The organism is Tabrizicola sp. TH137 (assembly GCF_002855575.1).
Taxonomy (GTDB): Bacteria; Pseudomonadota; Alphaproteobacteria; order Rhodobacterales; family Rhodobacteraceae; genus Paragemmobacter.
Genome location: NZ_PKRQ01000001.1, coordinates 109,996 through 220,438 on the forward strand (window position 1 = coordinate 109,996; position 110,443 = coordinate 220,438).

General features: G+C 66.8%; 110 protein-coding genes (2 of these 110 running past the window's edge). 46 read left to right on the forward strand and 64 right to left on the reverse strand.

The genetic code is table 11. The annotated features are described in order from the left end of the window. Positions 1–419, reverse strand: partial view of a redox-regulated ATPase YchF gene (gene ychF / locus C0V75_RS00565; RefSeq protein ID WP_101918961.1) — the 5' end (the start) only. 679 nt of this gene lie to the left of the window's left edge; 419 of the gene's 1,098 nt are visible here — the first part of the coding sequence; the start codon lies at positions 417–419; the stop codon falls past the left edge of the window. 247 nt (positions 420–666) lie between these two features. Between ychF and trpA the strand changes: the two genes are divergently transcribed. Further along, on the forward strand, positions 667–1,458 hold the full coding sequence (gene trpA, locus C0V75_RS00570) for a tryptophan synthase subunit alpha (RefSeq protein WP_101918962.1): 792 nt from the start codon (positions 667–669) through the stop codon (positions 1,456–1,458). 43 nt (positions 1,459–1,501) lie between these two features. On the opposite strand, the gene C0V75_RS00575 is transcribed toward trpA, so the two are convergent. Further along, positions 1,502–1,960: a MarR family winged helix-turn-helix transcriptional regulator gene (locus C0V75_RS00575; protein ID WP_158241753.1), complete on the reverse strand. Its 459-nt coding sequence runs from the start codon at positions 1,958–1,960 to the stop codon at positions 1,502–1,504. Positions 1,961–2,105: 145 nt separating this feature from the next. Here C0V75_RS00575 and C0V75_RS00580 point away from each other — a divergent pair, with 145 nt between their 5' ends. Further along, positions 2,106–3,269 (forward strand): alpha-hydroxy acid oxidase, encoded by a 1,164-nt coding sequence (locus C0V75_RS00580; RefSeq protein ID WP_101918964.1) that lies wholly within the window; start codon positions 2,106–2,108, stop codon positions 3,267–3,269. A gap of 91 nt (positions 3,270–3,360) precedes the next feature. Here C0V75_RS00580 and C0V75_RS00585 read toward each other — a convergent pair whose 3' ends face one another. After that, on the reverse strand, positions 3,361–4,518 hold the full coding sequence (locus tag C0V75_RS00585) for an MFS transporter (RefSeq protein WP_101918965.1): 1,158 nt from the start codon (positions 4,516–4,518) through the stop codon (positions 3,361–3,363). A gap of 194 nt (positions 4,519–4,712) precedes the next feature. On the opposite strand from C0V75_RS00585, the gene C0V75_RS00590 reads away from it, so the two are divergent. From C0V75_RS00590 to C0V75_RS00605, 4 genes are all read left to right on the forward strand, one after another. Further along, positions 4,713–5,300 (forward strand): 50S ribosomal protein L25/general stress protein Ctc, encoded by a 588-nt coding sequence (locus C0V75_RS00590; RefSeq protein ID WP_101918966.1) that lies wholly within the window; start codon positions 4,713–4,715, stop codon positions 5,298–5,300. Between the two features lie 128 nt (positions 5,301–5,428). Beyond that, positions 5,429–6,121 (forward strand): aminoacyl-tRNA hydrolase, encoded by a 693-nt coding sequence (pth, locus tag C0V75_RS00595; RefSeq protein WP_101918967.1) that lies wholly within the window; start codon positions 5,429–5,431, stop codon positions 6,119–6,121. A gap of 26 nt (positions 6,122–6,147) precedes the next feature. Beyond that, a complete protein-coding gene (locus tag C0V75_RS00600; protein ID WP_371410662.1) occupies positions 6,148–7,155 on the forward strand; it encodes a DUF2332 domain-containing protein in 1,008 nt (335 codons plus the stop codon). Positions 7,156–7,456: 301 nt separating this feature from the next. Continuing rightward, the gene (locus tag C0V75_RS00605) at positions 7,457–8,599 is read left to right on the forward strand and encodes a serine hydrolase (RefSeq protein WP_101918969.1); all 1,143 of its coding nucleotides are present in this window, start codon (positions 7,457–7,459) and stop codon (positions 8,597–8,599) included. On the opposite strand, the gene C0V75_RS00610 is transcribed toward C0V75_RS00605, so the two are convergent. Next, a complete protein-coding gene (locus tag C0V75_RS00610; protein WP_101918970.1) occupies positions 8,596–9,582 on the reverse strand; it encodes a YcjF family protein in 987 nt (328 codons plus the stop codon). The genes C0V75_RS00605 and C0V75_RS00610 overlap by 4 nt on opposite strands. Then, the gene (locus tag C0V75_RS00615; protein ID WP_173861023.1) at positions 9,579–10,994 is read right to left on the reverse strand and encodes a YcjX family protein; all 1,416 of its coding nucleotides are present in this window, start codon (positions 10,992–10,994) and stop codon (positions 9,579–9,581) included. Before C0V75_RS00615 ends, C0V75_RS00610 begins: the two co-directional genes overlap by 4 nt. Positions 10,995–11,100: 106 nt before the next feature. Here C0V75_RS00615 and truA point away from each other — a divergent pair, with 106 nt between their 5' ends. After that, a complete protein-coding gene (truA, locus tag C0V75_RS00620) occupies positions 11,101–11,874 on the forward strand; it encodes a tRNA pseudouridine(38-40) synthase TruA (protein ID WP_101918971.1) in 774 nt (257 codons plus the stop codon). 235 nt (positions 11,875–12,109) lie between these two features. Here truA and C0V75_RS00625 read toward each other — a convergent pair whose 3' ends face one another. Continuing rightward, on the reverse strand, positions 12,110–13,747 hold the full coding sequence (locus C0V75_RS00625) for a SulP family inorganic anion transporter (protein ID WP_173861024.1): 1,638 nt from the start codon (positions 13,745–13,747) through the stop codon (positions 12,110–12,112). 73 nt (positions 13,748–13,820) lie between these two features. On the opposite strand from C0V75_RS00625, the gene C0V75_RS00630 reads away from it, so the two are divergent. After that, on the forward strand, positions 13,821–14,309 hold the full coding sequence (locus tag C0V75_RS00630; protein WP_101918972.1) for a HugZ family protein: 489 nt from the start codon (positions 13,821–13,823) through the stop codon (positions 14,307–14,309). A 6-nt stretch (positions 14,310–14,315) separates the two neighbouring features. On the opposite strand, the gene C0V75_RS00635 is transcribed toward C0V75_RS00630, so the two are convergent. The 3 genes from C0V75_RS00635 to C0V75_RS00645 all read right to left on the reverse strand — a co-directional run bounded on the left by C0V75_RS00635 (position 14,316) and on the right by C0V75_RS00645 (position 19,004). Further along, positions 14,316–16,604 carry a glycosyl hydrolase family 28-related protein gene (locus tag C0V75_RS00635; RefSeq protein WP_101918973.1) on the reverse strand — a complete coding sequence of 763 codons (2,289 nt, stop codon included), beginning with the start codon at positions 16,602–16,604 and terminating at the stop codon, positions 14,316–14,318. A gap of 107 nt (positions 16,605–16,711) precedes the next feature. Continuing rightward, complete coding sequence (locus tag C0V75_RS00640; protein ID WP_101918974.1) at positions 16,712–17,125, reverse strand: DUF4864 domain-containing protein; 414 nt, start codon at positions 17,123–17,125, stop codon at positions 16,712–16,714. Between the two features lie 301 nt (positions 17,126–17,426). Beyond that, positions 17,427–19,004 (reverse strand): lysine--tRNA ligase, encoded by a 1,578-nt coding sequence (locus C0V75_RS00645; protein WP_101918975.1) that lies wholly within the window; start codon positions 19,002–19,004, stop codon positions 17,427–17,429. Between the two features lie 112 nt (positions 19,005–19,116). Here C0V75_RS00645 and C0V75_RS00650 point away from each other — a divergent pair, with 112 nt between their 5' ends. After that, the gene (locus C0V75_RS00650) at positions 19,117–19,536 is read left to right on the forward strand and encodes a tellurite resistance TerB family protein (RefSeq protein ID WP_101918976.1); all 420 of its coding nucleotides are present in this window, start codon (positions 19,117–19,119) and stop codon (positions 19,534–19,536) included. A gap of 170 nt (positions 19,537–19,706) precedes the next feature. On the opposite strand, the gene dacB is transcribed toward C0V75_RS00650, so the two are convergent. After that, entirely contained in the window at positions 19,707–21,182 is a 1,476-nt protein-coding gene (dacB, locus tag C0V75_RS00655; protein ID WP_101918977.1) for a D-alanyl-D-alanine carboxypeptidase/D-alanyl-D-alanine-endopeptidase, read from the reverse strand. 104 nt (positions 21,183–21,286) lie between these two features. Beyond that, positions 21,287–21,883 carry a nicotinate-nucleotide adenylyltransferase gene (locus C0V75_RS00660; RefSeq protein WP_101919840.1) on the reverse strand — a complete coding sequence of 199 codons (597 nt, stop codon included), beginning with the start codon at positions 21,881–21,883 and terminating at the stop codon, positions 21,287–21,289. A 129-nt stretch (positions 21,884–22,012) separates the two neighbouring features. Between C0V75_RS00660 and ettA the strand changes: the two genes are divergently transcribed. Further along, on the forward strand, positions 22,013–23,668 hold the full coding sequence (gene ettA, locus C0V75_RS00665; protein ID WP_101918978.1) for an energy-dependent translational throttle protein EttA: 1,656 nt from the start codon (positions 22,013–22,015) through the stop codon (positions 23,666–23,668). A gap of 434 nt (positions 23,669–24,102) precedes the next feature. Here the strand turns inward: ettA and C0V75_RS00670 are convergent, their stop codons facing one another. Together C0V75_RS00670 and C0V75_RS00675 are read right to left on the reverse strand one after the other, a co-directional pair. Then, on the reverse strand, positions 24,103–24,561 hold the full coding sequence (locus C0V75_RS00670) for a transposase (protein ID WP_101918979.1): 459 nt from the start codon (positions 24,559–24,561) through the stop codon (positions 24,103–24,105). A 226-nt stretch (positions 24,562–24,787) separates the two neighbouring features. Then, entirely contained in the window at positions 24,788–24,988 is a 201-nt protein-coding gene (locus tag C0V75_RS00675) for a DUF2892 domain-containing protein (RefSeq protein WP_101918980.1), read from the reverse strand. A gap of 292 nt (positions 24,989–25,280) precedes the next feature. Here C0V75_RS00675 and C0V75_RS00680 point away from each other — a divergent pair, with 292 nt between their 5' ends. The 3 genes from C0V75_RS00680 (at position 25,281) to C0V75_RS00690 (ending at position 27,310) form a co-directional block, all read left to right on the forward strand. Beyond that, a complete protein-coding gene (locus C0V75_RS00680) occupies positions 25,281–25,487 on the forward strand; it encodes a cold-shock protein (RefSeq protein WP_023665438.1) in 207 nt (68 codons plus the stop codon). A gap of 132 nt (positions 25,488–25,619) precedes the next feature. After that, complete coding sequence (locus C0V75_RS00685) at positions 25,620–26,564, forward strand: alpha/beta hydrolase (protein ID WP_101918981.1); 945 nt, start codon at positions 25,620–25,622, stop codon at positions 26,562–26,564. After that, positions 26,561–27,310, forward strand: coding sequence for a class II aldolase and adducin N-terminal domain-containing protein (locus C0V75_RS00690; RefSeq protein WP_101918982.1), 750 nt, complete (start codon positions 26,561–26,563; stop codon positions 27,308–27,310). Before C0V75_RS00685 ends, C0V75_RS00690 begins: the two co-directional genes overlap by 4 nt. 16 nt (positions 27,311–27,326) lie before the next feature. On the opposite strand, the gene C0V75_RS00695 is transcribed toward C0V75_RS00690, so the two are convergent. The 6 genes from C0V75_RS00695 to C0V75_RS00720 form a co-directional block, all read right to left on the reverse strand. Further along, positions 27,327–28,163, reverse strand: coding sequence for an alkaline phosphatase family protein (locus C0V75_RS00695; protein ID WP_101918983.1), 837 nt, complete (start codon positions 28,161–28,163; stop codon positions 27,327–27,329). Continuing rightward, complete coding sequence (locus C0V75_RS00700) at positions 28,163–29,794, reverse strand: ABC transporter ATP-binding protein (RefSeq protein ID WP_101918984.1); 1,632 nt, start codon at positions 29,792–29,794, stop codon at positions 28,163–28,165. The genes C0V75_RS00695 and C0V75_RS00700 overlap by 1 nt, the downstream gene beginning before the upstream one ends. Then, positions 29,787–30,602, reverse strand: a complete 816-nt coding sequence (locus tag C0V75_RS00705; RefSeq protein ID WP_101918985.1) for an ABC transporter permease — start codon at positions 30,600–30,602, stop codon at positions 29,787–29,789. The genes C0V75_RS00700 and C0V75_RS00705 overlap by 8 nt, the downstream gene beginning before the upstream one ends. Continuing rightward, on the reverse strand, positions 30,599–31,555 hold the full coding sequence (locus C0V75_RS00710) for an ABC transporter permease (protein WP_101918986.1): 957 nt from the start codon (positions 31,553–31,555) through the stop codon (positions 30,599–30,601). The genes C0V75_RS00705 and C0V75_RS00710 overlap by 4 nt, the downstream gene beginning before the upstream one ends. 15 nt (positions 31,556–31,570) lie before the next feature. After that, entirely contained in the window at positions 31,571–33,160 is a 1,590-nt protein-coding gene (locus C0V75_RS00715) for an ABC transporter substrate-binding protein (RefSeq protein ID WP_101918987.1), read from the reverse strand. A 121-nt stretch (positions 33,161–33,281) separates the two neighbouring features. After that, positions 33,282–35,279 (reverse strand): CocE/NonD family hydrolase, encoded by a 1,998-nt coding sequence (locus tag C0V75_RS00720; protein ID WP_101918988.1) that lies wholly within the window; start codon positions 35,277–35,279, stop codon positions 33,282–33,284. 178 nt (positions 35,280–35,457) lie between these two features. Between C0V75_RS00720 and C0V75_RS00725 the strand changes: the two genes are divergently transcribed. Next, the gene (locus tag C0V75_RS00725; protein WP_254216338.1) at positions 35,458–35,766 is read left to right on the forward strand and encodes a hypothetical protein; all 309 of its coding nucleotides are present in this window, start codon (positions 35,458–35,460) and stop codon (positions 35,764–35,766) included. A gap of 95 nt (positions 35,767–35,861) precedes the next feature. Beyond that, positions 35,862–37,370 carry a choline-sulfatase gene (betC, locus tag C0V75_RS00730; RefSeq protein WP_101918989.1) on the forward strand — a complete coding sequence of 503 codons (1,509 nt, stop codon included), beginning with the start codon at positions 35,862–35,864 and terminating at the stop codon, positions 37,368–37,370. A gap of 203 nt (positions 37,371–37,573) precedes the next feature. On the opposite strand, the gene C0V75_RS00735 is transcribed toward betC, so the two are convergent. The 8 genes from C0V75_RS00735 to C0V75_RS00770 all read right to left on the reverse strand — a co-directional run bounded on the left by C0V75_RS00735 (position 37,574) and on the right by C0V75_RS00770 (position 47,050). After that, positions 37,574–39,193: a GMC family oxidoreductase gene (locus tag C0V75_RS00735; protein WP_101918990.1), complete on the reverse strand. Its 1,620-nt coding sequence runs from the start codon at positions 39,191–39,193 to the stop codon at positions 37,574–37,576. Positions 39,194–39,279: 86 nt separating this feature from the next. Then, complete coding sequence (locus C0V75_RS00740; protein WP_254216339.1) at positions 39,280–40,083, reverse strand: carnitinyl-CoA dehydratase; 804 nt, start codon at positions 40,081–40,083, stop codon at positions 39,280–39,282. Next, positions 40,080–42,077: an acetate--CoA ligase family protein gene (locus tag C0V75_RS00745; RefSeq protein ID WP_101918991.1), complete on the reverse strand. Its 1,998-nt coding sequence runs from the start codon at positions 42,075–42,077 to the stop codon at positions 40,080–40,082. The genes C0V75_RS00740 and C0V75_RS00745 overlap by 4 nt, the downstream gene beginning before the upstream one ends. Positions 42,078–42,280: 203 nt before the next feature. Next, on the reverse strand, positions 42,281–43,444 hold the full coding sequence (locus tag C0V75_RS00750) for an acyl-CoA dehydrogenase family protein (protein WP_101918992.1): 1,164 nt from the start codon (positions 43,442–43,444) through the stop codon (positions 42,281–42,283). 11 nt (positions 43,445–43,455) lie between these two features. Continuing rightward, positions 43,456–44,211 carry an SDR family oxidoreductase gene (locus C0V75_RS00755; protein WP_101918993.1) on the reverse strand — a complete coding sequence of 252 codons (756 nt, stop codon included), beginning with the start codon at positions 44,209–44,211 and terminating at the stop codon, positions 43,456–43,458. After that, complete coding sequence (locus C0V75_RS00760) at positions 44,208–45,665, reverse strand: carnitine 3-dehydrogenase (protein ID WP_101918994.1); 1,458 nt, start codon at positions 45,663–45,665, stop codon at positions 44,208–44,210. The genes C0V75_RS00755 and C0V75_RS00760 overlap by 4 nt, the downstream gene beginning before the upstream one ends. Before the next feature lie 19 nt (positions 45,666–45,684). Continuing rightward, entirely contained in the window at positions 45,685–46,134 is a 450-nt protein-coding gene (locus tag C0V75_RS00765; protein ID WP_101918995.1) for a hypothetical protein, read from the reverse strand. Position 46,135: 1 nt separating this feature from the next. Continuing rightward, a complete protein-coding gene (locus C0V75_RS00770) occupies positions 46,136–47,050 on the reverse strand; it encodes a 3-keto-5-aminohexanoate cleavage protein (protein ID WP_101918996.1) in 915 nt (304 codons plus the stop codon). A gap of 72 nt (positions 47,051–47,122) precedes the next feature. On the opposite strand from C0V75_RS00770, the gene C0V75_RS00775 reads away from it, so the two are divergent. After that, the gene (locus C0V75_RS00775) at positions 47,123–48,130 is read left to right on the forward strand and encodes a GlxA family transcriptional regulator (RefSeq protein WP_101918997.1); all 1,008 of its coding nucleotides are present in this window, start codon (positions 47,123–47,125) and stop codon (positions 48,128–48,130) included. 234 nt (positions 48,131–48,364) lie between these two features. Here C0V75_RS00775 and C0V75_RS00780 read toward each other — a convergent pair whose 3' ends face one another. Both C0V75_RS00780 and trpS read right to left on the reverse strand, forming a co-directional pair. Beyond that, on the reverse strand, positions 48,365–49,450 hold the full coding sequence (locus C0V75_RS00780; protein ID WP_101918998.1) for a hypothetical protein: 1,086 nt from the start codon (positions 49,448–49,450) through the stop codon (positions 48,365–48,367). 24 nt (positions 49,451–49,474) lie between these two features. Beyond that, complete coding sequence (gene trpS, locus C0V75_RS00785; RefSeq protein WP_101918999.1) at positions 49,475–50,521, reverse strand: tryptophan--tRNA ligase; 1,047 nt, start codon at positions 50,519–50,521, stop codon at positions 49,475–49,477. Between the two features lie 97 nt (positions 50,522–50,618). Between trpS and C0V75_RS00790 the strand changes: the two genes are divergently transcribed. Next, complete coding sequence (locus C0V75_RS00790) at positions 50,619–51,302, forward strand: rhomboid family intramembrane serine protease (RefSeq protein WP_101919000.1); 684 nt, start codon at positions 50,619–50,621, stop codon at positions 51,300–51,302. Here C0V75_RS00790 and murJ read toward each other — a convergent pair. The 3 genes from murJ to C0V75_RS00805 all read right to left on the reverse strand — a co-directional run bounded on the left by murJ (position 51,293) and on the right by C0V75_RS00805 (position 56,856). Next, a complete protein-coding gene (gene murJ, locus C0V75_RS00795) occupies positions 51,293–52,837 on the reverse strand; it encodes a murein biosynthesis integral membrane protein MurJ (RefSeq protein WP_101919001.1) in 1,545 nt (514 codons plus the stop codon). The genes C0V75_RS00790 and murJ overlap by 10 nt on opposite strands. A 3-nt stretch (positions 52,838–52,840) precedes the next feature. Further along, positions 52,841–55,615, reverse strand: a complete 2,775-nt coding sequence (locus C0V75_RS00800; RefSeq protein WP_101919843.1) for a [protein-PII] uridylyltransferase — start codon at positions 55,613–55,615, stop codon at positions 52,841–52,843. Between the two features lie 83 nt (positions 55,616–55,698). Continuing rightward, positions 55,699–56,856, reverse strand: coding sequence for a penicillin-binding protein activator (locus C0V75_RS00805; RefSeq protein ID WP_101919002.1), 1,158 nt, complete (start codon positions 56,854–56,856; stop codon positions 55,699–55,701). A gap of 139 nt (positions 56,857–56,995) precedes the next feature. Here C0V75_RS00805 and rsmI point away from each other — a divergent pair, with 139 nt between their 5' ends. The 3 genes from rsmI (at position 56,996) to gshB (ending at position 59,511) form a co-directional block, all read left to right on the forward strand. Continuing rightward, the gene (gene rsmI / locus C0V75_RS00810) at positions 56,996–57,871 is read left to right on the forward strand and encodes a 16S rRNA (cytidine(1402)-2'-O)-methyltransferase (protein WP_101919003.1); all 876 of its coding nucleotides are present in this window, start codon (positions 56,996–56,998) and stop codon (positions 57,869–57,871) included. Between the two features lie 268 nt (positions 57,872–58,139). Next, complete coding sequence (locus C0V75_RS23430) at positions 58,140–58,481, forward strand: YraN family protein (protein WP_254216340.1); 342 nt, start codon at positions 58,140–58,142, stop codon at positions 58,479–58,481. An 85-nt stretch (positions 58,482–58,566) separates the two neighbouring features. Further along, on the forward strand, positions 58,567–59,511 hold the full coding sequence (gene gshB / locus C0V75_RS00820) for a glutathione synthase (RefSeq protein ID WP_101919005.1): 945 nt from the start codon (positions 58,567–58,569) through the stop codon (positions 59,509–59,511). 33 nt (positions 59,512–59,544) lie between these two features. Here the strand turns inward: gshB and C0V75_RS00825 are convergent, their stop codons facing one another. From C0V75_RS00825 to cobU, 4 genes are all read right to left on the reverse strand, one after another. After that, positions 59,545–61,059: a YifB family Mg chelatase-like AAA ATPase gene (locus tag C0V75_RS00825; RefSeq protein ID WP_101919006.1), complete on the reverse strand. Its 1,515-nt coding sequence runs from the start codon at positions 61,057–61,059 to the stop codon at positions 59,545–59,547. A gap of 44 nt (positions 61,060–61,103) precedes the next feature. Further along, positions 61,104–61,976, reverse strand: a complete 873-nt coding sequence (locus C0V75_RS00830; protein WP_101919007.1) for a glutathione S-transferase — start codon at positions 61,974–61,976, stop codon at positions 61,104–61,106. Positions 61,977–62,049: 73 nt separating this feature from the next. Continuing rightward, the gene (locus C0V75_RS00835; RefSeq protein WP_101919008.1) at positions 62,050–62,634 is read right to left on the reverse strand and encodes a histidine phosphatase family protein; all 585 of its coding nucleotides are present in this window, start codon (positions 62,632–62,634) and stop codon (positions 62,050–62,052) included. Next, complete coding sequence (gene cobU, locus C0V75_RS00840; protein ID WP_101919009.1) at positions 62,625–63,173, reverse strand: bifunctional adenosylcobinamide kinase/adenosylcobinamide-phosphate guanylyltransferase; 549 nt, start codon at positions 63,171–63,173, stop codon at positions 62,625–62,627. Before cobU ends, C0V75_RS00835 begins: the two co-directional genes overlap by 10 nt. An 82-nt stretch (positions 63,174–63,255) precedes the next feature. Here cobU and C0V75_RS00845 point away from each other — a divergent pair, with 82 nt between their 5' ends. The 7 genes from C0V75_RS00845 to C0V75_RS00875 all read left to right on the forward strand — a co-directional run bounded on the left by C0V75_RS00845 (position 63,256) and on the right by C0V75_RS00875 (position 69,754). Next, positions 63,256–64,134: an RNA polymerase factor sigma-32 gene (locus C0V75_RS00845; RefSeq protein ID WP_101919010.1), complete on the forward strand. Its 879-nt coding sequence runs from the start codon at positions 63,256–63,258 to the stop codon at positions 64,132–64,134. Continuing rightward, on the forward strand, positions 64,131–64,952 hold the full coding sequence (locus C0V75_RS00850) for a ChaN family lipoprotein (protein ID WP_101919011.1): 822 nt from the start codon (positions 64,131–64,133) through the stop codon (positions 64,950–64,952). Before C0V75_RS00845 ends, C0V75_RS00850 begins: the two co-directional genes overlap by 4 nt. 161 nt (positions 64,953–65,113) lie before the next feature. Next, positions 65,114–66,310 (forward strand): bifunctional phosphopantothenoylcysteine decarboxylase/phosphopantothenate--cysteine ligase CoaBC, encoded by a 1,197-nt coding sequence (gene coaBC / locus C0V75_RS00855; RefSeq protein ID WP_101919012.1) that lies wholly within the window; start codon positions 65,114–65,116, stop codon positions 66,308–66,310. 64 nt (positions 66,311–66,374) lie between these two features. After that, entirely contained in the window at positions 66,375–66,839 is a 465-nt protein-coding gene (dut, locus tag C0V75_RS00860) for a dUTP diphosphatase (protein WP_101919013.1), read from the forward strand. Then, on the forward strand, positions 66,836–67,873 hold the full coding sequence (locus tag C0V75_RS00865) for a molybdopterin-synthase adenylyltransferase MoeB (protein ID WP_101919014.1): 1,038 nt from the start codon (positions 66,836–66,838) through the stop codon (positions 67,871–67,873). The genes dut and C0V75_RS00865 overlap by 4 nt, the downstream gene beginning before the upstream one ends. A gap of 209 nt (positions 67,874–68,082) precedes the next feature. After that, positions 68,083–68,889: a transporter substrate-binding domain-containing protein gene (locus tag C0V75_RS00870; protein WP_101919015.1), complete on the forward strand. Its 807-nt coding sequence runs from the start codon at positions 68,083–68,085 to the stop codon at positions 68,887–68,889. A 67-nt stretch (positions 68,890–68,956) separates the two neighbouring features. Beyond that, on the forward strand, positions 68,957–69,754 hold the full coding sequence (locus C0V75_RS00875; protein ID WP_101919016.1) for an amino acid ABC transporter permease: 798 nt from the start codon (positions 68,957–68,959) through the stop codon (positions 69,752–69,754). On the opposite strand, the gene C0V75_RS00880 is transcribed toward C0V75_RS00875, so the two are convergent. Continuing rightward, a complete protein-coding gene (locus C0V75_RS00880) occupies positions 69,751–70,134 on the reverse strand; it encodes a MerR family DNA-binding transcriptional regulator (RefSeq protein ID WP_101919017.1) in 384 nt (127 codons plus the stop codon). The genes C0V75_RS00875 and C0V75_RS00880 overlap by 4 nt on opposite strands. A gap of 141 nt (positions 70,135–70,275) precedes the next feature. Here C0V75_RS00880 and C0V75_RS00885 point away from each other — a divergent pair, with 141 nt between their 5' ends. Together C0V75_RS00885 and C0V75_RS00890 are read left to right on the forward strand one after the other, a co-directional pair. Next, a complete protein-coding gene (locus C0V75_RS00885) occupies positions 70,276–70,722 on the forward strand; it encodes a PaaI family thioesterase (protein WP_101919018.1) in 447 nt (148 codons plus the stop codon). Next, the gene (locus C0V75_RS00890; protein ID WP_101919019.1) at positions 70,719–71,237 is read left to right on the forward strand and encodes a PaaI family thioesterase; all 519 of its coding nucleotides are present in this window, start codon (positions 70,719–70,721) and stop codon (positions 71,235–71,237) included. Before C0V75_RS00885 ends, C0V75_RS00890 begins: the two co-directional genes overlap by 4 nt. A 4-nt stretch (positions 71,238–71,241) precedes the next feature. Here C0V75_RS00890 and C0V75_RS23225 read toward each other — a convergent pair whose 3' ends face one another. Together C0V75_RS23225 and C0V75_RS00900 are read right to left on the reverse strand one after the other, a co-directional pair. Beyond that, positions 71,242–72,402 (reverse strand): globin-coupled sensor protein, encoded by a 1,161-nt coding sequence (locus C0V75_RS23225; protein WP_216821384.1) that lies wholly within the window; start codon positions 72,400–72,402, stop codon positions 71,242–71,244. Positions 72,403–72,600: 198 nt separating this feature from the next. Next, entirely contained in the window at positions 72,601–73,026 is a 426-nt protein-coding gene (locus C0V75_RS00900) for a GNAT family N-acetyltransferase (RefSeq protein ID WP_143710366.1), read from the reverse strand. Positions 73,027–73,178: 152 nt separating this feature from the next. On the opposite strand from C0V75_RS00900, the gene C0V75_RS00905 reads away from it, so the two are divergent. Together C0V75_RS00905 and C0V75_RS24020 are read left to right on the forward strand one after the other, a co-directional pair. Further along, a complete protein-coding gene (locus tag C0V75_RS00905; RefSeq protein ID WP_101919021.1) occupies positions 73,179–74,483 on the forward strand; it encodes an MATE family efflux transporter in 1,305 nt (434 codons plus the stop codon). Positions 74,484–74,553: 70 nt separating this feature from the next. Then, on the forward strand, positions 74,554–75,246 hold the full coding sequence (locus C0V75_RS24020; protein ID WP_101919022.1) for a type II CAAX prenyl endopeptidase Rce1 family protein: 693 nt from the start codon (positions 74,554–74,556) through the stop codon (positions 75,244–75,246). Positions 75,247–75,250: 4 nt separating this feature from the next. On the opposite strand, the gene C0V75_RS00915 is transcribed toward C0V75_RS24020, so the two are convergent. From C0V75_RS00915 to C0V75_RS00980, 15 genes are all read right to left on the reverse strand, one after another. Beyond that, entirely contained in the window at positions 75,251–76,015 is a 765-nt protein-coding gene (locus C0V75_RS00915) for a MipA/OmpV family protein (RefSeq protein ID WP_101919023.1), read from the reverse strand. 99 nt (positions 76,016–76,114) lie between these two features. Further along, on the reverse strand, positions 76,115–76,873 hold the full coding sequence (locus C0V75_RS00920; RefSeq protein ID WP_254216381.1) for a TIGR02186 family protein: 759 nt from the start codon (positions 76,871–76,873) through the stop codon (positions 76,115–76,117). Further along, entirely contained in the window at positions 76,873–77,790 is a 918-nt protein-coding gene (locus tag C0V75_RS00925) for a sulfite exporter TauE/SafE family protein (protein WP_101919024.1), read from the reverse strand. Before C0V75_RS00925 ends, C0V75_RS00920 begins: the two co-directional genes overlap by 1 nt. Positions 77,791–77,868: 78 nt before the next feature. Further along, the gene (locus tag C0V75_RS00930; RefSeq protein ID WP_101919025.1) at positions 77,869–78,663 is read right to left on the reverse strand and encodes a purine-nucleoside phosphorylase; all 795 of its coding nucleotides are present in this window, start codon (positions 78,661–78,663) and stop codon (positions 77,869–77,871) included. A 1-nt stretch (position 78,664) separates the two neighbouring features. Continuing rightward, positions 78,665–79,633, reverse strand: a complete 969-nt coding sequence (locus C0V75_RS00935; RefSeq protein ID WP_101919026.1) for an ABC transporter permease — start codon at positions 79,631–79,633, stop codon at positions 78,665–78,667. After that, complete coding sequence (locus C0V75_RS00940; protein ID WP_101919027.1) at positions 79,633–80,739, reverse strand: ABC transporter permease; 1,107 nt, start codon at positions 80,737–80,739, stop codon at positions 79,633–79,635. Before C0V75_RS00940 ends, C0V75_RS00935 begins: the two co-directional genes overlap by 1 nt. Next, a complete protein-coding gene (locus C0V75_RS00945) occupies positions 80,739–82,283 on the reverse strand; it encodes an ABC transporter ATP-binding protein (protein WP_101919028.1) in 1,545 nt (514 codons plus the stop codon). Before C0V75_RS00945 ends, C0V75_RS00940 begins: the two co-directional genes overlap by 1 nt. A gap of 113 nt (positions 82,284–82,396) precedes the next feature. After that, entirely contained in the window at positions 82,397–83,392 is a 996-nt protein-coding gene (locus C0V75_RS00950; protein ID WP_101919029.1) for a BMP family protein, read from the reverse strand. Positions 83,393–83,595: 203 nt separating this feature from the next. After that, entirely contained in the window at positions 83,596–84,012 is a 417-nt protein-coding gene (locus C0V75_RS00955) for a GNAT family N-acetyltransferase (protein WP_101919030.1), read from the reverse strand. Then, positions 84,009–84,632 (reverse strand): tRNA (adenosine(37)-N6)-threonylcarbamoyltransferase complex dimerization subunit type 1 TsaB, encoded by a 624-nt coding sequence (tsaB, locus tag C0V75_RS00960; RefSeq protein ID WP_101919031.1) that lies wholly within the window; start codon positions 84,630–84,632, stop codon positions 84,009–84,011. Before tsaB ends, C0V75_RS00955 begins: the two co-directional genes overlap by 4 nt. Then, positions 84,622–85,182, reverse strand: coding sequence for a NifU family protein (locus C0V75_RS00965; protein WP_101919032.1), 561 nt, complete (start codon positions 85,180–85,182; stop codon positions 84,622–84,624). Before C0V75_RS00965 ends, tsaB begins: the two co-directional genes overlap by 11 nt. 114 nt (positions 85,183–85,296) lie before the next feature. Further along, positions 85,297–85,422 (reverse strand): hypothetical protein, encoded by a 126-nt coding sequence (locus tag C0V75_RS23900; protein WP_256377148.1) that lies wholly within the window; start codon positions 85,420–85,422, stop codon positions 85,297–85,299. 85 nt (positions 85,423–85,507) lie between these two features. Beyond that, entirely contained in the window at positions 85,508–85,963 is a 456-nt protein-coding gene (locus C0V75_RS00970) for a universal stress protein (protein WP_101919033.1), read from the reverse strand. A gap of 128 nt (positions 85,964–86,091) precedes the next feature. After that, on the reverse strand, positions 86,092–86,958 hold the full coding sequence (locus C0V75_RS00975; RefSeq protein WP_101919034.1) for a branched-chain amino acid aminotransferase: 867 nt from the start codon (positions 86,956–86,958) through the stop codon (positions 86,092–86,094). A gap of 61 nt (positions 86,959–87,019) precedes the next feature. Continuing rightward, complete coding sequence (locus C0V75_RS00980) at positions 87,020–89,038, reverse strand: M3 family metallopeptidase (protein ID WP_101919035.1); 2,019 nt, start codon at positions 89,036–89,038, stop codon at positions 87,020–87,022. Positions 89,039–89,229: 191 nt separating this feature from the next. On the opposite strand from C0V75_RS00980, the gene C0V75_RS00985 reads away from it, so the two are divergent. The 8 genes from C0V75_RS00985 (at position 89,230) to C0V75_RS01025 (ending at position 97,505) form a co-directional block, all read left to right on the forward strand. Next, positions 89,230–89,646 (forward strand): MerR family DNA-binding transcriptional regulator, encoded by a 417-nt coding sequence (locus tag C0V75_RS00985; protein WP_254216341.1) that lies wholly within the window; start codon positions 89,230–89,232, stop codon positions 89,644–89,646. A gap of 14 nt (positions 89,647–89,660) precedes the next feature. Next, positions 89,661–91,439: an acyl-CoA dehydrogenase C-terminal domain-containing protein gene (locus tag C0V75_RS00990; protein WP_101919037.1), complete on the forward strand. Its 1,779-nt coding sequence runs from the start codon at positions 89,661–89,663 to the stop codon at positions 91,437–91,439. Positions 91,440–91,504: 65 nt separating this feature from the next. Continuing rightward, on the forward strand, positions 91,505–91,717 hold the full coding sequence (locus tag C0V75_RS00995; RefSeq protein ID WP_101919038.1) for a hypothetical protein: 213 nt from the start codon (positions 91,505–91,507) through the stop codon (positions 91,715–91,717). A 255-nt stretch (positions 91,718–91,972) separates the two neighbouring features. Beyond that, a complete protein-coding gene (locus tag C0V75_RS01000) occupies positions 91,973–92,608 on the forward strand; it encodes a glutathione S-transferase family protein (protein WP_101919039.1) in 636 nt (211 codons plus the stop codon). Positions 92,609–92,619: 11 nt separating this feature from the next. Continuing rightward, a complete protein-coding gene (locus C0V75_RS01005) occupies positions 92,620–93,831 on the forward strand; it encodes an acetyl-CoA C-acetyltransferase (protein ID WP_101919846.1) in 1,212 nt (403 codons plus the stop codon). Next, positions 93,831–94,307: a cupin domain-containing protein gene (locus C0V75_RS01010; protein ID WP_101919040.1), complete on the forward strand. Its 477-nt coding sequence runs from the start codon at positions 93,831–93,833 to the stop codon at positions 94,305–94,307. Before C0V75_RS01005 ends, C0V75_RS01010 begins: the two co-directional genes overlap by 1 nt. Before the next feature lie 28 nt (positions 94,308–94,335). Beyond that, positions 94,336–95,322 (forward strand): cupin domain-containing protein, encoded by a 987-nt coding sequence (locus tag C0V75_RS22890; RefSeq protein WP_158241754.1) that lies wholly within the window; start codon positions 94,336–94,338, stop codon positions 95,320–95,322. Continuing rightward, on the forward strand, positions 95,319–97,505 hold the full coding sequence (locus tag C0V75_RS01025; protein WP_101919041.1) for a 3-hydroxyacyl-CoA dehydrogenase NAD-binding domain-containing protein: 2,187 nt from the start codon (positions 95,319–95,321) through the stop codon (positions 97,503–97,505). The genes C0V75_RS22890 and C0V75_RS01025 overlap by 4 nt, the downstream gene beginning before the upstream one ends. Here C0V75_RS01025 and C0V75_RS01030 read toward each other — a convergent pair. The 7 genes from C0V75_RS01030 to C0V75_RS01060 form a co-directional block, all read right to left on the reverse strand. Next, complete coding sequence (locus C0V75_RS01030; protein WP_101919042.1) at positions 97,472–98,125, reverse strand: Hint domain-containing protein; 654 nt, start codon at positions 98,123–98,125, stop codon at positions 97,472–97,474. The genes C0V75_RS01025 and C0V75_RS01030 overlap by 34 nt on opposite strands. A 131-nt stretch (positions 98,126–98,256) precedes the next feature. Next, on the reverse strand, positions 98,257–98,913 hold the full coding sequence (locus C0V75_RS01035; RefSeq protein WP_101919848.1) for a sulfotransferase family 2 domain-containing protein: 657 nt from the start codon (positions 98,911–98,913) through the stop codon (positions 98,257–98,259). Between the two features lie 100 nt (positions 98,914–99,013). Then, positions 99,014–99,967 carry a D-glycerate dehydrogenase gene (locus C0V75_RS01040; RefSeq protein WP_101919043.1) on the reverse strand — a complete coding sequence of 318 codons (954 nt, stop codon included), beginning with the start codon at positions 99,965–99,967 and terminating at the stop codon, positions 99,014–99,016. Then, positions 99,967–100,302 carry a tRNA-binding protein gene (locus C0V75_RS01045; RefSeq protein ID WP_101919044.1) on the reverse strand — a complete coding sequence of 112 codons (336 nt, stop codon included), beginning with the start codon at positions 100,300–100,302 and terminating at the stop codon, positions 99,967–99,969. The genes C0V75_RS01040 and C0V75_RS01045 overlap by 1 nt, the downstream gene beginning before the upstream one ends. Next, positions 100,299–101,102, reverse strand: coding sequence for a pyrroline-5-carboxylate reductase (gene proC, locus C0V75_RS01050; RefSeq protein ID WP_101919849.1), 804 nt, complete (start codon positions 101,100–101,102; stop codon positions 100,299–100,301). Before proC ends, C0V75_RS01045 begins: the two co-directional genes overlap by 4 nt. Before the next feature lie 31 nt (positions 101,103–101,133). Beyond that, on the reverse strand, positions 101,134–101,637 hold the full coding sequence (locus C0V75_RS01055) for a YbjN domain-containing protein (RefSeq protein WP_101919045.1): 504 nt from the start codon (positions 101,635–101,637) through the stop codon (positions 101,134–101,136). 344 nt (positions 101,638–101,981) lie between these two features. Next, positions 101,982–102,263 carry an accessory factor UbiK family protein gene (locus C0V75_RS01060; RefSeq protein ID WP_101919046.1) on the reverse strand — a complete coding sequence of 94 codons (282 nt, stop codon included), beginning with the start codon at positions 102,261–102,263 and terminating at the stop codon, positions 101,982–101,984. Positions 102,264–102,458: 195 nt separating this feature from the next. On the opposite strand from C0V75_RS01060, the gene lgt reads away from it, so the two are divergent. The 4 genes from lgt to C0V75_RS22895 all read left to right on the forward strand — a co-directional run bounded on the left by lgt (position 102,459) and on the right by C0V75_RS22895 (position 105,574). Then, a complete protein-coding gene (lgt, locus tag C0V75_RS01065; protein ID WP_101919047.1) occupies positions 102,459–103,337 on the forward strand; it encodes a prolipoprotein diacylglyceryl transferase in 879 nt (292 codons plus the stop codon). Beyond that, positions 103,334–104,398: a class I SAM-dependent methyltransferase gene (locus C0V75_RS01070; protein ID WP_101919048.1), complete on the forward strand. Its 1,065-nt coding sequence runs from the start codon at positions 103,334–103,336 to the stop codon at positions 104,396–104,398. Before lgt ends, C0V75_RS01070 begins: the two co-directional genes overlap by 4 nt. A gap of 2 nt (positions 104,399–104,400) precedes the next feature. Continuing rightward, on the forward strand, positions 104,401–105,150 hold the full coding sequence (gene pgeF / locus C0V75_RS01075; RefSeq protein WP_101919049.1) for a peptidoglycan editing factor PgeF: 750 nt from the start codon (positions 104,401–104,403) through the stop codon (positions 105,148–105,150). A 271-nt stretch (positions 105,151–105,421) separates the two neighbouring features. Beyond that, positions 105,422–105,574 (forward strand): hypothetical protein, encoded by a 153-nt coding sequence (locus C0V75_RS22895; protein ID WP_158241755.1) that lies wholly within the window; start codon positions 105,422–105,424, stop codon positions 105,572–105,574. A 67-nt stretch (positions 105,575–105,641) separates the two neighbouring features. Here the strand turns inward: C0V75_RS22895 and C0V75_RS01080 are convergent, their stop codons facing one another. Beyond that, a complete protein-coding gene (locus C0V75_RS01080; protein ID WP_101919050.1) occupies positions 105,642–106,142 on the reverse strand; it encodes an Lrp/AsnC family transcriptional regulator in 501 nt (166 codons plus the stop codon). A 225-nt stretch (positions 106,143–106,367) separates the two neighbouring features. Here C0V75_RS01080 and trxB point away from each other — a divergent pair, with 225 nt between their 5' ends. The 3 genes from trxB to C0V75_RS01095 all read left to right on the forward strand — a co-directional run bounded on the left by trxB (position 106,368) and on the right by C0V75_RS01095 (position 109,849). After that, a complete protein-coding gene (gene trxB / locus C0V75_RS01085) occupies positions 106,368–107,306 on the forward strand; it encodes a thioredoxin-disulfide reductase (RefSeq protein ID WP_101919051.1) in 939 nt (312 codons plus the stop codon). Positions 107,307–107,592: 286 nt separating this feature from the next. Further along, positions 107,593–109,299: a bifunctional sulfate adenylyltransferase/adenylylsulfate kinase gene (locus C0V75_RS01090; RefSeq protein WP_101919052.1), complete on the forward strand. Its 1,707-nt coding sequence runs from the start codon at positions 107,593–107,595 to the stop codon at positions 109,297–109,299. Between the two features lie 178 nt (positions 109,300–109,477). Continuing rightward, positions 109,478–109,849: a VOC family protein gene (locus C0V75_RS01095; protein WP_101919053.1), complete on the forward strand. Its 372-nt coding sequence runs from the start codon at positions 109,478–109,480 to the stop codon at positions 109,847–109,849. 57 nt (positions 109,850–109,906) lie between these two features. Here C0V75_RS01095 and C0V75_RS01100 read toward each other — a convergent pair whose 3' ends face one another. Continuing rightward, the gene (locus C0V75_RS01100; RefSeq protein WP_101919054.1) at positions 109,907–110,137 is read right to left on the reverse strand and encodes a DUF1150 family protein; all 231 of its coding nucleotides are present in this window, start codon (positions 110,135–110,137) and stop codon (positions 109,907–109,909) included. Positions 110,138–110,146: 9 nt separating this feature from the next. Then, positions 110,147–110,443, reverse strand: partial view of an Hsp20 family protein gene (locus tag C0V75_RS01105; protein ID WP_101919055.1) — the 3' portion only. It continues 126 nt past the right edge of the window; the window shows 297 of its 423 coding nt (coding positions 127–423); its start codon lies beyond the right edge, outside the window; the stop codon is at positions 110,147–110,149.

The following is a 110,443-nucleotide window of genomic DNA, read 5'->3' on the forward strand; positions in this document are numbered from 1 at the left end:
GACTCAAGGTCCGCCAGCATCAGCTCCGTCTCGATGGTCTCGGCATCGGCGACCGGGTCGATGCGCCCCTCGACATGGGTGATGTCGCCATCCTCGAAACAGCGCAGCACATGGGCGATGGCATCGCATTCCCGGATATTGGCCAGGAACTGGTTCCCCAGGCCTTCCCCCTTCGACGCGCCCCGCACCAGCCCCGCGATATCGACAAAGGTCATCCGCGTGGGAATGATCTGCTTCGAGGCCGCAATCGCCGCCAGCTTCTCCAGCCGCGCATCCGGCACCGCCACCTCGCCCACATTGGGCTCGATCGTGCAGAAGGGGAAATTGGCCGCCTGCGCCGCCGCCGTCCGCGTCAGCGCGTTGAACAGGGTCGATTTGCCGACATTCGGCAGACCCACGATCCCCATCTTGAAGCCCATCGCCCGCTCTCCTTGCCCGACCCTTCGCCTGTCGCGCCGCTTCTAGTTTGCCACCCCGGCCATAGCAAGTTCCCGGTCGCTCCACCCTGCCCTGAACCGCTGCTTCATCTTGGGGAAAATACTCCACGGGGGTCCGGGGGTGTGAAACCCCCGGTCCCACCGCCCCAGGCCCGGCCCCTCCGCCCATTGATCTTTCCCCCCGCCTCCTGCAAAACCGCCCGCAGACCACAGGGACGGGGCCAGCCAGATGACCAGAATCGACGCCACCTTCGCGCGGCTCAAGGCCGAAGGGAAAAAGGCCTTCGTCAGCTACATCATGGGCGGCGACCCGGATGCCGCCACGTCGCTGGCCGTGATGCAGGGCCTGCCCGCCGCGGGTGTGGACATCATCGAACTGGGGATGCCCTTCACCGATCCCATGGCCGACGGCCCGACGATCCAGCTTGCCGGTCAGCGCGCGCTCGACAAGGGCATGACGATGGACGCCGTCCTCGACATGGTCCGCGCCTTCCGCAAGGGCGACCAGACCACGCCCATCGTGCTGATGGGCTATTACAACCCGATCTATTCCCGCGGCGTGGACCGCTTCCTGTCCGAGGCGAAAGAGGCCGGCATCGACGGCCTCATCGTCGTGGACCTGCCCCCCGAAGAGGATGACGAGCTGTGCATCCCCGCCCAGAAGGCCGGGATCAACTTCATCCGCCTCGCCACCCCCACGACCGATGCGAAGCGCCTGCCCAAGGTGCTGCAAAACACCTCGGGCTTCGTCTATTACGTCTCCATCACCGGCATCACCGGCGCGGCGGCGGCACAGGCCACCGATGTCGCTCCCGAAGTCGCGCGCATCAAGGCCTCGACCGACCTGCCCGTGATCGTGGGCTTCGGCATCAGCACGCCCGAAGCCGCCCGCGCCATCGCCTCGGTCGCCGATGGCTGCGTCGTCGGCTCGGCCATCGTCAAGGATATCGGCGCGGGCACCCCCGTCGCGCAGGTCCTCGCCAATGTCGCGGCCCTGGCGGCCGGGGCCCATTCCGCCTGATACCGCCGCTGCGCCGTAGGGCGGGGGTCTCCCCGCCCCCCGCTCAGGCCGCTTCCGGAAACCGCCGCTGATCCTCCAGCCGCTCGGCCAGCGAGGCGAGGTCCACCGCCAGCGACTGCACCGCCTCGATCGGGGCCAGCCCCGCGATGCGCGCCATGTCCCGCTCCACCGCCGTCACGCCGGTCATCGCGAGCGTCCGCCCCTTCGGCGTCAGCCACAGGCATTTCGACCGCCCGTCGCGCGGATTGGGCTCCAGCCGCACCAGGCCCCGCGCCTCCAGCACCGCCAATGTATGCGACATGCTGGTCTTGGGCCAGCCGAAGGCCGATGCGATGGCGCGCGGCGTCTGCCCCTCGCCCAGCCGGATCAGCCGCTCCAGCACCGCGAATTGCGCCGCGGTCAGCCCCTTGGGCAGCCGCGCCTCCACAAGCCGCTGCGCGGTATGATGCGCCGCCGATATGGCGGCGAGCAGGGTCAGAACGGGGGTCAGGGTCTCGGTCACGGGCGGGCCTCCTTGCCTATGCCCCTGCCGCAGCAAATCCCGTGCCAGAGTCGCACCACAAGGTGCGACCCCGCACCAGCTGCGCCCCGCCCTTGCCGCAATGCCCCGGAATTGGTAAGCAAAGGTAACCAATCGGAAAGCGCCCATGCCCGTTATCACCTGCATTGACGACCTCAAGCGCCTGCACAAGCGGCGCACCCCGAAGATGTTCTTCGACTACTGCGAAAGCGGCAGCTACACCGAACAGACCTTCCGCGAGAATACGTCGGATTTCCAACAGCTCCGCCTGCGCCAGAAGGTGGCGGTGGACATGCTGGGTCGGCGCACCGACAGCACCATGATCGGCCACAAGGTCGCCATGCCCGTCGCCCTCGCCCCCGTCGGCATGACCGGCATGCAAAGGGCGGATGGCGAGATCAAGGCCGCCCGCGCCGCCGAAAAGGCCGGTGTGCCCTTCACCCTCTCCACCATGTCCATCTGTTCGATCGAGGATATCGCCGAACACACCAAGGCCCCCTTCTGGTTCCAGCTTTACGTGATGAAGGATGAAGGCTTCGTGGACAGCGCCATCGAACGCGCCCGCAAGGCCGGCTGTTCGGCCCTTGTCCTGACGCTCGACCTCCAGATCCTCGGCCAGCGCCACAAGGACCTCAAGAACGGCCTCTCCGCCCCCCCGCGCCTGACGCTGCGGAACATCCTCGACATGGCGATCCGCCCGCAATGGTCGCTGGAAATGCTCGGCACAAAACGGCGCACCTTCCGCAACATCGTGGGCCATGCCAAGGGCGTGGGCGATCTCTCCAGCCTGATGAGCTGGACCAATGAACAGTTCGACCCCGAGCTTGACTGGAAAAAGATCGCCCGCATCCGCGATCAATGGGGCGGCAAGCTGATCCTGAAAGGCATCCTTGACGAGGAAGACGCCCTGAAGGCCGCCGATTTCGGCGCCGATGCCATCATCGTGTCCAACCATGGCGGGCGGCAACTCGACGGCGCGCTCTCCTCCATCCGCATGCTGCCCCGCATCGTCCGCGCCGTGGGCGACCGGACCGAGGTCTTTCTCGACAGCGGCATCCGCTCGGGCCAGGACGTGCTCAAGGCGCTGGCACTGGGCGCGAAAGGCACCTTCATCGGCCGCGCCTATATCCACGGGCTGGGGGCCATGGGCGAGGCAGGGGTGACCAAGGCGCTGGAGGTGATCCGCAAGGAACTGGATATCACCATGGCGCTCTGCGGCGAAAAGGCGGTCCAGAACCTCGGCCGCCACAACCTGCTGATCCCGAGGGATTTCGAAGGCGATTACCTCTAGGCGTCGCGCCAGGTCCAGCCCCCGGGAGGCGCTTCGCCCTCCCGGACCCTCCCGAGGATATTTGAGAACAGATGAAGTTGCAGACGCAGGGTCAGGCCGGCAAGGCCCGCCGCTGCCGCGCCATCATCGGCGCAAGGATCAGCACGCAGAGCAGCATCACGGCGGCAAAGACAAAGGCAAAGCGCAGACCGAAGGCCCCGGCGATGAAGCCAAGGCTGGGCGGCCCGAAGAAATAGCCGAAATAGCCCAGCAAGGTGGCCCGCGCCACGGCCCGCGCCCGCGCCTCCGGTTCCGCCAGCCGCCCGACCATCGAAAAGGCCGTGGGCGCGATCACCGAAGACCCGATCCCCATGACGATGAACCCCGCATAGGCCATGAGCGGAGAGGTCGCCATCGCCGCCCCCAGCGCCCCGCAGGCCGACACCACCGCCCCCCCGATCAGCAGCCGGATCGGATCGACCCGCGTCACGATCCCCTGCCCCACCAGCCGCGCGAAACCCATGGTCAGTGCCAGCGCCGCCGGCCCCATCGCGCCTTCCTCCGGGCTGCCGCCCAGCGTCTTTTCGATATGCAGCGCCGACCAGTTCTCGGCCGCGTTCTCGGTCAGGAAGGCGATCAGCACGATGCCGCCCCCGATCACCGGGATCAGGCCCAGCCGCCCCGCCGTTCCATCCTTGGGCTTCCTCAGCCCATGAATCGTCCCGTCCCGCTCCAGCGTGGACAGCGCCAGCACCGCCGCCACCGCCGCCATCGTCCCCATCACCCAGCCCGGATTCCAGCCTTCGCCCCGCATCGCCCCCGTCGCCAGCGCGCCCCCGGCATAGCCAAAGCTATAGGCCGCATGGCAGAGGTTCATCAGATGCAGGTTCCGCTCATTCTCCAGCGCCGCCACGCGGGCGTTCATCAGCACATCGGTCAGCCCCGTCGCCGCCCCGCAGGCCATCATCGCCAGAGGGAAGATCCAGGCCACCCCCGCCTGCCCCGGCAGGGCAAAGGCCGCCGCCATCAGGATCGTGGCCACGGGCAGCGCCACCCGCCCCAGCATCGCCCCGATCATCGGCGCCAGCAGCATCGCTGTCACCGCCGCAATCGGCGTCGGCAGGATCAACAGGCCCAGCTCCGACTCATTCACCTCCAGCGCCGCCTTCAGATCGGGCAGCACGGCGGCAAAAGTGCCCCACAGCACGCCCATGGCGGCAAAGGCGGCAACGGGCGCGCGCGCCGCGGAAAGGGTGGTCGTCACGGACATGGGGGCAATCTCGGGGGCAATCTCCTGCCTGCCACAGCTAGACCGCCCCCCGCCCCCCGGCAAGCCTGCCCGCGACCCGACCCGCGCCGCCCGCGACCCGATTTTCCCTTTCCTTCCCGCCGAATCGCGGCTATAGCCCCCCGGTCGCGCCGCACACCCTTGGAGGGCGGCGGATGAATATATGGAGAAAACCTATGGCTCATGAGATCCCCGATCTTCTGGCCGAGGTACGGACGGGGACAGGCAAGGGGGCCGCTCGTCAAGCTCGTCGTGAGGGCTACGTACCCGGCATCATCTATGGCGACGGCAAGGAGCCGACGCCGATCAAGCTGAAATACTACTACCTGCTCAAGCGCCTGAAGGCCGGTCGCTTCCTGCAAACCCTCTTCAACGTGAAGATCGAGGGTGGCGAGGAAGTGCACGTGATCTGCCGCGGCGTGCAGCGCGACGTGGTGAAGGATCTGCCGACCCATGTCGATTTCATGCGCATCCATGACGAGTCGCGCATCAACCTCTTCATCCATGTGGATTTCATCAACCACGAAGCCTCGCCGGGCCTGAAGCGCGGCGGCACGCTCACCGTGGTCCGCCCGGAAGTGGAGCTTGAGGTCGTGGCCGGTGACATCCCCGATCACATCACGGTTGACCTGACCGGCAAGCAGATCGGCGACGTCATCCACATCAATGACGTGGACCTGCCGAAAGGCGCCAAGCCCACCATCGCGCGCAACTTCGTCATCGCGAACATCGCCGCTCCGACGGGCCTCGCCGCGTCGGAGTGATCCTTCGGGATTTCGCATCAGGGGGCGCGGCCGGGTGATCGGCCGCGCCCCTTTCCGTTTCGCCACAGACTTGCACCGCAACCGCACCTGCGGCAAAGGTCGCGCAGGACCGCAGGAAGGGCAGGACAGTGAAAATCTTCGCAGGCCTCGGCAATCCCGGCGCGAAATACGCGGGCAACCGCCACAATATCGGCTTCATGGCGCTGGACCGCATCGCCACGGACCACGGCTTCGGCCCGTGGAAATCCGCCTTCAAGGCGCAGGTCGCCGAAGGCCGCCTCGGCGCGGTGAAGGTGCTGCTCCTCAAACCCCAGACCTTCATGAACCTGTCGGGCGAGGCCGTCCGCGCCGCGCTCGACTTCTACAAGCTCGGCCCCGAGGCGGTGACCGTCTTCCATGACGAGCTTGACCTCGCCCCCGGCAAGGCCCGCGTGAAACAGGGCGGCGGCCATGCCGGGCATAACGGCCTGCGCTCCATCCATGCCCATCTCGGCACCGATGCCTATGCCCGCGTGCGGCTCGGCATCGGCCATCCCGGCCACAAGGATGCCGTCGCCGCCTATGTCCTGCACGACTTCGCCAAGGCCGATCAGGACTGGCTCGACGACCTGCTCCGCGGCCTCTCCGACGGCGCACCCGCGCTCGCCGAAGGCGATGCCGCCCGCTTCATGAACGCCGTCGCCCTGCGCACCGCGCCCCCCCGCTCCTCCGACCGCAGCGAAGGCAAGGCCGCCGCGCCGCCCAAAGCCCCACCCGAAGCTCCACCCGCCACCACCGACGACCGCACCGCCCTGCAAAAGCTGATGGACAAGTTCCGCTGACCCCCGAACCCGCCCGCGCCGACAGCATCCGCGCCGCCTTCCGCTCGCAGGCCCGCGCCTGCGCCCGCCTCGGCTCGCCCCTGATGGAAAGGCTCCTCCACGGCCTTGCCGGGTCGCTCCAGCCCGGCACGCCCCTCACCGACCGCATCCTCACCTGGCCCGGCGATCCCGGCCCCGCCGGCGATGCCCTGCCCCTGCGCCTTGCCGCAGGCCTCCATGCCCTCGTCCTTTCCGGCACCGCCCCCGCCCTTGCCAAAGCCTATGCCGCAGGCACCCCCCTCCCCGCCGCGCTGGACGCCCTGCAAACCCATGCCGCGCAGCTCGACCGCTGGCTCGACCACCCGCCCCAGACCAACGAATTGCGCCGCTCCGCCCCCCTCCTCGCCGCCGGCCACCTCCTGACTGCCCGCTTCGGCCTGCCCCTCGCCCTCTCCGAACTCGGCGCCTCCGCAGGCCTCAACCTGCTCTGGGACCGCTGCACCCTCACCCTGCCCGGCCTCACCCTCGGCACAGGCCCGATCCACCTCGCCCCCGACTGGGACGGCCCACTGCCCCCCGCGCGCCCCATCACCATCGCGGACCGCGCAGGCTGCGACCTACACCCGCTCGACCCGGTAACCGACCGCCTCCGCCTCCTCGCCTATCTCTGGCCAGATCAACCCGACCGCCTCTCCCGAACCGAGGCCGCCTTGCGCGAAGCCGCCCGCCTCCGCCCGCCCCTCACACAGGCCGATGCCGCCGACTGGCTCGACCACCGCCTCGTCCCCCCTCGGCAAGGCACGCTCCACATCGTCTTCCACACCATCGCGGCCCAATACTTCCCCGCCGCCACCCGCGCCCGCATCGCCGCAACGCTGGCCGCCGCAGGCACAAAGGTCACCCCCACCGCCCCCCTCGCCCATCTGGCGATGGAGGCAGACGGCACCCCCGACGGCGCCGCCCTCACCCTCACCACCTGGCCCGGCGGGCAGACCGAATCCCTCGGCCGCGCCTGCTTTCACGGCCGCTGGCTGCGCTGGTCGCCAGATCGCTGACCCACCCTCGCCCCGGCAAAGCAGCGCGCAGCGCTCCCCGCATCCGCCACCGGACCACGATCAGACCCTTGACCGCGCCTCCAGCCCACGCACCCGCCCCCACACCCTTAACCAACACCCCCCAGTAACCTTAACGCCCCACCTCACCCCCCTTCATCTTGGCCAAAAATACTCTCAGGGGGTGAATGGGCGCGCAGCGCCCAGAGGGGGCGGAACGCCCCTTTCCCCTTCATGCCACACGCCCCCGCTTGGCAATCCGCCCGCCCCGTGCCAAGCCTTCAGGCAAACAGGGAAACCGACCATGCGCCTCGCCCTTCGCCTTGCTCTCCTCGCGATCCTCCTCCTCGCCGCCGCCGCCCTCTGGAAGCGCGAGGAAATCGCCCGCCTCATGGCTGTGAACTCCCTCTTCGCGCCCGAAACCATCGTCCAGAACTTCTCCCATATGGACGACCTCTTCCTCACCCGCCCCCTCTCGCGCGGCGATGGCCCCATCAGCCCCCTGCCCCAGGGCCCGCAGGCCACCCTCCCCCCCGAAGTCACCGACTGGATCGCCGACCGCAACGTCACCGCCCTCGTCATCCTGAAGGACGGCCAGATCGTCCATGAAAGCTATCATCAGGGCACCGGCCCCGATGATCTCCGCATCTCCTGGAGCGTGGCGAAAAGCTTCCTCTCCGCCCTCTTCGGCATCGTCCTGGCCGAGGGCCATATCGACAGCCTCGACGATCCGGTCACGAAATACGTCCCCGCCCTCGCCGGCACCGCCTATGACGGCACCACCATCCGCCACATCCTGACCATGTCCTCCGGCGTCGCCTTCAACGAGGATTACATGGATTTCTGGTCCGACATAAACCGCATGGGCCGCGTCCTCGCCCTGGGCCAGTCGATGGACGGCTTCGCCGCCAGCCTGAAGGACCGCGCCGCCGATCCCGGCAGCCGCTGGCATTACGTCTCCATCGACACCCATGTCCTCGGCATGATCATCCGGGGCGCAACAGGCGAAGACATCCCCGAACTCATGGAACGCCACATCCTCGCCCCGATGGGCCTTGAGAAGGCCCCCTATTACCTGACCGATGGCGATGGCGTCTCCTTCGTCCTCGGCGGCCTCAACGTCACCACGCGCGACTATGCCCGCTTCGGCCAGATGATCGCCCAAGGCGGCATGTGGCAGGGCCGCCAGATCGTCCCGCGTGACTGGGTCGAGGCCTCCATCACCCCCTCCGCCCCGGGCGGTGCAGGCTACGGCTATCAATGGTGGATCGCCGAAGGCGCATCGCCGGGCGAAGTGAACGCCCAGGGCATCTACGGCCAATACATCTGGATCGACCGCGCCCGCAACGTCGTCATCGCCGTCAACGCCGCAGATCGCGACTTCGAAGACCCCGGCGTCGCCGAAGCCAACATCGCCCTCTTCCGGCGCATCGCCGCAGGCCTCTAGGCCTGCCCCTCCCCCTTGCCGAAAAACCCGGCAAGGGCCCGCCCCACCGTCTCGGTCACCCCCGGTTTCGGCAGCGCGTCAAAGGGCATCGGGCGGCAAATCTCCATCGCCGCCACCCCCACCCGCACCGTCAGCGCGCCATTGACCACGCCTTCCCCGAACCGCCGCGACAGCTTGGACAACAGCCCTCCCCCCGCGACCGACCCGATCAGATCATCGGTCAGGGCAATCGCCCCCGTCGCCACCAGATGCCCGAAGACCCGCCGCAGCAGCTTCACCGACCCCAGCATCCCGGACCGCCCGCCATAGATCTCCGCCACCCGCCGGATCATCCGCAGATTGGCAAACAGCGCCGCCGCCACATCGGCCAGCGCCAGCGGCACCAGCGCCGTCACCGTCGCCACCTGCCGCGCCGCCGCCTCGATCTCGGCCCGCGCCTGCGCGTCGAGGGGCGCCATCACCTCCACCTCCGCCAACCGGATCAGCGCATCGGCATCCATCACATCGGACTCACGCTCCGCCACCCGCGCCAGACCCCAGCGCAGCTCCCCCCGGCCCGCATAAAGCCGCTTCACCTCGCGCAGCACCGCCCGCGCCTCGGCCAGGGTCCCCGCCCCCGCCGCCCGCGCCCGGATCCCATCCAGCCGCCCCAGCCGCGCAAAGCCCGCCGCCTCCCGCAGGGCCAGCAACACCGCCGCCAGCACCGCCGCCCCCACCAGAACCAGCGCCACCGTCCCCAGCAGCGTGTTCGCCGTCAGCAACCCCGTCACGAACTCATAGGCCGCCACCGAAAGCACAAAGGAAAACAGCGCCCCAAAGGCCCAGAGCGCGAACCGCCCCAGCACAGACCCGCGCCGCGCCGCCCCTACCCGCAGCGCCGCCTGCATCGCCTGTCCCTGCGGCAGAACCTCCGGCACCGAAGGGGCCAGCGCCGGATCGGCCCCTCCCTCCCGCTCGATCACGAAAGGCTTGTCCGCGCTCACAGCCGATCTCCGATCAGAAACTCCACCGCCCGGTCCAGCCTGATATGCGGCGGCCCGTCACCCGGTTTCACGGCCATCCGCAAAGGCGGCGCGAAACTCATCATCCCGAATTCCGCCTCCAGCCAGCGTTCCGCCCCCTGCCGCGCCGGCGACAGCAGCCGCGCCGGGTCCTCCGGCAACCGCCCCGGATACATCGCCACCACCCGCCCATCCTCCAGCCGCCCGGTCACGCAGTCCAGAACCCGCCCCTCGCGCGTCACCGTCTCCTCCACCGTCGCCCGGAACCCGGCCAGCGACATCGCCGCGGTCAGCGCCCCTGCAAACTCCGCCCGATCCTTCGCCTCGCGCAGCATCGCCTCCATGATCGCGGTCAGCGCCCCATGCTGCGTATGGTGCAGATGATCCGCCTTGGTCGCCGCGAACAGGATACGCTCCACCCGCTTGCCGCCCAAGAGCGCCGTCAGCCACCCGTTCCGTCCCGGCCGGAAGGCCCCCAGCACATCCGCCATCACCCGCCGCAGATCCTCCAGAGCCTGCGGCCCCCGATGGATCGCCCCCAGCACATCGGCCAGCACAATCTGCCGGTCGATCCGCGCGAAATGCGCCCGGAAAAAGGGCTGCACCACCTGTGCCTTGTATCCCTCGAACCGCCGCTCCATCTCGCGCCACAGGCAGCCGCGCGGCATGTCCCCCGGCTTCGGCAAGGGCGCAAAGGTCAGCGCGGGCGACCCCGCCAGATCGCCGGGCAGCAGAAACCGCCCCGGCGTGCAATCCGCCCATCCCGCCTGCCGCGCGCCCCCCAGATAGGCGGTGAACAGCGCGGCCAATTCCTTCGCCCGCCCCTCCACGAAAGGCAGCGCCCCATCCTCCGCCCGCGCCGTGGCCAGAAACGCCGCCCCCTCGGCCCGCTTCGCCAGCCGCGCCAGCACCTCCTCCGACCAGTCGGCATAGCTCTTGTCCAGCAGCGCCAGGTCCAGCAGCCACTCGCCGGGATAATCCACGATGTCCAGATGCACCACCCGCGGCCCGGTCAGCCCCGACAGCCACCCCTCCGGCCGCACCCGGAAGGACAGCCGCAATTCCGATACCGCCCGCGTGCTGTCGGGCCAGCGCGGCGCATCCCCGGTCAGCGCCGCCAGATGCCCCTCATAATCAAAGCGCGGCAGCGTCAGGTCCGGCTGCGGCTGCAACCACACCGCCTCGATCCGCCCCCCCGCCTCGGCCTGCAATTGCGGCATCCGCCCCCGATTCAGCAGATTGGCCACCAGCCCGGTGATGAACACCGTCTTTCCCGCCCGGCTCAGCCCCGTCACCCCCAGCCGCACCACCGGCTCGAACAGCGCTTCCGATACAGAGGCCGCCGCCCCCTCGATGCTGCGGGCAATGCCGTCGGTGATGGATGAAAGGACCAATCGCTTCCCCTGTGCCTCCCCCAAACATAGGCACCCGCGCCGCGCTTGTGTAGCCATGGCCCGCGCATGGTGGACAAGCCCGCCTTGCATCGGCTAACCCCGGCCCATGCCCCGCTTCGCCCTCCTCATCGACTATGACGGCACGCCCTTCAACGGCTGGCAGCGTCAGGCGCAGGGCCAACCCTCCGTCCAGCAGGCCATAGAAGAGGCGCTGGCAAAGCTCGAACCCCGCCCCCATACCATCGCCGCCGCAGGCCGCACCGATGCCGGCGTCCATGCCACAGGTCAGGTCGCCCATGCCGATCTCGCCCGCGACTGGGATCCCTTCCGCCTGTCCGAGGCGCTCAATCACCACCTCAAACCCGCCCCCGTCGCCATCCTCAAGGCCGCCCTCGTGCCGGACGATTTCCACGCCCGCTTCTCGGCCCTCGAACGCCGCTATACCTTCCGCCTCATCACCCGCCGCGCGCCCCTGACGCATGACCGTGGCCGCGCCTGGCACATCCAGCACCCGCTGGACATCGCGGCGATGCGCGCAGGCGCCGCCCATCTCATCGGCCTGCACGATTTCACCACCTTCCGCTCCACCCTCTGCCAGTCGAAAAGCCCGGTAAAGACGCTGGACGAAATCACCATCGACAGCCGCCCCACCACAGGCGGCACCGAAATCCGCTTCCATCTCCGCGCCCGCAGCTTCCTGCACAATCAGGTCCGCTCCATCGTCGGCACGCTGGAACGCGTGGGGGCCGGAAGCTGGCACCCCGATGACGTGCGAACCGCGCTACAGGCAAAAGACCGCGCCGCCTGCGGCCCCGTCTGTCCGTCGCAAGGCCTCTACCTCACCGGCGTTTCCTATCCGGCAGACCCTTTCGCGGGTTGAACAGGTGACCGAGGGCGCTCCCCCCCGGACCAGCCCAGACTATCTTCAAGAAAATGCAGAAGAGGCCGCGCGTTAACCTTAACGGCCTACCCTTCCCCCTTCATCTTGGCAAAAAATACTCTCGGGGGTGAATTGGCCGCATGGCCAAGAGGGGGCAGAAGGCCCCCTGAACCCGGAGGAGGCGCGCAGGCGCCGACGACGCCAAAAGACTTGCGGCGCTAGCCGCTCCGCCAGATCACCGCCCGTCCAGCGCGGCAAGGTCCGGCAGATGCTGCACCAGCGGCGCCGCCAGCCCCTGATGATCCAGCACCTTCCGCACCCCGGGCCGCGCGCCGACCACCACCAGCACGCCCCCCCGCCGCGCCATCCGTCGCGCCAGCAGAAGGAAGGCCCGCGCGCCCGAACTGTCGATCATCGGCACATCCGTCACATCCACCACGAATTCGCGCGGACGGTCCGCGATCCGCTCCAGCACCGATCCCAGCCGCGCCGCCGCGCCAAAGAACCAGGGCCCGCGCAGCCGGATCACCACTCGGTCGCCATCCAGCTCCGCCACCGGCGCATCGCCTGCGCCCGACATTTCCGCCGCCTCCGACATCCGCGCGATAAAGACCAACCCGCCCAGCGCGAACCCCACCACGATCCCCTCCGTCAGGTCGCGGAACACGACCAGCAGGAAGGTCACCACCAGCACCGCCGCATCCGCCCGGCTGCCGCGCAGCAGGTGCCAGAACTCCTCCTTCTCGGCCATGTTCCAGGCCACCACGGCCAGAACGCCCGCCAGCGCCGCCAGCGGGATGAACCCCGCCAAAGGCGCCGCAACCAGCATGAAAGCCAGCACGAAGAGCGCATGCAGCATCCCCGACACCGGCCCGCGCGACCCCGCCCGCACATTCGTCGCCGTCCGCGCGATGGTCCCCGTCACGCAGAACCCGCCGAACAGCGCCGATCCCACATTCGCCGCCCCCTGCGCCACAAGTTCCGCATTGCTGCGATGCCGCGCCCCGCTCATCCCATCCGCCACCACCGCCGACAGCAGCGACTCGATCGCCCCCAGCAAGGCGAAACTCACCGCCCAGGGCAGCGCCGCCATCACCGCCTCGGCGCTCATCACCGGCAGGCCCGGAACGGGTGGCAGGCGCGGCAATTCCCCGAATTTCGATCCGATGGTTTCCACCTCCAGCCCCAGCCCCGCCACCACCAGCGATGCAAGCGCCACCGCGATCAGCATGCCGGGCGCGCCCGGCCGCCACCGCTTCATCCCCTGAATGACCGCGATCACCCCCAGCGCCACCGCCAGCGCCGCCCCCGTCACCGTCCCCCGCGCCTCCCACAGCGCCCGGACCTTTTCCACGATCTCCGCCGGTTCCGGCCCCGCCAGCGTCAGCCCGAACAGGTCGCGCAACTGGCTGGCAAAGATGATGACCGCAATCCCCGCCGTGAATCCCACCGTCACCGGATAGGGGATGAAGCGGATATAGGTCCCCAGCCGCAACGCCCCCGCCGCCAGAAGCAGGAACCCGGAAAGGAAGGTGGCCAGGATCAACCCCTCCACCCCCACCGCCATCACGCAGGCCGACACCAGCACGATGAAGGCCCCCGCCGGCCCCCCGATCTGATAGCGCGACCCGCCCAGCGCCGACACGAGGAACCCGCCCACGATGGTGGTGTAAAGCCCCCGCTCCGGCCCCACCCCGCTGGCAATGGCAATCGCCATCGACAGGGGCAGCGCCACGATGGCCACGGTCAGCCCGGCCAGCGCATCCGCCCGCAGGTCCCGCAGGCCATAGCCTTCGCGCAGAACCGTCACGATCTTCGGCAGGAACTCCGGTTCGGGCGGGGGTGAAGGGGCAGCACGGCTTGCGTCTGTCATGGTCCGGCACTAGCCAAGGGGGCAGGCCCATCCAACGCCCCGCCCCGCCCCCTGTCAACCACCGGAACGCCGCATGCCCACCCGCCCCGATCCCGTCGCCGCCGCCGATGACGAGGCCCGCGCCCTCGCCCGCTCCCTGATCGACGGCGCGACCCATGCCGCCCTCGCCGTCACCGATCCCGCCGACGGCACCCCCGGCATCAGCCGCATCGCCCTCGGCCGCGCCCCGGATGGCGGGCTCCTCACCCTCGTCTCGGCGCTCGCCCCCCACCATGCGGCCCTCAAGGCCCATCCCGCCTGCGCCGTGATGCTGGGCGAGGTCGGCGCCAAAGGCGACCCCCTCACCCATCCCCGCCTGATGGTGAAGGCCCGCGCCAGCTTCATCGCCCCCGACGATCCCGCCCGCCCCGCCCTGCGCGACCACTGGCTCATCCATCACCCCAAGGCAAAGCTCTATGTCGATTTCGGCGATTTCGCCTTCGTCCGGCTGACGCCCCTCTCCGCCCTGCTCAATGGCGGCTTTGCCCGGGCCTTCCGGCTGTCGCCGGAAGACCTCGGGTAAACCCGCTCACAACGGATTGTCGCAGCGCACCGTCACCTGCACCCGCCCGCGCACCGCCACGGGCCAGCGCAGATGCACCTCGTTCCGCGCCCCCCCCTGCTCCACCAGCGTGAAGGGCAGCGCCCATTGCGTCACGTTCGACGCAGTGGTGACCGCCCCCTCCGGCATCAGCCCCGTCACCACCCGCGCCCGCCCGCCAAAAGGCAGCCACGGCCCCGGCTGCACCACCCATGTCTCCGCCGCGCTGCCCTGGTTATGCTCGATGATCACCGGGCTGACCGTCATCTGGTCGATGGAATGGAAGGCATTCGCCTCGAAGGTGATGTTGCGGAACCGCGCGGCATCCAGCCCGGCAAAGCTGTCATCCACCCCCTCCACCCGCTCGATGGTCCCGTTGATCGTGCGGAAGGTGTTGTCCGTCACCATCAACCCGTTGATGAAATGCCCCGGCCCGCGCGGCGTCACCACGATCCAGCGGAAGGCGGTGCTCACCCCGCTCGCCATGAAGATATTGCCCGTCACCGTCAGCCCGCCGAAAGACAGCTCATTGCTGAACGACGGTTCGGCATCATGCTCGTTCGACCATTCGAGGAAACAGTTGTCGATATAGTTCCCCACCACCAGACTGCGCGCATGGGTCGAGGTGAAGACGATCCCCGCCCGCCGCAACCCCGCCTGCTGCTCGTCACCCTGAAAGAAGTGGTTCGCCACCACCAGATGCCCCGTCCCGCCCAGAATGGCGAAATGGGCAAAGCGCACCACCCGGCACTCGCGCAGCTTGGCGTCATTGGCATTCACGTTCAGCGCGATGCTCGTCCGGCTCTGCACCGGCAGAGACTGCTCGTTCGACAGGAACTGACACAGGTCCACCATCAACCCCTGACAGCCCAGCCCCGGCGAGGTGATCCCCCGGTCCAGCGGCCGATTGAACACGCAATTGTCCACCCGCAGCGCGATCCCCGCCACTGGCAGGAGGATCCCGCTCGCCACCCCGCCGCAGTCGAACTCCACCTCGCGGAATTCCAGACGGCTCAGATTGGCGAACCCCATCAGATCGACGACATAGCGATAGCGCTCGAAGGTGAAGCTCCGCGTCCCGGCGGCGGCGAACAGCGGCTGGCTCAACTCCACCGTCCCCGCCGCCACATTCACCGCGCGGACATAGACCTCGCGCCCCACCCCCGTCCCGCTCACCCGCGCGCCGGGGGCGATATTCGCCGCATTGGCCACCCCGGTCAGCCGCGTCGGGCTGGCGACCGAATAGGTCGCCACCGATGTCGCCACTGCCGTCTCCCAGGCCGCCCCGTCCTGCGCCTCCAACTGGCCATTGCGGATCACCCGCCGCAGGTTGAACACCGACAGCCCCGTGATCGCCGCAAGGTCCAGCGGCGCCGCCAGCCGCACCCGCCGCCCCGACAGGTCGAACTCCACATGGTCGCTGAAATTGAACAGGGCCTGCAACGCCTTGCGCAGCCCCGCCTCCTCCCCGCCAAAGGCCGCCGCATAGGTGTTCAGGTCGAAATTCCGTCGGCAGGTCAGCCGCGCCGTGGCAGGCATGACCACCACCCCCTCGAAATGCACATGGCTTTCAAAGGTCACGTTCCCGGCCAGCCGATAGGTCCCCGCCGATACCAGCACCGACCGCTGCCCCGCCGCCGCATCCGCCGCCTCGAAGGCCGCCGTGTCATCGGCCACTCCGTCACCCACCGCGCCATAGTCGCGCACATCGACCCAGGTCATCAGGTTGCGGTGAAAGACCTCGGTCGCATCCTCGACCACGATATCGTCGATCCGCAGCACGCCGCCCACCGGCCCGGTCAGATCAATCCCCAGATGCCCATAGGCCGGGGCCGTGCCCCAGACCATATCCACCCCGTCCCGATTGCCCGATCCGATGATCGCGCTCACCGTCACCACCTGCCCATAGGAGGTCAGCGCCACCCCCGGCCCCACCTGCACCGCGCCGGCCACATTGGCCCCGTTCACCGCCGCCGCGAAACCCGCGATCCGCACCGTGGGCAACGCGCCCGACAGGCATTTCACCCGCGCCGTGACCCGCAGATACAGCCCCGGCTGAAAGGGGATGCGCTGAAAGGACCGCAGCTTCAGCGTGGCGCCCGTCTTCTGCACCTCCAGACAGCCGCCGAAATCCTGATCCGCCGCCACGAAGGCGGCGTTGGCCTGCCCGGCCCAGGACCCCTGCCCCGCCAGCCCATCCTCGCGCGACCACAGGCTCAACCCCGCCTCAAAGGCCGGCGGCATCAGCGCCAGCCCCTCCGTCACCGCCTTGTTCATCGCATCCCTCGCCGCGTTTTCACCCGCAGCAAGGGCTATCAAGGCAGGGTTAACGGGTTGTCAGACCAGCGCGCGGTCCTGGGCCGCAGGCCGCAGCAGGCTCAGGCTCAGGCCCCGACCCCCGGCTCCGGCAAAAGCTGCACACCGTTGATCTGCCACCCTTCCGGCCCCTCCACCATCTGATAGTCAAGGATATGGGTCTTCCCCGCCTGATCGGTGATCATCACCTTCTGCCACAGCCGCCCGCCCACCTCGCGCTGCTCCAGCATCCGCACCGATCCGGGCCGATGCACCATCGGATAGCCCTGCTTCACCATCGCCCCGAAATTCTCGGGCGACATGAAGATCGACTTGATGGAAGGCGAGGCAAAGGTGAAGGCCGTGGCGAAATCATCCGCCTTGAAGGCCTCGATCTGGTTCAGGATGGTCTGTTCGATCGGATTGTCCTGCGCGGCCACGGGGGCGGCAACAGGCAGGCTCAGGCAAAACGCAGTCAGCAGTCCAAAGGCGATGCGGCGCATGGCGGCCTCCCTCAAAGCGTCCCCAAGGGAAGCTTAGGGCCATGCGCCCGCTGGTCAACTCAGGTCACCCCTCCCGGAACCCCCAGACCGACCGCCGCCCAGGAAACCCGGCCCCGCGCCGGGGCCTCCGGCGCATTCCAGCCGCAGCGGGTCCGCCTGTGCAGCCACGCACCCTTAACCGGAAAACCACCCGCTTCCCTGCCCGAATTTGTATGTACACTTTGCTGCACAAAAAGCGGCACAGAATGCGGCACAGCCGTTTTCCCCAGGGACCGCCGGATTTCCCGGCAATCCCCAAAGGTTAAGCCAACTCCCCCGCCAGCGCCCGATCCATCAGCGCCACGGTTTCCTTCACCCCATAAAGCGCGACGAACCCGCCGAAACGCGGCCCCTCGCTCGCCCCCAGCAGCACCTCATAAAGCGCCTTGAACCAGTCCCGCAGCGGCTCGAACCCATGCTCCTTGCCCACCGCAAAGACCATGGATTGCAGCGCATCCGCATCCTGCCCGCCCTCCCAGGCGACCAGCCGCCCCCGCAGATCGACCATCGCCGCCCGCTCCTTCTCATCCGGCAGACGGAACTGCCGCGTGGGCGCGATCTTGTCCGCGAAATAGCGCACCGCAAAGCCTGCGGCGGCATCCAGATCGGGATGCGTCTCGGGGCTCGCCTCCGGCGCATAGGCCCGGATATAGCCCCACAAGCCCTTGGAATCCTTGGCCCCCGCCACGCTGGCAAGGTTCAGGAGCATGCTGAACGGCACCACCATCCGGCTCTCCGGCGGGTTACCGCCATGGATGTGCCAGACCGGATTGTTCACCTGGCCATCCACATCCTGCGCGGGGTAAGCCTTCAACTGCTGGTGGTATTCATCCACCGCCCGCGGGATCACATCGAAATGCATCCGCTTCGCCGTCTTGGGCTTCTGATACATGAAATAGGACAGGCTCTCCGTCGCCGCATAGGTCAGCCATTCGTCGATGGTCAGCCCGTTCCCCTTCGACTTGGAAATCTTCTGCCCCTGATCATCCAGGAACAGCTCATAGGTCATGTGATTGGGCTTCCGCCCCCCCAGCACCTCGCAGATCCCGTCATAGATCGGCGTGTTGGTGGAATGGTCCTTCCCATACATCTCGAAATCCACACCCAGCGCCGCCCAGCGCGCCCCGAAGTCCGGCTTCCACTGCAACTTCACATGCCCCCCGGTGACCGGCAGCGTCCACTCCCGCCCCTCCTCGTCATCGAAGGTGATCTCGCCCCGCACCGCATCCACATTCTTCATCGGCACATAAAGCACCCGCCCCGTTTCCGGGTGGATCGGCAGGAAACAGCTATAGGTCTGCTGCCGTTCCTCGCGCAGCGACGCCAGCATGATCGCCATGATCGCGTCATAGCGCTCCGCCGCCAGCCGCAGCGTCGCATCGAACCGGCCCGACTTGTAGAACTCCGTCGCGCTGATGAACTCGTATTCAAACCCGAAGGTATCGAGGAACCGCCGCAACATCGCATTGTTGTGGTGACCAAAGCTCTCATACTGCCCATAGGGATCGGGGACCGATGTCAGCGGCTTCTGCATGTGCTGACGCAACATCTCCTGTTGCGGCACATTTTCCGGCACCTTCCGCATCCCGTCCACATCATCCGAGAAACAGATCAGCCGCGTCGGAATATCGCTGATCACCTCAAAGGCCCGGCGGATCATCGTCGTCCGCGCCACCTCGCCAAAGGTCCCGATATGCGGCAGGCCGGACGGCCCATAGCCCGTCTCGAACAGCACATAACCCTTCTCCGGGTCCTTCTTCTCATAGCGTTTGAGGATCGCGCGCGCCTCTTCAAAGGGCCAGGCTTTCGATTTCATCGCGGCGTCACGCAGGGCAGACATCGGCAATCCTCAGGGAAGATGCGGAAACCCCATGCCTCCGCAACCCCCGTCCTCTATTGCCGCCCCCGCATCGCGTCAATAATCTCCGGCCCGAACCGCAAAGGAGTCCCCCATGTCCGACACTGCCCCGATGTCCGCACAGGACGCGCTCATCGCCGTCATGGTCGCCTGCTCGGCCTCCGACCAGAACATGCGCACAGCGGAACTGGTGGCGATCCAGCGCATGGTGAACCACATGCCGGTCTTCGCCGATTACGATCAGGACCGCATCCGCCGGATCAGCCAGATCGTCTTCGACCTCTTCGAAGAGGAAGACGGTCTCGACGCCCTCTTCGGCCTGATCCGCGACGCCCTGCCCGAACGTCTCCACGAAACCGCCTATGCCCTGGCCTGCGACGTGGTCACCGCCGATGGCAATCACAACGAGGTGGAACTGAGGATGCTCGATGAAGTGCGCGAAGAGTTGAAGGTCGATCGCCTCCACGCCGCCGCCATCGAATGGGGCGCCCGCGTCCGCCACATGAAACCCTGACCCGGACGCCCCACCCGCCGTCCCGTCACGCCATCCCCGCCCGCCCTTCACTTTCTGTCGAAAAACATCCTCGGGGGGTCCGGGGGGCAGACAGCCCCCCGGTCCGACGCGCGAACCGGGCGCACCGCCCCGCCCCACGCCGTAGGGCGGGGTTCACCCCGCCCCCCGCCTCACGCATAAAGCCCCGCCCAGCGCGCGATCAGCTGCCCCTGCAACCGCCGCGCCCGTCGCGTCCAGGCCTTGCCGCCCTCCGGCTGCTCCCGCTCGGCCACCGACAGCCGATCCCGCCGCGCCGCATCCGCGCAGAAAATAGCGAAGGCCATCTCCCGCCCCGAAGGCGGCTGCACATAGCCCACCAGCGCCGAAACGAAGTTCAGCGTCCCGGTCTTGCCGATCACCTGCACCGGGCTTTCGATCTCTTCCCCGTCGCCGCCGCGCATCCCCAGATCGCGCAGCACCGCCTTCAACTGCCCGCCGGTCTGCGTCCCCTGCGCCGCGACAAGCGCCCGCACCATCTCCTCCGCGCTGATCCGGCTCTCGCCCCCCAGCCCCGAATGATCGACGAAGCGCCCCTCCGCCCCCAGCCGCTGCCGCGCCCAGTCCGACATCGCCCCTCCCGAGGCGCGCAAGCCACCCGCCCCCGACGCCGTCAGCCCCACCACCTCCGCCGTCAGATTGGTGGACCAGCGCAGCATCCGCCGCAGGATGTCGGCCAAGGGGTCGCTGCGATGCTCGGCCAGCACCTGCCCGCCCGCGGGCCCCCGCGCCGCCCGCTTCGGCGCGGGCAGCTCGATCCCCTGCGCTGCCGCCAGCGTCTGGAACACCTCCGCCGCATAGGCCCCCGGATTGCGCACCGGCAGCCAGCGGCTGCCGCCCTTGCCCAGAGCCTCCGAGGCCACGGTCCATTCCTCCGCCCCGCCCCGCGCCCGCCAGGTGAAGAGCGGCGCCTCCCGCCGCACCACCTCCATCCGCGCCATCCGCACCGGGGGGGCAAAGCGCTCCCCCCGTGCATCCATCGCCACGCCCCAGCCCCCCTCGGCCCGCCGCCATTCGAAATGCACGCGGTTGTAATTCAGGTTCAGCCCCGAAATCGCGGGGTTATACCCAACATGATCCGGCTGATCCCCGGCAATCTCCTCCAGCGCAGGCAGCGCCGCATCGACATAGAGGAAATCCCCCTGCACCCTCCGCAGCCCCGTCGCCGCCAGCCGCGCCGCCAGATCGCCCATCCGGTCGGTATCCAGTTCCGGGTCCCCCGTCCCGATCAGGACAAGATCGCCCTCCAGCACCCCCCCCCGCAACGCGCCCGCCGCCACGACCTGCGTCACGAAGCGATACCCCGCCCCCAGCCGCTCCAGCGCATAAAGCGCCGTCACCGCCTTGGCCGTGCTCGCGGGCGGCAATTCCGTCCGCCCCTCCATCGTCTCCAATATCCGCCCGCTGCGCGCCTCGGCCACCGCATAGCCCACCACGCCGCCCAGCTTCGCCGCCGCGATCAGCGCGCCAGGCTCCGCCGCCCCCGCCACCGCCGACCCGCCAGAAGGTCGCGCCACGGGCCGGGGGCTGACCACCAGCCCCTCGCCCAAGGCAGGCCCCGCCAGCCCTGCCAGCACACCCCCCAGAAGGAACCGCCGCGATACCATCACATCCCCCCGCCCAGAAAGCCAAAGCCCAGACCGCTAAACCCCAGACCGGCGAACCCTAGCCAAAGCCCCGCCACTCCGGCAAGCGTCCCGCCGTCACATCCGCCTCAGCCCCGCCATTCTCCCCGCGCCCGGATCGCGCTGGACGAAGACCCATCCATCGGCAGGTTCACGAAGCACCAGGCCGGCGCATCCCGCACCCGCAGCACCTCGCCCCGCGCCACCCGCTCGCCCCGGAAGATGCGCGCGGCCTTCGACACGCGCCCCCGCACCCCCCAGCCGGGCCGCGCCAGCACCCCCACCGGCACCATCCGCAGGATATCCCCCCACCGCTCCCAGCGGTGGAACTGGCCCAGATTATCCGCCCCCATCAGCCAGACAAAGCGCACGCCGGGATAGATCGCGGCCAGCCGCTCCAGCGTCTCTGCCGTGAACCGCGTGCCCAGCCGCGCCTCCAGATCGCTCACCACCACGCGCGGATCACGCATCACCGCCCGCGCCCGCGCCATCCGCAGGTCGAGCGGCGCAGGCCCCCGCGCCTTCAGCGGATTGCCGGGCGAGACCAGCCACCAGACCCGGTCCAGCCCCATCCGCTTCAGCGCCTCGCGCGTGATGTGAACATGCCCCCCATGCGCCGGATCGAAAGACCCGCCCAGAAGCCCGATCACCATCCCTCTCCGCGCCACGGGAAATCCTGCCCGCACGCCGCCCTCCGCTGCCAGTCCGGCAAAAAGCCCAATCAACGCGCCCCAATCACCTTACGTTGCCACTGTCCAGCATAATCGCTACATGGTCCCCCAACACGCATCGGGATTCAGTGCAGGAGCGGCAGGATGGCCTCGTATCAATACGTCTACCACATGGATGGCGTCTCCAAGACCTATCCGGGCGGCAAGAAGGTGTTCGAGAACATCCGCCTCAACTTCCTGCCCGGCGTGAAGATCGGCGTCGTCGGCGTGAACGGCGCGGGGAAATCCACCCTGCTGCGCGTCATGGCCGGATGGGACAAGGATTTTCAGGGCGAAGCCTGGGCCGCCAAGGGCGCCAAGGTCGGCTACCTGCCGCAGGAACCGCAACTCGACCCGAACCTGACGGTGCGCGAAAACGTCAAGCTCGGCGTCGCGGAAAAGCAGGGCAAGCTCGACCGCTACAACGAACTTGCCATGAACTATTCGGACGAAACCGCCGAAGAGATGGCGAAGCTGCAGGACGAGATCGACGCCGAAAACCTCTGGGACCTCGACAGCCAGATCGACGTCGCGATGGAGGCGCTGCGCTGCCCGCCCGATGACGCCAATGTCGAAACCCTGTCCGGCGGCGAACGCCGCCGCGTCGCGCTCTGCAAGCTCCTGCTCGAAGCGCCCGACATGCTGCTCCTCGACGAACCGACGAACCACCTCGATGCCGAAACCATCGCCTGGCTGCAAAAGCACCTGATCGAATACAAGGGCACGATCCTGACCGTGACCCACGACCGCTATTTCCTCGACGACATCACCACCTGGATTCTGGAACTGGAACGCGGCCGCGGCATCCCGCATGAGGGCAACTATTCCTCCTGGCTGGATGCCAAGGCCAAGCGCCTCGCGCAGGAGGCGCGCGAAGACAAGGCCAAGCAGAAGGTGCTGGAAAAGGAACTGGAATGGATCCGCGCGGGCGCCAAGGCCCGTCAGGCCAAATCCAAGGCCCGTATCCAGGCCTATGAAAAGATGGCCGACGAGTCGGTCAAGGAACTGGTCGGCCGCGCGCAGATCATCATCCCGCACGGCCCCCGCCTCGGCTCCAAGGTCATCGAATTCGAAAACGTCTCCAAGGCCCTGGGCGACAAGCAACTGATCGAGAACCTCTCCTTCTCGCTGCCCCCCGGCGGCATCGTGGGCGTGATCGGGCCGAACGGCGCGGGCAAATCCACGCTGATGAAGATGATCACCGGGCAGGAAAAGCCCGACAGCGGCACAATCACCCTCGGGGATACCGTGCAGCTCTCCTATGTCGATCAGTCGCGCGACGCGCTCGACCCCAACAAGAACGTCTGGGAAGAGATCACCGATGCGCTCGACGTCGTGGTCCTTGGCGATGCCGAGGTGAACAGCCGCGCCTATTGCTCCTCCTTCAACTTCAAGGGCTCGGATCAGCAAAAGAAGGTCGGCATCCTCTCGGGCGGGGAACGCAACCGGGTGCATATGGCAAAGCTGCTGAAATCCGGCGGCAACGTCCTCCTGCTTGACGAACCGACCAACGATCTGGACGTGGAAACGCTTCAGGCGCTGGAAGCGGCCATCGAGGAATTCGCAGGCTGCGCGGTCATCATCTCGCACGACCGCTTCTTCCTCGACCGTCTTTGCACGCATATCCTCGCCTTTGAAGGCGACGCCCATGTGGAATGGTTCGAAGGCAACTTCCAGGATTACGAGGAAGACAAGATCCGCCGCCTCGGCCCGGATTCGGTGCAGCCCAAGCGGGTGAAATACAAGAAGTTCTCGCGCTGACGGGCGGGTCAGAAGCCCACTCCGGTTCACCCCGTAGGGTGCGTGCTCGCACGCACCCACCCAAAACCACCCCAGCGCGGTGCGTGCAAGCACGCAGCCTGCCGAATCCAAACCCCGTAGGGTGCGTGCTCGCACGCACCCCTCCCAAAACCACCCCGGCGCGGTGCGTGCAAGCACGCAGCGTGCCGAATACAAACCCCGTAGGGTGCGTGCTCGCACGCACCCCACCCAAAACCACCAGGGCGCGGTGCGTGCAAACACCCAGCGTGCCGAATACAAACACCGTAGGGTGCGTGCTCGCACGCACCCCACCCAAAGCCACCCGGGCGCGGTGCGTGCATTCACCCAGCCTGCCGAATCCAAACCCCGTTGGGTGCGTGCTCGCACGCACCCCTCCCAAAACCACCCGGGCGCGGTGCGTGCAAGCACGCACCCTACGGCCGATGCACGGAGGAATAGGGCCAATCCTCCGGCCGCGCCACGAAGCCATGCTTCACCGGGTTGACGTGGCAATAGTCCACATGGTTCGCAAAGTCGCGGTCATCCCTCAGGTGATGCTCCCAGAACCGCCGCTGCCAGATGCCGCGCTCCTGCCGTCGCAGATGGCTCTGCCGCAAGGGGCCCGTCGGCAGGCCCATCGAAAAGCGGCTCTTGATGAGCCGCCACCGCGTCCCGTAATCCCGATCCCCCGTCGGCATCTCCCAGACGCAATGCATGTGATCGGGCAGCACGACCCAGGCCGCGATGCCGAAAGGCCGCTCGGCCTTCGTCACCGCCACCGCCCGACGCAGCGCCGCCACCTCGCGGGTCAGCAGATCGCCCCCCGCCTCGGCCAGACAGACCGTGAAGAAGATGCGCGCACCGGTGACCTTGGGGCGAAGATAGCTCGACATGCGGCAAAGCCTGCCATGGCAACCTTGCCAGAAGATGAAGGCCGGACCTCGGCCCCCCTTGTCACCCGCCCCCGCTGTCATCCGAAAGCTTTCGTTAATCCACCGGGCGAAGCGTGGCCACAGTTTGCGGCACAGAATGCGGCACAACGCGCTGCACAGTCTTGTCAGGGCTGTCCCGGCCCGGCCAGGGCCGGGGAGCGGCCCTGACCCGCGCCGCCCGCCCGCCTCAGAACGCGCAGCCCGGGCGCAGCCCCATCCGCTTCATCACCGCCGCCGCCGGGCAAATCCCGGTGATCGAAGACTGGATAAGGTTCGCCCCGATGAAGACGGTAAACCACAGGAAATAAGGAGAAACGAACTGCGTCAGCACCACGCTAAGCAGCACCATCACACCGGCAAAGGCCATCACGGCACGGTCGAGGGTCATGTCATGCACTCCATCCAAAAGGGCCGCAGGATCGCGGCCACCCTGCCAGCGATCTAGCCTCTTCCTTAATCACATTCAAGTCGTTGAATATTATAAACCGTGCGGATCGTCGCCAAATCCCGGACATTAACCCCAATTTTCTTGATTTTTTTGCCCACCGCGCCCATATGTCCCCCGCGACGTTATTCTAAATCGACTTCTGTCTCGGATCTTCCGGCCACAGCATCGACCCAGGCTGACGGGGCCAAGCCGCCGCACGGTGCGGGCGGGTGACTAGACAGGAGACTTCACGATGGCCAAAGGCACCGTGAAATGGTTCAATGAAACAAAGGGTTACGGCTTCATCGCGCCGGAAGGCGGGAAGAAGGACGTGTTCGTTCACATCACCGCTCTGGAACGTGCAGGCCTGCGTGGCCTGAAGGACGGCCAGGCCGTGACCTTCGACATCGAAGCGGGCCGCGACGGCCGCGAGTCGGCGACCAACCTCGCCCTCGCCTGATCTTCGGGTCAATTCCTTAACGACAGCGCAGCGCCGCAAGGCGCTGTGCACCTCCACCGCAAGTCCATTGGCGACATGCCGCTTGGCGCATCCTGCCTAGCCCCGTCCCTGCCCTTGCGGCAGACTGCGGGTATGAAACCCTGCGACTACAGCCAGCTCATCGACGCTCCGACCTGGGATTTCATCCGCCGGTCCGAAGCCAGCTATCCCCCTGATACCGCAGGCCTTTCCATCGCCGACCAGCGCGCCATCTACAACGCGCTCTGCCGCGCCTTCCACCAGGGCTATCCCCCCGGCATCACCGCCCAGGACCGCCCCTTCGGCGGCATCCCCTGCCGCCTCTACCCCGGCAGCGGTGGCACGGTGGTCTATTTCCACGGCGGCGGCTTCGTCGTCGGCGGCCTGCACAGCCACGACGACATCTGCGCCGAGCTTTGCGCAACGACCGGCCTCACCATCGTCTCGGTCGACTACCGCCTCTGCCCCGAACATCCCCACCCCGCCGCCTATCAGGACGCCATGGCCGCCACCCGTGCCATCGCCGCCGAATGTCCCGCCCCCCTGCTGCTGGCGGGCGATAGCGCGGGCGGCAACCTCGCCGCCGCCGTGGCGCAAGCCATTGGCCGCAAAGGCGCTTTGGGCATCGCGGGGATGGTTCTCATCTATCCCGGACTGGGGGGGAACAAGGACAACGGCTCCTACCTCACCCACGCCCATGCCCCCATGCTCACGCGCGACGACGTGCTCTTCTACAGTCGCATCCGCCACGGCGACGCGCCCGAACCGCCCCCCGATCCGACCTTCGCCCCCCTCTCCGACATAGACTTCTCGAACCTGCCCCCCACGCTGGCGATCGCTGCCGAGTGCGACCCGCTCGCCGATGATGCCACGATCTACGCCGCCCGCCTGACCGCCGCCGGAACTCCGGCACGCGCCGTCATCGAACGCGGCCTCGTCCACGGCTACCTGCGCGCCCGATCCACCGTCCCCCGCGCCGCTGCCAGTTTCGACCGCATCACCCGCACCCTCACCGCCATGGCCAAGGGAACATGGCCCGAACCCGAGGAAACAGCATGAACGCGCCCATTCCGAACCTCACCCATTGGCAGGAACGCTGCGATATGGCGGCCGCTTTCCGCTGGACGGCGAAGTTGAACATGCATGAGTCGGTGGCGAACCATTTCTCCCTTGCCGTTAATGCCGATGGGTCGCGCTTTCTCATCAATCCCAACGGTCGCCACTTTGCCCGGATCACGGCCTCCAGCCTGATCGAGATCGACGCGAACGACCCCGGCACGATGCAGCGCCCCGACGCGCCCGATCCCACCGCCTGGGGGCTGCACGGCTCCATCCATCGCGGGCTGCCGCATGCCCGCTGCGTGATGCATGTCCATTCCGTCCACGCCACCGTGCTGGCCAGCCTCGCCGACAGCCGCCTCCCCGCCATCGACCAGAACAGCGCCATGTTCCATGACCGCATGGTGATCGACGATCACTACGGCGGCATGGCCTTCGAAGAGGAGGGCGCCCGCTGCGCTGCTCTTCTGGCCGACCCGAAAACCATCGCGATGGTGATGGGCAATCACGGGGTCCTGATCGTCGGGCAGACCGTGGCCGAGGCCTTCAACCGCCTCTACTATTTCGAACGTGCCGCCGAGACCTATATCCGCGCGCTCCAGACCGGCCGCCCGCTGCGCGTCTTGCCCGATGACATCGCCGAAAAGACAGCGCAGGAATGGGAGGCCTATCCCGGCTTCGCTCAGGCGCATCTGAAGGAACTGCGCGCGCTTCTGGATGAGGAAGGCGCGGCTTACGCCCAGTGACGAAGGGGTTTAGCAGCTAGCCTTCAAGGAAAGGCGTCGCGGTCATCGACGGCGGCACCGCAACGCCAAGACGCGTCAGGATGGATGGCGCCAGCGCAAGCTGATCCAAGATCACATCCGACGCCGGCATCGCGCTTTCGCCGAAATAGTAGAAGGCGAAATCCTGCTGCAAGTCGCCCGCGCCGCCGTGGTGCCCACGCGCATCCTGCCCGTGATCGGCGGTGACGATGACCTCATAGCCCGCCTTGCGCCAGCGATGGATGAAAGGCGCCATCTGCTCGTCCAGCAGATAGCAGGCATGGTCCATCTCGGCGCAGTCGTGAAAGAACCGGTGCCCCATGCTGTCCAGCGTGCAGGAATGATAAAGGCCGTAGTCGATCCCCTTCACCTCACACAGCCGGGTCAGCGTGGCGAACAGGTCGTGATCGGAGGGCGTCATCTGGTTGTCATGGCCATAGCCCGCCATCGTATGGAAACGCCCGTGATGGATCGGCCCCGCCTCTTCGTCATATTCGATATCCCGAACGGCATCGAAGGGCGCGCGTTGAAAGAATTCTGACCAGTAGCTGTGCGTCACCGCCCCGGTCCGCCGTCCGGCCCGCGCCAGTTCCGAAAACACATCCGGCAGGTCCAGCTTCCTGACGGCATAATTTCCCCATATTCCATGCACTTGCGGCGGAACCCCGGTATGGATCGACGCATAGCAGGAAGCCGAGGTGGAGGGCAGGACCGACCGCATCCGCCAGACCCGCGCCTCGCCCGATTGCACCCAGCCTTCCAGGTTACCGAAGAGACGCCGCCAGTTCCGATAGGGCACGCCGTCAATCAGGATCAGCAAAAGCTTGCGCGACATCAGTTCCCCGCGCTTTCCATCTTGCGATGCGCCAGCACCTCCTCAAGCCAGCCCAGCCGCATCTCGGGCACCGAAGACAGCAGAAGGTCCGTATAATCGTCGAAAGGCGGGGTCAGCACATCGGTCTTTGACCCGTAGCGCACGACCTGACCGCGATACATGACCGCGATCTTGTCTGCGATGGCCTTCACCGTGGCAAGGTCATGGGTAATGAACAGATAGGCCACATGTTCCTGCGCCTGCAGGTTCAAAAGCAGCTTCAGGATACCATCCGCCACCAGCGGATCCAGCGCCGAGGTCACTTCATCGCAGATGATGAGCTTCGGTTTCGCGGCAAGGGCACGGGCGATGCAGACCCGCTGCTTCTGCCCGCCCGACAGTTCGGCGGGATAGCGGTCGATATAGCCCTTCCCCATCTCGATCTGGTCCAGCAGTTCCTGAACGCGCTGACGCTTTGCCTCGCCCGTCATGCCGAAATAGAATTCCAGAGGGCGCCCGATGATCGTGCCGACTGTCTGACGGGGATTCATGGCAACATCGGCCATCTGGTAGATCATCTGCAATTCCCGCAGATCATCCCGGCTGCGGGCTTTCAGGTCGCGCGACAATTCCCGCCCGGCAAAGGTGATCCGGCCTTGTGCCGGGGGCAGGAGGCCGGTGATGGCCCGCGCCAGCGTGGACTTGCCCGATCCGCTTTCCCCCACCACGGCAAGGGTCTGACCGGCAGGCAGATCGACGCTGACATTCTTCAGCACATCGAAGGTTGTCCCCGGATAGCGCGCTGTCACGTTCTGCACCGACAGAACGGCCGGCGCCTCCGCCTTTTCCTCATGGTCGATCGACCGGACAGAAACCAGAGCGCGGGTATAGGCTTCGTGCGGATCGGTGATGATCTGGCGCACGGGGCCGTATTCCACCTTCTTGCCATGCCGCAGAACGAGGATGTCATCCGCCACCTGCGCCACGACCGCAAGGTCATGGGTGATGTAGAGTGCGGCCACCCCGGTATCGTGGATCGCCTCCTTGATCGCCGCCAGCACGTCGATCTGGGTCGTGACGTCCAGTGCCGTCGTGGGCTCGTCGAAGATCACCAGATCGGGCTTCGGGCACAGTGCCATCGCCGTCATCGCCCGCTGCAACTGCCCCCCCGAAACCTGGTGCGGGTAGCGACTTCCAAAGGTTTCGGGGCTGGGCAGTCCCAGCTTGCCGAACAGCATGATGGCCCGCGCCTCGGCCTCGGCACGCCCCATCAGACCGTGGGACAGCGAGGTTTCGATGACCTGTTCCATCAACCGCTTGGCCGGGTTGAAGGCAGCAGCGGCGGATTGCGCGACATAAGTCACCTCGCGCCCCCGCAGCGCCCGCAGCTTCGCGGCCGAAAGCCCACGGATATCGCGCCCGTTCAGCAGGATCTCTCCGCCCGTCAGCCGCACCCCGCCCCGGCCATAGGCCATGGCCGACAGGCCGATGGTGGATTTCCCTGCACCGGATTCACCGATCAGCCCAAGAACCTTGCCCTTGGCCACACTGACCGACACGTCATCGACCAGCACCACGTCCTTGGGTGGTTCGCCCGGAGGATAGGCCGTCGCCTCGATCCGCAGATTGCGGATTTCCAGAAGATCAGGCACCGCGCCCCCCTTTCAGGCTGGTCGTCCGGGACAGGATCCAGTCCGCCACGAGGTTCACCGAAATCGCCAGAAGCGCGATGGCCAGGGCAGGCATGAGGGCGGCAGACTTGCCATAGATCAGCCCATCCTTGTTCTCGCGCACCATTCCGCCCCAGTCCGCCAGAGGCGGCTGGATGCCAAGACCGAGGAAGGACAGGGTGGAGATGAAGAGAACCGCGAAGATGAACCGCAGCCCGAATTCCGCCACCAGAGGCGACAGGGCATTGGGCAGGATTTCCCGGAAGATGATCCATGACTGCCCTTCGCCCCGCAGCCGCGCCGCTTCCACATAGTCCATCACCGCGATGTCCATGGCGACGGCACGCGCCAGACGGAAGACACGCGTCGCATCGAGAATGCCGATGACAAGAATGAGAACGGTCAGGTTCAGGGGCAGCACGGACAGCACAACCAGCGCCACAATGAGGGACGGGATCGCCATCATCAGATCGACGATCCGCGAAAGGCCCTGGTCGATCCAGCCACCGCGAACGGCGGCCAGGAAGCCCAGGAAGGACCCCAGTCCGAAGGCGATGATCGACGAGGCGAGGGCCACGAAGATGGTGATCTGGCCGCCATAGATCAGGCGGCTCAGGATATCCCGGCCGATCGTGTCGGTGCCCAGAAGATGGGTTGAAGACGGGCCTTCCCAGACGCCGCCAGTGATGGCCTCCAACGGATAGGGCGCGATAACCTGCGCGAAAAGCGCACAGAAGACGAAGCCACCGGTCAGGATCAGGCCGATGAGGGCGGAAAGCGGCATCCTCATTTCGGGTGCCTCAGGCGCGGGTTGGAGATGATCGCAATGACATCGGCCAGGATGTTCAGCCCGATATAGACCGCCGCAAAGATCAGGCCCACCGCCTGCACCACCGGCAGATCGCGCTTGGCCACATGATCCACCAGATACTGCCCAAGGGCGTTATAGCTGAAGACCACCTCCACCACGACCACACCGACCACCAGATAGGCAAGGTTCAGAACGACGACCGAAACAATGGGCGCGATGGCGTTGGGAAAGGCGTGCTGCCAGATCACCCGCATGGGAGAGAGCCCCTTCAATTCGGCCGTCTCGATATAGGCCGATTGCATCACGTTCAGGATCGCCGCCCGCGTCATCCGCATCATATGCGCCAGCACGACAAGAACGAGAACAATCACCGGCAGGGCCACGGCCTGCAACCGCTCCCAGAACCCCATGCCCGGAAAGACCATGGCGACGGGTTGAAAGATCGGAAAGACCTGCGTCAGAAGGAAGATCACGAAATAGGCCGCCACGAATTCGGGCAGCGAAATCGTCGACAGCGTCACGCCGGAAATCACCTTGTCCGGCCAGCGCCCGTTGTAGCGCGCGGCAACCAGCCCCAGAAGAATCGCAAGCGGAACAGAGATCACCGCCGCACAAGCCGCGAGAAACAGCGTGTTGCCGAGCCTTTGGCCAATTGCCTGACCAATGTCCTGACCATTGGTCAAGGCCACACCGAAATCGCCGGTCAGGATGCCTCCCAGCCAGTCGAAATATCTTACCACCGGCGACCGGTTCAGGCCCAGCGTCTCGCGCAGGTTGGCAAGAGCCTCGGGTGTTGCCGACTGGCCGAGGATGGCTTGCGCCACGTCACCCGGCAGGGCCTCGGTGCCAAGGAAGATCAGCAGCGAAACGGCCCACAGCAAGAGCAGGCCCAGCGCAATGCGCTGGACCACAAGCTTCAGGATGGGATGCACCTGTCACGAACCCGATCAGGCGTTCAGCCAGCACTTGGCGAGTGCGCGACCGTTCATCAGTTCCCCGTTCGGGTCGGGGGCCCAGCCGCCCACTTCTTCGCGCTTGGCTTCGACGAAGTCGTTGAACATCGGGCAGATCAGGCCGCCTTCATCGCGCAGGATATTGGCCATTTCCGTGTACATCGCCTTGCGCTTGACCTGATCCAGTTCCGCACGCGCCGCGATGAGCAGTTCGTCGAAACGGGCGTTCTTGAACTTGGTGTCGTTCCAGTCGGCGGTGGACAGGTAGGCCGTCGAATACATCTGGTCCTGCACCGGACGCCCGCCCCAGTAAGAGGCGCAGAAGGGTTCGACGTTCCAGACGTTGGACCAGTAGCCGTCATCGGGTTCGACTTTCACCTCCAGCGGGATGCCCGCCGCAGCGGCAGATTGCTGGAAGAGTTGCGCCGCCTCCACCGCACCGGGGAAGGCACCCGGCGCCGTGCGCAGGATGATCGGGCTGCCGTCATGGCCCGAAGCCTTGTAGAGTTCGGCCGCAGCGGCGGCATCGTATTCGCGCTGGGGGATGGAGTCGTCGAACAACGGATAGGCCGCGTTGATCGGGAAGTCGTTCCCGCGCGAGCCGTAGCCGCCGAGGATCTTGTCCACCATCTCCTGCCGGTTGATCGCCAGTTTCAACGCATTGCGAAGGTCCTTGTTGTCGAAGGGTGCCTTGTCACAATGCATGATGAAGACATAGTGGCCACGGCCCGCCACATGCTCGATCGAGATGCCCGGAACGCCCTTGAGCAGTTCGATGATCTTCGGGTCGACCCGGTTGATCATGTGCACCTGACCGGCCTGAAGGGCCGCCGTCCGCGCCGTGTTGTCGTTGATCACAAGGATTTCGACCTGATCGGCATGGCCCATGCTGCTGTCGAAATAGTTCGCGTGGCGTTCGAAGACATGACGCACGCCCGGCTCGTTCGCGACGACCTTGTAGGGACCGGCGCCGATGCCTGCGGCGGGATTGTCCACGCCACCGCCCGGCTGGATCACGAGGTGATAATCCGCCATCAGGAAGGGAAGGTCGGCATTGCCGGAGGCCAGCGTCAGGGTCACCATGTCACCCTCGGCCTTCATGTCCGAAATGCCCTGAACAATGCCAAGCGCACCGGACTGCGACTTCTCGTCGGTATGCCGCTTCAGCGTGGCAACCACGTCCTCGGCCGTCACGGTCTTGCCGTCGTGGAACTCCACACCGGCGCGGATCTTGAACTTCCATTCCGTCGCATCGGCATTGGCGCTGATCTCTTCGGCAATGCGATAGTCGATCTCACCCTTGGCGTTCACATCAACCAGCATCTCGCCCCAGGTCATGTTGACCATGAAGGGCACTTCCGAAGCAGCCAGCGCAGGGTCGAGCGAGTTGGTGGATTCCCCGCCCGCCATCCCGGCCCGCAGCACGCCACCCTTCACGGGCTCCTGCGCGCGGGCGACAGAGGCGAGCAGCGTGTTCGCCATCGCCGCAGAAATCCCCAGCGCCGAGGCGCGTCCCACGAATTCGCGGCGGCTCATGAGGCCGCGCGCCGCGCGCTTCAGCAGATGGTCGAATTCAGAGTTCATCCCAGTGGTCTCCCTGTTGGCGGCCCGCCTGTCCGGCGTGCCATTTTTGTTGATTGCCCAATCAGTAACCCGCGAATCTGGCCCGGGGCAAAGGTTTTTTCCCATGCGAAGGTCACGAATTTCACACGAAACGGCGCGGGACGCTGTCATCCCATGCCCGTTCGAAGACCAGAACCTCGCCTTCCCAGGCCCGCAGCACCGCCTTGTGCCTCAGTTCCGTCGCGCTTCCGGTCATCTCCGCCTCGGCGCGGGTGCGCACCGACCAGTCTCCCCGCGACAGGCGCTGCTCCCAGACATGCACCGCCTTGGCCGACAGCGGATCGTCGGGTCGTATCTCCCACCGCTCGCTCATCGTCTCGCCGCTGCACAGGCCATGGGTCAGGTTTTCGGCATCGCCCAGGTCATCCTCGACCACCAGCGCGACGGTCCCAGCGATGAGATCTTCTTCGATGAAGCGTCGCGCCCGGCCGGTCCGGATCACACGATGCTTCCACGGGGCGGCATGTTCGGCGGGCGGCGGGGTCCACTCATTCACGCTGCCCGCATGAACCGGCAGGGTCAGGCTGCCCCCGGTCACCGTCAAGCAACCCGCTTCCGGCGACGGCCAGACGAAAGGCCAATAGCTGTTTGAAAGCGCAAGCCGCAGCCGGTGCCCCGGCGCAAGGCGATAGGCCATCTGGTCCAGTGTGACCACGACCTCCGTCACCTCGCCCGGCACCATTGGCGCCGGTTTCTCCCGACTGTCGCGATGGCAGAGGTTGAGCATGCCATGTGCAATTCTCACCGAAGCCCCGTCAGGGGCCACATCGCAGAGGCGCGCCACGACGAAGCCAAGCGGTTTGTCCGAAGCAAGCCGCAGCCGCAGTTCCGCCGCCCCCAGCAGGTCCAGCGCCTCGCTCAACACCTCGCCGTCGAAGCAGAGGGACAGCGCATCATCCTCGCGCTGATCGCCCGGCATTTCGGCATTCAGACCCATCGGGAAGAACTCTCCCGCCTTCAGGCCAAGATGCTGCGCTGTGGCGATCCGCGCCGTAAAGGCGGACCCCTCTCCGCCCAGCCGCCCCTCTGCCCCCAAGGCAAGCCGCCGAGGGGCAACACGCTGCGACGGCCAGTCTGCCTCGGCCACCCAGTGACCCGGCCGCTCCTTCGCACTCGCGTCGGGCGGTGCGGAATGCATCATCCAGACACGATAGGCGGGGTCATCGCCGGCCCCGTTCTCGATCCCTTTCAGCCAGCGATCCCACCAGCGCACCGCCAGTTGCAGGAACCCAACTTGCGGCCCCGGCACTGCGGTATGCGGATACTGATGCACCCACGGCCCCACGATCCCCTTGCAGGGTGCAGGCACGTTCTCGACCAGATGCGCCACGGTATTCATGTAATTGTCGGCCCAGCCCCCCCAGATCAGCACCGGGGTCTGCATGCGGGCATAATCCTCGCCCACCGAACCGTGCTTCCAATAGGCCCCACGCTCCTGAAGGGCGGCCCAGCGCGGAGCAAGCCACGGCTCCGCTGCAAGCCGTTCCATCCACATTTCCCGCCAGTCAGGCCGAAGCAAAGGGTCCGGCGGGCGTGAGGAGAAGGACAGCATGACCGCGCCCCAGCCGAAATTCTCGCCCAGCAGGCAGCCGCCCTTGAAATGGATGTCGTCGGCAAAACGGTCGGTCGTGGAACAGACCGAAATCACCGCCTTCAAGGCGGGCGGCTGGTTGAAGGCCGCTTGCAGGCAGTTGAAGCCGCCCCATGATTTGCCCATCATCCCCACCGCACCGCTGCACCAGGCTTGGCGCGACAGCCAGTCGATGACGGCGACCGCATCCTCCATTTCGGATTGGGTGTATTCGTCGGACATCAGCCCTTCGCTGTCGCCGTTCCCGCGCATGTCCACCCTGACGCAGGCATAACCATGGCCGGCCACGTAGGGATGCATCATCTCGTCCCTTGGAAGGGTTCCGTCGCGCTTGCGATAGGGGATGTATTCAAGAACCGCCGGCACCGGACGCGTCAAGGCATCCTCTGGCATCCAGACCCGCGCCGACAGGCGGCAACCATCGGGCATCACGATCCCCATGTCCTCGTCCTCGATGATCGGGCAGGGAAGATCATTGCGGATGGTCATGCGGGCACTCCGACCTTTTTCCGGCATCTGACGACAGGCAGGTCCGGAATCGCTGCCGGTTCGCGGCGGATGGAGGTCGGAACGCGACATGGCCGCCCGAAACCGGCGCAGCCTCCCGCGCGGCGACCTGCTATCCTGCGCGCAGCGACGGCACCGTGACCCATCAGGAAATGCCCCCATGCCCGACATGTCCGACCGCATCGAAGTGCGGAACATCGCCTCGCCGCAGCATGTCACCCGCGTTGACCGGGCGAAGTACGAGGCGATGCGGCACGCCCTTCTTGCCGTGCTGCCCGACACGGCCCCCGGCCCCACCGTGGCCGAGGCGCAGGCCGCCCTTCTGCCCCATCTGGATGCGATGCTCTTTCCGGATGGGGCAAAGGCGGGATGGTGGATGAAATGCGTGCAACTCGACCTCGAGGCGCGCGGAGTCATCGCCCAGGGGCCGAAACCGCCGGTCCGACTGCACCGGGTGACGACCGCCTGAATGTCGGCTGAGGGCGGCTACAGGACGCATCCCCCCTATCTCGCTCCCGGCCCCTCGCCTAACCTCCGGCCAGCACAGCCAGACCGGAGCCTGCCATGACCACGCGCCCCAACATCTTGATCCTCATGGTTGACCAGTTGACCGGGACGCTCTTCCCCGATGGCCCGGCCCCCTTCCTGCACGCGCCGAACCTGCGGAAACTTGCGCAGCGCTCCGTCCGCTTTGCCAACAGCTACACGCCGTCGCCCCTCTGTGCCCCGGCCCGCGCGGCCTTCATGTCGGGGGCCTTGCCGCGCCGGACCCGCGTCTATGACAATGCTGCCGAATTCGCCTCGGACATTCCCACCTATGCCCATCATCTGCGCCGCGCCGGGTATCAGACGGCGCTGTCGGGCAAGATGCATTTCGTCGGGCCCGATCAGTTGCACGGCTTCGAGGAACGGCTCACCACCGACATATATCCTGCCGATTTCGGCTGGACGCCGGACTATCGCAAGCCGGGAGAACGGATCGACTGGTGGTATCACAACCTCGGCTCCGTCACCGGGGCGGGGGTGGCCGAGATCACGAACCAGTTGGAATATGACGACGACGTTGCCTTCCAGGCGGTGCAGAAACTCTACGACCTCTCGCGCGGGCACGACCCGCGCCCCTGGTGCCTGACCGTCAGCTTTACCCATCCGCATGATCCCTTCGTTGCGCGGCGGAAGTTCTGGGACCTTTACGAAGGCGCGGCGGAACTCGAACCGCCGCAGCCGATCCCCTACGAGGATCAGGACCCTCATTCGCGGCGCCTGATGGATGCCTGCGACTGGCGGGCCTTCGACATCACCGACACCCATATCCGCCGCGCCCGTCAGGGCTATTTCGCAAACATCTCCTATGTCGATGCCAAGATCGGCGAGATTCTCGACACGCTGGAGGCGACACGGCAGGAGGCGATCATCCTCTTCCTGTCGGATCATGGCGAGATGCTGGGTGACCGGGGTCTGTGGTTCAAGATGAACTTCTTCGAAGGCTCCGCCCGCGTGCCGCTGATGATCTCGGCCCCCGGCCTTGACCCCCGGCTGATCGAGACACCCGTCTCGACCATTGACGTGACGCCCAGTTTGGGCGCGCTGGCGGGTATCGACATGGCCGAAATCCTGCCCTGGACGGATGGCGAAAGTCTGGTCCCCTTGGCCCAGGGAACCCCGCGCCAAAGCCCCGTCGCCATGGAATATGCCGCCGAAGGCACCGTCACGCCCATGGTCTGCCTGCGGGAAGGGGCATGGAAATACATCCACTGCCCTGCCGATCCCGACATGCTGTTCAACCTTGCGGAGGACCCGCAGGAACGCAGGAACCTCGCCGCCGATCCCGCCCATGCCGAAACCCTCGCCACCTTCCGCGCCAAGGCCGATGCCCGCTGGGACCTTGCCGCCTACGATGCCGCGGTGCGCGAAAGCCAGGCCCGCCGATGGGTCGTGTATGAGGCGCTGAGGAATGGCGCCTATTTCCCCTGGGATCACCAGCCGCTGCGCGCCGCGTCCGAACGCTATATGCGCAACCACATGGACCTGAACGTGCTGGAGGAAAGCAAGCGCTTCCCGCGCGGAGAATGACCGGGCGCCTTACCGGCCCAGATGGAAAGACGAGTGTTTGGGCCAAGATGAAGACCAAGCGGCCCCTTCATCTTGGCAAAAATACTCAACTGAACGGCCTTAGTCCGCGCCCCACGCCTGGCTGGGGCGACCGGCCACGGCTTGCCGTGGCAACGCCGTCGAAGGGGGTTCGATGCCCCCATCGACGGCACCCCCGCAAAGGATCAGCGCGCGTCGGCCAGCACCAGCTCTGCGCCCTTCCATCCCAGCATCATCGCGGGCGCGTTGGTGTTGCCCGCGATGAGGTTGGGGAAGCTGGAGGCGTCGATCACCCGCAAGCCCGCCACGCCATGCACCCGCAGCCGCGCATCCGCCACGCTGGTCGCCGCATCCGGCCCCATCCGGCAGGTGCAGGACGGGTGATAGACAGTGCCGGACCGCTTGCGGAAATCCTCGATCAGCGCCTCATCCGTCGTCACCTCCGGCCCCGGACGCAGTTCTTCGGCGATCAGGCGGGCCAAAGGCGGCTGCGCCGCTAGATGGCGCAGATACTTCACCGCCAGCAGCATTTCCTGCACGTCATGGTCGGTGGAAAAGGCATTGGCAGTGATCACCGGATGGCGGAACGGATCGGGCGATCCGATGCGGATATGGCCCCGGCTGGTCGGGCGGCAATTCGACAGGCCAAGCGACATGCCGGGAAAAGGATCGGGCGTCAGGATCGGCCGCTCCCCTTCCCGCGGGATGAGGGTGGAGAAGGCCTGCATGTATAGCTGCATGTTGGGGCGTGCGAGGTCGGGCGACGTGCGGAAGAAGCCCCCCGCATGGTTGATCGACTTGGCCAGCGGCCCCGACCCTGCCAGCACATATTTCATCCCGGCGATCAGCTTGCCCCACCACGGGCGGAGTTCGTCGTTATAGGTGGGAACGCGCATCTTCCAGGTGTAGTTGATGCCCTGATGATCGCTCAGATGATCGCCCACATTGGGGTTGTCGCGCAGGACGGGGATTCCCAGGCCTTGCAGCAAGGCGCCCGGCCCGATCCCCGACAGTTGCAGCAGTTGCGGCGAGTTGATCGCCCCCCCGGACAGGATCACCTCGGCCTTGGCGCGCAGGGTGCGGGTCTGCCCGCCCTGCACATAGTCCACGCCCACGGCGCGGCCCTCCTCGATGATGACCCGCGTCACCATCGCCCCGGTGATCACCCGGCAGTTCGGTCGCTTCATCGCCGGGCGCAGGAAGGCGCGCGCCGCGGAATTGCGCCGCGCCTTGTGGATGGTCATCTGGTAGATGCCCGCCCCTTCCTGGCTGCCCCCGTTGAAATCGGGATTGTGCGGCAGGCCGGCGCTTTCGCAGGCGGCAACGTAATCCTTCACCAGAGGATGCAGCCCCTTGCGATTGGCGGACACGAAGAGGGGGCCGCCCTTGCCGCGCCAATCATCGCCGCCCGCCTCGGTATCCTCCATGGCCTTGTAAGCGGACAGCACATCGTTCCAGCCCCAGCCGGGATTGCCTGCCGCCTCCCATTCCTCGTAATCCGCGCGGTGACCGCGGATATAGACCATGGCATTGATGCTGGACGATCCGCCCAGAACCTTGCCGCGCGGCCAGTGGTCGCGCTGCCCGGCAAGGCCGGGATCAGGTTCGGTCTTGTAGAGCCAGTTCACCGCAGGGTCGTAGAACAGCTTGCCATAGCCCAGAGGCAGCATCACGAAGAAGCGCCGGTCGGTCCCGCCTGCCTCCAGCACCGTCACCCGATGCCTGCCGCTCGCGGTCAGCCGGTCGGCCAGCACGCAGCCCGCCGATCCTGCCCCCACGATGATGTAATCCGTCTCATTGCCCATGATGGCCCACCTCTGCTTGCGGCGGAGCCTAGCGCCACATCATGGGGCGGCGTGACAGACAGCGACAGGAAACTGTCGTTTCCGTGTTACTTGCCTTTCCAGACGGGATCGCGCTTCTCGGCGAAGGCGCGGGCCCCTTCGAGCTGATCCTCGCTGGAATAGAGCCTGTCCACCGTCGCCAACTGCCGCTTGGTGATCCGGTTCAGCGCATCCTGAAAGCGCAGCGCCTCAGCCTCGCGCACCACTTCCTTGATCGCGGCATAGACGAGTGGCGGCCCGCTTTCCAGCAGCCGGGCAAGTTCCCATGCCTTGGGCAGCAGGTCTTCGGAGGTGGTGATTTCTTTCAGGATGCCCCAGCGCAGCGCCTCTTCGGCGTCGAACCAGCGCCCGGTCAGCAGCAGGTCCATGGCGACATGATAGGGGATGCGCTTGGGCAGCTTGATTGAGGCCGCATCGGCCACCGTGCCCGACCGGATTTCCGGCAAGGCAAAGGTCGCGTTGGCGGAGGCAAGGATCAGGTCGCAGGACAGCGCCAGTTCAAGCCCGCCCCCGCAGCAGATGCCGTTGACGGCACAGATCACCGGCTTGTTCAGGTTCGGCAGTTCCTGCAAACCGCCAAAGCCCCCCACGCCGTAATCGCCATCCACCGCATCGCCTGCGGCAGCGGCCTTCAGGTCCCAGCCGGGGCAGAAGAACTTGTCCCCTTCGGCCCGCAGGATGGCGACGCGCAAGCTGTCATCATCGCGGAAGTCGCGGAAGGTCAGGCCCATGATCCGGCTGGTGGCGAGGTCGATGGCATTGGCCTTGGGCCGATCCAGCGTCACCTCCAGCACCGCGCCCTCGCGCCGGGTCCGGATCGGGCCTTCGGTCCGCATCTGCATGCCGCTCATTCCGCTTCCTCCCAGATGACCGCGTCCACCGCCACGGCACCCGTGGCCGTCAGCATCAGCGGGTTGATCTCGATTTCCTCCAGCGCCGGGCTGGCCTGCATCAAGGCCTGCAAGGCCATGACGGCCCGCACGGCGGCGGCCGTGTCGGCCTTCGTCCGCCCTCGATAGCCATCCAGCAGCGGCCAGAGCCGCAACCGGCGCAGGGCCTGCGCCACCTCCTCCGCCGTCACCGGCAGGACAAGGGTCACCGTATCGGCCAGGACTTCCGCCGTGACGCCACCGAAGCCAAGCGTTACCGTCGCGCCATAGACCGGGTCGCGGCGCAGGCCGACCAGAAGTTCCGCCACCACGCCCGCGACCATCTCTTCGGCCAGATAGCCCTGCGCTCCGGCCATCTCGGCCTGCCCTTCCAGCGAGGTCAGGCCAAGGCGCACGGCGCCAGCTTCCGTCTTGTGTGCAAAGCCCAGCCCTTTCAACGCAAGGGGCGCGGTCAGCCCTGCCGCCTTCGCCGCCAGTTCCGGAAGTGTCGGCGCAGTCACCGCGCGAGGCACGGCCACACCAGCCGCCGCGATCAGGGCCTTGGACGACGCCTCGTCCCGCATCCGCAGCTTGCGGTCACCGATGACGGGCCAGGGCCGCCAGCCGCCCCGGTTCGGCCCCGTCTGCGCGGCCTTGATCGCGCCCAGCGCGGTTTCCAGACCCATCATCGGCACGACGTTGGGCGCGGCCATCTTTACCGCCAGCGCCTCGTCGAAATTCTCCGGCAGGGAGGCGACGGCGAAGGCGGGTTTCCCCGTGTTCTGCGCGGCCGCCACGATGGCATCCAGCGCGGGCATGAAACTGGAGGGATCACAGCGATCCGGGCGCGGCGGGTCGATGATGAAGATGCCTGCGTCGTATCCTGCCAGCATCGTGGTGAAGACATCCGTCGTGCGCGGCCCGTCGCCCCAGATGAAGGTGTGATAATCCAAGGGGTTGGAGATGAAGACGATGGGGCCGAGGATATCGCCCAGTCGCTGTCTCTGCGCCTCGGACGGGGGCGGGAAATCCACGCCGAAGGGCGCGGCAAGGTCGGCCACCAGCCCCGCCTCGCCCCCGGAACAGGACAGCGAACAGAGGCGCGGGCCGATCTGCGGGCCGCAATGGTGGAAGATCTTCAGCGTCTCGATCAGTTCGGCAGGCGTCGCCACCTCGGCCACGCCGCAGGCGCGCAGGAAGGCGGAAGAGGCCGCCCCCCCACCGGCGAGCGAGGCAGTATGCGAGGCCGCCGCCGTGCGCGACAGTTCCGTCTTGCCCGACTTGATGCAGACGATGCCCTTGCCCGCCGCCCGCGCGCGTTCGGCAAGGTCGGCGAAGGCGGCCGCATCGTCGATGCCTTCGACATACATGCCCAGCGCCGTCACCCGCTCATCCGCGAGCAGCGCGCCGGCCAGTTCCGCGAGCCCCACCTGCGCGGCATTGCCGAGGCAGGCGACATAGGCCACCGGCAACCCGCGGGCCTGCATCGTCAGGTTGATGACGATGTTGGAGGATTGCGACAGAAGCGCCACCCCCCGCTCCACCCGGACCCCGCCATGCTGATCGGGCCAGAGGAGCGCGCCGTCGAGATAGTTGATGACGCCATAGCAATTGGGGCCAAGGATGGGCATATCCCCCGCCGCCTGCACAAGACGGGCCTGAAGATCGGCCTCGCCCGCCTCTTCCCAGCCGGAGGCGAAGCAGGTCGCACCGCCCGCCCCCATCGCGGCGAGTTCCGCCACCACATCCAGCGTGGCATGGCGGTTCACGCCGATGAAGGTCGCGTCCGGCGCATGGGGCAGATCGGCAAGACTGCGGTAACAGGATACCCCCGAAATCTGATCCCGTGTCGGGTGGACAGGCCAGACCGGCCCGTCGAATCCCATCTTGCGGCATTGCTCGACCACATTCGCCGCCCAGCCGGAGCCAAGCACGGCGATGGAGCGCGGGCGGAGGAGGCGGTGCAGGTCCCTCATGCCCGGCCCTCGGAACAGATGAAGAGGCAGAAAGCGCCCCCTGCCCGGACAACGGACAGGGGGACTTCACCTGTTACGGTCATCGGCGTCCCCGCCTGTACCGTGCGATCAGAGTGGACTCGATGCATTAACATTCCGTTACTTCATCTGTTCTCAAATATCCTCGGGGGGTCCGGGGGGCGAAGCGCCCCCGGAGTCTGCCATCACGCGCCAAAGGCCCGCAGCATCTGGCGGCTGATGATGTGGCGCTGGATTTCGGACGTGCCTTCCCATATCCGTTCCACCCGCGCGTCGCGCCAGATCCGTTCCAGGGGAAGGTCATCCATCAGGCCCATACCGCCATGGATCTGGATCGCCTCGTCGGCGATGAAGGCCAGCACCTCGGTCGCCTTCAGCTTGGCCATGCTCATGTCGGCCTCGGTCACCGTGCCCTGATCGAATTTCCAGGCCGCTTCCCAGGTCAGCAGTTCCGCCGCCTTCAACTCCATCGCCATGTCGGCAAGCTTGAAGCTGATCCCCTGGAACTTGCCGATGGACTGGCCGAATTGCTGGCGTTCCGCCGCATACTGCACGGCATGGGCCAGCGCGCGTTCGGCGCGGCCAAGGCAGGTGGCGGCGACTTGCAGTCGGGTGGCCCCCAGCCAGGTATTGGCCACCTCGAACCCCTTGTGCACCTCGCCCAGGATCTGGCTTTTCGGGATGCGGCAATTGTCGAATTCGAGGATGGCGTTGGTATATCCCCGGTGGCTGACATTGCGGTAGCCGTCGCGCACGGTGAAGCCGGGCGTGCCCTTGTCGACGAAGAAGGCGGTGATCAGCTTCTTCTTGCCGCGCGGGGTATCCTCTTCGCCGCTGGCCATGAAGCAGATGGCGAAATCGGCCAGATCGGCATGGCTGATGAAATGCTTGGTGCCGTTCAGAACCCAGTCATCACCATCTTGCCGGGCGCTGGCCTTCATGCCCCGCAGGTCGGACCCGGCGCCCGGTTCCGTCATGGCGAGACAATCCCATTTCTCGCCCCGGATGCAGGGGTAGAGGTATTTCTGACGCTGCTCTTCGGTGCCTGCCAGAAGGATGTTCGACGGCCGTGCGACGCAGGTCCAGTGCAGCGCGTAGTTGGCCTTGCCCAGTTCCTTTTCGTAGAGCAGCCAGGACAGGGTATCGAGGCCCGCCCCCCCCACCTCGGCCGGCATGTTGGCGGCGTAAAGGCCCGCCTGCATGGCCTTGGCCTGAATCTGCTTGATCAGGTCCATGCGAAGGTGGCCGCTGCGTTCCACCTCCATCTCATGGGGGTAAAGCTCGTTCTCCACGAAGCTGCGCGTCGTGTCGACGATCATCTGCTGTTCTTCAGTCAGGCCGAAATGCATGGCGGTCTTCCTTACGGATCAACGTTGTAGGTCATGCCGTCAACGGCAAGCGCCTGCCCGGACACCATCTTCGCCCCGTCCGAGGCAAGGAACAGCGCCATGGCGGCGACATCTTCGGGATCGGTCAGCCGCTTCATCGCGGTGCCGCTGGCATAGCCCTGACGGACGGCATCGGGAGTCATGCCCTTGGCCGCGGCCTCGGCCTCGATCACGCGGTCGATGCGAGGGCCATTCACCGAGCCGGGGCAGATCGCATTGGCGCGGATGCCGTGGGGGCCGAGTTCCATCGCCACCGTCTTCATCAGGCCGATGACGCCCCATTTCGCCGCCACATAGGGGGCGCGGTAGGGCGTGCCGTAGAGGCCGGAGGTGGAGGAGGTGAAGATCATCACGCCCTGCCCCGCCGGTTTCATCAGCCGCGCGGCGTGTTTGGCCGCGATCATCGCGCCATCGAGGTTGACAGCAAGGCAAGCGTGCCATTCCGCAAGGTCCATGTCCTCGATCGCGGCGGTCGGGCCCTTGATCCCTGCATTGGCGCAAAGCACGTCCAGCCCGCCCCAATCGTCGGAGATGGCGGCGAAGAGGGCGATCATCTCGCCTTCATCCGATGCATCGCAGCGGATGGCGCGGATACCCGGCGGCACGGTCGCCACGGCGGCGGCATCCACATCGGTCACCCAGACCTGATCTCCGGCAGCGGCGAAGGCGCGGGCCATCACCAGCCCGATCCCGTTCGCCCCTGCCGTGATCAGGACGCGGCGTGTCACTTCTTCTGCCCCACATGGCGGCCCGCCGCTTCGGGGCGCGGCAGGGCGGCATGGGCCTTGGCGATGGGCAGCAGACGGTCAAGGATCGCGGCCGGTGCGGCGCAGGTCTTGCCCGCCTTCATGTCCACATGCAGCAGCATCTGTTCCAGGGTCGCCACCGCCTCATCGCCCTTCAGGATGCGGATGAAGATATGCAGCCGCTTTTCATCGGCATGCAGCACCTGAACCGTCCCGGACAGCGCATCGCCCAGCTTGGCCTCGCCCAGATGCATGATGTGGGTCTCCGCCGTGTAATAGCTGAAGCCCGTGCCGACATAGGCGATATCCGCCCCGATATGGCGCAGGAAGGCATCCGAGGTTTCCGAGGCCGCAAAGAGATAGCGGCTTTCGGTCATGTGTCCGTTATAGTCGATCCAGCCCGGCAGGACATGCATCCGCGCCATTTCCATCGGCTTGGCATGGTCGGGGGTCGGGTCGGGCATGGCCTGACGGCGGCGGGCGTCATGTTCCAGCAGGACCTTGCCCGCGCCCCAGTTCCGTTCCTTCAGCACCCGCAGGAAGCCGATCAGGTTCTGGTCGCGGATGCGTTCCAACTCGCGGATCGAATGATGCCCCGATTGCGCGTCGGACTGCCCGGCGATGAGGTCCACGAGTTCATCATTGAACTCCGGCACGTCCATCAGTTTGGTCCAGGGCCAGGTCAGGCAGGGGCCGAACTGGGCCATGAAATGCTTCATCCCCGCCTCGCCCCCCGCGATGCGGTAGGTCTCGAACAGGCCCATCTGGCCCCAGCGCAGGCCAAAGCCCATGCGGATCGCCTCGTCGATCTCTTCCGTCGTGGCGATGCCGTCCTTGACCAGCCAGAGCGCCTCGCGCCACACGGCTTCGAGGAAGCGGTCGGCGATATGGGCGTCGATCTCCTTGCGGATATGCAAGGGGAACATGCCGATTTCGCGCAGGGTTTCCTTGGCGGCCTCGATCAGGGCGGGGTCGGATTTGGCCGACGGCACGATTTCGGCGAGGGGCAGGAGATAGACAGGGTTGAAGGGATGGGCCACGAAGATCGTGGCGGGGTTGGCGGCGTTCTGTTGCAGTTCGGAGGGTTTGAAGCCAGAGGTAGAGGAACCGATGGGCGTGCCGGGTGCAACCTGTTGAATTTGCGCGAAGACGCGGTGTTTCAGGTCCAGCCGTTCGGAAACGGATTCCTGGATGTAATCCGCCCCTTCCACCGCCTCGGTGATGGTGGAGGCGAAGGTCAACTTGCCTTCGAGCGGCATCGGGCCGTCCGACAGGGCGGGGAGCGCGCGCTTCGCGTTGGCGATGACCTCGCCCACCTTGCGCGGGGCCTCGGGATCGGGGTCGAAGACCGCCACGTCCCAGCCATTGAGCAGGAAGCGCGCAGCCCAGCCGCCGCCGATGACCCCGCCCCCGATGATGCCCGCCTTGCGCGCCATATGCGTCTTCTCCCGTTCCTCAGAGGGCCCAGATCAGGGCCAAGAGCATGAGGGCGATCACGACCGCCCCGATCCTTGCAGCGCGGGGCAGGTCGAGCCCCGCCCCGGCGCCGATGTTCTGCGGTGCGCCAGATCCGGCGCGCCCGCCTTTTCCCGTCGGCCGGTCCGTTCCGGCCAGCCGCAGCGCCTCGTCCGAGAAGGCCACCGTGATGGCCGCCCCCGGCGGGGCGTGGGGTGGCGGCTGGGTCGGCAGCGCGCCATAGCGGGCCGCCAGGCTTTCCGCCGTCACCTCGCCCTGGCGCAGGGACTGCGCCTCTTCGGGCGTCACCTGCACCTGCACCGCCTGCGCCAGGCCCTTGAGAAGAAAGCCTGCCTCCAGCGGTTCCAGCACCCAGCCCTGCCCCAGCGGGATCACCTTGCCCGTCGCCAGAAGGGCATGGAGCGGCGGGAGGGGGCCGACCTTCTCCACCTTACCTCGGCAAAGGCGGGCGCTTTTCCAGCTTCAGCCGGGCGCGCACTTCGGCGGGGGTGATGACGCGGGCCCCCATGTTTTCGATGATCGTCGCCGCCCGTTCCACGAGCTGCGCATTGGTGGCCAGAACGCCCTTGTCGAGCCAGAGATTGTCTTCCAGCCCCACACGCACGTTGCCACCCGCCAGAACCGCCGCCGCGACATAGGCCATCTGGTTGCGGCCAAGCGCAAAGGCGGAATAGTGCCATCCGGCGGGGACGTTGTTCACCATGGCCATGAAGGTGTTCAGGTCATCCGGCGCCCCCCATGGCACGCCCATGCAAAGCTGGACGAGGACGGGTTCGGGGATCCCCCCCTCCTTCACCAGTTCCTTGGCAAGCCAGAGATGACCGGTATCAAAGGCCTCGATCTCGATCCGCACGCCCGCCGCCGTCATCCGCCGGGCCATGTCGCGCAGCATGCCGGGCGTGTTGACCATGACGTAATCGGCTTCGTTGAAATTCATCGTGCCGCAGTCGAGCGTGCAGATTTCCGGCCGGCATTCCACAACATGCGCCACCCGTTCCGTGGCACCCGCCATGTCGGAGCGCGGACCGAGGCGCGACATGTCCTCGGTCCCTTCGAAATAGATGTCGCCACCCATCCCGGCGGTGAGGTTCAGCACCACATCGGTGTCGGAATCCCGAATGCGTTCCGTCACTTCGCGATAGAGCGCGGGGTCGCGGGCAGGCTTGCCGGTTTCGGGGTCGCGGACATGGCAATGGACCACGGCGGCACCCGCCTTGGCCGCTGCGATGGCGCTGTCGGCGATCTGCTGGGGGCTGCGCGGCACATGCGGGCTGCGGTCCTGCGTGCCGCCCGATCCGGTGACGGCACAGGTGATGAAAACCTCGCGGTTCATGGCCAGCGGCATGGCGATCCTCCCTTGTCTGCCTGCCAGATTAGCCTGCTTGCGCCGTGATGCTTTGCGCTTTACGCAAATGCTATGGCTGAAAACGTCAACATCTTCTTGCCATCGCGCGCGCCGCTGACCTTTGCGGTGCTGGTGCTGCCGCATGCCTCGATCCTTGAAGTGGCCTCGGTCCTTGATCCGATGCGGGCCGCGAACCGGCATCTGGGGGAAGAGGCCTATCGCTGGCGCGTGGTGTCGCCCGATGGGCGGCCGGTGCCGCTGACCTGCGGGATCGAGTTACCTTCGGCAGGGCCTCTGGCGTCGGCGGAGGGGGCGGATGTGCTGATGGTGATCGTGGGATATCGGCAGGCGGAAGTGGCGAAGCGGCCCTTCTTGCAGGCCCTGCGCCGGATGGCGCCGCGGTTCCGGCTGATCGCGGGGGTGGATGCGGGGGCCTGGGTCATGGCGCGGGCGGGGCTGCTGGACGGCTATCGCGCCACCGTCCACTGGGAAGACCTTGAGGATTTCGCCGCCGCCTTCCCGCAGATGGAATGCCTGCCGGACCGCTATGTCATTGATCGCAATCGGATAACCGTCGGCGGGGCGGCACCGGCCCAGGACCTGATGCTGCATCTGATCGGGGCGCGGCACGGGGCGCCGGTGGCCCGGCAGGTGGCGGCCTCTTTCCTGACCACGCAGCGCGCGGGGCATGAGCCGCAGGTGGCCCCGCCACAGCGCGACCCGCGTCTGGACGGGCGGGTGGCCGAGGCCATCGCGCGGATGGAAGCCCGGATCGACGACCCCGAACCGATGGCGCGCATCGCGCGGGCCGTGGGGCTGAGCCCGCGACGCATGGAAAGCCTTTTCCTTCAGTATCTTGGCGAGAGTCCGGGGGCCTATGCGATGGGGCTGCGGCTCCAGGCGGCGCGGCGGATGGTGACGGATACGCGGCACCCCTTGGCCGAGGTGGCGCTGCGGACGGGGTTTTCCTCTCCCTCGACCTTGAGTCGGGCCTTCAGTCGGCGGTTCGGGGTGGCACCGTCGGTCTTGCGGCGGGGCCAAGGGCTTGCGAACGCTGCGTTTATTCCTGCCAAGGGCTGAAAACGGCCGTGCCGTATCCTGTGCCGCCTTTTGTGCCGCAAACTGTGGCCACGCAGCGCACGGCGAGGTTCGGTTAACCAAGGCGGCAGAAAGGCCTTGGGAATGGCCTTCCGCACATCCTTTCTTCACCCTCCTCCCTGCATCCTGCGGCTGTTGGCGGTTGGTCCAATGCCCCTCCGGCAACGGAGGGTCCTGTGGAGGTTGTGATTGCGTATCTGGGCCAGGATGAAGGGGCTATGGGCTTTGCTCTTCCCCCCGCGCGGCGGCCCGGCGCAGGGCGGCGAAGAGGCGGGTCTGCAAGGCATTGCCCAAAAGGATCGCGGCAGAGAGGAGCAGCGTCACCATCCCGCCCACCAGCGCATAGCCAAGGCCTGTCACCCGGACCGTGGCGCGCAACAGGCGGGCCTTGCCCAAAACCTCGGCCTTGGCGAGGATGCGGGGACCCAGCGCCTCGGTCGCATTGGCAAGGCGGCGCGCCTCGGCGGCATCGTCGATCCGCGACAGAAGATGCAGCGCGGTCGTCGTGTCGGTGGCCCGACGGATGCGGTCCAGATCGGCGGCGACGCTGACCAGCGGCGCGAAGGCATCGGCGCGGAGCGTGAGGGCCACCTCGTCAAGGCTGCGGGCGCGACGCAGCGCGATCCAGTCCACGCCATCGGCTGCGGCGCGGGTGATGAGGTCGGTCAGGCGGGGGGAAAGTCGCCCCATCCCGCGGGCCAGCTTGATCCCCGATGCGCCCAGCTTCGCCGCCGCCGAGCTGCCGCCAGAGGCGACAACGGTGGCCGTGGCCCCCAAGCCCACGATGGAAAGGGCGATGGCGATGCGGTCCACCTCACCGCCCGCCAAGTAGTCAATGGCGCCTTTGATGATCGTCGCAAGATCGCCGATGGGGGTGAGCATGATGGGCGCCTGACACATCAGGAAATTCGACAGGGTGCAGGCGGCGGGGTCCAGCGTGCAGGCCGCGCAATTCGCGGCATTGGCCCAGAAGCCCGAATCCTCGGCCCAGGCCGCGTCATAGGCGGCCTTCACCTCGGGCGGCAGGGGCTGGCCCAGATCGGCGGCCAGATCATGCAGCGCTTGCAGCACCACCCAGTCGCGGCGGGGCGCGGCGAGCTGGGAGGTGATGCGGCCGGGGATGGTGTCCGGGGAGAGACGGGCGAGTTCGCGGTCGATGGTGGCGGTGATCTCCGCCGCCGTGGCATCCCGCAGGGGGGCCAGCGTCGGATCGAGCGCGATGCGCGCGGCGGAGAGGGCGGTGAGCGCCAGCGATGCCGCCAGCGCCAGCGTCAGGGCATATCGTGTCCAGCGCCGGAACATACGCCCCCCATCCCTCGCCCCCCGTCAGCCGCGCCGCGACCGGATCATGCCGATGACATCATAGACCTGATCAACGATGGGGCGGGCGATGGCATCGGCCCGTTCGGCCCCCTTGCCGAGGATGCGGTCGATCTCGGCCGGGTCCTGCATCAGCCGGTTCATCTCCAGCGTGATCGGTTCCAGCTTGGCCACGGCCAGATCGGCCAGCGCCGGCTTGAATGTGCCGAATTGCGCCCCCGCATAATCGCGGATCACCTGTTCGGCTGTGTGCCCCGCCAGCGCGGCGTAGATATTCACCAGATTGCGCGCCTCGGGCCGGTCCTTCAACCCGTCGAGGCTGTCGGGCAGCGGCTCCGGGTCGGTCTTGGCCTTGCGGATCTTCTTGGCGATGGTGTCGGCATCATCGGTCAGGTTGATGCGCGACTGGTCCGAGGGATCGGATTTCGACATCTTCTTCGTGCCATCGCGCAGGGACATGACGCGGGTGGCGGCGCCTTCGATGACGGGCTCCACCACGGGGAAGAAATCCACCCCGTAATCATTGTTGAACTTGATGGCGATGTCGCGAGTCAGTTCCAGATGCTGCTTCTGATCCTCGCCCACCGGGACATGGGTCGCCTTGTAGGCCAGGATGTCTGCGGCCATGAGCGACGGATAGGCGAAAAGGCCCAGCGAGACATTCTCGCTGTTCTTCCCGGCCTTGTCCTTGAACTGGGTCATCCGGCTCATCCAGCCCATGCGGGCGATGCAGTTGAAGATCCAGCCCAGTTCGACATGGGCGGAAACCTGGCTCTGGTTGAAGAGGATCGACCGCGCGGGGTCGATGCCCGCCGCGATGAAGGCGGCGGCGCCCTCGCGGGTCTGCTGGCGCAGTTTCTCCGGGTCCTGCCAGACGGTGATCGCATGCATGTCCACCATGCAGTAGATCGTTTCGATCCCTTCCTCCTGCTTTTCGACAAAGCGCTTGAGGGCGCCAAGGTAATTGCCGAGGGTGAGGCCGCCCGAGGGTTGAATCCCCGAGAAGATGCGCGGCGGGAAGGAAGCCTGAGGCGTTTGGACCGGCTCGGCCATGATGTCGCTCCGTCTGGAAAAGGTCGGGATTTCCGCTTAACGATGCGGCGACGGGGCGTCAATCGACGCCTGCCCCGAAGCATGAGACCAAGGCCCGATGCAAGACCGCAATGCCCCGCCGCTGAACCCCCTGCCCGCCATCGTCTGGGTGCTGGCCTTGCCGATCATCGCGATGGAGGTGGTGGTGGGGCTGGGCGGTGCCGGGATCCTTGGCGGGCTGGAAGGGGCGGGCTGGCGGTTGCAGGCGCTGGAGCGCTTTGTCTTCTCTCCGCCCCTGATGCAGGCGATGCTGGAGGCGCAGCAATATCCGCCACGGCAGATGGCGCGGCTGGTCACCTATCCCTTCGTGCACGGGTCAACGACCCATGCGGTCTTTGTCGTGGTGATCCTGCTGGCGCTAGGGAAGATGGTGGGAGAGGTGTTCCGCTGGTGGGCGGTGCTGGTGGTCTTTTTCGGGGCCGCGGTGGCGGGGGCCTTTGCCTATATGCTGGTGCCGGGGATCGAGGCGCCGCTCTTCGGCGGCTATCCCGCGACCTATGGCCTGATCGGCGGGTTCACCTTCCTTTTGTGGGTCAATCTGGCGGCGGTGGGGGCGAACAAGTTCCGCGCCTTCAGCCTGATCGGGTTCCTGCTGGCGATCCAGCTTCTGTTCGGTCTCCTGTTCGGGGGGGGATACGAATGGGTGGCGGATGTGGCGGGCTTTGCCGCCGGGTTCCTGTTGTCCTTCGTGGTCAGCCCGGGCGGGTGGCACCGGGTGGTGGCGAAGATCCGTCAGCGCTGACGGCGGAGCGCGGATTTGAGGTCCGAGGGCCGGATCGCGCCGAGGGCGAGGGCGGCGAGGCCATAGCTGCCCATGCCCAGGGCGACGAGAAGCGCGAGCGCCGCGTAACGCCAGCCTTCGGTGCCGAGCATCGGGCCGAGGGCGACCATGCCGAACCAGAGCACCGCACCCATGATGGCGCTGGCGGCAAGGATGCGGGGAAGGCGCTGGCGGAAGCGGGGGTCGAAGCGGGCCTCGTCGCCCATCTTCCGGGTGCCGAGCCAGAGTTGCAGGACCATGGTCCAGCCCGAGAGGGTGGTGGCGAGCGCGGCGGCGGAAAAGCCGATGAGGGGCAGAAGGCCCACGGCGATGACGGCGTTGATGACCATCGACCAGACGGCGAAGCGGAAGGGGCTGCGGGTGTCCTCGCGCGCATAGTAGAGCGGCTGGAACACCTTGTGCAGCACGAAGGCCGGCAGGCCCGCGCCGTAGATGGCGAGGGCGAGGGCGGTGGCGGCGGCGTCATCCGGGCCGAAGGCGCCGCGCTGGTAGAGGACGGTGCAGAGCGGCAGGGCGATGACGATGAGCGCGACGGCGGCGGGAAGCGTGAGGAAGAGCGCGAATTCGGTGCCGCGATTGAAGGAGGCGCGGCCGCCTTCGGCATCGCCGGCGCGCAGGCGGCGGGAGAGATCGGGGAGCAGGACGGTGCCCACGGCGATGGCCACGACGCCGAGGGGCAGTTGGTAAAGACGGTCGGCATAGGACAGCCAGGCCACCGCACCTTCGGTGAAGGAGGCGACCTGGCGACCGACAAGGAGGTTCACCTGGACCACACCGCCTGCCAGCACGGCGGGGGCCGCGATCAGGGCGAGGCGCCGGAGGTCGGGTGTCAGGCGCGGCAGGCCGGGGGCGAAGCGGAAACCCGCGCGATGGGCGGAAACCCAGGTGAAGGCCAACTGCGCGATGCCGGTGAGGGGGACGGTCCAGGCCAGCGTCAGGCCCATGTCCCATCCCCAGTGATCGGCGAGCAGCATGGCGGCGATGAACATGAGGTTCATCAGGACGGGGACGAAACTGGCCTCGGTGAAGCGTCCGAAGGCGTTCAGCACACCCGAAAGCAGCGCGACGAGCGAGATGAAGAGGATATAGACGAAGGAGATGCGCCCGAAGAGGACGGCGAGGTCGAAGCGTTCATCGCCGGCGAAGCCCGAGGCCATCAGCCAGACCAGCCAGGGCATGGCCAGCGTGCCGAGGACGGAAAAGACGATCAGCACGGCGGCAAGCCCGTTGAAGGCATCACGGGCGAAGCCCTGTGCATCCTCGCCGCCTTCGAGCTTTTTCGAGAACATCGGCACGAAGGCCATGTTGAAGGCCCCTTCGGCGAAGAAGCGGCGGAACATGTTGGGAAGGGAGAAGGCAATGAGGAAGGCCTCGGCCACCGGCCCGGCACCGAGATAGGCGGCCATCATCACGTCGCGGGCGAAACCCGCCCCGCGCGACAGCAGCGTCCATCCGCCGACGGTGAGGATGGAGCGGATGAGGCGGATGGGCTGCATCCCCTACCCCTGCGCCCGTTCCGCGCCTTCGGCGATGGCCTGGCGCAGCTTCTTTTCCAGCGCCTCCTGCTTGGCCCTGGCATGGAGTTTGAGGCCGAACATGTCCTTCACATAGAAGCTGTCCACCACTTGCGCGCCGAAGGTCGCGATGACGGCGGAGGCGATGTAGATGTTGTTGTTGGCCAGCGTCCGGGTCAGATCGTAGAGCAGGCCGGGACGATCGCGCGTGTCCACCTCGATGATGGTGTAGATGTCGGAACCTTCATTGTCGAAGGTGATATGGGTGGGGAAGCGGAATTCGCGTTCGCGCTTTTTCACCTTGTCGCGGTCCTTCAGCGCGTCGCGCGCCACCACCTCGCCATTCAGGGTCTTGCGGATCATCTGGGACAGGCGCGGCAGGCGGGCCACCTCATAGGGTTTGCCCTCGCTGTCCTGCACCCAGAAGACCGCGGTCGCATAGCCGTCCTTGGAGGTATAGGTGCGCGCATCCACCACATTCGCGCCGACCAGTGCCAAGGCCCCGGCAAGGCGCGAGAAGATGCCGGGATGATCGGCCAGTGCGAAACAGGCGCGGGTCGCGTCGCGACCGTCATCGGGATGCAGGTCGATGCGGATGTCGCTGTCGGGCAGGTCCTTCAGCAGGCGGGCGAAGACGACATGGCTGTCGGTGGGCAGGCCCTGCCAATAGGGCGCGTAATGGCGCGATGTTTCGTGCCGCAGGTCGGCGGCAGACCAATCGGCGAGCCTCTCGCGCAGGGCCCGTTTCGCCTCATCCTCGCGGTTCTCGCGGTTGAGGGTTTCAAGGCCGCCTTCCAGCGCATCCGCCGTCTGGCCATAGAGCGAGCGCAGCAGCATGGCCTTCCAGTTGTTCCAGGTCCCCGGCCCTACCCCGCGAATGTCGCAGACTGTGAGCACCGTGAGCAGATCGAGCCGCTTGCGCGATTTCACCGCCTTGGCGAAGTCGCGCACCGTGCGCGGATCGCCGAGGTCACGCTTCTGCGCGGTGTCGGACATCAGGAGGTGATAGCGCACCAGCCATTCCACCGTTTCCGTCTCTTCCGCCGTCAGGCCGAGGCGGGGGCAGAGGCGGCGGGCGATCTGCGCGCCAAGGATCGAATGATCCTCGGGCCGGCCCTTGCCGATATCGTGCAGGAAGAGGGCAACATAGATGACCTTGCGGTTCACCCCGGCCTTGAGGATGCCGGAGGCGACGGGAAGCTCTTCCAGCAGCTCGCCCCGCTCGATCTGGGCAAGGATGGAGATGCACTGGATGATGTGTTCGTCCACCGTGTAATGGTGATAGACGTTGAACTGCATCATCGCGACGACAGGTTCGAATTCCGGGATGAAGGCCGCCAGCACGCCGAGTTCGTTCATCCGCCGCAGCGCGCGTTCGGGATTGCCGTGCTTCAGCAGCAGGTCGAGGAAGATCTGCACCGCCTCGGGGTCGGATTGCATCTCTTCGTCGATCAGGTCGAGCCGCGCGGTGATCTGGCGCATCACGTTGGGATGCAGCAGATAGCCGGTCCGCAGCGCCTCTTCGAAGACGCGGAGAAGGTTGAGCTTGTCGGCAAAGAAACGGCGCGGATCGGTGAGGTCGAGACGGCCCTGCACCAGCTTGTAGCCGGGTTTCACCCGCTTGGTGCGCTTGAAGATGCCGAAGAGGCTGGCTTCGGGCTTGGCGTGGCGGGCCTCGAGTTCCGTCAGGAAGACGCGGGTCAATTCACCAACGCGGGTGGCGTGGCGGAAATAGTCCTGCATGAAATGTTCGACGGCCCGCCTGCCGGCCTTGTCGTCATAGCCCAGACGGGCGGCCACCTCGACTTGCAGGTCGAAGGTGAGCTGGTCCATCGCGCGGCCCGTGATCAGGTGCAGGTGGCAGCGCACGGCCCAGAGGAAATCTTCGGCGCGGGTGAAGTCGTCGAATTCCTCGCGCGCCAGAAGCCCGGCAGCGACGAGGCCTTCGGCCGAAGAGACGCGGTTGAGATACTTGCCGATCCAGTAGAGCGTCTGGAGATCGCGCAGGCCGCCCTTGCCCTCTTTCACATTGGGTTCGAGGACATAGCGTTGCCCGCCCTGCCGGCGGTGGCGTTCGGCGCGTTCGGCGAGTTTCGCCTCGATGAATTCCGGACCGGTATTGCGGAAGAGTTCGCCCCAGAGCCTGTCACCCAGATCGAGGGCGAGGGGTTCGAAACCGGCGATGAACCGGTGTTCCAAAAGGGCAGTGCGGATGGTGATATCCTCGCGTCCCAGGCGGAGACAATCCTTCACCGTGCGCGAGGCGTGGCCGACCTTCAGCTTCAGGTCCCACAGGATGTAGAGCATCGATTCGATCACCGATTCCGCCCAGGGCGTGATCTTCCACGGTGTGAGGAAGAGGAGATCGACATCGGAATAGGGGGCCATCTCGGCACGGCCAAAGCCGCCGACGGCAAGGACGGCCATGCGTTCCGCCTCGGTCGGGTTGGCGAGCGGGTGAAGGTGGTGGCGCGCGATATCGAAGGCGATGGCGACGAGGATGTCGGTCAGATGGGCCTGGGCGCGGATCATGGCGCGGGCGTCATGCGGGCGGGCGGCGAAAGCGGCGGCGAGGGCCGCATTGCCGCGGGCGCGCGCCTCGGCCAGATGGCGGACGGTGGCGGCGCGGGCGGCGCGGGGATCGGCCGCGGCGGGCAGATCGGCCAGGATGGCGGCGCGCAGGGGGGCGGGGTCGATGATCTGCGGCCCCGGCAGGATCATGCCGGGGGGTTCATCGGGGAAGAAGCGGTCGGTCTGCATCCTTTCGGTTTGCAGCGTCCGGGCGCGGGCCGACTGGGCCTTGGTCATGGTCTGGGGCGCGGTTCTGAGGCGCGGCGGGAGGGTCAGAACCCGGCCCCGCCAAAGCTGCGCGGTGCGGGATCGACCACGGTCACGGCGTTGTTCTGGATGCGCGCCACCGCCAGGCCACGTTCATTCGTGCCATTGGCCAGCAGACGGAAGACGCCGTTGACGCCCGCAAAGCCCGCGCCCTGGGTCAGCGCGGCCCGGTCCATGCCGCGGCCCTGCTTGGCCAGCGCACCGATGGCGGCGATGCCGTCATAGGCGATGGCCGAGACGGGATGCGGCGCCTCGCCGAAGGTGGATTGGTAGCGGGCCTGGTACTGGGCGAAAAGCGCCGGGTCGGGCATGGCGAAAATGCCGCCCTGCACCCCTGGCAGCGCCAGAGTGGCGGCGGGAATGTCCCAGCGGGTCAGGCCGATATATTGCGTGCTGGTCGGGTTGACGCCGTTCTCCGACAGAAGCTGCGTGACGAGGGGAAGCGCCCCCGCCGTGTCCGCCGTCAGGAAGACGGCCTGTGCGCCCGAGGAACGCGCCTGCGCGGCAAGGGCCGGAATCGCCTGGACGATGCCGTTCTGCGAGAACTCGTACCCGCCCGTGGCGACGACGCTGCCGCCCGCGGCGGTGACGCCCGCCTGGATGGCGGCGCGGCCCGCCTCGCCCTGCGCGTTGCGGTCATGGATGATCATGATCTGCGACTTGCCGGAGCGGACGGCATAGCCGGCCAGCCGCCTGGCGGTGTTGTCGAAGGTCGGGCCGAGGACGAAGACATTGCCCCCCGCGATGGCGGGGTTGTTGGAGAAGGACAGGACATTCACGCCGGCCGAGGCGACGGCGAGGCCCGCCGCATTCGCCTCTTCGGCGAAGACCGGGCCGAGGATGACGGTAGCGCCGTCAGCCACGGCCTTGGCGGCGGCGGCGGAGGCCTGGGCGGGCTGGCCCGCGGTGGGATAGACGCGCAGGTCGATCTGCACCCCGGCGAGATCGCCGATCGCCATGCGGGCGGCATTCTCGATCGAACGGGCGAGGAGCTGGTCGCTGGCCTGGCCGCTGCCCGAAGGCACCAGCAGCGCGACCGGCACCGCGCCCCCTTGCGACACGGCCGGGCCGGAGGCCGGCTGACAGGCGGCAAGGGCGAGGGCGGAAAGGGCCAGGACGGCCTTGCCCAGCGACTTGCGGGCGGTGCGCAAAACAGAGAACATGCGGTTTCCTCACTCCCTTGGCGGCGGCGACCGGCCTCCATCGACCGGGCCGCGCGAAATCGGGTTGCAGGTTAAGGGGTTCCACCGGGGAAGTAAACTTGTCAGGGGGGACGAGGGCAATGTCGGGAGGGCAGCGGGCATGACTCCGCCGGGATCGGTCTGGGAGAGGCGGGCGCTGGCGCCTGGGCTCCATCTGGTGGCGACGCCGATCGGGGCGGCGCGGGACATCACGCTGCGCGCGCTGGACATCCTCGCCTCGGCCGATGTGCTGGCGGCGGAGGATACGCGCACGCTGCGGCATCTGATGGAGATCCACGGCATCCCGCTGGAGGGGCGGCCGCTGGTGCCCTGCCATGACCACAACGAGGCGGCGGCGGCGGCGCGGCTGGTGGCGGCAGTCGCAGCGGGGAAATCGGTCGCCTATGCCAGCGAGGCGGGGACGCCGCTGGTGTCGGACCCTGGCTTTGCCCTGGCCCGCGCCATGGTGGCGGAGGGTCTGCCGGTGACGGCGGCGCCGGGGCCTTCGGCGGTGCTTTGCGCCCTCGCCGTGGCGGGGCTGCCCTCGGACAGGTTTCTCTTTGCGGGCTTCCCCCCCCCGGCCCAGGCCGCGCGACGGGCCTTCCTCGACGGGTTGAAGGGCGTGCAGGCGACGCTGGTCTTCTACGAATCGCCCCGCCGCCTGCCCGCCCTCCTGGCCGATCTGGCCGAGCGGCTGGGCGGCACACGGGAGGCAGCGGTCTGCCGCGAACTGACCAAGCGCTTCGAAGAGGTGCGGCGCGGGAGGCTGGAGGCCCTTGCCGCCGATCTGGCCGGGGAAGAGGTGAAGGGCGAAGTCGTGGTTCTGGTGGACCGCGCCGCGCCGGAGGCTGCGGAAACCGCCACATGGGAGGCCGCGCTGGATGAGGCCATGTCGCGGATGAGCGTGAAGGATGCGGCGGCCATGGTGGCCGAGGCCTTCGACCTGCCACGGCGGGACGTCTATCAGGCAGCGCTGCGGAAGGGGAAAGGGGATTAGCAAAATCTTCACTGACTGGCCCTAGAAAGGGAAAAGGTTCGGTCAGGAGGGGAAGATGGGATTTCGCGGTGATCCATCGGCATTCGAACGGGCGGCGTCCGGGGCATTGGTGCCGGGGACCTTGGCAATAGGGTCCGTCGCTCCGGGGCCGGGGGCAACCGGGCCGGTCTCTGCGAGGCCGTCTGTGTCTGGACAGGCGGTCTGCGGGGCCCTGGCGCGCGCTGCGCGACGGGCACCGGCGGGCGAGGCGCGGCGGGCGCGGGGCGCCATGGCTTTTCAGGCTGGTTGGGCGGCAGAGGATCAGGTCGCCCGCCATTACGACCGGCAGGGAGAAACGGTCTGTGCGCGGCGCTGGCGCGGGCAGGCGGGCGAAATCGACCTCGTGGCGCGCGACGGGGAACGTGTGATCTTCATCGAGGTCAAGCAGAGCCGCAGTCATGACGAGGCGGCAGGTCATCTGGGGCCGCGCCAGATGCAGCGCATCTGGAATGCCGCCGCCGAATTCCTGGCCGGGGAGCCGCGCGGGCAACTGACGGAGGTGCGGCTTGATCTGGCGCTGGTGGATGGGCGCGGAGAGGTGAAGGTGATCCGCGACGCCTGGATGGCCTGAGGGCGCGCATGGCCTGTGCGGCGGAGGGCATTTGCATCCGCTGCGGGCTTGCGCCATCAAGAGGCAGCACAGCGCGGAGCAAGACATGAAGCTGAAGGTCGCCTTCCAGATGGACCCGATCGGATCGGTGAACATCAACGCCGATTCCACCTTTCGAATCGCGCTGGAGGCGCAGGCGCGCGGGCATGACCTGTTCTACTACACGCCCGACAAGCTGGCTTTCGTCGAGGGTCGGGTCACGGCGCGGGGCTTTCCCATCGAGCTGCGGCGCGAGGTCGGGAACCACGTGACCTATGGCCCCGAGACGGAGGTCGATCTGGCGGAGTTCGATGTGGTCTGGCTGCGCCAGGACCCGCCTTTCGACATGGGCTATATCACGACGACCCATCTGCTGGAGATGATCCATCCCGGGACGCTCGTGGTGAACGATCCTTTCTGGGTGCGGAATTCGCCCGAGAAGCTGCTGGTCCTGCGCTTTCCCGACCTGACGCCGCCCACGGCCATCGCCCGCGATCTGGCCACGATCCGCGCCTTCAAGGCGCGGCACGGCGACATCATCCTGAAGCCGCTTTACGGCAATGGCGGCGCGGGGGTGTTCCGGCTGGACCCGAATGACCGCAACCTCGCCTCGCTGCATGAGCTGTTCACCGGCATGAGCCGCGAGCCGCTGATCGTGCAGAAATTCCTGCCCGATGTGGCCAAGGGCGACAAGCGGGTGATCCTGGTCGATGGCGAACCCATCGGCGCGATCAACCGCGTGCCGCAGGCGGGCGAGACGCGGTCGAACATGCATGTGGGCGGGCGGCCCGAAAAGATCGGGCTGACGGCGCGGGATCTGGACATCTGCGCCCGCATCGGCCCGGTCCTCCGCGAGAAGGGGCAGGTCTTCGTGGGGATCGACGTGATCGGCGACTGGCTGACCGAGATCAACGTGACCTCGCCCACCGGCTTGCAGGAGTTGGAGCGGTTCGACGGCACGAATGGCGCGGCCCGCATCTGGGAGGTGATCGAGGCGAAACGGGCGGGGTGAGGGGGCGAAGAACTTTCGGACGAAAATTCTTCGTCAGCCCTGCGGGCCGAGGACGAGGCGATAGCTGACCGCCTCGGCCAGATGCGGCAGGCGGACCGGGTCGCTCTGATCCAGATCGGCGATGGTGCGCGCCACGCGCAGGATGCGGTGATAGCCCCGCGCGGTCAGGCCGAAGCGTTCCGCCGCGCGGGTCAGGAAGGCGCGGCCTTCGGCATCGGGCGTGGCGGTTTCCTCCAGAAGCCGCCCCTCCATATCGGCGTTGACGCGCAGGCCGGGATGGGTGGCGAAGCGCTGCGCCTGCCGGGCGCGGGCGGCGGCGACGCGGGCTGCGACAGTGGCGGAGCTTTCGCCCGTGGCGGCAAGGTCAAGGTCCTGCCAGGCGACGGGCGGCACCTCGACCCGCAGGTCGAAGCGGTCCATCAGGGGGCCGGAGATGCGGCCCAGATAATCTTCGCCGCAGAGCGGGGCCTTGGTGCAGGCGCGGGCCGGATCGGTGAGATAGCCGCAGCGGCAGGGATTCGCGGCGGCGACGAGCAGGAAGCGGCAGGGATAGCGGACATGGGCATTGGCGCGGGCGACCACCACCTCGCCCGTCTCGATCGGCTGGCGCAGGGTTTCCAGCACGGGGCGGGCGAATTCGGGGAATTCGTCAAGGAAGAGGACGCCGTTATGGGCAAGGCTGATTTCCCCCGGCTTCGCCCCCTTGCCGCCGCCCACGATGGCGGCCATCGAGGCGGTGTGGTGCGGTTCGCGGAAGGGGCGGCGTCGCGAGATGCCGCCTTCGGAGATCAGGCCCGCCAGCGAATGGATCATGGAGGTCTCCAGTGCCTCGGGCGCCGAGAGCGGCGGCAGAAGGCCCGGCAGGCGGGCGGCAAGCATCGACTTGCCCGATCCCGGCGTTCCGACCATCAGCATGTGGTGGCGGCCCGCGGCCGCAATCTCCAATGCGCGCTTGGCGCGTTCCTGCCCTTTCACCTCGGCCAGATCGCGCAGGGTGGGGCTGTCCAGCACCTCGCCCGCCTCGGCGGGGGTGAGGGGCGATTGGCCGGTATAGTGGCGCACCACCTGATCGAGCGAGGCGGCGGCCAGCACCTGCACCGCACCGACCCAGGCCGCCTCGGCCCCCGAGGCGCGGGGGCAGAGGAGGGCGCGATCCTCCTCCGCCGCGGCAAGGGCTGCGGGCAAGGCGCCGATGACGGGCATTAGGCGGCCGTCGAGTGAGAGTTCGCCCAGCGCGACGGTGCGTTCGACGCTGTCCTTGGGGATGATCTCCAGCGCCGCCAGCAGGGCGAGTGCGATGGGCAGGTCGAAATGCGCGCCTTCCTTGGGCAGGTCGGCGGGGGCGAGGTTCACCGTGATGCGCCGCGAGGGCAGCGCGATGGACAAAGCCGACAGCGCCGCGCGCACCCGTTCGCGGGCCTCGGACACGGCCTTGTCCGGCAGGCCGACGATGCCGAAGGCGGGCATGCCGGGGGCGACGGCGCATTGCACCTCGACCATCCGCGCCTCGACCCCTTCGAAAGCCACCGTGAAGGCCCGTGCCAGCATGTCACCCCCTGCCCTTCCGGCATCAGGGTTAGCGCGGGAATGGTTTATGAACGGTAAAGGGCCATGAAGGCAGGCCAGGCCTCGGGGTCTGCCGCCGTCTTGTCACGGCAGAAGGCGTTGCAGAAGCCGAAGCGGCGGCCGTCCAGTTCCAGAACATGGGTGACGGGGGTGCCGGAATAAGGGCAGTTGCTGTTTTCGGCCTCTGTCCCCTCCACCGGCCGGGCAGGCAGCGGTTTCGGCCCCGGCCAGTCGCGGCGGGGATAGTCGCGGCGGTAGAATTCCTGATCCGGACCGTCCACCAGACCCATCGCGCGCCAGCGGCGGAAGGAAGGGTGGGCGAGATGGGCCGTGACATAATCCATCGCGGCGGGGGTGACGGGCAGGTTGTAGGTGGCGATGCGGGTGGCGACAGGGGCGAACATGGCATCGGCAACGGAATAGGCGCCGCAGAGCCACGGGGTTTTGCTGCCGGTTTCCGAACGCGCCCAGGACCAGATCACGTCAAGGCGGGCGAGATCGGCCAGAACCTCGGGCGGGGGGGCGCAATCGACATAGCTGACGCGCAGGTTCATCGGGCAATAGGAACGCAGCGCGGTGAAGCCTGCATGCATCTCGGCCGCCACGGCGCGGGCGATGGCGCGGGCCTTCGGGTCCGTCGGCCAGAGCCCGGCCTCGGGGTGGCGGGAGGCGAGTTCCTCGGCAATCGCGATGGTTTCGGGGACAACCGCGCCTTCGGGCGTGCGCATCGTCGGCGCCGTCCGCGCGGGATGGAAGGATTTCAGGAGGTTGGGCAATTCATCGGTATAGAGCCGCGCACGGTGCAGGGTCACCGGAATGCCGAAAGCATCGAAGAAGAGCCAGCCGCGCAGGCTCCAGGACGAATAGGCGCGGTCGCCGATGACGAGGTCGTAGGTCATGCTGTTCCCTTCTTTGCCGCGACCATAGCGGCGGGCGCCCCCGGCGGGAAACGCCGATTGCTGATGCGCCCCATCACGGGCAGTGATTGATCGGGCCAAGTTGCCAGCCGCCGGGGCCGTGGTCGATCCGGGTGACCGAGAGGTTGTCGATGCGATGGGCGAAGACATCGACCGGCACGCAGCCCATGGCGCGTTGCACCTGTGTCAGGATCGCGCCGAAATGGGCGACGAGGATCAGGTCACGCCCCCGGTGGGCGGCGATCAGGGCATCGGTGGCGGCGCTGACGCGGGCGGCGGCGTCGTTCCAGCTTTCGCCGCCGGGCGGGGCGTGGAGGCCGGGATCATCCCAATAGGCGAAGGACAGTTCGGGGTGGCTTTTGGCGATGGCATCCCAGGTCTGGCCATCCCAGTCGCCGAAATGCAATTCGCGCAGGCCGGGATGGTGCGGCAGACGGGCGCGACCCACCCCCAGCGCATCGGCAGTGGCCACGGCGCGGATCAGGTCGGACGAGACGAGCAGCGCATCAGAGGGCAGATGTGCGTTCAGGCGGGCGAGCGCAGCCGTGTCGGACAGATCGGCAGGCACGTCGCGCCAGCCGACCATCGTCTTTTCATGCGTGGGTCCGTGCCGCACCCACCAGAGCCGCGTCACATCCATGCGGGAAGCCGTCCCTTCAGCACCATGGGCAGGCCTGCCATGACGCCCAGCACCAGCCCCGCCTGCGCGGCGATCCGCTGGTTCAGGCGCCCTTGCGCATCACGGAAGCTGCGGGCCAGCGCATTGTCGGGCACGATGCCCCAGCCGACCTCGTTCGAGACCACCACCACGGGGGCGGCACAGGCGGCAAGGGCGGCGAGCAAACCGTCGGCCTCATCCGCAAGGTCATGTTCGGCCAGGAGGTGATTGGTCAGCCAGAGCGTGGCGCAATCAACCAGAACCACCTCACCCGCCTGGGCCTCTGCCAGCGCGGCGGTCAGGTCGAGCGGGGCCTCGACCGTGATCCAGCCCTGCCCCCGGTCGGCCCGGTGCCGGGCGATGCGGTCGCGCATCTCGTCATCCCAGGCCTCGGCCGTGGCGATGTAGCGGCGGGTCAGGCCGCTGCCGGTGACAAGGCGTTCCGCCAGCCCGGATTTGCCGGACCGCGCACCACCGATCACGAGGCTGAGAGGGGGAAGCAATAAAATTTCGTCCGGCATTGATCCAGTTTCACGTCCGACCCGTAGAATTCACAAAACGGCAAGAAACTGGCCGATGCGCGTTATCTGACTGGGGGTTACCATGGCACTCGACGGATATACCGACCAAACGATGTCTCGCCAAGCGATGCGGGCGGAACTTCTGGATGCAGAGACGGAATTGCGCCTTGCCTATGCCTGGCGAGACCGGCGCGACGAACAGGCGCTGCATCGGCTGGTGACGGCCTATATGCGCCTTGCCATCAGCATGGCCGCGAAATTCCGCCGCTATGGCGCCCCGATGAATGACCTGATCCAGGAGGCGAGCCTCGGCCTGATGAAGGCCGCCGACAAGTTCGATCCCGATCGCGGCGTGCGGTTTTCGACCTATGCGGTGTGGTGGATCAAGGCGTCGATCCAGGATTACGTGATGCGGAACTGGTCCATGGTGCGGACCGGATCGACCAGCAGTCAGAAGGCGCTGTTCTTCAACCTGCGCCGCGTCCAGGCCAAGCTGGAGCGTGAGGCGGCGGCGCGGGGCGAGACGCTGGACCAGTTCCAGCTGCGCCAGCTTGTCGCGACCGAGGTCGGCGTGCCGCTGGCGGATGTGGAGATGATGGAGGGGCGGCTGTCGGGCTCTGACTTCTCGCTCAATGCCACGCAATCTTCGGATGAAGATGGGCGCGAATGGATCGACGCGCTGGAAGATGACGGCGTTCAGGCGGCCGAGGCCGTGGAAGGCGCGCATGATGCCGAAAGGCTGCGGAACTGGCTGGTGAAGGCGATGCAGGCGCTGAACGCCCGCGAACGCTATATCGTGGCCGAGCGCAAGCTGAAGGACGAACCCCGCACGCTTGAATCGCTGGGCGAGGAGCTGGGCCTGTCGAAGGAACGGGTGCGGCAACTGGAAGCCGCGGCCTTTGCCAAGATGCGGCGCAGCCTCGAATCCCAGTCGCGCGAGGTTTACGCGCTGCTTTCGTGAAGCGCCTCGCCACAGGTCTTTTGCTGTGCCTCGCCTGCGCCGGGGCAGCGTGGTCGCGCGAGATCGGGGAGGACACACTGGACCGTCTGCCGCAGGTGGATGTGTTCTTCCTGGGTGAAATCCATGACAACCCGGTGCATCACCGCCATCAGGCCCGTGCGGTAGAGGCGATCCGCCCCGCCGCCCTCGTCTTCGAGATGCTGGGAGAGCCGCAGGTGGCGGCCCTGCCCGAGGATCGCGGGGATGCCCGCGCCATGGCCCTGGCGACAGAGTGGGAGGCGCGGGGTTGGCCGGATTTCGCCATGTATCATCCGATCTTCACCGCCGCGCCCGAGGCGCGCATCTATGCAGGCGATCCGGGACTGACGGCGGTGCGGCGGGCCCTGCGCGAGGGTGCGGCGGCGGTCTTCGGGCCGGAGGCCGGGCGCTTTGGCCTGACCACGCCGCTGCCAGAGGCGCAACAGGCCGAACGCGAGGCCGATCTGCAGGCCGCCCATTGCAACGCCCTGCCCGGCGAGGCCCTGCCCGGCATGGTAGAGGCGCAGCGCCTGCGCGATGCCGCGCTGGCCCAAGCGGCCCTTCTTGCCCTGGATGAGACCGGGGGGCCGGTGGTGGTGATTGCGGGTGTGGAACATGTGCGCACCGATCTGGGCGCCCCCGCCCTGCTGCGCGGCGCCGCGCCGGGGGTGACCTTCCTGTCCATCGGACAGATGGAAGACATTCCGACCGGGCGGCCGCCCCATCATCTGTGGCTGCTGACCGAAGGCGTGGCGATGCGGGAAGACCCTTGCGCGGTGTTCGAAACCCAGGGCGGGTGACCCAACCGCCTGCCCTTTCTGTCAAAAAATATCCTCAGGGGGTGAGGCCGCAGGCCGAGGGGGGGCGAGCCCCCCCTGCGACCTTCACCGCAAGCGGGAAAGGTTGAGTTCCGCGCCCCTGCCCCCTACACCTGTCGCCACGGGTCCAACGGAGCATCGCCATGCTGACCGGCAAGCGCATCCTTCTGATCATCGGCGGCGGGATCGCGGCCTACAAGACGCTGGAACTGATCCGCCTGCTGCGCAAGGACGGTGCGGCGGTGACGCCGGTGCTGACCAAGGCGGGGGCGGAATTCGTGACACCCTTGTCGGTATCGGCGCTGGCGGGGGAGAAGGTCCATACCGCCCTCTTCGATCTGACGGCAGAGGCGGAGATGGGCCATATCCAGCTCAGCCGGGTGGCCGACCTTCTGGTCGTCGCGCCGGCGACGGCGGATCTGATGGCGAAGATGGCGCAAGGGCGGGCGGATGACCTTGCCTCCACCCTGCTGCTGGCGACCGATACGCCGGTGATGCTGGCGCCCGCGATGAATGTGCGGATGTGGATGCATCCGGCAACGCAGCGGAATATCAAGGTTCTGCAAGGGGATGGCATTCGCTTCGTCGGCCCGGACGAGGGCGAGATGGCCTGCGGCGAATACGGGCCGGGCCGGATGGCAGAGCCTGCGGCGATCCTTGCCGCGATCCGGGCGGCGCTGGTGCAGGGGCCGCTGACGGGGAAGCATGTGCTGGTGACCTCTGGCCCGACGCATGAGCCCATCGACCCGGTGCGCTATATCGCCAACCGGTCATCCGGCGCGCAGGGGACGGCGATTGCGGCAGCGCTGCGCGATCTGGGCGCGCGGGTGACCTTTGTCACCGGGCCTGCGGCGGTGCCGCCGCCCGAGGGTGTGCAGGTGGTGCGGGTGGAAACCGCGCGGGCGATGCTGGAGGCGGTGGAGGCGGCGCTGCCCGCCGATGCTGCCGTGATGGCGGCGGCGGTGGCCGATTGGCGGGTGGCCGAGGAATCCGCCAGCAAGATCAAAAAGGTGGCAGGCGCGGCCGCGCCCTCGCTGACCTTTGCCGAAAACCCCGACATCCTGAAATCGGTGGCGCAGTCCATCGACCGGCGGCCGAAGCTGGTGGTGGGCTTCGCCGCCGAGACAGATGACGTGCTGGCCCATGCGCAGGCCAAGCGGGCGCGCAAGGGGTGCGACTGGATCGTGGCGAATGACGTGTCGCCCGGCACGGGGATCATGGGCGGGACGGAGAATGCGGTGACGCTGATCACGGCATCGGGGGCGGAGCCCTGGCCGCGCCTGCCGAAGGACGAGGTCGCGCGGCGGCTGGCCCTGCGGATCGCGGAGGCGCTGGAGTGACCAAAATTCTTCGAAGAATTTTGCAAAAGTTTTCGAAAACTTTTGGTTTCACAAGGGGTTGGGCATGACTGTCCTGAAGCTGCTGTGGGAGGAATGGGCCGACCGCACGCTCGGCCTTCCCGCCTATGAGACGCCGGGATCGGCGGGGGCGGATATCCGGGCGAACCTGCTGCCCGAGGACCGCGAAAGCGGCTTCACGCTGGACCCGATGCATCGGGCGGTGGTGCCGACCGGGCTGCGGGTGGAGATCCCGCCGGGCTTCGAGATGCAGATCCGGCCCCGGTCGGGGCTGGCGCTGAAACACGGGATCACCCTGCCCAATACGCCGGGGACCATCGACAGCGATTACCGGGGTCCCCTGGGCGTGGCGCTGGTCAATCTGGGGGCGGAGCCTTACACGATCCGGCATGGCGACCGCATCGCACAGATGATCGTGGCCCCGGTGATTCAGGTGCAATTCCAAGAGGTTGATGCCCTGTCCGACACGGCGCGGGGCGCGGGCGGCTTCGGGTCCACGGGCAAGCGATGATCCTTGTTCTGGCAATGGCGGGGGCGCTCTGGGGGATCGGGGCGCTGATGAAGGCGCCGGTGCGGCTGCGTCTGGGGATGATCGTCACGCTCTGGCTGGGGGTGGTGGGGCTGCATCTGCTGCTGCCGGACGGGCATCCGCTGCGGGCTGCGACGGGGGGGGAGGCGCGGGTCTGGCTGGCCTTCGGGGTGGTGGCGGGGATTGTGCTGGGATATCAATCCCTTGTGGCGCGGCTGCGGGCCAAGGCCGCGCCGGTGGAGGCGGCGGCACCTTCGGGGGCCTTTCGTCCGGCGGAGCTGGACCGCTATGCGCGGCACATCATCCTGCGCGAGATCGGTGGGCCGGGGCAGAGAAAGCTGAAGGATTCCAAGGTATTGGTGATCGGGGCCGGGGGGCTTGGATCGCCCGCGCTGATGTATCTGGCGGGGGCGGGGGTGGGCATCCTTGGCTTTGTCGATGATGACATGGTGGATGGGTCGAACCTGCAACGGCAGATCATCCATGCCGATGCGCGGATCGGGATGCCCAAGGTGTTTTCGGCCGAGATCGCGCTGCGGGCGATCAACCCTTTCATCGAATTGCGGCCCTACAAGCGGCGGCTGGAGGAAGAAACGGCGCGGGCGCTGTTTGCCGAGTATGACCTGATCCTGGACGGAACGGACAATTTCGACACGCGCTACATGGTCAACCGGGTGGCGGTCGAACTGGGTAAGCCCCTGATTTCAGGGGCAATTACGCAATGGGAGGGGCAGGTGTCGCTGTTCCATCCGGCGCAAGGCGGGCCCTGCTATGAATGCGTCTTTCCCACCCGCCCTGCCCCCGGCATGGTGCCAAGCTGCGCCGAGGCGGGGGTCGCGGCCCCTCTGCCCGGCGTGATCGGGTCGATCATGGCGATGGAGGCGGTGAAGGAAATCACCGGGGCGGGCGAGACGCTGAAGGGCCGTCTGATGATCCATGATGCGTTGTTTGCAGAGACGCGGGTGATTTCGGTCAGGCGCCGGGCGGATTGCCCGGTCTGCGGCGCAAGCACCTGAGAACGCAGCATTTACCGGGGTGGGCCTGCGAAAACGGCTGTGCCGTTTCCTGTGCCGCCTTTTGTGCAGCAAACTGTGGCCACGCGCGCGGCAGGAAGGAAGATTTAACCCTCTTTCCGGGCGGATTCGGCATCCCCTTCTCTGGACAGGGGCGGGGTCGCACCCCATAGTCTGCCGCCAGACTGGATGCATAAACGGGGAGAACACCGATGACGCTGACTGCATGGGCCGCCGGAGTGACGAGCGGCCTGACGCTGGCCCTGGGCCTGACCGCCACCACCGCCTTTGCGCAGGACGTGCCCGATCTGGGCGGCCGCGAGGTCGTGGTCGTGACCGAGAACGCCTATCCGCCGCTGCAATTCCTGGACAAGGACGGCAAGGCGATCGGCTGGGAATATGACGCGATGGCCGAGATTGCCAAGCGGCTGAACATTACCGTCAAATATGAGAACATCTCCTGGGATGCGATGATCCCGGCGGTGTCGGAAGGCCAGTTCGATCTGGGCATGACCGGCATCACGATCCGCGATGACCGCAAGGACAAGGTGGATTTCTCGGACGCCTATATGCGGTCGGAAATGCTGATGATGGTGCGGGGGGATGAGGAGCGGTTCACGGATGCCGCGTCCTTTGCCGCCAATGCCGATCTTCTGATGGCGGCGCAGCCGGGGACCACGCCCTTCTATGTGGGCGTCTATGAGGTGCTGGACGGCAATGAGGAAAACCCGCGCATCGTGAAGTTCGAAACCTTCGGCGCGGGGCTTGAGGCGCTGCGCGCGGGCGATGTCGATCTCGTCCTGTCCGACAGCACGGCGGCCAATGGCTATGTCGCGTCGTCGGAAGGCGGGCTGAAGATCATCGGCGAGCCGCTGGGGGCCGAGGATTTCGGTTTCATCTTCCCGAAAGGATCTGACCTTGTCGCGCCGATCAATGCGGCCATTGCCAGCATGAAAGCGGATGGCACGCTGGACGCGCTGAACACCAAGTGGTTCCTTGAATACAAGATGGGCGAATGATCCTTCGCACCAGTGACATGAAGGCCCCGGAGGCGATGCCGGGGCCTTTGCTTTGGGGGCCTTTCGCATGACGCCGAACCCGCTGCCGGAGAAGGATTTTCCCTGGTGGCTCGTCCTCGTCTGCGGGGTCGGGCTGTGGCTGTTCTATGAGGTGCTGGCGAACCCGGAATATTCCGCCGTGCTGTCCACCCTGACCAAGGGCATCTGGATCACGGTGATGGTGTCGGTGGTGGCCTATCTGGGGGCCTGCCTTCTGGGCCTTGGCCTTGCGGTGGGCTGCCTGTCGCGGTTCCTGATCCTGCGGCAGGTCTGCCGGTTGTATATCGAGGTGATGCGGGGCGTCCCGATCATCGTGCTGCTGCTCTATGTGGCCTTCGTTCTGGCGCCGCTGGGCGTGGCGGGGATCAATGCGGTGCTGGAGCCCCTGGGGTGGGAGCCGGTGCGGACGCGGGATTTCCCCCTGCTGTGGCGGGCGGTGCTGGCGCTGATCCTGGCCTATGCGGCCTTTCTGGCCGAGATTTTCCGGGCCGGACTTCAGGCGGTGGACAAGGGGCAGGTGGAGGCGGCGCAGGCTTTGGGCCTGAACGGATGGCAGCGGTTCCGGCATATCACCTTTCCCCAGGCGTTCCGGATGATCCTGCCACCCCTGGGCAATGATTTCGTGGCGATGGTGAAGGATTCCTCGCTGGTGTCGGTCCTGGGCGTGGGGGACATCACGCAACTGGCCAAGGTCACGGCGGCAGGGAATTTCAAGTATTTCGAAACCTACAACGTGGCCGCGCTGATCTATCTGACCATGACCATCGGGCTGAGCCTGCTGATGCGGCGGCTGGAGGTGCGGCTGAAGGCGCGCGAGACGCGCTAGGCTTCGGGCAGGCGCGAAAGTTCCTCTTCCGCCGTGGCGCGCAGGCTCTTGAGGTCTTCGCGCGCGGCGGTGAGGTCGGTGATCTGGCGATCCAGCGCGTCAAGCTGCCGGTCGGCGAGCTTGAGCCATGCCTCAAGCTGCGGGCGGGTGCCCTTCTGGCGGTAGATCAGCAGCCATTGGCGGATTTCTTCGAGGGAGAAGCCGAAGCGGCGGCCGCGCAGGATGAGCGTCATGCGCGCCACCTCGCGCGGGCCGTAGAAGCGGGCGCGGCCTTCCTTTTCGGGCTGGAGAAGCTCGATATATTCGTAATAGCGCAGGGTGCGCGGCGTCACGTCGAACCTGGCGCACATCTCCTTGAAGCTGAGGCGGGTGTCGGACATGGGGCATCTCCTTGGCCGGAGCATAGGCCGATGGGGCCTTTGGCGCAACGAATTGCCGTAACGGCAACCAGGGTTCGGGGCCGGGGCGGGGTTGCGCTTGGCCGGCGGGCCGGGATTATTGGCGGCGGAAGGGGTTTGGCAATGTCTGACGTTACGGCACAGGATGTGATGGCGCTGGCCCGGCGGTTCATCGAGGCGATCCCCCATTCGCGCGCGCTGGGGATGCGGCTGGAGTCGCTGGGCGAGGGGCGTGTGGTGATGACCATGCCCTATGACACGCGCTTTGTGGGCGATCCGGCGACGGGGGTGCTGCATGGCGGCGCGGTGTCGGCGCTGATGGATACGGCCAGCGGGGCGGCGGTGATGTGCCACCCGTCGGCCCCGGTTTCGACGGCGACGCTGGACCTGCGGATCGACTATTTCCGCGCGGCGACGCCGGGACAGGCGATCACGGCGCGGGCGGAATGTTACCATGTGACGCGGTCGGTGGCCTTTGTGCGGGTGACAGCGACGGATGAGGATGACAGCCGCCCCGTGGCGGCGGCGACGGGGGTCTTCACGCTGGACCGGCCGAGGGGTGTGAAATGACGCGCGAGCGGCCGGAACCGGTGCAGGTGATCAAGCAGCGGCGCGACGGGGCGCTGAAGACGCTGCTGTCCGGGGTGCCCTATATCCAGTATCTGGGCATCCAGTTCGACCGGCGCGGCGATGAGCTGACGGCGATCCTGCCCTTTGACGACAAGCTGATCGGGAACCCGGCGCTGCCTGCGCTGCATGGCGGGGTGACGGCGGCCTTTCTGGAGGTGGCGGCGATCATCGAGCTGAGCTGGTCGATCCTGTGGGAGGAGATGGAGGCGGGCAAGCTGGACCCTGCGGCGATCGCGGACCGGCCGCTGCGCTTGCCCAAGACCATCGACTTCACGGTGGATTACCTGCGGACGGGCCTGCCGCGCGATGCCTATGCACGGGCGCGGGTGAACCGGTCGGGGCGGCGCTATGCGAGCGTGCATGTGGAGGCCTGGCAGGACAACCGCGCCCGGCTTTTCGCGCAGGGCACGGGGCATTTCCTGATGCCCGCCGGGCCTGACGACCCGGCGGAATAGGCGGTCAGCCGGCGAGGGCGAAGGCGGAGGGGGCGTAGCGGACGGGGGCGGATTTGGCCTTCGGCTTGCGCGCCTGCATCCCCTCGGCGCCACTGCCGATCTCTCCGGCGAGGCCGGAGAGGCGCAGGACGGTGGTGTTGATCTCTTCCACGGCTGTCGCCTGTTCCACCGAGGTATCGGCGATGGAGGCGACGAGGGTGCCGGTCTGCTGGATTTCCGGCACCAGACGGGTGAGGGTCGCGGCGGCGGAGCGGGCGGCGGTCAGGCTGCCCGAGGTGGCGGTGTCGATCTCGGCCGCGGCTTCGGCGGAGCGTTCGGCGAGGCGGCGGACCTCGGTCGCGACCACGGCGAAGCCTGCGCCCTGGGCGCCTGCGCGGGCCGCCTCGACCGCCGCATTCAGGGCGAGGAGATCGGTCTGGCGGGCGATTTCGGTCACCACCTTGATGCGGGTGGCGATCTCTTCCATGGCGAGCATGGTGGAGCGCACCGCCTCGCCCCCGGCGACGGCGTTTTCCGACACGCGCAGCGCGGCCTCCTTGGTGGCCTGGGCGGCGGTAGCGTTTTCCTTGATGGAGGCGGAAAGCTCTTCGATCGTTGAGGATACCTCGGTCACCGAGGCGGCCAGCGTATCGGCGATGTCGCGTTCCTGTTCGGCCTTGGCGCGGCGTTCGACATCCAGCGCCTCGAAATAGGTGGAGATGCCGTAATCCATGTCGAGCATGGCAAGGCGGAAGTAGATCGACAGGAGGCGGGTTGCTTCGCCCGTCTTCGCCCGGCCGAAGAGGCCGGAGGAGAGGAGGCTGGGGAAGAAATCCTCGATGATGCCGCGGAAGATGAGCGAATAGCTGTCCATGTACCAGCGCGGTTCCAGCCCGATGCGGGCATGGATGCGGCCGATGCGGGTGACGAGGGCGACGTAATCCTCGTCGATCTTGCCGGAGGTGAGGCGGCCCCAATGCGTCATCTGCAACTGCTTGGCACGGTTGGCATGGGCCTCGTCCTGGAAGAAGCGCGAGGTTTTGGGGGTTTTCAGGATGGTGTCATAGGCACGGTCCAGGATCGGGCCGAGCGCCGCCATCAGCGCCGCGGAATGCCGCCCTGCGAGGGCGAGGTCCTCTTCCGTAAGCCCCAGATAGGCCAGCCGTTCCTGTAGATCCGATTGCATCTTCTTCGTCCCTTGAGCCGACAGGTAACCCCCTGCCAGATGAGGCTACGGGCGCGCACGGGGCGGGCTTAGGGAAAGGCAAGGATGAAACATAAAATGTGAATATGATGATTCTTCGGCATGGGTTTCACGGTCTCGCGGCGGGGCGGCGCGGTGGTCAGGGGCCTGTCCTGCCGCGCGAGGGCCGGGCGCGGGCGGTCAGCGGATGGCCATCTGGAAATAGGCCATGGTCTCTTCGGGTTCGGACATGAATTTGCTGTAGAGCGCGCGGGCGGCCGCATTGTCGGGTTCGGTTGCGACCCAGGCCTCGACGCAGCCGGCGCCCTTGCCCCAGAGCAGCGCTTCCTCCAGCAGGCGGGTGGCGATCCCCTGCCGCAGATGGGTGGGCGCGACGCCGAGATTGTCGATATAGAGCTGGGTCGGCCCGTCAGGCTGATGGTGCAGGATGGCGCGGATCTGGCCGATGACAAGGCCCTCGGCGCGGGCGACGACCAGAAGATGGGTGTCGCAGGCGACGAAGGCGGCAAGCTTTTCGGGGTCGATCTCGTCATCGAAGATCTCGGGGTCCACCGGGCCGAGGCTGCGGGCCGTGTCGGGGCCGAGGCGGAAGATTTCAAGGCGCATGGCGGCTCTCCTTCGATGCGGGGCGCAGTGGCGGATGGCCGGGCAGTCTAGACAGCGGGACGCCCTGAGAAAAGGGCGGGGCGCTCCCTCGGGCCTGGCCTGCACCATGCCCCCTTCCCCCTGCCCTGCCCTTCGGTCACTCTGCCCCCATCATGACCGACCTGACCCATGGCCGCCTTCTGAAGATCGCGGCGCCCATCGTGATCTCGAATGCGACCGTGCCGCTGCTGGGGGCGGTGGATACGGGCGTGGTGGGGCAGATGGGGGCGGCGGCGCCGATCGGGGCGGTGGGGATCGGGGCGGTGATCCTGACGATGCTCTACTGGGTGTTCGGCTTCCTGCGGATGGGGACGACGGGCCTTGCCGCGCAGGCGCATGGCGCGGGGGACAGGGCCGAGCGCGGGGCGATCCTGCTGCGCGCCCTGCTGATCGGGGTGGGCGCGGGGGTGGTGTTCATCCTGTTGCAGGGCTGGCTGTTCCGGGCGGCCTTTGCCATCGCCCCCGCCGGGGCGGAGGTGGAGGCGCTGGCGCGCGACTATCTGGCCATCCGCATCTGGGGCGCGCCTGCGACCATTGCCGCCTATGCGGTGACCGGCTGGCTGATCGCGGTAGAGCGGACGCGGGCGGTGCTGGTGCTGCAACTCTGGATCAACGGGGTGAATGTGGCGCTGGACCTGTGGTTCGTGCTGGGCCTGGGCTGGGGCGTGCAGGGCGTGGCCATCGCCACGCTGATCGCGGAGTGGAGCGGGCTGGTGCTGGGCCTCTGGCTGTGCCGGGACGGGCTGCTGCCGGTGTGGCGGGCGGCGGTGGCGCGGGTGCCGGATGGGGCGGCGCTGCGGGTGATGTTCGCGGTGAACCGGGATATCATGCTGCGGTCGGTGCTGTTGCAGGCGAGTTTCACGAGTTTCGTCTTTCTGGGCGCGCGGCAGGGGGATGTGGTGCTGGCCGCCAATCAGGTGCTGATGCAGTTCCTGTCGATCACGGCCTATGCGCTGGACGGGTTCGCCTTCGCGGCCGAGACGCTGGTCGGGCAGGCGGTGGGCGCGCGGGCGCGGGAGGCCGTGCGGCAGGCGGCACGGATGGCGATGCTCTGGGGCGTTCTGGGGGCCGGGGCGCTGGCGGCGGGGTTCGGGCTGGCGGGGCCCTGGATCATCGACCTGATGACGACGGCGCCCGAGGTGCGGGCGGCGGCGCGGGATTTCCTGCCCTGGCTGGTGGTGGCGCCGCTGATCGGGGTGTTTTCCTGGATCTATGACGGCATCTTCATCGGGGCCACGCTGACGGCCGAGATGCGGCGAACGATGGCGATATCGGTTGCCTGCTATGGGGTGGCGGTGCTGCTGCTGCCGCCCGTCTTTGGCAATCACGGCCTCTGGGCCGCGCTGATGGTGCTGAACATCGCGCGGGGGGTGACGATGGCGCGGGTCGCCGGGCGGGCCGAGGCGAAGGCGGCTTGACAGGCAGGGCGGAGGCGGGCAATTGCAACGCCCCTTCCCCCTGACCGATCCGCCACGACGGAGCCTTGCGATGACCGACCGTTCCTTTCCGATCCGCACCTGTGCCGCCATCCTTGTCGGCCTGCCCGGCGTGGTGGCCCTGCCCTTTCTTGCCGATCTGCCACCGGGCCTTCCGCCGCTGGCGGTGATGGCCAATCCGGCGATCCTGCTGATCCTGATGGCGCTGGCGGGGGCCTGGGCCGCGCCGAAGCTGGGCCTGCGATCGGTGCTGGTGCTGGGGTCGCGGATCGGGTGGCGGGAGCTGGCCTACTGGGCGGGCGCCGGTGTGGCGGCGGGGCTGGCTGTGGCGAAGCTTGACCATGCGCTGGCCCCGCTCTGGGCGGTGGAGGGGGTGGCCAGCCTGCGCGAGGGGCGCACGGCGGCGATGGTGGCGCTGGGTGTGCTTTATGGCGGGATGGTGGAAGAGGTGATCTTCCGCTGGGGTTTGCTGGCGCTGGTGGCGCTGGGGCTGATGCGGGTGCTGCCGCGCCGGGCGGCGCTATGGGGCGCGGCGGGACTCGCGGCGCTGGCCTTTGCCCTGGCGCATCTGCCCGCCGTGGCGATGGGGGTGGAGGCGGTCACCCTGCCCCTGATCCTGCGGACGCTGCTGTGGAATGCGGCGCTTGGCCTGATCTATGGCGCGGCGCTGCTGCGGCAGGGGCTGGAGGCGGCGATGCTGGCCCATGCGGCCACGCATCTGGGCTTTGCGCTGGCGGCGCTGTAGCGGATCAGAAGGCCCAGCCGAGACCGAGGCGCAGGGTCATCTGGTCGCGGTCGCCCGCCTGCACGATGGGGCTGTCGGCGGCGTCGCCAAGTAGGCGGCGATAGCCGATGGCGGCGGTCAGGGTGGTGCGGTCGGTCAGGTCATAGCTCGCGCCGAGGGTGAGGCCCGCATCGCGCAGGCCGCCGCCGGGGGCATAGGCGGGCAGGCCGCTGGCCGCCGCACCGGCGGCGGTGATGCCGTAATAGGTCTGGGCGAAATTGGCATCCATGGCCGAGACGGAGGCCGAGGCGAAGACCGCCATCCGGTCGGAGACCGGCTGCCGCCAATCGGCAGAGAGGCTGGCCAGAACCCCGTCATGCGTGCCGCTGACATCGGCCAGAAGGTCCGCCGAAAGCGCCACCGTGCCGTTCAGCGGGACGCTGACGAAGGCGCCGAGTTCCAGCGCATCCTCGGTTTCGGGCAGGGCCGCGACCTGCGGATTGTCCACATCGGAGGATCGGCCGAAGCGGTAATTCAGCACCGGACCGGCCGCGACGGGACCGGCGATCAGATCGGCCCGCAGGCCGGTGCCGCGCAGATCGAGCGTCACATCGCCGAAGGAGAAGCTGCCATTGATGGCGGGGCGGAGGCTGTAATCGGCGGAGCCGTCATAATCGGGGACCAGAGCAAAGCCGAATGCGAGGCTGTTTTCCGGCGCGGCCTGCGCCAGGGCGGCCGGGGCGAGGGCAAAGGCGGCAATCGTGACAAGTGACAGGCGGGCGGGGGTCATCGGGGCTCCTTTCCGTTTGCGGAAAGGTTGGGATCGGGGCGGGGTTGCGCAAGGCGGGGGATGAGCCCCCCACCCCGCCCCTCGCGGTTTCGTGAGAGGTCAGGTCCGGATGAGCCGGAAGCCCGCCGAGGCGGCCCAGCCGGCGAAGGCGGCCATGGCGAGCGCGAGCAGGCCATAGGCCCAGGGCGCCTCGCGCGAGAGGTTGAAGAGCAGGCGTTCCAGCCCCTCTTTCCGCACGCCGATGACGCGGTCCTGCGCATCGACCACCCGCCCCTCGCGCGTCAGGAAGATGCGGACTCGGTATTCGCCTTCGGTCAGGTTGGCGGGCAGCACGATATCGGCGCGGAAGAGGGTCTGTTCGGTGAATTCCACCGCCCCTTGCAGCACCCGGTAGCGGCCTTCGTTGATGCGGATGCGCTGCATCGCCTCGATGAAACTGGCGGTGTCGCCGGCCTCGGTCGCGGCGCCGACGGCGCGGATCACGCGGGGGAGCGAGATGCGGTGGCGCAGGTCCTCGGTTTCCGAAAGGATCGAGCGCAGGGGGCCGGTGGTGGCCACGGCGTAGAAGGAGGGGGCGGCGTCCACGGCGACGGCTTCGGTATTCACCCAGATGCCTGCGACACGGTCCTTCTTGCGGATGGTCACCGGCATGGCGGGGCCTTCGACGGTGACGATGACCTCGAGCGGGGTTTCCGGCGGCGGGGCGTCGCGCTTGACCGCGCCGTAGATCAGGATTTCCGACCCGTCGAAATTGGCGGTGATGGAGACGCGGTTCTGGCTCATCCCCGCGACGATGCCTTCGGAGGCGGCGGCGGGCGAGGCGATCAGGGCAAGGAACAGGGCCAGTGCGCGGCGGATCACGGCAAGACCCCCGGCATGACGGAGTAAAGCTCGGTCGGGCGAAGGAGGAGGTCCAGCGCGATCTTGACCGAGACGGCCAGCACCAGAAGCGCCAGCAGGATGCGCAACTGTTCGGCCTTCAGCCGCACGCCGACCGAGGTGCCGATCTGCGCGCCGATCACACCGCCAAGGATGAGGAGGAGCGCGAGAAGGATATCCACCGTCTGGCTGGTGACGGCATGCATGAAGGTGGTGAAGGCGGTGACGAAGATGATCTGGAAGAGCGAGGTGCCGACCACGACCTTGGTGGGCATTCCCAGCAGGTAGATCATCGCCGGGACCATGACGAAACCGCCCCCCACCCCCATGATGGCGGCAAGAAAACCCACCAGCGCGCCCACGGCGAGGGGGGGCAGGACCGAGATATAAAGGCCCGAGGCGCGGAATTTCATCTTCAGCGGCAGGCCATGCACCCAGGTATGGACATGCGACCGCCGCACCGGCCCGCCCTTCTGCGCGCGGAACCAGGCGCGCAGCGATTCCTGCAGCATCATGCTGCCGATCAGGCCGAGGAAGAGGACATAGGAGAGCTGGACGAAGAGATCGACCTGGCCCAGCCGCGTCATCCATTGAAAGACCCAGATGCCCGCGCCCGACCCGGCCATCCCGCCGACCAGAAGCACCGTGCCCATGCGGAAATCCACCGCCTTGCGCCGGACCTGGGCCAGAACGCCCGACACGGAAGAGGCCACCACCTGATTGGCCCCGGTCGCCACGGCGACGGCAGGCGGAACCCCGATGAAGAAGAGAAGCGGGGTGATCAGGAAGCCGCCGCCCACGCCGAACATGCCGGACAGAAAGCCGACCATGCCCCCAAGCCCGAGAAGCAGGAAGGCATTGACCGATACTTCGGCAATCGGAAGGTAGAGTTGCATGGGCCCGGCCCGATGGGGAAGCGGCGTCTTGCCAAAGGGTTGCGCCCCTTTGGCGCGCAAGTCAAACGCTTGCCCGCCTCATCGGAGGTGGCGCAGGAAATGCCGCAGCACCCGTTCCAGTTTTGCCGCACCCAGGGGCGCCATGGCCTTGGTATGTTCGTGGCTGATCTTCTCGTCCGACAGGCCCGCCGCCATGTTGGTGATGGTGGAAATCGCCGCGACCTTCAGGCCGAGGAAGCGGGCGAGGATCACTTCCGGCACGGTGGACATGCCCACCGCATCGCCGCCAAGGATGCGGATGGCGCGAATCTCGGCCGGGGTTTCGAAGGAGGGGCCGGAATACCAGGCATAGACGCCTTCGGGCAGGGGGATGCCTTCGGCCTCGGCACTGGCCTTCAGGGCGGCGCGGAGGGCGGGGTCATGCGCATCGCCCATCGGGACGAAGCGGGCATCCGTGGCCTCGCCGATCAGCGGGTTGAGGCCCGAGAAGTTGATATGGTCCGACAGCAGCATCAGGTCGCCGGGGCGGATGTCGGGGCGCAGGCTGCCTGCGGCATTGGTGGCGATGAGGCTATCCGCGCCCAGGGCCTTCAGCAGGTCGAGTGCGGGGCGCATCGCGGAGGGGTTGCCCTTTTCGTAGTAATGTTCCCGCGCGCCGAAGACGGCGACGCGGACCCCTTCCAGATCGCCGATGACAAGGTTGGGGTTATGCCCCGACACGCCCGCATGGGGAAAGCCCGGCAGATCGGCATAGGGGATGGCCACCCCGTCCACCGCCCCCGCCAGATGGCCGAGGCCGGAGCCGAGGATCAGGCCCAGCCGGACCGGGGCTTCGCCCGCGCGGGCGCGGACGAGGGAGAGGGTATCGGTCACCTTACCGTTCCTTCACATAGGGTTCGCCCCCCGCCCGCGGCGGGATGGCCTTGCCGACAAAGCCCGCCAGCACCAGCACCGTCAGCACATAGGGCAGCGCATCGAGGAAGGGGACGGGGATCTTGACCTGCACCACCGCCTCGACCACGTCGGGACGCAGGGCCAGCGCCTGGAAGAACCCGAAAAGAAGGCAGGCCCAAAGCGCCGCCACGGGCCGCCATTTGGCAAAGATCAGGGCGGCCAGCGCGATATAGCCGCGCCCGGCCGTCATCTCGCGCCCGAAACCGGCCTGAAGGGCAGTGGCCATATAGGCCCCGGCCAGACCGCAGAGGATGCCGGTGATGGCGACGGCGGCAAAGCGCAGCCCCTTGACCGAGATGCCCGCCGTATCCACCGCCGCCGGATTTTCCCCCACCGCGCGCAGGCGCAGGCCAAAGCGGGTGCGGAACAATATCCACCAGGTCAGCGGCACGGTGAGGACCGCGACATAGACCAGCAGGGAATGGCCCGAGATCACCTCGTGATAAAGCGGGCCGAGGATGGGGACGGATTGCAGTTCCTCGGCAAAGGGAAGGGTGATGGGGTGGAAGCGGGCCTCGCCCTCCAGCGGCGGGGTGCGGCCGCCCTGGCCGAAGAGGCGCTGCGCGACAAGCACGGTGATGCCGGAGGCCACGAAATTCAGCGCCACGCCCGAGATGAGCTGGTTGCCCCGGAAGGTGATGGAGGCGATGCCATGGATCCCCGCCATCAGCATGGAGGCGAGGATGCCCGCCATCAGCCCCGCCCAGACCGACCCCGTCAGGAAGGCGACGGAGGCCGAGGACATGGCGGCCATCAGCATCTTGCCTTCCAGCCCGATGTCGAAGATGCCCGCCCGTTCGGAGTAAAGCCCGGCAAGGCAGGCAAAGAGCAGCGGCGTGGCAAGGCGGATCGTGGAGTCGAGGATTTGCAGAAGCGTGGCGTAATCCATCACGCGGCCCCCTTCGCCAGACGTCCCGCGCGGAACAGGTTGAAGATCCAGGTCAGCAGCATCCGCACCATCATGTCCAAGGCACCGGTGAAGAGGATGACAAGGCCCTGGACCACGGTCCGCATCTCGATCGGGATCTTGGTCCAGAGGCCAAGCTCTGCGCCCCCCTGGAAGAGGAAGCCGAAGAGGAGGGCGGCCAGCACCACGCCGACAGGATGGTTGCGCCCCATCAGCGCGACCGCGATGCCGATGAAACCCGCGCCAGAGGCGGAATTGCCCAGAAGGCGCTCTGCCTCGCCCATCACGTTGTTGATGGCCATCATCCCGGCAAGCCCCCCGGAGATCAGCATGGCCAGCATGATGATCCCGAAGGGCGAGATGCCCGCATAGCGCGCGGCGGGTTCCGATTTGCCGAAGGCGCGGATCGCATAGCCCAGCCGCGTGCGCCACAACAGCGCCCAGACCACCACCGCCATGGCCAGCGCGATGAAGAGCGTCACATTGGCCGGCACGCCCGAGGTGAAGATCAGGCTGAGGCCCGGCAGTTCGTTCAAGGTGGGCAGGTGGACGGCTTCGGGGAAGTTGGCCGTGGCCGGGTCCATCTGCCCGTCGGGGCGCAGCACATCGACCAGCATGAAGATCAGGAAGGCCGAGGCGATGTAGTTGAACATGATCGTGGTGATCACGATATGGCTGCCGCGTTTCGCTTGCAGATAGGCCGGGATCGCCGCCCAGGCCGCGCCAAAGGCGGCCCCGGCAAAGGTCGCCCCGATCAGGGCAAGCGACCAGTGCGGCCAGGGCAGGAACAGGCAGCAGAGCGCGACGCCGAGGCCGCCAAGCTGTGCCTGCCCCTCGCCGCCGATGTTGAAGAGACCGGCATGGAAGGCCACGGTCACGGCCAGCCCGGTAAACATGAAGGAGGTGGCGTAATAGAGCGTGTAGCCCCAGCCATAGGCGTTCATCACCGAGCCCTGCACCATCACGGTGATCGCCTCCCACGGATCCTGCCCGATGGCGAGGATGACGAGGGCGGCAATCGTCGCGGCGAGGAGGAGCGAGATCAGGGGGACAAGGGCCAGATCGGCCCAGCGCGGCAGGCGTTCCATCAGGCGGCCTCTCCTTTCCCGGTCATCCCGGCCATCATCAGGCCGAGGTCGCGTTCATCGGTCGTCTCGGGGTCGCGGAAGCCCATGATGCGCCCGTCGAACATCACCGCGATGCGGTCCGACAGGCTGCGGATTTCATCGAGTTCCACGCTCACGAGAAGGATCGCCTTGCCCTGATCGCGAAGGCTGACGATCTGCTTGTGGATGAATTCGATGGCCCCGATATCCACCCCGCGCGTCGGCTGGCCGATCAGCAGCAGGTCGGGATTGCGTTCGATCTCCCGCGCCACGACGATCTTCTGCTGGTTGCCACCCGAAAAGCTTTTGGCGGCGAGGGTCGGGATCGGCGGGCGCACGTCGAAGGTGGCCATCTTCTTTTCGGTATCGGCGCGCAGGGCGTCATTGTCCATGAAGAGGGCGTTCTTCTGGTATTCCGGCGCGTCGTGATAGCCGAAGGCCACATTCTCCCACGCCGTGAAATCCATGATCAGGCCCAGCGCCTGCCGATCCTCGGGCACATGGGCGATGCCCGCCGCCCGGCGCGACCGCGCGTCGGACCCCTTGCCGGACAGGGGCAGGTCGGCCCCTTTCAGTGTGACCTTGCCGGTGGCGCGTGCGATGCCGCCCAGCGCCTCCAGCAGTTCCGATTGCCCGTTTCCGGCAACACCCGCGATCCCCAGAATCTCGCCCGCGCGAATCTCGAAGCTGACGCCTTTCAGGCGTTCCACCCCATGTTCATCGACCACGCGTAGGTCTTCGACCTTGAGCACGGTGCGGCCCAGCATCGCGGGTTTCTTCTCCACCTCCAGAAGCACCTTGCGGCCCACCATGAGTTCGGCAAGCTGTTCGGGGCTGGTCTCAGCGGTCTTGACCGTGCCGACCATGGTGCCGCGCCGCATGACCGAGACATTGTCGGTCGTCTCCATGATCTCGCGCAGCTTGTGGGTGATGAGGATGATGGTCTTGCCCTGATCGCGCAGCCCCTTGAGGATGCGGAACAGGTGATCGGCCTCGGCCGGGGTCAGCACGCCCGTCGGTTCATCAAGGATCAGGATATCGGCCTGACGGTACAGCGCCTTGAGGATCTCCACCCGCTGCTGATGGCCGACGGAGAGGTCTTCGATCACCGCGTCGGGATCGACATCCAGTTCATATTCCCGCGCGAGATCGGTCAGCACCTTGCGCGCCTTGGAGAGGGACCCCGCGAGCAGCGCCCCCTCTTCCGCCCCGAGGACGACGTTTTCGAGGACGGTGAAATTCTGCACCAGCTTGAAATGCTGGAAGACCATGCCGATGCCGGCGCGGATGGCGCTCTGGCTGTCGGGGATGGTGGTGGGCTGGCCGTTGATCAGGATCTCGCCCGAATCGGCGCGGTAGAAGCCGTAGAGGATGGACATCAGCGTGGACTTGCCCGCGCCGTTTTCGCCGATGATCCCGTGGATCGTGCCTTTCGGCACGGCGATGTGGATGTCCTTGTTGGCCTGCACCGGACCGAAGGCCTTTGAAATGCCCTTCAGTTCGATGGCGTAGCGCGCATCCGCCATTTCGTTCCCCCTGTTCCGTTGCCCGTCTTTTCACTGCGGGTTCGACCGGTCCGTATCAAAGATGCCGCGCCAAGGGTCTGGCGCGGCATCCGCTGTTGCATGCCGTCAGGCGATCAGAACGTGGCCGCCGGGCAGGTGTTGTCGGACATGTAGTCGTGAACCACCAGTTCGCCCGACTTGATCTTGGCGGCGGCGGCATCGACGGCGGCCTGCATGTCGGCGGTCACGAGCGCGGCATTGTGTTCGTCCATCGCATAGCCCACGCCGTCATTGGCCAGACCCATGACGTTGATGCCGGGGGTCAGGTCGGTGCCTTCCTTGAAGGCCTCATAGACCGCGTTGTCCACGCGCTTGAGCATCGAGGTCAGGACCGAGCCGGGATGCATGTAGTTCTGGTTGCTGTCCACGCCGATCGACAGGATGCCTTCGTCGGCAGCGGCCTGAAGCACGCCGACGCCTGTGCCGCCCGCAGCGGCATAGATCACATCCGCACCCTGTGCCTTCTGGCCCTTGGCCAGTTCCGCGCCCTTGACGGGGTCATTCCAGGCGGCCGGGGTGGTGCCGGTCATGTTCAGAACGATGGTCGCATCGGGGTTCACGGCCTTCACGCCCTGGGCATAGCCGCAGCCGAACTTGCGGATCAGCGGGATGTCCATGCCGCCGATGAAGCCGACGGTCCCGGTCTTGGAGGCGAGGCCGGCCATCATGCCGACGAGGTAGGAGCCTTCATGTTCGTTGAACACCACCGATTTGACGTTGGGCGCATCCACGACCATGTCGATGATGGCGAATTTGGTGTCCGGGAAATCCGGCGCGACCTTGGTCAGCGCATCGCCGAAGGCGAAGCCCGTCATCACGATCGGGTTGGAGCCCGCTTCGGCCAGACGGCGCAGCGCCTGTTCGCGCTGGGCTTCGTCCTGCATCTCCAGTTCCTTGTAGGTGCCACCGGTTTCCTGGGCCCAGCGTTCGGCCCCGTTGAAGGCGGCCTCGTTGAAGGATTTGTCGAACTTGCCGCCAAGATCGAAGATCACGGCCGGTTCGGCCGCGGCGACGCCGGCCGTCAGCGCCAGCGTGGCAGCCGCGCCGAGGAAGTGCTTCATAAGGGTCATACTGGTCTCCCGGTTGTCATTATGGGTCGTGGTCTGGCACCGCCCCATCCTTTCGGCCGGGCGTCGGTTCAGCGCCAGTTTAGGGCGGATTCGCGACGGAGGGTCAACACCTCATTGTGAAGCGGGGCGGCCGGATTTGACTTATTGATCAAGAATGCGGCAGGCGACGTTGCGGCATGGGGGCGGCACGGGTCAGACCGGGGTCAGGCCAGCGCGCGCTGCATCATGATGGCCGCGAGGCGGCTGCCATCGGGGCGGGCGTAATAGCCCGGGCGCCGCCCGGATTCGGCGAATCCCTGCCCGGTATAGAGGGCGCGGGCGGCGGCGTTGTCCTCGGCCACTTCGAGGAAGGCGAGGGCGGCGCTGCGCAGCCGGGCCTGATAGAGGAAGCGCGCAACCAGCTTGCGCCCCAGCCCGCGGCGGCGCGCCTCGGGCGCGACGGCGAGGGTGAGGAGTTCGGCCTCCCCCGCAACGGCACGGCCAAGGAGGAAGCCCGCATCGCCTTCGACCAGAAGAAAGGCGAGCGGGTCGGAAAGGAAGGCCGCGAAGGCCGCCTCGGACCAGGGCGGGGGGCTGCTGAAGCAGCGCGCATGCAGGGCGGCGAGATCGGCGGGGGTCACGGCAGGATCACCGGCGGCGGATCGGAGGGCGGCGCGGCATCGGCGCCGCGCAGGTAGAAGGGGGCGGGGCGGGGTTGGTCTGTGCCAAGACGCATGGCGGCGATCCTGGCGATGGCATGGTGCAGCGGCAGGGCAGGCGGCAGGGCCTGCGGCCCGGCCGCCGAGCCCGTGGCCGCGCCGGTAGGATGGGCGATATCGCCCATCCTACGCAGGGCCGCAGCGCCTGCCCCTTCGGCGGTGAAGCTCTGGACATAGGCCTCGTCCCGCCGGGCATCCTCGATCACCGTCACCGGGCGCGGCAGGCCATGGGCCAGCGCCTCGAGCCGCGTCACCCCGATGGCCGGGATGCCCAGCGACAGCGCCAGCCCGCGCGCCGCCGCAACGGCGATGCGGACGCCGGTGAAATTGCCGGGGCCGGTGCCGACGGCGAGGGCATCGAGATCGCGCCAGCCCTGCCCTGCCTGGGCCAGCAGCTCTTCGCAAAGCGGCAGCAGGCGTTCGGCCTGCCCCTTGTCCATCGCCTCCCAGGCCTCGGCCAGGATCCGGTCGCCGGACAGCAAAGCGGCCGCGCAATGCGCGGCCGATGTGTCGAAGGCAAGGATCAGGGGATCAGGCCGCAACGGGCCGGACCTCCAGCACCTCGGGGATGTAATGGCGAAGGAGGTTCTCGATCCCCATCTTCAGCGTCAGGGTCGAGGACGGGCAGCCCGCGCAGGCGCCCTGCATGTGCAGATAGACAACGCCCCGGTCAAAGCCGTGGAAGGTGATGTCGCCGCCATCCTGCGCCACGGCGGGCCGCACGCGGGTATCGAGGAGTTCCTTGATCTGGCGGACGATGTCGCCATCCTCGCCCGTATGTTCGGCATGGCCGCCGGCGGCGCCCTCGCCTTCGATCACGGCGGCGCCGGATTGGTAATGTTCCATGATCGCGCCCAGGATCGCGGGCTTGATATGGTCCCATTCGGCGCTTTCGGCCTTGGTCACGGTGACGAAATCGGTGCCGAAGAAGACACCCGTCACCCCGCCCGTGGCGAAGATGCGCCGGGCCAGCGGCGATTTCGCCGCCGCTTCGGCATTGGGGAAATCGGCGGTGCCAAGCTCCAGCACGGTTTGCCCCGGCAGGAATTTCAGCGTGGCGGGATTGGGGGTGGATTCGGTCTGGATGAACATTTCGCCACCTCCGGGGGGCTTGTCCGACAATTCCCCTCGGATATGCGCCTTGGGCGGGACGCTGTCAAGTTTGGAACGGTTCTAAATCCTGACTCCCGGTCATCACCTGCGGGATCAGGGTTCCCAATAGGCATACATCTGCGCCAGCGCGGCGCGGCAGCGCAACGGATCGGTGGCGCGGCGCATCAGAAGGCGCAGGGGCGCGGGCAGGATCAGGGAATAGGGGCGGCGATGGCGCATATGCATGCTCCTTCCGGTCGTCCCCCCTGCCGCGATCATGCCGCGGCGCGGCGTGCCTGTCACCGATTCTTGCTGCGCCGCAGCGTCAGGTGATGCTTTCCAGCCGTTCCTTGGACATGTCGCCCGGCACGATGGTGATGGGGATGGGCAGGTTGCCGGAATTGCGGCTCATCTGGGTCACCAGCGGGCCAGGGCCGGATTTCTCGGTCCCCGCGCCAAGGACGAGAACGCCGATTTCCGGGTCTTCGGACACCTGGGCGAGAATCTCGACCACCGGGTCGCCTTCGCGGATTACCAGTTCGGGGTTGATGCCCTGCTTGTCGCGCATCCATTTGGCAAAGACCTCGAAATGCGCCTCGATCCTTTCGCGGGCCTCGGCGCGCATCAGATCGGCCACGCCCATCCAGTGCTGGTATTCCTCGGGCGGGATGATGGACAGGATGGTCACGCCGCCCCCGGTATGGGCCGCGCGCAGGGCGGCGAAGCGCATGGCGTTCAGACATTCGCGCGTGTCGTCAAGGACGACGAGGAATTTCCGCATCTTCTTCTCCCAAGGCGGGCGTATCATGCCGGGGGGGCGGGCCGCGTGCAAGACGCGGTTTTTGACGCAATTTCCGGCACCGGAAACTGCGTCAGTTTCCGGCGCGAAATCTGCGTCAGATTTCGCCGTCAGACCGGCTGCGCTGCGGCCCAGTCCATGTACAGCCCGCGCATCCGGTCCGTCATCGCGCGGGTCCGGTATTCCGTGCCGTCGAAGGCGCGGACGGAGGTCACCTTGGCGAAATTGCCCGACAGGAACACCTCATCCGCCGCATGGGCATCGTCGAAGGTCAGCACCGTTTCATGCACCTCGATCCCTGCCGCGCGGGCATTGGCGATGTGGCGGGCGCGGGTGATCCCGGCAAGGAAGGTGCCGTTGGGGATAGGGGTGAAGAGCGCGCCATCCTTCACCAGAAACACATTGGCCGTGGCGCTTTCGGCCAGATTGCCCATGGCATCGGCCACCAGCGCATTGCCGAAACCCTTGGCCTTTGCCTCCACCAGCATCCGCGCGTTGTTGGGGTAAAGGCAGCCCGCCTTGGCGTTGCAGACATTATCCTCCAGCACCGGGCGGCGAAAGCGGGTGCGGGTGACGCTGGTCTGGAAGTCGGCGGGCGGCATGGCCACCTGTTCGAGGCTGATGGCAAATCCGGTCTTGCCCTCGGCAGGCGCGACGCCAAGGTCGGAGCCGTCGATGGCCCAATACATGGGCCGGACATAGACCGCCGCGCCGCGCGGATAGGCGCGCAGGCCGTCGCGGATGATCGCCTCCATCTCGCCCGCGTCCATCGTGGGGGTGATCATCAGGGCGCGGGCGCTGTCATTCACCCGGGCGCAATGTTTCGCCAGATCGGGGACCAACCCGTCGAACATCCGCGCGCCGTCGAAGACGGACGAGCCCTGCCAGATGCCGTGATCGGCGGCCTTCATCACCGCGATGTCGCCGTCGTGCCAGCGGCCCTCAAAGAAGGTGCGGATATTCGTGCCGATGGTCATGGAGGCCCTCCCCTGCTGCGCGGCGGTTAAAGCACCGCCGCGCGGGAAGGGAAAGGCCGGATCAGGCGGCGTCCAGAAGACCCCTGCCCTTCAAGAGCGCCTCCACCCCCGGCATCCGGCCCCGGAAGCGGGTATAAAGAACCTCTGCCTCTTCCGATCCGCCCGCAGACAGGATGTGTTTCTCCAGCCGCGCGGCGATTTCGGGGTGGAAGGGATCGCCTGCCTCCTCGAAGGCGGCGAAGGCGTCGGCATCCATCACCTCGGACCACATGTAGCTGTAATAGCCCGCCGAATAGCCGTCGCCGGAAAAGACATGGGCGAAATGCGGGGTGGCGTGGCGCATGCGGATCGCCTGCGGCATCCCGATGCTTTCCAGCACCTCGGCCTGCATCGCCATCGGGTCGGCCGGGGCCGCGCCTTCGTGGAAGGCCAGATCGACAAGGGCAGAGGCCACGAATTCCACCGTGGCAAAGCCCTGGTCATAGGTGCCAGCGGCCAGCAGGCGGGCCCGCATATCGGCGGGCATGGGTTCGCCGGTCTGCCAGTGGCGGGCATATTCTTCCAGCACCGCCGGAACCTCGAGCCAGTGTTCGTAAAGCTGGCTGGGCAGTTCCACGAAATCGCGGGCGACCGAGGTGCCGGAGATGAAGCCATGGGTGACATCCGACAGCATCTGATGCAGCGCATGGCCGAATTCGTGGAACAGGGTCCGCGCATCATCCCAGGACAGAAGCGCGGGGTCGCCCTTGGCGAAGTTGCAGACATTCACCACGATGGGCCGCTGATCCCCGCCCAGTTTCCGCTGCGACCGCATGGCCGAACACCACGCACCAGAGCGTTTGGAGGACCGCGCGAAATAGTCGCCAAGGAAGACGGCGACATGCGCGCCCTTGCGGGTGACCTCCCATCCGCGCACATCCGGATGGTAGAACGGCCCGTCGATTTCGCGGAATTCCAGCCCGAACAGGCGGGACGCGCAGCCGAACATGGCGGAAAGCATCGCCTCCAGCCCCAGATAGGGCTTCAGCGCGGCCTCATCGAGGTCATGTTCCGCCATCCGCCGCTTTTCGGAATAGTAGCGCCAATCCCAGGGTTCCAGCGCATCGTCGATGCCATCGGCGCGCAGCATCCCTTCCAGCACGGCGGCATCCGACAGGGCCTTGGCCCGCGCAGGCGTCCAGACCCGCATCAGCAGATCGCGCACCGCATCGGGCGTCTTGGCCATTTCGGGTTCCAGTTTGAAGGTGGCAAAGCTGTCATAGCCCAGAAGTTTCGCCCGCTCCTCGCGCAGGGCAAGGATTTCCGCCGCGATGGCGCGGTTGTCATGGGCATTGCCGTTTGCGCCGCGCGCCACCCAGGCCTCATAGGCGGTGCGGCGCAGGTCGCGGCGGGGCGAGAATTGCAGGAAGGGCACGATCAGGCTGCGGTTCAGGGTGACGACGGGGCCGTTCTGCCCCCGCTCCTTCCCCGCCGCGCGGGCGGCATCGACGACGAAGGCGGGCAGACCTTCAAGGTCCTCTTCGGCCAGCACCATGAACCAGTCGCGTTCATCGGCCAGCAGGTTCTGCCCGAATTGCGTGCCAAGGACGGCCAGCCGCGCCTTGACCGCCGTCAGCCGATCCGCCGCCGCGCCCTCCAGTTCCGCCCCCGACCGGACGAACATCCGGCGATAGAGCGTCAGGACCCGCATCTGTTCACTGTCCAGCCCCAGCGCATCGCGCCGCTGCCAAAGGTCTTCGATCCGGGCAAACAGTGCCTTGTTGTTGGTGATCTCGGAGGCGAAGGCGCTCATCTTCGGGGCAAGGTCGCGCATCAGCGCTTCGCGCGCCTCGGTGCTGTCGGCCCCGGCGAGGTTGTAGAAGACCCCCGACACGCGGTCGAGCGTCCCTTCCGCCAGTTCCAGCGCGGCGATGGTATTGGCATAGGTCGGCGCCCCGGCCTGATCCGCAATGGCGGCGATGGCGGCGCGGGCCTCGGCCAGACCCTGATCGAAGGCGGGGGCGAAATCCTCGTCCCGGATCGCGGCGAAGGGCGGCAGGCCGAAGGGGGCAGTCCAGGGGGCAAGCAGGGGATTGGTCATGCGGGGCACTCCTTTGCCTCTGAAAGCTAGGCAGGTGCGGGGCAAAGGTCCAGCCTCGGCCCGCCCTGCGGCGCGCTGACAGGCACGGGATCGTGACGCCACGTTACGTTTACGTTCGCGTCAATTTCTCTGGTAAGCTGTCGCCAGATCACCAGATTCCGGGTCCCATGACCCATCCGACGAGTCCCAGAATGACGCCCGCCGAAAAGACCCAGAGAGACGAGCTTCTGACCATCCGCGAGATGTGCGAGGCTTTCGACGTGACCCCGCGCACCCTGCGCTTCTACGAGGCGAAGGAACTGCTCTCGCCGATCCGGCGCGGCACGGCGCGGCTTTTCACCTATCGTGACCGGGCGCGGCTGAAGCTGATCCTGCGCGGCAAGCGGTTCGGCTTCTCGCTGGAAGATATCCGCCAGCTTCTGGACATGTATGACCGCGAGGGCCGCCAGCAGGAGGCCCAGTTGCGCCGCACCTATGAGGTGGCGGCCGAACGGCTGGCCCAGATGGAACGCCAGCGCGCCGAACTGGACGAGGCAATTGCCGAGTTGAAGGAACAGATGGACTGGGGGGCGGGCGTTCTCGCCGCGTTCCGCAAGGCCGCCGAATAAGAAGGAGAGAGAGGATGCCCAGCTACACCGCCCCCGTGAAGGACATGCAGTTCGTCCTGCATGACGTGCTGAAGGTCACCGCCTCTGACATTCCGGGCTATGCCGATCTGGATGCAGGCTTTACCGCCGCCGTTCTGGAAGAGGCGGGCAAGCTCGCCTCGGACGTGCTGGCACCGCTGAACGCGGTGGGGGATCGTGAAGGCTGTCGGCTGGAGAATGGCGTGGTGCGCACGCCGACCGGGTTCAAGGACGCTTTCGAGCAGTTGAAGGAAGGCGGCTGGACCGCGCTGGATTGCGATCCCGATTATGGCGGGCAGGGCCTGCCCTATCTGATGGGAACGGCGGTGGGCGAGATCTTCGTCGCGGCGAACATGGCGCTGAACATGTATCAGGGCCTGACGCACGGTGCCTATTCCGCGATCCATGCCCATGGCACGGCGGAGCAGAAGGCGACCTTCCTGCCCCGGATGGTGTCCTGCCAATGGACCGGCACGATGAACCTGACCGAACCGCATTGCGGCACCGATCTGGGCCTGATGCGCACCAAGGCCGAACCGCAGGCGGATGGCAGCTATCGCATCACCGGGCAGAAGATCTTCATCTCGGCAGGCGAACATGACATGGCCGAGAACATCATCCACCTCGTGCTGGCCAAGGCGCCGGGGGGGGGCGAGGGGACGAAGGGCATCTCCCTTTTCATCGTGCCGAAATTCCTTGTGAACCCTGACGGGTCGCTGGGGCAGCGCAATGCGCTGTCGGTAGGCAAGATCGAAGAGAAGATGGGCATTCACGGCAATGCGACCTGCGTGATGAACTATGACGGCGCGACCGGCTATCTCTTGGGCGAGTTGCACAAGGGCATGCGTGCCATGTTCACCATGATGAACGAAGCGCGGATCGGCGTGGGCGTGCAGGGTTATGCCGTGGCTGAAGCCGCCTATCAGAACGCGCTGGCCTATGCCAAGGACCGGCTTCAGGGCCGCGACGTGACGGGGGTGAAGAACCCCGAGGGGCCGGCCGATCCGCTGATCGTGCATCCGGACATCCGCCGCAACCTGATGGATCAGAAGAGCTTTGTCGAAGGGGCGCGGGCCTTTACCTTCTGGGGCGCGTCGCTGATCGACCGGGCGCATCGGACGGGCGATGCGCAGGCCGAGGGGCTGATCTCGCTCCTCACCCCGGTCATCAAGGGGTTCCAGACTGACCGAGGCTTTGACGTCGCGGTGGCGGCGCAGCAGGTCTATGGCGGGCATGGCTATATCGAGGAATGGGGCATGTCCCAATTCGCCCGCGATGCCAGGATCGCCATGATCTATGAAGGGGCGAATGGAATCCAGGCGCTTGACCTCGTGGCGCGCAAGCTGGCGGCGGATGGCGGCAAGCATGTGATGGCCTTCTTCGAGATCGTGAAGACCTTCCTGAAGGAGAATGAAGGGGATGATCGGCTGAAGGCCGGTTTCCTCGATCCGCTGAAGGCGGCGTCGAAGGCGATGCAGGGGGCGGGGATGTATTTCATGCAGAATGGCATGAAATCGCCCAATGCGGCGCTGTCGGGCAGCTATGACTTCATGCATCTGATGGGCCATGTCTGCCTTGGCCTGATGTGGGCGAAGATGGCCAAGGCCGCCTATGCCGCGCTGGATGCAGGCGCGGCGGACCGCGACTTCTACGAGGCCAAGATCGCCACGGGCCGCTATTACATGGCGCGCCAGCTTCCGGCCTGCGCGATGCATCTGGCGCGGATCGAAAGCGGGGCCGAGCCTGTGATGGCGCTGAAGGCGGAGGCGTTCTAAGCTGCGGGGGCGCAGAATTTTCCTCCGAAAATTCTGCATCCCCGACCGTTGCGAGAGAGGTTCCCATGCCGAAACGTTTCCGCCTGACCCGCCGCTTTCCCGTCGCCATGACGGAGGACGGCTATCGCAAGCTGAAACGCTTTGCGCAGGAGGCGGGGCTGGACGAGGGCGAGGCGCTGTCCTTCCTCTTCGAGAATTTCGACTCCGTGACGGACAAGGACAATCTGACCCACCGCCTGCGCCTGTTCAATTCGGAGCTGGACGACCGGAAACGGTAGCGCGGGGGGACGAGGGGGGAGTTTTGAGTATTTAGGCCAGGATGAAGAGGCAAGGTCACGCCGCATCCCATGCCCAGGGCTTGGTTCTCCGTCAGACGGCATGCGGCGCTTCACCTTGGGCGGTCATCGGCTCTCCAGCCTGTACCGCGAGGGGAGGATGACAGGCAAAGATGAAGAAACCGCTGCTTCATCTTGGCGAAAATACTCTGGGGGTCCGGGGGTGAAACCCCCGGGGGCCGGGGCAGGGAGGAACGAATGGCGATGAAGCTTTACTGTTTCGGCGAAAGCGGGAACGCCTATAAATGCGCGCTCGCGCTGACCATGACAGGCACGGAATGGGAGCCTGTCTATGTCGATTTCTTCAATGGCGAGACGCGAGGGGCGGCCTTTCGGGCGATCAATCCGATGGGCGAGGTGCCGGTTCTGGTGGATGGCGAGACCACGCTTACCCAATCCGGCGTGATCCTGGACTATATCAGTTCCAAGACCGGGCAACTGGGCGGCCGTTCGGCGGCGGAGCGGCGGGATGTGCTGCGCTGGCTCTTCTGGGACAATCACAAGCTTTCCTCGCAGATCGGCACCTGCCGTTTCCTTGGCAATTTCCTTGCGCCCGAAAAGCGGCCCGAAGGCGTGATCCCCTTCCTGCAAGGGCGGCTGAAGGCAGCCTATGGGGTGCTGGAGGCCCATCTGGAGGGGCGCGACTGGATCGTGGGCGATGGCCCCACCATCGCGGATCTGTCCTGCTGTTCCTACCTCTATCACCCCGAACCCTTCGGTTTCGACCGCAAGGACTGGCCGCATATCGACCGCTGGCTGGAGGGCATCAGTGCCCTGCCCGGCTGGAAACACCCCTATGACATGATGCCCGGCAACCCTTCGGACCGGGCATGAAGGAGACGACGATGACCGATGCCTTTATCTATGACGCCATCCGCACCCCGCGCGGCAAGGGCCGCCCCGACGGCGCGCTGCACGAGGTGACCTCGGTCGCGCTGTCGGCGGGCGTGCTGAACGCGCTCGCCGCGCGCAACGGGCTGTCCGGCCATGCGGTGGAAGATGTGATCTGGGGGAACGTGACGCAGGTGGGCGAACAGGGCGGCTGTCTGGCGCGGTCGGCGGTGCTGGCGTCTGACCTTGACCAGTCGATCCCCGGCCTTGCCATCAACCGCTTCTGCGCCTCTGGCATGGAGGCGGTGAACCTTGCCGCCAATCAGGTGAAGGGCGGCGCGGGTGCCGCCTATATCGCGGGCGGGGTGGAGATGATGGGCCGCGTGGCGATGGGCAGCGACGGCGCGGCCATCGCGGTGGACCCGAGCCTTGCGATGAAAACCTATTTCGTCCCGCAAGGGATCAGCGCCGATATCATCGCGACGGAATACGGTTTCACCCGCGACATGGCCGATGCGCTGGCCGTGGAATCGCAGCGCCGCGCGGCGGCGGCCTGGGCCGACAACCGCTTTGCCCGCTCCATCGTGCCGGTGACGGACCGGAACGGTCTGACGATCCTTTCCACCGACGAATACATGCGCCCCGGAACGGATATGCAGGCGCTTGGCGCCTTGAAGCCGTCCTTCAAGGACATGGGCGAAGGGATGCCCGGCTTCGACAAGATCGCCCTGATGAAATACCCGCATCTGGAGCGGATCGAGCATATCCACCATGCCGGCAATTCCTCGGGCATCGTGGACGGGGCGGCGGCGGTGCTGATCGGGAATGCCGAGTTCGGCAAGGCCCATGGCTTGACGCCCCGCGCCCGCATCCGGGCGACGGCGAAGATCGGGACGGACCCCACCATCATGCTGACCGGGCCGGTGCCGGTGACCGAGAAAATCCTGAAAGACAGCGGCATGTCGATTTCCGACATCGACCTGTTCGAGGTGAACGAGGCCTTCGCATCGGTCGTCCTGCGCTTCATGCAGGCCTTTGATGTGGACCCGGCAAAGGTGAACCCCAATGGCGGGTCCATCGCCATGGGCCACCCCCTCGGGGCCACGGGCGCGATCATCATCGGCACCCTGCTGGACGAGCTGGAGCGGACGGGCAACGGCGTGGGTCTCGCCACGCTCTGCATCGCCTCGGGGATGGGCGCCGCCACGATCATCGAGAGGGTGTGATGCCGAAACTGGACCTTGCCGCCGTGCCGGTGAAGACCGGGTCGATCTATCCCGCGCCTTACGCCGCGATGATGGAGGGGCGATCTTCGCTGCGGCTGGGGCAGGCGGGGGGGCTGACGCAATTCGGGGTGAACCTTGTCACGCTGGAACCCGGCGCGCTGTCCTCGCTGCGGCACTGGCATCTGCACGAGGATGAATTCGTCATGGTGACGGCGGGCGAATGCGTGATGGTCACCGATGCGGGGGAAGAGGTGATGCGTCCGGGCGATTGCGCGGCCTTTCCGGCGGGCGTGGCAGACGGGCATCATTTCATCAACCGCAGCGATGCCCCGGCGCAGTTCCTTGTCGTGGGGACCAAGGCCCCGCGCGAGGTGGCGACCTATTCGGATGTGGACCTGATGGTGGTGATGGAAGCGGGCGTCGCCACCTTCACCCGCAAGGACGGCAGCGCTTACGTGCCGGAGGAGACACAGTGACCCCGCATCACCCCACCCTGCCCTGCCAATGCCCGAGGCCATCATGAAGGTCGATCCGGCCACAGCACCGCAGGAGGCGGCCGAGAATGGCGGCCTGTTGATCTACCTGTCCGAAGGCGGAGGGCTGACCCAGTTCGGTGCCTATCTTGACCGGCTGATGCCGGGCGCCGTGTCGTCGCATCGGCACTGGCATTCTGCCGAGGATGAGATGGCCTTTATCCTCTCCGGCACGACGACATTGGAGGACAGTGCCGGCGAACGGTTGGTTGGTCCCGGTGATGCGCTGTGCTGGCCGCATGGCTGCCCGGATGCGCATCATCTGGTCAATGACGGGGCAGAGCCCTGCACCTATCTGATCGTGGGCACCCGCGTTGCGGGCGATATCTGCCATTACCCGGACATCGGCGAGAGACAGGTGAACGGGGCTACCGGCTGGCATCTGGAAGATGCCGCAGGCCAGGTGATCGAAGCGGGCGACCTGCCGCCCGCGCTGCGCAACCTGCCCCCGGTCTGGGGGCGCGACTTCGATCCGGCCCTGCCGGGCGAGCGGCTGCTGCGCGACCCTGCGCCGGGCTGGCAGGAGGAGCCGGGGGATCATCATCCCATCCTTGGCCCGGGTCCCGGCCCCTATCGCTTTCGTTTGCTGTCCGATCCGGGCGGGATCACGCAATTCGGCTGTTTCATCGAAGAGCTTCCCCCCGGCTCCCGCTCTGGCCGCCGCCATTGGCACGAGGCGGAGGATGAGATGATCCTGATGCTGTCGGGCGCGGTGGTGCTGGTTGAAGAGACCGAAACGCCCCTGCGCGTGGGCGATGTGGCCTGCTGGCCCGCAGGCCATCCCGTGGGCCACCGGCTGGACAATCGCGGCACGGAACCGGCCCGCTATATCGTCATCGGCACGCGGCTGGACCGTGACCGCGTGCATTACACCGACCATGACCTGATCACGGAAAAGGACGGTGCCGCGCGCCGCTACCTGCACCGCGACGGCACCCCTTACGGAGAGAGCAAATGACCGATTTCACCTATGCCCTGGACGCCGACGGCGTTGCCACGATCACCTGGGACGTCACGGCGAAGTCCATGAATGTGATGTCGATGGAAGGCTTCGCGCTGCTCGACAGCCTGATCGACAAGGCGCTGGCGGATGCGGGCGTGAAGGGCGTGATCCTGACCAGCGGAAAGAAGGATTTCGCGGGCGGGATGGACCTGAACGTGATCGCCCAGATGCGGGCAGGCGGCGCGCAGGCCATCTTTGACGGCGTGATGCAGATGCATGGCGTGTTGCGCAAGATCGAACGGGCCGGAATGGACCCCAAGACGAAAAAGGGCGGCAAGCCCATCGTCGCCGCCCTGCCCGGCACGGCGCTGGGGATCGGCTATGAACTGCCGCTCGCCTGCCACCGGATCATTGCCGCCGACAATCCGAAGGCCAAGATCGGCCTGCCCGAGATCATGGTCGGCATCTTCCCCGGCGCGGGCGGCACGACGCGGCTGGTGCGCAAGATGGGCGCGATGATGGCGGCGCCCTTCCTGCTGGAAGGCAAGCTGAGCGACCCGAAATCCGCCAAGGCGGCCGGGTTGGTGGATGAGGTGGTGGCCCCCGAAGACCTTCTGACCCGCGCCAAGGACTGGGTGCTGTCGGCCAAGGAGGCCGATCTGGTGAAGCCCTGGGATGACAAGGGCTACAAGATGCCGGGCGGCGCGCCCTATCATCCGGCGGGCTTCATGACCTATGTCGGCGCATCGGCCATGATCCTTGGCAAGACGATGGGCGTCTATCCGGCGGCCAAGGCGCTGCTCTCCGCCGCCTATGAGGGCGCGCTCGTCCCCTTCGACACCGCGCTGAAGATCGAGGCGCGGTGGTTCACGTCGGTCCTGATGAACCCGTCGTCCTCTGCGATGATCCGGTCCCTCTTCATCAACAAGGAGGCGCTGGAAAAAGGGGCGAACCGGCCCAAGGTGGCGGATCAGACCGTGCGCAAGGTCGGCGTGATCGGCGCGGGCATGATGGGGGCGGGCATCGCCTATGTCAGCGCCAATGCGGGCATCGAGGTGGTGCTGATCGACGCCGCGCAAGAGGTGGCGGATCGCGGCAAGGCCCATTCGGCAGACCTTCTGGACAAGGGCATGAAGCGCGGCAAGGTCACGGCGGAAAAGAAGGCCGAAGTGCTGGCCCGCATCCACGCCACGACCAATTACGCCGCGCTGGCGGGCTGCGACCTGATCGTGGAAGCCGTGTTCGAAGACCCGAAGGTAAAGGCCGAGGTGACCGCGAAGGTCGAGGCGGCGGTGGGGGCGGAGTGCATCTTCGCCACCAACACCTCCACCCTGCCGATCTCGGGCCTTGCCAAGGCGTCCAAGCGCCCGGCCAATTTCATCGGCATCCATTTCTTCAGCCCCGTGGACAAGATGAACCTCGTGGAGATCATCCGGGGGAAAGAGACGGGCGATGTGGCGGTGGCCAAGGCACTCGACTATGTGCGCCAGATCAGGAAGACCCCCATCGTGGTGAACGATGCGCGCTTCTTCTACGCCAATCGCTGCATCATCCCCTATATCAACGAAGGCATCCGCATGGTGGCCGAAGGGGTGGAACCGGCGCTGGTGGAAAATGCGGCCAAGCTGGTGGGGATGCCGCTCGGCCCGCTGCAACTGGTAGACGAAACCTCCATCGACCTGGGGGTGAAGATCGCCAAGGCGACCCGCGCCGCGATGGGCGAAGCCTATCCCGATGGCGCGGTGGATGCGGTGCTGTTCTGGATGGCGGATCATGGGCGCCTGGGCAAGAAGGCCAATGCCGGCTTCTACGCCTATGACGCAGCCGGCAAGCGCGAAGGGCTGTGGGAAGGTCTGGCCGCGCAATATCCGGTGGCCGACACGCAGCCCGACCTGACGACAGTGCAGCATCGCCTGCTGATGGCGCAGGTGCTGGAGGCGGTGCGGGCGCTGGAGGATGGCGTGCTGACCGATATCCGCGAAGGCGATGTGGGCGCGATCCTCGGCTGGGGCTTTGCGCCCTGGTCGGGCGGGCCCTTCTCCTGGCTCGACATCATCGGGGCGGCGCGGGCGGTGGAGATCTGCGATCACCTGACCGCCACGCAAGGGCCGCGCTTCACCGCGCCCGCTTTGCTGCGCGAGATGGCGGCGAAAGGAGAAGGCTTCTACGCGCGCGCCGCGGGCGCAAAGGCGGCATAGGCCGATCCGTGACGGGCGGCGATGCGCGCCGCCCGGTTGCCTTCGGCCACCAGGTCCGCCACCAGACGGCGGGCCTCGGCCAGCCTGAGGGTGACAAGCCCGTCGCAGCGGAAGAGATTGGCCGCCGTCCGGCCAATGCCGCCGCAGCCGAGGAAGAGGCACCCCCCGGCAAAGACCACCTGCGGCGCATCGAATTGCAGATGCACGAGTTCCACATCGCGCGGGGCGCAGCGCCGGATGCCGTTCCAGCCCAGGAGCGCCAGCGCCGGAACCATCACGAAGGGTTCGCCATATTCTGCCTCGGCCAGTTCGCTTTCCAGCAGCACCATCTGCGCGGGCAGGAGTTCGACGGGATGGTCGTTCAGCATCGCGCCGGGCGGCAGGACAACGGGCCAGAAGGCGGGCGGCACCCAGGCCGCCTGGGCCGAGCGATGGACGGCTCGCACCGCCACCTCGCCCTGTTCAAAGGTCAGGACCGGGTCGCCCGGTTCCAGTTCCCCCGCTTCGAGCCAGCCATCCGGCGTGGAAAGGCGCAGTGAGGCCGGCAGCCCGTCCACCAGAATGGCCGGGGCTGCCGGTTGACCTGAGATCACCGATGACTGCACGGGATATGCCTTCATTCAAGGGTCGATGAAGACAGGCTGCCCAGAGGATTTGTCGCGCAAAAGGCAGAAGACGGGCAATTCCGGGATGATTGTGTCCAGATCGGGGACGATTCACCCTTGCCGACCGGTTTTTCCGTCCATTGCCCTCAATCCGGATCGAAACGATAGCCGAAGCGGGCGATGTCGGGCGCGCAAAGCGCGGCCAGCCGCGCCGCATCGGCATCGGAATAATAGGGACGCCAGTCCCGCCCCCGCGCGCTGTCATTGGCGCGCGGCAGGGGCGTGAGGCGAAAGCCCAGATGCGCCTCGAAGGGGGCGAGGTCTTCTTCCAGCCGTTCGAGCCGGGCATAGAGCGCGGGCCGTTCCTGACCCGTGGCATCGCGCAGATAGGCCGGATAGGGCCAGGCGGTGAAGGCGGCCGCTGTCTGGGGATGGGCAAGGAAGGCCGGGAAATCCACCGTCCTAGCCAGCGTCACGGCAGGATTGTCGAAGGTCTGGGCGCGCAGCCAGTGGTAATAGCTGACCATCCGGTCCCACGGGTTGCGGATCAGGGTCAGAAGGAAGAGGCGGTCGATCTCCTCTCCCGTCAGCAGACCGTCCAGATCGGCGAGGGTGGAATGTTTCCACAGCCGCCCCCTGGCCGGCAGGTCCTTCAGCCGCCCCCGCCGCGCCCGCGCCTTGGGCGTGTCGCCGATCAGGATATCATCCTTCATCGCCCGCGCCTCCAGCGCCAGCGTCAGCGCCGTGCCCCCGGTCTTGGGGATATGGAGGAACAGGTAGCCCCGCCCGCGCGACAGGATCACGGCCATCCTCTTCGTCTGCGGAATTTGGACGCAAACTCCGCGCCGGAAAATGCGCGCATTTTCCGATGCGATTTCTGCGTACAGAAATCGTCCCCCGGCATCAGTCCACCCGGTTGGGAAGGTCGCGCCCCTCCAGATGGGCGATCAGGTTCTCGACCGCCATCATCCCCATATTCTCGCGCACCTCCAGCGCCGCCGTGCCCAGATGGGGCAAGAGCGTCACATTCTCCATCGCCATCAGCTCCGCCGGAACCTTGGGTTCGAATTCATAGACGTCGAGGCCCGCCCCCGCGATGCGCCCCTCGGCCAGGGTGGCGATCAGCGCCGCCTCGTCCACCACATCGCCACGGGCGATGTTGACGAAGATGCCCGTGGGCTTCATCGCGGCGAAGGCCGCCGCGTTGATAAGATGATGGGTGGCCTTGCCCCCCGGCACGGCGACCACGACGAAATCCTGCGCCATCGCCTCGGCCATGCCGACCTGCCGCGCGGGCAGGCCGACATCTTCCACCGCCGAACGGTTGTGGAACACCACCTCCATGCCAAAGCCGTAATGGCAGCGCCGCGCGATGGCCTTGCCGATGCGCCCCATGCCGATGATCCCCACCGATTTGCCGCTGACATGGGTGCCCAGCATCTGCGTCGGCCCCCAGCCGACCCATTGGCCTGCGCGCAGAATACGCTCCCCCTCGCCCAGCCGCCGCGCCGTCATCAGGATCAGCGACAGCGCGATATCCGCCGTGGCATCCGTCACGGCACCGGGGGTGTTGCTGACCGCAACGCCTGCGGCCTTGGCCGCCTCCACGTCGATATGGTTGTAGCCCACCCCGAAATTCGCAAGCAGCTTGCAGCGCGGACCCGGCACATCGGCAAAGACCTCGGCCGAGAAGCGGTCGCCCAGCGTGGGCATCACCACATCATAATCGCGCAGCGCGGCGCGCAATTCCTCTGCCGTCAGCACCCGCGCCTCTTCCTCGCGCGAGGTGACGTCGAAGCGCGCCTTGGCGGCGGCCAGCACCCGCGCCGGCATCCGGCGCGTGATCAGCAGTTTCATCAGAACATCCTCCCCCCCAGCGGCACATCCTGATCCGGATGCAGAAGGACAACTTCCCCTTCGGCATCCGGAACGCCCAGCACCAGCACCTCGGACATGACCTTGCCGATCTGGCGGGGCGGGAAATTCACCACCCCCATCACCAGACGGCCGACCAGCCCCTCTGGGGTATAGTGCCGGGTGATCTGTGCGGAAGAGCGTTTCTCGCCAATCTCCGGCCCGAAATCGACCCAAAGCTTGATCGCGGGCTTGCGCGCCTCGGGGAAGGGCTCGGCGCGGGTGATCCGGCCCACGCGGATATCGACCTTCTGGAAATCATCATAGGTGATCGTCATTTGCCCAGCTCCCGCCCGCGATCCGCCGCCGCCTTCACCGCCCGCGCCATCAGCCCCGGCAGTTCGGGCATCAGCACGGCCAGCGCCGCCGCCGTCGTGCCACCCGGCGAGGTGACGTTGATCCGCAGTTGCGCGGCACTTTCCTCTGACCGATGCGCCAGCTCCCCCGCCCCGCAGACCGTGGCACGGGCCAGTTGCATGGCCACCTCGGGCGACAGCCCCTCGGCCTGCCCCGCCGCCGCCAAGGCCTCGATCAGGTGAAAGACATAGGCGGGGCCGGAGCCGGAGACGGCCGTCACCGCGTCGATCTGGTGTTCGCCGTCAAGGATCACCGTCTCGCCCACGGCGGCCATCAGGGCGGTGGCCAGCGCCATGTCGGCATCGGAGACATGATCGTTGCGGCACAGCGCGGTGATGCCCCGGTTCACCATGGCGGGCGTGTTGGGCATGGTGCGTACGATCGGCGTTCTGTCGCCCAAAGCCGCCTCGAAAGCTGCGATCGTGGTGCCCGCCGCGATGGAGATGAAGAGCGTCGTCCCATTGCCCAGCGCCTGCAAGGCGGGCAGCGCCGCGCCCATCATCTGCGGCTTCACCGCCAGCAGGGCCACGGAAGGGGCCGACGGGACGCCCGCATTCAGATGCACGCCCGAGGCCTGCAACCACTCCGACGGGTTGGGTTCGATCACCCAGACCGATCCCGCAGGCACGCCTGCCTTGAGCCAGCCCGTCAGCAGGGCCGTCCCCATCTTTCCGCATCCCAGAAGAACCAGCCCGCCTTGGGCCACCCGTTCCAACGCCATCGCGCCCCCCGCCTGCATTCCGGCGGGCAGGTTAGGCGCGCCCGTAAGCCTCGGCAATGGCGACCTTCATGGCATCCGCCGGGGTCCGATCCCCCCAGGAGACAAGCTGGAAGGCCGGATAGAACCGCTCCGCCGCCTGCACCGCCGCGCCGATCAGCCGGTCGATCTGATCCGCCGTCGCATATTGCCCGCCCGACAGCAGCAGCCCGTGCCGCCAGACCATCAGCTTCTGTTCCTCCCAGAAGGTGAAGGCCCCGGTCCAGACCAGATCGTTGCAGCGGTTCAGCACATCGAACAGCGCGCCCATCCGGCCCTGCGGGGGTTCCATCTCGAAGGTGCAGATCAGGCGCAGCGTTTCATCCTGCGCCGACCAGGCCAATGTCAGGCTATAGGTCCGCCACTGGCCTTCCACCGCCATGGCGATCTGGTCATCGGTGACGCGGTCGAATTCCCAGTCATGATGCTCGGCCAGGGTTTCCACGATGTCGATCGGATGAAGATCGTCGGTGGTGAGAAAATCTTCCGCAAGCGACATGACCCGGCCTCATGATGATGCCCCTGAAGGGATAGCCCCTACAAGCGGCTGGGCGATTTGCCAAAGACTGCGTTCGCCTGTGCTGCCCTTACTAGATATGGTGAAGCACGAGCGGAAGTGTGTAAAGCGATTTCTGGGCAAATCTTCTGTGGACAAACGATCCACAAAACGGAATCTCCCCCTTGGCCTGCGACGGCGGAAAGTCGGGGTCCGTCACGTCACCGTCCGGTGCTGCGCATGGGGAAAGCCCCGCTCCCCCGCAGGTCGCCCGATCCCGGAACAGCGCCGCAAAGCAAAAGGGCGGCCCGCAGGCCGCCCGCATCCCAGCAAACAAGGCGTAGGCCTCAATCGGCCTTCTTCTTCGCGGCCTTCGGCGCGTCCTCGGCCAGCTTTGCCTCCAGCACGGCCAGCCGTGCCTCCAGCGCCGCGTTCTCTTCGCGGGCCTTCACGGCCATGGCGCGGACGGCGTCGAATTCCTCGCGCGTCACGAAATCGCGGTCGGCCAGCCAGCGGTCCACAAGACCCTTCATCGCCGTCTCGGCCTCGGCCTTGGCGCCCTGCGCCACGCCCATCGCGTTGGTCATCAGCTGCGACATGTCATCAAAGAACTTGGATCGCGTCTGCATCGCGGCACTCCTTTTCCGTTGCCCCTATATGGCCCCGCGCCCGGCAGCGCACAAGCCGCAACCCCTGCTTCATCTTGGCACAAATACTCACCTTGCGCCGCCTGCCGCAGGCGCCGAGGCCCGCGCGACAGGCGCGACGGTTGACTTCCCGCCCCCTTCCCCGGAAAACCACGCCGACCCCCGCAAGGAAGCCGCATGTCCTACATCCCCTTCCCCGACATCTCGCCCGAGATCTTCCGCATCGACCTCGGCGGCTTTTCCTTCGCGCTGCGCTGGTATGCGCTGGCCTATATCGCGGGGCTGGTGGCGGGGTGGAAGATCATCGCGCGGATCGTCTCCACCCCCCGGCTCTGGCCGCAGGGCGCGCCGATGACGCCCGCGCAGGTGGAAAGCCTGCTGACCTGGGTCATCCTCGGCGTCGTCCTGGGCGGGCGGCTGGGCTTCGCGCTGTTCTACCAGCCGGGCTATTACCTTCAGAACCCGGTCCAGATTCTGCGCGTCTGGGAAGGCGGCATGTCCTTCCATGGCGGCTTCCTTGGCGTTGTGGTGGCGGGCATCTGGTTCTGCCGCCGCGAAGGCATCCCGATGCTGTCCCTGGCCGACCTCATGGCCATCGTCGCGCCCATCGGGATCGGGCTGGGCCGCATCGCCAATTTCATCAATGCCGAACTCTGGGGACGCCCGACCACCCTGCCCTGGGGCGTGGCCTTCCCCGGCGAGGCGGCGCAGACCTGCCCCGGCATCACCGGCATCTGCGCGCGCCATCCGTCACAGCTTTACGAGGCAGTGCTGGAAGGGCTGATCCTCTTCCTCGTCCTGCTTTATGTCACCTATCGCAACGGCTGGCTCACCACCCCCGGCCGGATCGCGGGGCTCTTCTTCGCGGGCTATGGCGCGGCGCGCTTCGCGGTGGAATTCGTCCGCCAGCCCGACGCGCAATTCATCACCGAAGGCAATCCGCTGGGCCTTGCGCTGCATATCGGCGGCTGGGGGCTGACCATGGGGCAGATCCTGTCGCTGCCGATGATCGCGGCGGGGCTCTGGTTCATCGCCCGCGCCCGCCGCCACGCATGACGGCGCTGGCCGCCCTGCTGAAAGCGCGGATCGCGGCCAGCGGGCCGATGACGCTGGCCGAATACATGGCCGATTGCCTGCTGCATCCAAGGCACGGCTATTACGCCACGCGCGATCCCTTCGGGCAGGCCGGAGATTTCACCACAGCCCCCGAAATCAGCCAGATGTTCGGCGAACTTGTCGGCCTCTGCCTCGCGCAGGCCTGGCTGGATCAGGGCGCGCCTGCGCCCTTCACGCTGGCCGAGCTTGGCCCCGGCCGTGGCACGCTGATGGCCGATGCCTTGCGGGCCACCCGCGCCGTGCCGGGCTTTCACGCGGCGGCGCGGGTGGTGCTGGTCGAGGCTTCCGCCACCCTGCGGCAGGTGCAGCGCGCGACGCTGAAGGATCATCCCGTCACCTGGGCCGACAGTGCCGAAGCCCTGCCCGACGCCCCCCTCTTCCTGATCGCCAATGAGTTCTTCGATGCCCTGCCCATCCGGCAATTCACAAGGGCGGGTGAGGGTTGGGCCGAAACCGTGGTCGGGCTGGCGGGCGACCGCCTTGCCTTTGGCAAGACCGCTCCCGCCCCCCTCGCCGCCCTGTCGCACCGTCTGGCCGACACGGCCGAGGGCGACGTGGTGGAGCTTTGCCCCGCCGCCCCCCCGACTGCCCAGCAGATCGGCGCGCGGATCGCCGCCCATGGCGGCGCGGCGCTCCTCATCGACTATGGCGACTGGCGGTCGCGCGGCGACACGTTCCAGGCGCTCAAGGATCACCGCTTCACCGATCCGCTGGCCGCCCCCGGCGCGGCGGACCTCACCGCCCATGTGGATTTCGAGGCGCTGGCACAGGCCGCCGCCCCCGCCCGCGCCAGCCGGATGATCGAACAGGGCCTCTGGCTGCGGCGGCTGGGGATCGACGCACGGGCCGAACGGCTGGCGCGCGGGCTGTCGGGTGCGGCATTGCAATCGCACCTCGCCGCGCATCGCCGCTTGACCGAGGCCACCGAAATGGGTTCGCTGTTCAAGGCGCTGGCTTTCTATCCCTCCGCTTTCCCGCCCCCGCCCGGATTTGACGCCTGAGCATGCTTGAGAAGATCACCTCCGACGCCCTGCCCGTGCATCACGGCTTCTTCACCCGCAAAGGTGGGGCGTCTTCAGGCATCTTCGCGGGGCTGAACTGCGGCCCCGGATCATCGGATCAGGCCGAGGTGGTGGCGATCAACCGCGCCCGGGTGGCCGAGGCGATGGGGGTGGGGGCGGATCATCTGATCTCCATCCATCAGGTGCACTCCCCCGATGTCGTCCATGTCACCGCCCCCCTCGCGGACCGCCCCCGCGCCGATGCGATGGTGACGGCCACGCCGGGGATCGCGCTGGGCGTGCTGACCGCCGATTGCCAGCCGGTGCTCTTTGCCGACCCGCAGGCGCGGGTGATCGGCGCGGCCCATGCCGGATGGCGCGGCACCCGCGACGGGGTGCTGGAGGCGACGGTCGAGGCGATGGTCGGCCTTGGCGCGCGGCGCGACCGCATCGCCGCCGTGATCGGCCCGACGATCAGCCAGACCGCCTATGAGGTGGGCCCCGAATTCTTTGAAAACTTCACCGATGACGACCCCGCCAATGCGCGGTTCTTCATCGCGGGACAGGGCGACCGCTATCTCTTTGACCTGCCCGCCTTCGGCCTGTCGCGCCTGCGCGCGGCGGGGGTGGGCCATGCGGAATGGACGCGCCACTGCACCTATCGCGATTCGGAGCGATTCTTCTCCTACCGCCGCACCACCCATGCGGGAGAGGCGGATTACGGGCGCCTGATCTCCACCATCCGGCTGTGATTGCGGCGACATTCCGGCACGGCCCCGCCACGGGATTGTCGCATTTCCCGAAACAATCGCGGGCCATCGTTGCGCTGATGGAAACGCATAAGCAGATTCAATAACTTAGGCGCCAATGGCGCAGATGGCAAAGCCGCCACAATTGCCCGGCCCGGCCCCGATCCCCGCCTGCATTTTCTGCCCGGATGGCCAAAACACTGCCGCAAACCGGGGGCAGATTTCTCTCAACCGGGCAGGATGGCCCATCACGGATCACGGACGGAGAGGGAAGATGAAAAAGGAACGCCGCTGGCTGAAATCGGTGATCGCTGCAAGCCTTGATGCGCAGCCCGCCCTTCCCTGGCAGCGCGGCAGCCGCCGCCGCCCCGAGGCCGTCAAGGCCGCCCCCGCGCCGATGAAGCCGCGCGCCATCGCCGCGCGCTGAACGGCCCCCGACATGCAAGAAAGGCCGGGCGCATTGCCCGGCCTTTGCCATTCCCGCCCCCCGCGCCTCAGGCGCTGCGGGCCAGTCGCGCCTCCAGCACGTCGAAGGGAACCCCCGGCTTATCCTTGGCACAGCGGATGACGAGCGAGGTCTTCACCGTCGCCACATTCTCGGCCTTCAGCAACTCCCCCGTCAGAAAGCTCTGGAAGGAGGAAAGGTCGGGCGCCACGCATTTCAGGATGAAGTCGATCTCGCCGTTCAGCATGTGGCATTCGCGCACGAGCGGCCAGTTGCGGCAGCGCTCCTCGAAGGTGGACAGATCGGCCTCGGCCTGGCTTTGCAGCCGGACCATGGCGAAGACCTGCACCTCGAACCCCAGTTCGCGGGCGTCGATATCGGCGTGATAGCCCTTGATATAGCCCGCCTCTTCCAGCGTCCGCACCCGCCGCAGGCAGGGCGGGGCCGAGATGCCCACCCGCTTGGCCAGTTCCACATTCGTCATCCGTCCATCGGCCTGCAACTCGGCAAGGATGTGACGGTCGATGGGGTCAAGCTTCGATCCGGCCATGGCGCGTGGTTCCCTTGTTCCGGTCTATCAACGCATACCGGATTTGGGCTGTAGATAGGCCCGCACCGCCTGCCGCGCAATATTGTTTCAACCGGACGCAAGAAAAAACCGCCTCCGTTTCAAACAAACGATCAAATATCGCACAAAGCCGCCTTGCATCCCGCGCCCTTCCCCCCGCCGCGCGCTTTGCCTATATCGTGAGGCCAGTTCCGAACGGGGGTAAAGATGGGCGAGACGCGGCATACCAAGGTTCTGATCATCGGCTCCGGTCCGGCGGGCTATACCGCCGCCGTCTATGCCTCGCGCGCGATGCTGGAACCGATCCTCGTGCAGGGTCTGCAACCCGGCGGGCAGCTTACCATCACGACCGAGGTGGAGAACTGGCCCGGTGACACCCATGTTCAGGGCCCCGATCTGATGGTGCGGATGGAGGAGCACGCCCGCGCCATGGGGGCAGAGGTCATCACCGATTACATCACCAGCCTTGACCTGCAAAACCGCCCCTTCACCGCACAGGGCGACAGCGGCACCACCTATACGGCGGATGCCGTGATCCTCGCCACCGGCGCGCAGGCGAAATGGCTGGGTCTGCCCTCGGAAGAGAAGTTCAAGGGCTTTGGCGTCTCCGCCTGCGCGACCTGCGACGGATTCTTCTATCGCGGGAAAGAGGTCGTGGTGATCGGCGGCGGCAATACGGCGGTGGAAGAGGCGCTGTTCCTGACCAACTTCGCCACCAAGGTGACCGTGATCCACCGCCGCGACAGTTTCCGCGCCGAAAAGATCATGCAGGACCGGCTGTTCAAGAACCCCAAGGTTTCGGTCCTGTGGAACCACACGGTGGAAGAGGTGCTGGGCGACGAAACGCCCCTCGGCGTGACCGCCGTGCGCGCCAAGGACGTGAACACCGGCGCGACGGTGGATATCCCCTGCGCGGGCTTCTTCGTGGCGATCGGCCATTCGCCCGCCTCGGAACTGGTGAAGGACCAGTTGGAAATGCACAATGGCGGCTATGTGAAGGTGGAACCGGGATCGACCCGCACCTCAATCCCCGGCGTCTTTGCGGCGGGCGACCTGACCGACCATGTCTATCGCCAGGCCGTCACCAGCGCCGGCATGGGCTGCATGGCGGCGCTCGATGCCGAACGCTGGCTGTCGGGGCACTGACCGCCGGCCCCAAATTTCTTCGAAGAAATTTGCAAAAGTTTTCGAAAACTTTTGTCCCGCCCGCCTGCGGCGTTCGGCGATCCGCAAGGGGCGGAAAACGCCCTCCACGCTCTGGCCCCTGCCCCCGGAACAGCGTTCCGCGGGGCGGCGAAAGCGCGGCATTTCTGCCCTATTCGTTCGCATTAACCCTTGTTTGCTGGAAATCCGTTCGCCAAGGGCGTAAAGCGCGCCCCGACAGGCGGGGTCGTTCCCGCCCAAGAGCACATCACCCAGAGGCCCGTTTCGCATGACGCTCTCCAACACCGCCCCGATCCCCGAACTCTATGTCTCGCCCGAATCCGCCCAGAAGCTGAAGCATGAGGCGGCAGCGCTGCCCTCCTGGGACCTGACGCCGCGTCAGGTCTGCGACCTTGAACTGCTGATGAACGGGGGCTTCCACCCGCTCAAGGGCTTCCAGTCCGAAGAGGATTACAACGGCACGGTCGAAAACATGCGCACCGCCGACGGCACGCTCTGGCCGATCCCGGTGACGCTCGACGTGTCCCAGGCCTTTGCCGACAAGGTGGAACCGGGGCAGGACATCGCGCTGCGCGATCAGGAAGGCGTCATCCTCGCCATCCTGTCGATCACCGACAAATGGACCCCGAACAAGGCGAACGAAGCCGAAAAGGTCTTTGGCGCCGATGACCTTGCCCATCCGGCCGTGAACTACCTGCATAACGTGGCAGGCCCCGTTTACCTCGGCGGCCCCATCACCGGCATCCAGCAGCCGGTGCATTACGATTTCCGCGCCCGCCGCGACACGCCGAACGAGCTGCGCGCCTTCTTCCGCAAGATGGGCTGGCGCCGCATCGTGGCCTTCCAGACCCGCAACCCGCTGCACCGCGCGCATCAGGAACTCACCTTCCGCGCCGCGAAAGAGGCCGAGGCCAATCTCCTGATCCATCCCGTCGTCGGCATGACGAAACCGGGCGATGTGGACCATTTCACCCGCGTCCGCTGCTATGAGGCGGTGCTGGACAAGTATCCGGCCTCGACCACCCATCTCAGCCTCTTGAACCTGGCCATGCGCATGGCCGGCCCGCGCGAGGCGGTCTGGCACGCCATCATCCGCAAGAACCACGGCCTGACCCATTTCATCGTGGGCCGCGACCATGCCGGTCCGGGCAAGAATTCCCAGGGCAAGGATTTCTACGATCCCTATGCTGCGCAGGAACTGGTGGCGCAGCATCAGAAGGAAATCGGCATCGAGATGGTCGATTTCAAACAGATGGTCTTCGTGCAGGAAAAGGCCCAGTATTACCCCGTGGACGAGGTTCCCGAAGGCTCCACCGTGCTGGACATTTCCGGCACCGAACTGCGCCGCCGCCTGCGCGAAGGGCTGGAGATTCCCGACTGGTTCTCCTTCCCCGAGGTGGTGAAGGAGTTGCGCCGCACCTCGCCGCCCCGGTCCAAGCAGGGCTTCACCGTGTTCTTCACCGGCCTTTCGGGTTCGGGCAAGTCCACCATCGCCAATGCGCTGATGGTCAAGCTGATGGAGATGGGCGGGCGTCCCGTGACGCTGCTCGATGGGGATGTGGTCCGCAAACACCTGTCCTCGGAACTGGGGTTCAGCAAGGAACACCGCGACATCAACATCCGCCGCATCGGCTATGTGGCGTCCGAGATCACCAAGAACGGCGGCATCGCCATCTGCGCCCCCATCGCCCCCTACACGGCCACCCGCCGCGCGGTGCGCGAGATGATCGAATCCTTCGGTGCCTTCATCGAAGTGCATGTGGCCACCAGCATCGAGGAATGCGAACGCCGCGACCGCAAGGGGCTCTACAAGCTGGCACGCGAAGGCAAGATCAAGGAATTCACCGGGATCTCCGATCCCTATGAAGCGCCCGAAACGCCGGAACTGCGGGTGGATACCGAAGGGACGGACGTGGATTACTGCGCCCAGCAGGTGATCCTGAAACTGGAAAGCATGGGGCTTATCAAGGCGTAAGGCGGGGAGACCCCCGCCCTACCTTCTGTGATCCCTCAGAAGGCCCCGCGCAAGCCGGGGCCTTTTTCGCAGGGCGGGATCGACCCCGCCGCCTCCCGGCAAAACCATTTGGCCCCTCTGCCCCGACGGCCTTATCCTCTCCCCATCCGGCTCGGCCCAACCTCATGGGGGACCCAGAATGAACCTCGGCGCCTTTTCCATCAGTCTTTCGGTCAAGAACCTCGCCGCCTCGCGCGATTTCTATGCGCGGCTCGGCTTTCATCCCTTTGCCGGGAAGGAAGAGGAGAACTGGCTGATCTTGCGCAACGGCGATCATGTGATCGGCCTGTTCCAGGGCATGTTCGACCGCAACATCCTGACCTTCAATCCCGGCTGGGATCAGGCGGGCGGTGAGACCGATACCTTCACCGATATCCGCGACCTGCAACGCAGCCTGAAGCGCGAAGGTGTCGCGCTGGTGACCGAAGCGGAGGAGGGCGGGTCGGGACCGGCCAGCCTGATGCTGATGGACCCGGACGGCAATCCGATCCTGATCGACCAGCACCGCTAAGACAAAGCGCAGCGGGCCGGCCCGCGCCGTAGGGCGGGGGTCTCCCCGCCCCCCCGGTCAATGCACGTTCACCGGTGCCATGTCGTTCTGCCGCGCCAGGGCGAAGGCCAGCGCGCGGTCGCGCACCAGCGCCAGCCGGTCACCGCCCGCCGCATCATGCAGCGCATAGATCGTCTGCAACCCGCCCGCATGGGCCTGCACCTCGGCGGGCAGATCGGCCACCTTCACGGGCCGCACATAGACGATCCGCGAACCGCCTTCGGGAATTCCTTCATATTTCGTGTCCATGAGACCCTCTCACTTCCGACCGGGACGCGAACTGATGGCAATGGTCTGCACCACCGTCTCGGGCGTGGCCCGTTTCAGGTCGATATGCAGAAGCCCATGCTCCATGCTGGCCCCCGCCACCTCCACCCCGTCGGCCAGCACGAAGCTGCGCTGGAAGGCGCGGCTGGCGATGCCCCGGTGGAGATAGACCCGCTCGCCCGTCTCCTCGGCCTGGCGGCCGCGTACGACAAGCTGGCGGTCCTCCACGGTGATCGCAAGGTCCTCTTCGCGGAACCCGGCCACGGCCAGCGTGATGCGATAGGCGTT

Excerpts from the sequence above, each read along its gene's own strand:
- C0V75_RS00790 (WP_101919000.1), top strand. The coding sequence starts at position 50,619 with ATGCAAGACCGCAATGCCCCGCCGCTGAACCCCCTGCCCGCCATCGTC.
- C0V75_RS01045 (WP_101919044.1), bottom strand. The coding sequence starts at position 100,302 with ATGACGATCACCTATGATGATTTCCAGAAGGTCGATATCCGCGTGGGC.
- C0V75_RS01010 (WP_101919040.1), top strand. The coding sequence starts at position 93,831 with ATGCCGAAACTGGACCTTGCCGCCGTGCCGGTGAAGACCGGGTCGATC.
- C0V75_RS00695 (WP_101918983.1), bottom strand. The coding sequence starts at position 28,163 with ATGTCGCGCAAGCTTTTGCTGATCCTGATTGACGGCGTGCCCTATCGG.
- C0V75_RS00990 (WP_101919037.1), top strand. The coding sequence starts at position 89,661 with ATGCCCAGCTACACCGCCCCCGTGAAGGACATGCAGTTCGTCCTGCAT.
- C0V75_RS00770 (WP_101918996.1), bottom strand. The coding sequence starts at position 47,050 with ATGCCGCTGGCCATGAACCGCGAGGTTTTCATCACCTGTGCCGTCACC.
- C0V75_RS01005 (WP_101919846.1), top strand. The coding sequence starts at position 92,620 with ATGACCGATGCCTTTATCTATGACGCCATCCGCACCCCGCGCGGCAAG.
- ettA (WP_101918978.1), top strand. The coding sequence starts at position 22,013 with ATGGCCTCGTATCAATACGTCTACCACATGGATGGCGTCTCCAAGACC.
- C0V75_RS00630 (WP_101918972.1), top strand. The coding sequence starts at position 13,821 with ATGCCCACCCGCCCCGATCCCGTCGCCGCCGCCGATGACGAGGCCCGC.
- gshB (WP_101919005.1), top strand. The coding sequence starts at position 58,567 with ATGAAGCTGAAGGTCGCCTTCCAGATGGACCCGATCGGATCGGTGAAC.
- C0V75_RS00605 (WP_101918969.1), top strand. The coding sequence starts at position 7,457 with ATGCGCCTCGCCCTTCGCCTTGCTCTCCTCGCGATCCTCCTCCTCGCC.
- C0V75_RS00680 (WP_023665438.1), top strand. The coding sequence starts at position 25,281 with ATGGCCAAAGGCACCGTGAAATGGTTCAATGAAACAAAGGGTTACGGC.
- C0V75_RS00645 (WP_101918975.1), bottom strand. The coding sequence starts at position 19,004 with ATGTCTGCCCTGCGTGACGCCGCGATGAAATCGAAAGCCTGGCCCTTT.
- C0V75_RS01040 (WP_101919043.1), bottom strand. The coding sequence starts at position 99,967 with ATGAAACTGCTGATCACGCGCCGGATGCCGGCGCGGGTGCTGGCCGCC.
- truA (WP_101918971.1), top strand. The coding sequence starts at position 11,101 with ATGCCCCGCTTCGCCCTCCTCATCGACTATGACGGCACGCCCTTCAAC.
- pgeF (WP_101919049.1), top strand. The coding sequence starts at position 104,401 with ATGCTTGAGAAGATCACCTCCGACGCCCTGCCCGTGCATCACGGCTTC.
- C0V75_RS00845 (WP_101919010.1), top strand. The coding sequence starts at position 63,256 with ATGGCACTCGACGGATATACCGACCAAACGATGTCTCGCCAAGCGATG.
- C0V75_RS00650 (WP_101918976.1), top strand. The coding sequence starts at position 19,117 with ATGTCCGACACTGCCCCGATGTCCGCACAGGACGCGCTCATCGCCGTC.
- C0V75_RS00885 (WP_101919018.1), top strand. The coding sequence starts at position 70,276 with ATGTCTGACGTTACGGCACAGGATGTGATGGCGCTGGCCCGGCGGTTC.
- C0V75_RS00740 (WP_254216339.1), bottom strand. The coding sequence starts at position 40,083 with ATGAGCGGCATGCAGATGCGGACCGAAGGCCCGATCCGGACCCGGCGC.
- C0V75_RS01060 (WP_101919046.1), bottom strand. The coding sequence starts at position 102,263 with ATGCAGACGCGATCCAAGTTCTTTGATGACATGTCGCAGCTGATGACC.
- C0V75_RS00995 (WP_101919038.1), top strand. The coding sequence starts at position 91,505 with ATGCCGAAACGTTTCCGCCTGACCCGCCGCTTTCCCGTCGCCATGACG.
- C0V75_RS22890 (WP_158241754.1), top strand. The coding sequence starts at position 94,336 with ATGCCCGAGGCCATCATGAAGGTCGATCCGGCCACAGCACCGCAGGAG.
- C0V75_RS01100 (WP_101919054.1), bottom strand. The coding sequence starts at position 110,137 with ATGGACACGAAATATGAAGGAATTCCCGAAGGCGGTTCGCGGATCGTC.
- C0V75_RS00875 (WP_101919016.1), top strand. The coding sequence starts at position 68,957 with ATGACGCCGAACCCGCTGCCGGAGAAGGATTTTCCCTGGTGGCTCGTC.
- C0V75_RS00970 (WP_101919033.1), bottom strand. The coding sequence starts at position 85,963 with ATGCGGAAATTCCTCGTCGTCCTTGACGACACGCGCGAATGTCTGAAC.
- C0V75_RS22895 (WP_158241755.1), top strand. The coding sequence starts at position 105,422 with ATGAAAAAGGAACGCCGCTGGCTGAAATCGGTGATCGCTGCAAGCCTT.
- dut (WP_101919013.1), top strand. The coding sequence starts at position 66,375 with ATGACTGTCCTGAAGCTGCTGTGGGAGGAATGGGCCGACCGCACGCTC.
- C0V75_RS00705 (WP_101918985.1), bottom strand. The coding sequence starts at position 30,602 with ATGAGGATGCCGCTTTCCGCCCTCATCGGCCTGATCCTGACCGGTGGC.
- C0V75_RS00830 (WP_101919007.1), bottom strand. The coding sequence starts at position 61,976 with ATGACCTACGACCTCGTCATCGGCGACCGCGCCTATTCGTCCTGGAGC.
- C0V75_RS00835 (WP_101919008.1), bottom strand. The coding sequence starts at position 62,634 with ATGGATGTGACGCGGCTCTGGTGGGTGCGGCACGGACCCACGCATGAA.
- C0V75_RS00805 (WP_101919002.1), bottom strand. The coding sequence starts at position 56,856 with ATGTTCTCTGTTTTGCGCACCGCCCGCAAGTCGCTGGGCAAGGCCGTC.
- C0V75_RS00870 (WP_101919015.1), top strand. The coding sequence starts at position 68,083 with ATGACGCTGACTGCATGGGCCGCCGGAGTGACGAGCGGCCTGACGCTG.
- trxB (WP_101919051.1), top strand. The coding sequence starts at position 106,368 with ATGGGCGAGACGCGGCATACCAAGGTTCTGATCATCGGCTCCGGTCCG.
- C0V75_RS00965 (WP_101919032.1), bottom strand. The coding sequence starts at position 85,182 with ATGTTCATCCAGACCGAATCCACCCCCAATCCCGCCACGCTGAAATTC.
- C0V75_RS00745 (WP_101918991.1), bottom strand. The coding sequence starts at position 42,077 with ATGAGGGACCTGCACCGCCTCCTCCGCCCGCGCTCCATCGCCGTGCTT.
- C0V75_RS00760 (WP_101918994.1), bottom strand. The coding sequence starts at position 45,665 with ATGGCGCGCAAGGCGGGCATCATCGGGGGCGGGGTCATCGGCGGCGGC.
- C0V75_RS00865 (WP_101919014.1), top strand. The coding sequence starts at position 66,836 with ATGATCCTTGTTCTGGCAATGGCGGGGGCGCTCTGGGGGATCGGGGCG.
- coaBC (WP_101919012.1), top strand. The coding sequence starts at position 65,114 with ATGCTGACCGGCAAGCGCATCCTTCTGATCATCGGCGGCGGGATCGCG.
- C0V75_RS23225 (WP_216821384.1), bottom strand. The coding sequence starts at position 72,402 with ATGCAATCGGATCTACAGGAACGGCTGGCCTATCTGGGGCTTACGGAA.
- C0V75_RS00775 (WP_101918997.1), top strand. The coding sequence starts at position 47,123 with ATGGCTGAAAACGTCAACATCTTCTTGCCATCGCGCGCGCCGCTGACC.
- C0V75_RS00925 (WP_101919024.1), bottom strand. The coding sequence starts at position 77,790 with ATGCAACTCTACCTTCCGATTGCCGAAGTATCGGTCAATGCCTTCCTG.
- C0V75_RS00825 (WP_101919006.1), bottom strand. The coding sequence starts at position 61,059 with ATGCTGGCACGGGCCTTCACGGTGGCTTTCGAAGGGGTCGAGGCGCGG.
- C0V75_RS01095 (WP_101919053.1), top strand. The coding sequence starts at position 109,478 with ATGAACCTCGGCGCCTTTTCCATCAGTCTTTCGGTCAAGAACCTCGCC.
- C0V75_RS01030 (WP_101919042.1), bottom strand. The coding sequence starts at position 98,125 with ATGAAGGCATATCCCGTGCAGTCATCGGTGATCTCAGGTCAACCGGCA.
- C0V75_RS00940 (WP_101919027.1), bottom strand. The coding sequence starts at position 80,739 with ATGGAACGCCTGCCGCGCTGGGCCGATCTGGCCCTTGTCCCCCTGATC.
- C0V75_RS00725 (WP_254216338.1), top strand. The coding sequence starts at position 35,458 with ATGCCCGACATGTCCGACCGCATCGAAGTGCGGAACATCGCCTCGCCG.
- C0V75_RS00935 (WP_101919026.1), bottom strand. The coding sequence starts at position 79,633 with ATGGATTACGCCACGCTTCTGCAAATCCTCGACTCCACGATCCGCCTT.
- C0V75_RS00975 (WP_101919034.1), bottom strand. The coding sequence starts at position 86,958 with ATGACCATCGGCACGAATATCCGCACCTTCTTTGAGGGCCGCTGGCAC.
- C0V75_RS00985 (WP_254216341.1), top strand. The coding sequence starts at position 89,230 with ATGACGCCCGCCGAAAAGACCCAGAGAGACGAGCTTCTGACCATCCGC.
- C0V75_RS00800 (WP_101919843.1), bottom strand. The coding sequence starts at position 55,615 with ATGCAGACCGACCGCTTCTTCCCCGATGAACCCCCCGGCATGATCCTG.
- trpA (WP_101918962.1), top strand. The coding sequence starts at position 667 with ATGACCAGAATCGACGCCACCTTCGCGCGGCTCAAGGCCGAAGGGAAA.
- trpS (WP_101918999.1), bottom strand. The coding sequence starts at position 50,521 with ATGGCCGAGCCGGTCCAAACGCCTCAGGCTTCCTTCCCGCCGCGCATC.
- C0V75_RS00635 (WP_101918973.1), bottom strand. The coding sequence starts at position 16,604 with ATGAACAAGGCGGTGACGGAGGGGCTGGCGCTGATGCCGCCGGCCTTT.
- C0V75_RS00905 (WP_101919021.1), top strand. The coding sequence starts at position 73,179 with ATGACCGACCTGACCCATGGCCGCCTTCTGAAGATCGCGGCGCCCATC.
- cobU (WP_101919009.1), bottom strand. The coding sequence starts at position 63,173 with ATGCCGGACGAAATTTTATTGCTTCCCCCTCTCAGCCTCGTGATCGGT.
- C0V75_RS00685 (WP_101918981.1), top strand. The coding sequence starts at position 25,620 with ATGAAACCCTGCGACTACAGCCAGCTCATCGACGCTCCGACCTGGGAT.
- C0V75_RS23900 (WP_256377148.1), bottom strand. The coding sequence starts at position 85,422 with ATGCGCCATCGCCGCCCCTATTCCCTGATCCTGCCCGCGCCCCTGCGC.
- C0V75_RS00780 (WP_101918998.1), bottom strand. The coding sequence starts at position 49,450 with ATGTTCCGGCGCTGGACACGATATGCCCTGACGCTGGCGCTGGCGGCA.
- C0V75_RS00950 (WP_101919029.1), bottom strand. The coding sequence starts at position 83,392 with ATGACCCTTATGAAGCACTTCCTCGGCGCGGCTGCCACGCTGGCGCTG.
- C0V75_RS00690 (WP_101918982.1), top strand. The coding sequence starts at position 26,561 with ATGAACGCGCCCATTCCGAACCTCACCCATTGGCAGGAACGCTGCGAT.
- C0V75_RS23430 (WP_254216340.1), top strand. The coding sequence starts at position 58,140 with ATGGCTTTTCAGGCTGGTTGGGCGGCAGAGGATCAGGTCGCCCGCCAT.
- betC (WP_101918989.1), top strand. The coding sequence starts at position 35,862 with ATGACCACGCGCCCCAACATCTTGATCCTCATGGTTGACCAGTTGACC.
- C0V75_RS00945 (WP_101919028.1), bottom strand. The coding sequence starts at position 82,283 with ATGGCGGATGCGCGCTACGCCATCGAACTGAAGGGCATTTCAAAGGCC.
- proC (WP_101919849.1), bottom strand. The coding sequence starts at position 101,102 with ATGGCGTTGGAACGGGTGGCCCAAGGCGGGCTGGTTCTTCTGGGATGC.
- lgt (WP_101919047.1), top strand. The coding sequence starts at position 102,459 with ATGTCCTACATCCCCTTCCCCGACATCTCGCCCGAGATCTTCCGCATC.
- C0V75_RS01055 (WP_101919045.1), bottom strand. The coding sequence starts at position 101,637 with ATGTCGCTTGCGGAAGATTTTCTCACCACCGACGATCTTCATCCGATC.
- C0V75_RS00890 (WP_101919019.1), top strand. The coding sequence starts at position 70,719 with ATGACGCGCGAGCGGCCGGAACCGGTGCAGGTGATCAAGCAGCGGCGC.
- C0V75_RS01025 (WP_101919041.1), top strand. The coding sequence starts at position 95,319 with ATGACCGATTTCACCTATGCCCTGGACGCCGACGGCGTTGCCACGATC.
- C0V75_RS00980 (WP_101919035.1), bottom strand. The coding sequence starts at position 89,038 with ATGACCAATCCCCTGCTTGCCCCCTGGACTGCCCCCTTCGGCCTGCCG.
- C0V75_RS01090 (WP_101919052.1), top strand. The coding sequence starts at position 107,593 with ATGACGCTCTCCAACACCGCCCCGATCCCCGAACTCTATGTCTCGCCC.
- C0V75_RS00915 (WP_101919023.1), bottom strand. The coding sequence starts at position 76,015 with ATGACCCCCGCCCGCCTGTCACTTGTCACGATTGCCGCCTTTGCCCTC.
- C0V75_RS01080 (WP_101919050.1), bottom strand. The coding sequence starts at position 106,142 with ATGGCCGGATCGAAGCTTGACCCCATCGACCGTCACATCCTTGCCGAG.
- rsmI (WP_101919003.1), top strand. The coding sequence starts at position 56,996 with ATGACTCCGCCGGGATCGGTCTGGGAGAGGCGGGCGCTGGCGCCTGGG.
- C0V75_RS00900 (WP_143710366.1), bottom strand. The coding sequence starts at position 73,026 with ATGCGCCTTGAAATCTTCCGCCTCGGCCCCGACACGGCCCGCAGCCTC.
- C0V75_RS00590 (WP_101918966.1), top strand. The coding sequence starts at position 4,713 with ATGGCTCATGAGATCCCCGATCTTCTGGCCGAGGTACGGACGGGGACA.
- C0V75_RS00750 (WP_101918992.1), bottom strand. The coding sequence starts at position 43,444 with ATGCATTTCGGCCTGACTGAAGAACAGCAGATGATCGTCGACACGACG.
- C0V75_RS00880 (WP_101919017.1), bottom strand. The coding sequence starts at position 70,134 with ATGTCCGACACCCGCCTCAGCTTCAAGGAGATGTGCGCCAGGTTCGAC.
- C0V75_RS01070 (WP_101919048.1), top strand. The coding sequence starts at position 103,334 with ATGACGGCGCTGGCCGCCCTGCTGAAAGCGCGGATCGCGGCCAGCGGG.
- C0V75_RS00580 (WP_101918964.1), top strand. The coding sequence starts at position 2,106 with ATGCCCGTTATCACCTGCATTGACGACCTCAAGCGCCTGCACAAGCGG.
- murJ (WP_101919001.1), bottom strand. The coding sequence starts at position 52,837 with ATGCAGCCCATCCGCCTCATCCGCTCCATCCTCACCGTCGGCGGATGG.
- C0V75_RS00715 (WP_101918987.1), bottom strand. The coding sequence starts at position 33,160 with ATGAACTCTGAATTCGACCATCTGCTGAAGCGCGCGGCGCGCGGCCTC.
- C0V75_RS00670 (WP_101918979.1), bottom strand. The coding sequence starts at position 24,561 with ATGTCGAGCTATCTTCGCCCCAAGGTCACCGGTGCGCGCATCTTCTTC.
- C0V75_RS24020 (WP_101919022.1), top strand. The coding sequence starts at position 74,554 with ATGACCGACCGTTCCTTTCCGATCCGCACCTGTGCCGCCATCCTTGTC.
- C0V75_RS00675 (WP_101918980.1), bottom strand. The coding sequence starts at position 24,988 with ATGACCCTCGACCGTGCCGTGATGGCCTTTGCCGGTGTGATGGTGCTG.
- C0V75_RS00585 (WP_101918965.1), bottom strand. The coding sequence starts at position 4,518 with ATGTCCGTGACGACCACCCTTTCCGCGGCGCGCGCGCCCGTTGCCGCC.
- C0V75_RS00625 (WP_173861024.1), bottom strand. The coding sequence starts at position 13,747 with ATGACAGACGCAAGCCGTGCTGCCCCTTCACCCCCGCCCGAACCGGAG.
- C0V75_RS00735 (WP_101918990.1), bottom strand. The coding sequence starts at position 39,193 with ATGGGCAATGAGACGGATTACATCATCGTGGGGGCAGGATCGGCGGGC.
- C0V75_RS01000 (WP_101919039.1), top strand. The coding sequence starts at position 91,973 with ATGGCGATGAAGCTTTACTGTTTCGGCGAAAGCGGGAACGCCTATAAA.
- C0V75_RS00720 (WP_101918988.1), bottom strand. The coding sequence starts at position 35,279 with ATGACCATCCGCAATGATCTTCCCTGCCCGATCATCGAGGACGAGGAC.
- C0V75_RS00640 (WP_101918974.1), bottom strand. The coding sequence starts at position 17,125 with ATGCGCCGCATCGCCTTTGGACTGCTGACTGCGTTTTGCCTGAGCCTG.